This is a genomic window from Arthrobacter sp. NPDC093125 (assembly GCF_044754225.1).
GTDB lineage: Bacteria > Actinomycetota > Actinomycetes > Actinomycetales > Micrococcaceae > Arthrobacter.
In genome coordinates this window covers 286,735-402,077 of record NZ_JBIVOQ010000002.1, presented here as the reverse complement: position 1 = coordinate 402,077, position 115,343 = coordinate 286,735, and the positions used below count along the sequence as shown (strand labels likewise).

General features: G+C 66.0%; 99 protein-coding genes, 2 tRNA genes, 1 pseudogene and 1 riboswitch (2 of these 103 only partly in view). Of the genes and pseudogenes, 68 read left to right on the top strand and 34 right to left on the bottom strand.

Annotation, left to right across the window (positions count from 1 at the left end; translation table 11 throughout):
* The 4 genes from ACIP9X_RS06325 to ACIP9X_RS06310 all read left to right on the top strand — a co-directional run.
* Positions 1 to 594, top strand: the 3' portion of a protein-coding gene (locus tag ACIP9X_RS06325; RefSeq protein ID WP_400478874.1) for a TIGR00730 family Rossman fold protein. 192 nt of this gene lie to the left of the window's left edge; 594 of the gene's 786 nt are visible here — the last part of the coding sequence; the start codon falls outside the window, past its left edge; its stop codon occupies positions 592 to 594.
* 32 nt (positions 595 to 626) lie between these two features.
* Positions 627 to 1,052 carry a DivIVA domain-containing protein gene (locus tag ACIP9X_RS06320; RefSeq protein ID WP_400478873.1) on the top strand — a complete coding sequence of 142 codons (426 nt, stop codon included), beginning with the start codon at positions 627 to 629 and terminating at the stop codon, positions 1,050 to 1,052.
* Between the two features lie 101 nt (positions 1,053 to 1,153).
* A complete protein-coding gene (locus ACIP9X_RS06315; RefSeq protein WP_400479050.1) occupies positions 1,154 to 2,350 on the top strand; it encodes a hypothetical protein in 1,197 nt (398 codons plus the stop codon).
* Positions 2,351 to 2,583: 233 nt separating this feature from the next.
* On the top strand, positions 2,584 to 2,751 hold the full coding sequence (locus ACIP9X_RS06310; RefSeq protein WP_009357720.1) for a DUF3117 domain-containing protein: 168 nt from the start codon (positions 2,584 to 2,586) through the stop codon (positions 2,749 to 2,751).
* Positions 2,752 to 2,827: 76 nt separating this feature from the next.
* On the opposite strand, the gene ACIP9X_RS06305 is transcribed toward ACIP9X_RS06310, so the two are convergent.
* Positions 2,828 to 3,460, bottom strand: coding sequence for an O-methyltransferase (locus ACIP9X_RS06305; protein ID WP_400479049.1), 633 nt, complete (start codon positions 3,458 to 3,460; stop codon positions 2,828 to 2,830).
* A gap of 264 nt (positions 3,461 to 3,724) precedes the next feature.
* Here ACIP9X_RS06305 and sigE point away from each other — a divergent pair, with 264 nt between their 5' ends.
* The 3 genes from sigE (at position 3,725) to ACIP9X_RS06290 (ending at position 5,973) form a co-directional block, all read left to right on the top strand.
* A complete protein-coding gene (gene sigE, locus ACIP9X_RS06300) occupies positions 3,725 to 4,342 on the top strand; it encodes an RNA polymerase sigma factor SigE (RefSeq protein ID WP_400478872.1) in 618 nt (205 codons plus the stop codon).
* Between the two features lie 8 nt (positions 4,343 to 4,350).
* The gene (locus ACIP9X_RS06295) at positions 4,351 to 5,490 is read left to right on the top strand and encodes a hypothetical protein (RefSeq protein WP_400478871.1); all 1,140 of its coding nucleotides are present in this window, start codon (positions 4,351 to 4,353) and stop codon (positions 5,488 to 5,490) included.
* 84 nt (positions 5,491 to 5,574) lie between these two features.
* Complete coding sequence (locus ACIP9X_RS06290; protein ID WP_400478870.1) at positions 5,575 to 5,973, top strand: Sec-independent protein translocase TatB; 399 nt, start codon at positions 5,575 to 5,577, stop codon at positions 5,971 to 5,973.
* 71 nt (positions 5,974 to 6,044) lie between these two features.
* Here ACIP9X_RS06290 and ACIP9X_RS06285 read toward each other — a convergent pair whose 3' ends face one another.
* Genes ACIP9X_RS06285 through ACIP9X_RS06275 form a run of 3 tightly spaced genes read right to left on the bottom strand, consistent with a single transcriptional unit; the run spans position 6,045 to position 9,179 of the window.
* A complete protein-coding gene (locus ACIP9X_RS06285) occupies positions 6,045 to 7,172 on the bottom strand; it encodes an Mrp/NBP35 family ATP-binding protein (RefSeq protein WP_400478869.1) in 1,128 nt (375 codons plus the stop codon).
* An 11-nt stretch (positions 7,173 to 7,183) separates the two neighbouring features.
* The gene (locus ACIP9X_RS06280) at positions 7,184 to 7,942 is read right to left on the bottom strand and encodes a DUF1003 domain-containing protein (protein ID WP_400478868.1); all 759 of its coding nucleotides are present in this window, start codon (positions 7,940 to 7,942) and stop codon (positions 7,184 to 7,186) included.
* The gene (locus tag ACIP9X_RS06275; RefSeq protein WP_400478867.1) at positions 7,896 to 9,179 is read right to left on the bottom strand and encodes a magnesium transporter MgtE N-terminal domain-containing protein; all 1,284 of its coding nucleotides are present in this window, start codon (positions 9,177 to 9,179) and stop codon (positions 7,896 to 7,898) included. The genes ACIP9X_RS06280 and ACIP9X_RS06275 overlap by 47 nt, the downstream gene beginning before the upstream one ends.
* Positions 9,180 to 9,255: 76 nt before the next feature.
* On the opposite strand from ACIP9X_RS06275, the gene ACIP9X_RS06270 reads away from it, so the two are divergent.
* Positions 9,256 to 10,245 carry a general stress protein gene (locus ACIP9X_RS06270; RefSeq protein WP_400478866.1) on the top strand — a complete coding sequence of 330 codons (990 nt, stop codon included), beginning with the start codon at positions 9,256 to 9,258 and terminating at the stop codon, positions 10,243 to 10,245.
* Positions 10,246 to 10,401: 156 nt separating this feature from the next.
* Here the strand turns inward: ACIP9X_RS06270 and ACIP9X_RS06265 are convergent, their stop codons facing one another.
* Complete coding sequence (locus ACIP9X_RS06265; RefSeq protein ID WP_400478865.1) at positions 10,402 to 11,991, bottom strand: aminopeptidase P family protein; 1,590 nt, start codon at positions 11,989 to 11,991, stop codon at positions 10,402 to 10,404.
* A 140-nt stretch (positions 11,992 to 12,131) separates the two neighbouring features.
* On the opposite strand from ACIP9X_RS06265, the gene ACIP9X_RS06260 reads away from it, so the two are divergent.
* On the top strand, positions 12,132 to 12,977 hold the full coding sequence (locus ACIP9X_RS06260; RefSeq protein WP_400478864.1) for a PHP domain-containing protein: 846 nt from the start codon (positions 12,132 to 12,134) through the stop codon (positions 12,975 to 12,977).
* 69 nt (positions 12,978 to 13,046) lie between these two features.
* On the opposite strand, the gene ACIP9X_RS06255 is transcribed toward ACIP9X_RS06260, so the two are convergent.
* From ACIP9X_RS06255 to ACIP9X_RS06245, 3 genes are all read right to left on the bottom strand, one after another.
* Positions 13,047 to 13,919, bottom strand: a complete 873-nt coding sequence (locus ACIP9X_RS06255) for a DNA-methyltransferase (protein ID WP_400478863.1) — start codon at positions 13,917 to 13,919, stop codon at positions 13,047 to 13,049.
* A gap of 8 nt (positions 13,920 to 13,927) precedes the next feature.
* Positions 13,928 to 15,631 (bottom strand): DEAD/DEAH box helicase, encoded by a 1,704-nt coding sequence (locus ACIP9X_RS06250; protein ID WP_400478862.1) that lies wholly within the window; start codon positions 15,629 to 15,631, stop codon positions 13,928 to 13,930.
* Between the two features lie 349 nt (positions 15,632 to 15,980).
* Entirely contained in the window at positions 15,981 to 17,555 is a 1,575-nt protein-coding gene (locus tag ACIP9X_RS06245) for an RNB domain-containing ribonuclease (RefSeq protein ID WP_400478861.1), read from the bottom strand.
* Between the two features lie 41 nt (positions 17,556 to 17,596).
* On the opposite strand from ACIP9X_RS06245, the gene ACIP9X_RS06240 reads away from it, so the two are divergent.
* The 9 genes from ACIP9X_RS06240 (at position 17,597) to ACIP9X_RS06200 (ending at position 28,372) form a co-directional block, all read left to right on the top strand.
* Positions 17,597 to 18,283 carry a ferritin-like fold-containing protein gene (locus ACIP9X_RS06240; RefSeq protein WP_400478860.1) on the top strand — a complete coding sequence of 229 codons (687 nt, stop codon included), beginning with the start codon at positions 17,597 to 17,599 and terminating at the stop codon, positions 18,281 to 18,283.
* 555 nt (positions 18,284 to 18,838) lie between these two features.
* Complete coding sequence (locus ACIP9X_RS06235; RefSeq protein WP_400478859.1) at positions 18,839 to 21,724, top strand: DNRLRE domain-containing protein; 2,886 nt, start codon at positions 18,839 to 18,841, stop codon at positions 21,722 to 21,724.
* Between the two features lie 79 nt (positions 21,725 to 21,803).
* Entirely contained in the window at positions 21,804 to 22,895 is a 1,092-nt protein-coding gene (locus ACIP9X_RS06230; protein WP_400478858.1) for a hypothetical protein, read from the top strand.
* A 10-nt stretch (positions 22,896 to 22,905) separates the two neighbouring features.
* Positions 22,906 to 23,718, top strand: coding sequence for a glycosyltransferase (locus ACIP9X_RS06225; protein WP_400478857.1), 813 nt, complete (start codon positions 22,906 to 22,908; stop codon positions 23,716 to 23,718).
* A complete protein-coding gene (locus ACIP9X_RS06220) occupies positions 23,715 to 24,998 on the top strand; it encodes a lipopolysaccharide biosynthesis protein (RefSeq protein ID WP_400478856.1) in 1,284 nt (427 codons plus the stop codon). Before ACIP9X_RS06225 ends, ACIP9X_RS06220 begins: the two co-directional genes overlap by 4 nt.
* Positions 24,995 to 26,785 carry a glycosyltransferase gene (locus tag ACIP9X_RS06215; protein ID WP_400478855.1) on the top strand — a complete coding sequence of 597 codons (1,791 nt, stop codon included), beginning with the start codon at positions 24,995 to 24,997 and terminating at the stop codon, positions 26,783 to 26,785. The genes ACIP9X_RS06220 and ACIP9X_RS06215 overlap by 4 nt, the downstream gene beginning before the upstream one ends.
* Positions 26,782 to 27,120: a hypothetical protein gene (locus tag ACIP9X_RS06210; protein ID WP_400478854.1), complete on the top strand. Its 339-nt coding sequence runs from the start codon at positions 26,782 to 26,784 to the stop codon at positions 27,118 to 27,120. Before ACIP9X_RS06215 ends, ACIP9X_RS06210 begins: the two co-directional genes overlap by 4 nt.
* Complete coding sequence (locus ACIP9X_RS06205) at positions 27,117 to 27,323, top strand: hypothetical protein (RefSeq protein WP_400478853.1); 207 nt, start codon at positions 27,117 to 27,119, stop codon at positions 27,321 to 27,323. Before ACIP9X_RS06210 ends, ACIP9X_RS06205 begins: the two co-directional genes overlap by 4 nt.
* Positions 27,320 to 28,372, top strand: a complete 1,053-nt coding sequence (locus ACIP9X_RS06200) for a hypothetical protein (protein WP_400478852.1) — start codon at positions 27,320 to 27,322, stop codon at positions 28,370 to 28,372. Before ACIP9X_RS06205 ends, ACIP9X_RS06200 begins: the two co-directional genes overlap by 4 nt.
* A 34-nt stretch (positions 28,373 to 28,406) precedes the next feature.
* On the opposite strand, the gene thiE is transcribed toward ACIP9X_RS06200, so the two are convergent.
* Positions 28,407 to 29,135: a thiamine phosphate synthase gene (gene thiE / locus ACIP9X_RS06195; RefSeq protein WP_400478851.1), complete on the bottom strand. Its 729-nt coding sequence runs from the start codon at positions 29,133 to 29,135 to the stop codon at positions 28,407 to 28,409.
* A 27-nt stretch (positions 29,136 to 29,162) separates the two neighbouring features.
* Positions 29,163 to 29,284, top strand: a riboswitch (TPP riboswitch).
* Between thiE and thiO the strand changes: the two genes are divergently transcribed.
* From thiO to ACIP9X_RS06175, 4 genes are all read left to right on the top strand, one after another.
* Positions 29,276 to 30,613 carry a glycine oxidase ThiO gene (gene thiO / locus ACIP9X_RS06190; protein ID WP_400478850.1) on the top strand — a complete coding sequence of 446 codons (1,338 nt, stop codon included), beginning with the start codon at positions 29,276 to 29,278 and terminating at the stop codon, positions 30,611 to 30,613. (Overlaps the previous riboswitch by 9 nt.)
* Positions 30,610 to 30,846, top strand: a complete 237-nt coding sequence (gene thiS / locus ACIP9X_RS06185) for a sulfur carrier protein ThiS (protein ID WP_400478849.1) — start codon at positions 30,610 to 30,612, stop codon at positions 30,844 to 30,846. Before thiO ends, thiS begins: the two co-directional genes overlap by 4 nt.
* Positions 30,847 to 30,851: 5 nt before the next feature.
* Positions 30,852 to 31,694 (top strand): thiazole synthase, encoded by an 843-nt coding sequence (locus ACIP9X_RS06180; protein ID WP_400478848.1) that lies wholly within the window; start codon positions 30,852 to 30,854, stop codon positions 31,692 to 31,694.
* Positions 31,695 to 31,761: 67 nt separating this feature from the next.
* Positions 31,762 to 32,427: a 4a-hydroxytetrahydrobiopterin dehydratase gene (locus tag ACIP9X_RS06175; RefSeq protein WP_400478847.1), complete on the top strand. Its 666-nt coding sequence runs from the start codon at positions 31,762 to 31,764 to the stop codon at positions 32,425 to 32,427.
* Between the two features lie 47 nt (positions 32,428 to 32,474).
* On the opposite strand, the gene ACIP9X_RS06170 is transcribed toward ACIP9X_RS06175, so the two are convergent.
* The 3 genes from ACIP9X_RS06170 to ACIP9X_RS06160 form a co-directional block, all read right to left on the bottom strand.
* Positions 32,475 to 32,777: a hypothetical protein gene (locus tag ACIP9X_RS06170; RefSeq protein WP_400478846.1), complete on the bottom strand. Its 303-nt coding sequence runs from the start codon at positions 32,775 to 32,777 to the stop codon at positions 32,475 to 32,477.
* 8 nt (positions 32,778 to 32,785) lie between these two features.
* Positions 32,786 to 33,010, bottom strand: a complete 225-nt coding sequence (locus ACIP9X_RS06165; protein WP_400478845.1) for a DUF3107 domain-containing protein — start codon at positions 33,008 to 33,010, stop codon at positions 32,786 to 32,788.
* A 62-nt stretch (positions 33,011 to 33,072) separates the two neighbouring features.
* Positions 33,073 to 33,738 carry a TetR/AcrR family transcriptional regulator gene (locus ACIP9X_RS06160; protein ID WP_400478844.1) on the bottom strand — a complete coding sequence of 222 codons (666 nt, stop codon included), beginning with the start codon at positions 33,736 to 33,738 and terminating at the stop codon, positions 33,073 to 33,075.
* Between the two features lie 85 nt (positions 33,739 to 33,823).
* On the opposite strand from ACIP9X_RS06160, the gene moeB reads away from it, so the two are divergent.
* A complete protein-coding gene (moeB, locus tag ACIP9X_RS06155) occupies positions 33,824 to 35,023 on the top strand; it encodes a molybdopterin-synthase adenylyltransferase MoeB (RefSeq protein WP_400478843.1) in 1,200 nt (399 codons plus the stop codon).
* 97 nt (positions 35,024 to 35,120) lie between these two features.
* Here moeB and ACIP9X_RS06150 read toward each other — a convergent pair whose 3' ends face one another.
* Positions 35,121 to 35,837: a hypothetical protein gene (locus ACIP9X_RS06150; protein WP_400478842.1), complete on the bottom strand. Its 717-nt coding sequence runs from the start codon at positions 35,835 to 35,837 to the stop codon at positions 35,121 to 35,123.
* Positions 35,838 to 35,924: 87 nt separating this feature from the next.
* Entirely contained in the window at positions 35,925 to 37,292 is a 1,368-nt protein-coding gene (locus tag ACIP9X_RS06145) for a glutamyl-tRNA reductase (protein WP_400478841.1), read from the bottom strand.
* A gap of 157 nt (positions 37,293 to 37,449) precedes the next feature.
* Between ACIP9X_RS06145 and hemE the strand changes: the two genes are divergently transcribed.
* The 10 genes from hemE (at position 37,450) to hemL (ending at position 48,832) form a co-directional block, all read left to right on the top strand.
* Complete coding sequence (gene hemE / locus ACIP9X_RS06140; RefSeq protein ID WP_400478840.1) at positions 37,450 to 38,544, top strand: uroporphyrinogen decarboxylase; 1,095 nt, start codon at positions 37,450 to 37,452, stop codon at positions 38,542 to 38,544.
* Positions 38,545 to 38,548: 4 nt separating this feature from the next.
* On the top strand, positions 38,549 to 40,108 hold the full coding sequence (locus ACIP9X_RS06135; RefSeq protein ID WP_400478839.1) for a protoporphyrinogen/coproporphyrinogen oxidase: 1,560 nt from the start codon (positions 38,549 to 38,551) through the stop codon (positions 40,106 to 40,108).
* 241 nt (positions 40,109 to 40,349) lie between these two features.
* The gene (locus ACIP9X_RS06130; protein WP_400478838.1) at positions 40,350 to 41,381 is read left to right on the top strand and encodes a hypothetical protein; all 1,032 of its coding nucleotides are present in this window, start codon (positions 40,350 to 40,352) and stop codon (positions 41,379 to 41,381) included.
* A gap of 100 nt (positions 41,382 to 41,481) precedes the next feature.
* Positions 41,482 to 42,183, top strand: coding sequence for a hydrogen peroxide-dependent heme synthase (gene hemQ / locus ACIP9X_RS06125; protein WP_400478837.1), 702 nt, complete (start codon positions 41,482 to 41,484; stop codon positions 42,181 to 42,183).
* Complete coding sequence (locus ACIP9X_RS06120; protein WP_400478836.1) at positions 42,180 to 43,421, top strand: ferrochelatase; 1,242 nt, start codon at positions 42,180 to 42,182, stop codon at positions 43,419 to 43,421. The genes hemQ and ACIP9X_RS06120 overlap by 4 nt, the downstream gene beginning before the upstream one ends.
* The gene (gene hemC, locus ACIP9X_RS06115) at positions 43,418 to 44,416 is read left to right on the top strand and encodes a hydroxymethylbilane synthase (RefSeq protein WP_400478835.1); all 999 of its coding nucleotides are present in this window, start codon (positions 43,418 to 43,420) and stop codon (positions 44,414 to 44,416) included. The genes ACIP9X_RS06120 and hemC overlap by 4 nt, the downstream gene beginning before the upstream one ends.
* A 22-nt stretch (positions 44,417 to 44,438) precedes the next feature.
* The gene (locus ACIP9X_RS06110) at positions 44,439 to 45,383 is read left to right on the top strand and encodes a uroporphyrinogen-III synthase (RefSeq protein WP_400478834.1); all 945 of its coding nucleotides are present in this window, start codon (positions 44,439 to 44,441) and stop codon (positions 45,381 to 45,383) included.
* Between the two features lie 13 nt (positions 45,384 to 45,396).
* Positions 45,397 to 46,377, top strand: coding sequence for a porphobilinogen synthase (gene hemB, locus ACIP9X_RS06105; protein ID WP_400478833.1), 981 nt, complete (start codon positions 45,397 to 45,399; stop codon positions 46,375 to 46,377).
* On the top strand, positions 46,377 to 47,495 hold the full coding sequence (locus ACIP9X_RS06100) for an LLM class flavin-dependent oxidoreductase (protein WP_400478832.1): 1,119 nt from the start codon (positions 46,377 to 46,379) through the stop codon (positions 47,493 to 47,495). The genes hemB and ACIP9X_RS06100 overlap by 1 nt, the downstream gene beginning before the upstream one ends.
* A gap of 5 nt (positions 47,496 to 47,500) precedes the next feature.
* Positions 47,501 to 48,832: a glutamate-1-semialdehyde 2,1-aminomutase gene (gene hemL / locus ACIP9X_RS06095; RefSeq protein ID WP_400478831.1), complete on the top strand. Its 1,332-nt coding sequence runs from the start codon at positions 47,501 to 47,503 to the stop codon at positions 48,830 to 48,832.
* 125 nt (positions 48,833 to 48,957) lie between these two features.
* On the opposite strand, the gene ACIP9X_RS06090 is transcribed toward hemL, so the two are convergent.
* The 4 genes from ACIP9X_RS06090 to ACIP9X_RS06075 all read right to left on the bottom strand — a co-directional run bounded on the left by ACIP9X_RS06090 (position 48,958) and on the right by ACIP9X_RS06075 (position 52,620).
* Complete coding sequence (locus tag ACIP9X_RS06090) at positions 48,958 to 49,803, bottom strand: MetQ/NlpA family ABC transporter substrate-binding protein (RefSeq protein WP_400478830.1); 846 nt, start codon at positions 49,801 to 49,803, stop codon at positions 48,958 to 48,960.
* Between the two features lie 89 nt (positions 49,804 to 49,892).
* The gene (locus ACIP9X_RS06085) at positions 49,893 to 50,564 is read right to left on the bottom strand and encodes a methionine ABC transporter permease (protein ID WP_400478829.1); all 672 of its coding nucleotides are present in this window, start codon (positions 50,562 to 50,564) and stop codon (positions 49,893 to 49,895) included.
* The gene (locus ACIP9X_RS06080) at positions 50,561 to 51,628 is read right to left on the bottom strand and encodes a methionine ABC transporter ATP-binding protein (RefSeq protein WP_400478828.1); all 1,068 of its coding nucleotides are present in this window, start codon (positions 51,626 to 51,628) and stop codon (positions 50,561 to 50,563) included. The genes ACIP9X_RS06085 and ACIP9X_RS06080 overlap by 4 nt, the downstream gene beginning before the upstream one ends.
* Positions 51,629 to 51,909: 281 nt before the next feature.
* The gene (locus tag ACIP9X_RS06075) at positions 51,910 to 52,620 is read right to left on the bottom strand and encodes a 3'-5' exonuclease (protein WP_400478827.1); all 711 of its coding nucleotides are present in this window, start codon (positions 52,618 to 52,620) and stop codon (positions 51,910 to 51,912) included.
* A 140-nt stretch (positions 52,621 to 52,760) separates the two neighbouring features.
* Between ACIP9X_RS06075 and ACIP9X_RS06070 the strand changes: the two genes are divergently transcribed.
* From ACIP9X_RS06070 to ACIP9X_RS06060, 3 genes are read left to right on the top strand one after another with little or no spacing between them, the layout of a single operon-like run.
* A complete protein-coding gene (locus ACIP9X_RS06070) occupies positions 52,761 to 53,177 on the top strand; it encodes an MGMT family protein (RefSeq protein WP_400478826.1) in 417 nt (138 codons plus the stop codon).
* 44 nt (positions 53,178 to 53,221) lie between these two features.
* Entirely contained in the window at positions 53,222 to 56,656 is a 3,435-nt protein-coding gene (locus ACIP9X_RS06065) for an ATP-dependent helicase (protein ID WP_400479048.1), read from the top strand.
* A complete protein-coding gene (locus ACIP9X_RS06060) occupies positions 56,653 to 60,267 on the top strand; it encodes an ATP-dependent helicase (RefSeq protein ID WP_400478825.1) in 3,615 nt (1,204 codons plus the stop codon). Before ACIP9X_RS06065 ends, ACIP9X_RS06060 begins: the two co-directional genes overlap by 4 nt.
* 511 nt (positions 60,268 to 60,778) lie before the next feature.
* Here the strand turns inward: ACIP9X_RS06060 and ACIP9X_RS06055 are convergent.
* Positions 60,779 to 61,724 (bottom strand): annotated as a pseudogene (locus tag ACIP9X_RS06055) (macrolide 2'-phosphotransferase); the annotation flags it as partial.
* 179 nt (positions 61,725 to 61,903) lie between these two features.
* Between ACIP9X_RS06055 and nudC the strand changes: the two are divergent.
* The 3 genes from nudC to ACIP9X_RS06040 all read left to right on the top strand — a co-directional run bounded on the left by nudC (position 61,904) and on the right by ACIP9X_RS06040 (position 65,767).
* Positions 61,904 to 62,953: an NAD(+) diphosphatase gene (gene nudC, locus ACIP9X_RS06050; protein ID WP_400478824.1), complete on the top strand. Its 1,050-nt coding sequence runs from the start codon at positions 61,904 to 61,906 to the stop codon at positions 62,951 to 62,953.
* A 91-nt stretch (positions 62,954 to 63,044) separates the two neighbouring features.
* On the top strand, positions 63,045 to 65,177 hold the full coding sequence (locus tag ACIP9X_RS06045; RefSeq protein ID WP_400478823.1) for an ATP-dependent DNA helicase UvrD2: 2,133 nt from the start codon (positions 63,045 to 63,047) through the stop codon (positions 65,175 to 65,177).
* Entirely contained in the window at positions 65,177 to 65,767 is a 591-nt protein-coding gene (locus ACIP9X_RS06040; protein ID WP_400478822.1) for a M48 family metallopeptidase, read from the top strand. Before ACIP9X_RS06045 ends, ACIP9X_RS06040 begins: the two co-directional genes overlap by 1 nt.
* Before the next feature lie 59 nt (positions 65,768 to 65,826).
* On the opposite strand, the gene ACIP9X_RS06035 is transcribed toward ACIP9X_RS06040, so the two are convergent.
* The gene (locus ACIP9X_RS06035; RefSeq protein WP_400478821.1) at positions 65,827 to 67,317 is read right to left on the bottom strand and encodes a zinc-dependent metalloprotease; all 1,491 of its coding nucleotides are present in this window, start codon (positions 67,315 to 67,317) and stop codon (positions 65,827 to 65,829) included.
* 221 nt (positions 67,318 to 67,538) lie between these two features.
* On the opposite strand from ACIP9X_RS06035, the gene ACIP9X_RS06030 reads away from it, so the two are divergent.
* The 5 genes from ACIP9X_RS06030 (at position 67,539) to ACIP9X_RS06010 (ending at position 73,434) form a co-directional block, all read left to right on the top strand.
* Entirely contained in the window at positions 67,539 to 68,687 is a 1,149-nt protein-coding gene (locus ACIP9X_RS06030; protein WP_400478820.1) for a PDZ domain-containing protein, read from the top strand.
* A 192-nt stretch (positions 68,688 to 68,879) separates the two neighbouring features.
* Positions 68,880 to 71,867, top strand: coding sequence for a UPF0182 family protein (locus tag ACIP9X_RS06025; protein WP_400478819.1), 2,988 nt, complete (start codon positions 68,880 to 68,882; stop codon positions 71,865 to 71,867).
* Positions 71,868 to 72,059: 192 nt separating this feature from the next.
* Positions 72,060 to 72,133, top strand: a tRNA-Met gene (locus ACIP9X_RS06020).
* Between the two features lie 125 nt (positions 72,134 to 72,258).
* Positions 72,259 to 72,332: transfer RNA gene (locus ACIP9X_RS06015), tRNA-Met, on the top strand.
* A gap of 166 nt (positions 72,333 to 72,498) precedes the next feature.
* A complete protein-coding gene (locus tag ACIP9X_RS06010; RefSeq protein WP_400478818.1) occupies positions 72,499 to 73,434 on the top strand; it encodes a cytochrome b/b6 domain-containing protein in 936 nt (311 codons plus the stop codon).
* 45 nt (positions 73,435 to 73,479) lie between these two features.
* Here ACIP9X_RS06010 and ACIP9X_RS06005 read toward each other — a convergent pair whose 3' ends face one another.
* The 3 genes from ACIP9X_RS06005 to ACIP9X_RS05995 all read right to left on the bottom strand — a co-directional run bounded on the left by ACIP9X_RS06005 (position 73,480) and on the right by ACIP9X_RS05995 (position 77,977).
* A complete protein-coding gene (locus ACIP9X_RS06005; RefSeq protein ID WP_400478817.1) occupies positions 73,480 to 74,904 on the bottom strand; it encodes a cryptochrome/photolyase family protein in 1,425 nt (474 codons plus the stop codon).
* A 113-nt stretch (positions 74,905 to 75,017) separates the two neighbouring features.
* Complete coding sequence (locus ACIP9X_RS06000) at positions 75,018 to 75,824, bottom strand: PspA/IM30 family protein (protein WP_400478816.1); 807 nt, start codon at positions 75,822 to 75,824, stop codon at positions 75,018 to 75,020.
* A 107-nt stretch (positions 75,825 to 75,931) separates the two neighbouring features.
* Positions 75,932 to 77,977: a TPM domain-containing protein gene (locus ACIP9X_RS05995; protein WP_400478815.1), complete on the bottom strand. Its 2,046-nt coding sequence runs from the start codon at positions 77,975 to 77,977 to the stop codon at positions 75,932 to 75,934.
* Between the two features lie 300 nt (positions 77,978 to 78,277).
* On the opposite strand from ACIP9X_RS05995, the gene ACIP9X_RS05990 reads away from it, so the two are divergent.
* From ACIP9X_RS05990 to ACIP9X_RS05975, 4 genes are all read left to right on the top strand, one after another.
* Positions 78,278 to 79,918, top strand: coding sequence for a trypsin-like peptidase domain-containing protein (locus ACIP9X_RS05990; RefSeq protein WP_400478814.1), 1,641 nt, complete (start codon positions 78,278 to 78,280; stop codon positions 79,916 to 79,918).
* Between the two features lie 242 nt (positions 79,919 to 80,160).
* Positions 80,161 to 80,961 (top strand): electron transfer flavoprotein subunit beta/FixA family protein, encoded by an 801-nt coding sequence (locus ACIP9X_RS05985; RefSeq protein ID WP_400478813.1) that lies wholly within the window; start codon positions 80,161 to 80,163, stop codon positions 80,959 to 80,961.
* Between the two features lie 15 nt (positions 80,962 to 80,976).
* Positions 80,977 to 81,930 (top strand): electron transfer flavoprotein subunit alpha/FixB family protein, encoded by a 954-nt coding sequence (locus tag ACIP9X_RS05980; protein ID WP_400478812.1) that lies wholly within the window; start codon positions 80,977 to 80,979, stop codon positions 81,928 to 81,930.
* Positions 81,931 to 81,934: 4 nt separating this feature from the next.
* Positions 81,935 to 82,711: a PIG-L deacetylase family protein gene (locus ACIP9X_RS05975; RefSeq protein WP_400478811.1), complete on the top strand. Its 777-nt coding sequence runs from the start codon at positions 81,935 to 81,937 to the stop codon at positions 82,709 to 82,711.
* A 125-nt stretch (positions 82,712 to 82,836) separates the two neighbouring features.
* Here the strand turns inward: ACIP9X_RS05975 and ACIP9X_RS05970 are convergent, their stop codons facing one another.
* The 4 genes from ACIP9X_RS05970 to ACIP9X_RS05955 form a co-directional block, all read right to left on the bottom strand.
* Positions 82,837 to 83,670, bottom strand: a complete 834-nt coding sequence (locus tag ACIP9X_RS05970) for an anti-sigma factor domain-containing protein (protein ID WP_400478810.1) — start codon at positions 83,668 to 83,670, stop codon at positions 82,837 to 82,839.
* 1 nt (position 83,671) lies between these two features.
* Positions 83,672 to 84,277 (bottom strand): sigma-70 family RNA polymerase sigma factor, encoded by a 606-nt coding sequence (locus tag ACIP9X_RS05965; protein WP_400478809.1) that lies wholly within the window; start codon positions 84,275 to 84,277, stop codon positions 83,672 to 83,674.
* 192 nt (positions 84,278 to 84,469) lie between these two features.
* Positions 84,470 to 84,937: a tRNA (cytidine(34)-2'-O)-methyltransferase gene (locus tag ACIP9X_RS05960; protein WP_400478808.1), complete on the bottom strand. Its 468-nt coding sequence runs from the start codon at positions 84,935 to 84,937 to the stop codon at positions 84,470 to 84,472.
* 29 nt (positions 84,938 to 84,966) lie between these two features.
* Complete coding sequence (locus ACIP9X_RS05955; protein WP_400478807.1) at positions 84,967 to 85,914, bottom strand: J domain-containing protein; 948 nt, start codon at positions 85,912 to 85,914, stop codon at positions 84,967 to 84,969.
* A 172-nt stretch (positions 85,915 to 86,086) separates the two neighbouring features.
* Between ACIP9X_RS05955 and ACIP9X_RS05950 the strand changes: the two genes are divergently transcribed.
* The gene (locus ACIP9X_RS05950; protein ID WP_400478806.1) at positions 86,087 to 86,758 is read left to right on the top strand and encodes a hypothetical protein; all 672 of its coding nucleotides are present in this window, start codon (positions 86,087 to 86,089) and stop codon (positions 86,756 to 86,758) included.
* A gap of 23 nt (positions 86,759 to 86,781) precedes the next feature.
* On the opposite strand, the gene ACIP9X_RS05945 is transcribed toward ACIP9X_RS05950, so the two are convergent.
* The gene (locus ACIP9X_RS05945; protein WP_400478805.1) at positions 86,782 to 87,213 is read right to left on the bottom strand and encodes a hypothetical protein; all 432 of its coding nucleotides are present in this window, start codon (positions 87,211 to 87,213) and stop codon (positions 86,782 to 86,784) included.
* Positions 87,214 to 87,303: 90 nt separating this feature from the next.
* On the opposite strand from ACIP9X_RS05945, the gene ACIP9X_RS05940 reads away from it, so the two are divergent.
* Positions 87,304 to 88,011: a helix-turn-helix transcriptional regulator gene (locus ACIP9X_RS05940; protein WP_400478804.1), complete on the top strand. Its 708-nt coding sequence runs from the start codon at positions 87,304 to 87,306 to the stop codon at positions 88,009 to 88,011.
* On the opposite strand, the gene ACIP9X_RS05935 is transcribed toward ACIP9X_RS05940, so the two are convergent.
* Positions 87,968 to 88,846: a DMT family transporter gene (locus ACIP9X_RS05935; protein ID WP_400478803.1), complete on the bottom strand. Its 879-nt coding sequence runs from the start codon at positions 88,844 to 88,846 to the stop codon at positions 87,968 to 87,970. The two genes, ACIP9X_RS05940 and ACIP9X_RS05935, sit on opposite strands and share 44 nt — an antisense overlap.
* Positions 88,847 to 88,985: 139 nt before the next feature.
* Here ACIP9X_RS05935 and ACIP9X_RS05930 point away from each other — a divergent pair, with 139 nt between their 5' ends.
* From ACIP9X_RS05930 to ACIP9X_RS05905, 6 genes are all read left to right on the top strand, one after another.
* Positions 88,986 to 90,215, top strand: a complete 1,230-nt coding sequence (locus ACIP9X_RS05930) for a cysteine desulfurase family protein (RefSeq protein WP_400478802.1) — start codon at positions 88,986 to 88,988, stop codon at positions 90,213 to 90,215.
* 129 nt (positions 90,216 to 90,344) lie between these two features.
* On the top strand, positions 90,345 to 91,484 hold the full coding sequence (gene mnmA, locus ACIP9X_RS05925) for a tRNA 2-thiouridine(34) synthase MnmA (protein WP_400478801.1): 1,140 nt from the start codon (positions 90,345 to 90,347) through the stop codon (positions 91,482 to 91,484).
* A 240-nt stretch (positions 91,485 to 91,724) separates the two neighbouring features.
* Positions 91,725 to 93,356: an ABC transporter substrate-binding protein gene (locus ACIP9X_RS05920; RefSeq protein ID WP_400478800.1), complete on the top strand. Its 1,632-nt coding sequence runs from the start codon at positions 91,725 to 91,727 to the stop codon at positions 93,354 to 93,356.
* A gap of 131 nt (positions 93,357 to 93,487) precedes the next feature.
* Positions 93,488 to 94,579 (top strand): ABC transporter permease, encoded by a 1,092-nt coding sequence (locus tag ACIP9X_RS05915; protein WP_400478799.1) that lies wholly within the window; start codon positions 93,488 to 93,490, stop codon positions 94,577 to 94,579.
* 1 nt (position 94,580) lies between these two features.
* A complete protein-coding gene (locus ACIP9X_RS05910; protein ID WP_400478798.1) occupies positions 94,581 to 95,603 on the top strand; it encodes an ABC transporter permease in 1,023 nt (340 codons plus the stop codon).
* The gene (locus tag ACIP9X_RS05905; protein ID WP_400478797.1) at positions 95,600 to 97,315 is read left to right on the top strand and encodes an ABC transporter ATP-binding protein; all 1,716 of its coding nucleotides are present in this window, start codon (positions 95,600 to 95,602) and stop codon (positions 97,313 to 97,315) included. The genes ACIP9X_RS05910 and ACIP9X_RS05905 overlap by 4 nt, the downstream gene beginning before the upstream one ends.
* A gap of 93 nt (positions 97,316 to 97,408) precedes the next feature.
* Here the strand turns inward: ACIP9X_RS05905 and ACIP9X_RS05900 are convergent, their stop codons facing one another.
* Entirely contained in the window at positions 97,409 to 98,068 is a 660-nt protein-coding gene (locus tag ACIP9X_RS05900) for an NADPH-dependent F420 reductase (protein WP_400478796.1), read from the bottom strand.
* Between the two features lie 139 nt (positions 98,069 to 98,207).
* Between ACIP9X_RS05900 and ACIP9X_RS05895 the strand changes: the two genes are divergently transcribed.
* Positions 98,208 to 98,675, top strand: a complete 468-nt coding sequence (locus ACIP9X_RS05895; RefSeq protein ID WP_400478795.1) for a chorismate mutase — start codon at positions 98,208 to 98,210, stop codon at positions 98,673 to 98,675.
* 3 nt (positions 98,676 to 98,678) lie between these two features.
* Positions 98,679 to 99,731: a hypothetical protein gene (locus ACIP9X_RS05890; protein ID WP_400478794.1), complete on the top strand. Its 1,053-nt coding sequence runs from the start codon at positions 98,679 to 98,681 to the stop codon at positions 99,729 to 99,731.
* Between the two features lie 53 nt (positions 99,732 to 99,784).
* Here ACIP9X_RS05890 and ACIP9X_RS05885 read toward each other — a convergent pair whose 3' ends face one another.
* Positions 99,785 to 100,555, bottom strand: coding sequence for a DUF4166 domain-containing protein (locus tag ACIP9X_RS05885; protein WP_400478793.1), 771 nt, complete (start codon positions 100,553 to 100,555; stop codon positions 99,785 to 99,787).
* A gap of 165 nt (positions 100,556 to 100,720) precedes the next feature.
* Between ACIP9X_RS05885 and mtrA the strand changes: the two genes are divergently transcribed.
* The 7 genes from mtrA (at position 100,721) to secA (ending at position 111,323) form a co-directional block, all read left to right on the top strand.
* Complete coding sequence (gene mtrA / locus ACIP9X_RS05880) at positions 100,721 to 101,395, top strand: MtrAB system response regulator MtrA (RefSeq protein ID WP_400478792.1); 675 nt, start codon at positions 100,721 to 100,723, stop codon at positions 101,393 to 101,395.
* A gap of 94 nt (positions 101,396 to 101,489) precedes the next feature.
* Positions 101,490 to 103,583 carry an MtrAB system histidine kinase MtrB gene (gene mtrB, locus ACIP9X_RS05875; RefSeq protein WP_400478791.1) on the top strand — a complete coding sequence of 698 codons (2,094 nt, stop codon included), beginning with the start codon at positions 101,490 to 101,492 and terminating at the stop codon, positions 103,581 to 103,583.
* Complete coding sequence (locus ACIP9X_RS05870) at positions 103,580 to 105,292, top strand: LpqB family beta-propeller domain-containing protein (RefSeq protein ID WP_400478790.1); 1,713 nt, start codon at positions 103,580 to 103,582, stop codon at positions 105,290 to 105,292. The genes mtrB and ACIP9X_RS05870 overlap by 4 nt, the downstream gene beginning before the upstream one ends.
* A gap of 126 nt (positions 105,293 to 105,418) precedes the next feature.
* Entirely contained in the window at positions 105,419 to 106,342 is a 924-nt protein-coding gene (locus ACIP9X_RS05865; RefSeq protein WP_400478789.1) for a ComF family protein, read from the top strand.
* 170 nt (positions 106,343 to 106,512) lie between these two features.
* Entirely contained in the window at positions 106,513 to 107,238 is a 726-nt protein-coding gene (hpf, locus tag ACIP9X_RS05860) for a ribosome hibernation-promoting factor, HPF/YfiA family (RefSeq protein ID WP_400478788.1), read from the top strand.
* A 29-nt stretch (positions 107,239 to 107,267) separates the two neighbouring features.
* Positions 107,268 to 108,494: a winged helix-turn-helix domain-containing protein gene (locus ACIP9X_RS05855; protein WP_400478787.1), complete on the top strand. Its 1,227-nt coding sequence runs from the start codon at positions 107,268 to 107,270 to the stop codon at positions 108,492 to 108,494.
* Positions 108,495 to 108,578: 84 nt separating this feature from the next.
* Complete coding sequence (gene secA / locus ACIP9X_RS05850; RefSeq protein WP_400478786.1) at positions 108,579 to 111,323, top strand: preprotein translocase subunit SecA; 2,745 nt, start codon at positions 108,579 to 108,581, stop codon at positions 111,321 to 111,323.
* A gap of 134 nt (positions 111,324 to 111,457) precedes the next feature.
* Here the strand turns inward: secA and ACIP9X_RS05845 are convergent, their stop codons facing one another.
* Both ACIP9X_RS05845 and ACIP9X_RS05840 read right to left on the bottom strand, forming a co-directional pair.
* Positions 111,458 to 111,916, bottom strand: a complete 459-nt coding sequence (locus ACIP9X_RS05845) for an Rv3235 family protein (RefSeq protein ID WP_400478785.1) — start codon at positions 111,914 to 111,916, stop codon at positions 111,458 to 111,460.
* A 106-nt stretch (positions 111,917 to 112,022) separates the two neighbouring features.
* The gene (locus ACIP9X_RS05840; RefSeq protein ID WP_400478784.1) at positions 112,023 to 112,700 is read right to left on the bottom strand and encodes a LysM peptidoglycan-binding domain-containing protein; all 678 of its coding nucleotides are present in this window, start codon (positions 112,698 to 112,700) and stop codon (positions 112,023 to 112,025) included.
* 257 nt (positions 112,701 to 112,957) lie between these two features.
* Between ACIP9X_RS05840 and ACIP9X_RS05835 the strand changes: the two genes are divergently transcribed.
* Complete coding sequence (locus ACIP9X_RS05835) at positions 112,958 to 113,569, top strand: hypothetical protein (protein ID WP_400478783.1); 612 nt, start codon at positions 112,958 to 112,960, stop codon at positions 113,567 to 113,569.
* A gap of 19 nt (positions 113,570 to 113,588) precedes the next feature.
* Here the strand turns inward: ACIP9X_RS05835 and ACIP9X_RS05830 are convergent, their stop codons facing one another.
* The gene (locus tag ACIP9X_RS05830; RefSeq protein WP_015937610.1) at positions 113,589 to 113,804 is read right to left on the bottom strand and encodes a helix-turn-helix domain-containing protein; all 216 of its coding nucleotides are present in this window, start codon (positions 113,802 to 113,804) and stop codon (positions 113,589 to 113,591) included.
* Between the two features lie 153 nt (positions 113,805 to 113,957).
* Between ACIP9X_RS05830 and ACIP9X_RS05825 the strand changes: the two genes are divergently transcribed.
* Positions 113,958 to 114,602: an SAF domain-containing protein gene (locus ACIP9X_RS05825; RefSeq protein WP_400478782.1), complete on the top strand. Its 645-nt coding sequence runs from the start codon at positions 113,958 to 113,960 to the stop codon at positions 114,600 to 114,602.
* Positions 114,599 to 115,343: the 5' portion of a CpaE family protein gene (locus tag ACIP9X_RS05820; protein WP_400478781.1), read on the top strand. The gene runs 569 nt beyond the window's last position; 745 of the gene's 1,314 nt are visible here — the first part of the coding sequence; the start codon lies at positions 114,599 to 114,601; the stop codon falls past the right edge of the window. Before ACIP9X_RS05825 ends, ACIP9X_RS05820 begins: the two co-directional genes overlap by 4 nt.

The following is a 115,343-nucleotide window of genomic DNA, read 5'->3' as shown; positions in this document are numbered from 1 at the left end:
GCCCTGTCCGACCTTGGCCAGGCGGTGAGCGTCTTCGGTTCCGCCCGCACCAAACCGGGCAGCACGTTCTACGACATGGGCGTTGAGGTGGGGCGCAAACTGGCAGAAGCCGGAGTCGCCGTGATCACCGGCGGGGGTCCCGGCTCCATGGAAGCCGCGAACCGGGGTGCAGTGGAGGGCAACGGCGTTTCCGTCGGCCTGGGGATCGAGCTGCCGTTCGAGCAGGGCCTGAACCAGTGGGTGGACCTGGGCATCAACTTCCGTTATTTCTTCGCCCGGAAGACGATGTTCGTCAAGTACGCGCAGGGGTTCATTGTCCTGCCCGGCGGCCTTGGGACCCTCGACGAGCTGTTCGAAGCCATGGTTCTGGTCCAGACGCAGAAGGTGACCTCGTTCCCCATCGTCCTCCTCAGCTCTGCCTTCTGGGGTCCGATGCTTGAATGGATCAAGGGCACGCTCGTGGCGGAGGGGATGGTTTCCGAGAAGGACCTGGATCTGATCCAGGTGGTGGACACCCCGGAGGAGGCCGTGAACTTCGTCCTCCACGGCCACGTCCGGGAGCCATCCCCAGACGAGGAGCAGCGGCCTGAGTAGCCGCGGCGCCGGGGTCTGGCACGATGGGTGATGTGAGCAACTACCTCGTCTTCCTTGCGATCGTCCTGATCGGCGTCACCGCCATCTTCGGGACCGACCTTGGAGCCAAGATCTTCCGAAAGAAACCTTCGAGCACGCCGTTGACCGACGGCGGCTTTGAAGAGCCGGTGGCGTCGCTCCCTCCCGTCCTGCTGCCGGAGGAAGCAAAACCGGACGACATTGACCGGGTGCGCTTCGCCCTTGGGCTGCGCGGCTACCGGATGGACCAGGTGGACCAGGTGCTCGACGATCTGCGGGACCAGCTTGCCGCCAAGGACGCCGAGATCGCAGGACTGCGTGCTCATCTCCGGGGTGAGATCCCCGGCGCGGCCGAGGCGAATGCCCTGCCCGCGATCCGTACGGACAACGGGGAGAGTCCGGTTCCCACGGACCGGCATGTTGCCGAGGAGCGGTCTTGACCGGTCCGGCTTCCGGTTCCGCACGAACAGATGAGCGCCCGCAGCCGTCGGCTGTGACCGCAACGTTGGCCGCCGCCACCGGACGGCTTTGGGGGAAGGCCATGCGGTGGCCTTGGTGGGTGCAGGTTGCCGCCGTCTATGTGGCGGCCCGCATGGTCAGCGCCTGCATCTTCATGGCTGCTGCCCTGCACCAGGGGGTGAACCCGTGGTTCCCCGCCAAGCCCGATTACTGGCACTTCATCAATATTTGGGACGCGCGCTGGTACGGCGACGTCATTGACAACGGTTACCCCACGGAACTTCCGGTCGACAGTGCAGGGAACGTCCAGGAGAACGCGTGGGCGTTCTATCCAGTGTTTCCACTGCTGGGGCGGGCGCTTTCGGCCGCCACCGGACTTGTCCCTCCAGTCTCCCTGACCCTCATCGCAATGCTTGCCGGCTTCGCTGCGTCCTTCGTTGTCTACTCCCTGTTCCGTCACCGGACGGAACATGGAGCGGCGCTGTGGGGGGTGGCCTTCTTTGCCACGTTCCCCGTCAGTGCCATACTCCAGGTTCCCTATGCGGAATCCCTGAACATCCTCCTGCTCGCCTCAGCGTTGCTGCTGGTACTCCGGCGGCATTACCTGCTGGCCATTCCGGTAGTGGTGCTGATGGCCCTCTCCCGGCCGACCGGTGTTCCCTTCGCAGCCATGGCCGGAATCCTCTTCCTGTACCGCCTGTGGGAGGCCTGGCAGGGCACCGGGCGGAGGGCCGACCCGGGCCGCCATCACGGAAAAACCCACAGCCCCCGCGAGCTCTGGGCGCTCGCGGCCCTGACTGCGGCCAGCGGGATCTCCGCGCTCCTGTGGCCCGCCATCGCCTGGGCAACCACCGGCGACATCGCCGCCTACACCAAGACCGAGACGGTGTGGCGCGGGCACGACCTTGTGCCCTTCAAACCGTGGTTTGATACCGGCGTCCTCCTCTTCGGCCCGGTGCTGGGCCTTGCCGCACCCTTCGTGTTCGCCGCGGTGTTCGCGCTGTTCCTGCTGTCGCGGCCGGTTGCGCAGCTTGGGACCGAATTGAGGCTGTGGTGCGCCTGCTACATGGGCTACCTGATCGTGTTCCTGCACCCGCAGACCAGCACATTCCGGATGCTGCTGCCGCTGTTTCCCCTGGCGCTGGGCGCAGTCCTAGTGTCCCGTTCGAAGGCTTACCGGGGAGCGGTCCTGACCATGTTCATCCTGCTGCAGATCGTTTGGGTCGTCTGGCTGTGGGCGTGGGCCGAGCTGCCCGGCGGCGGTGACTACCCGCCCTGACCGGCTGTCCATCCCGGGGCTGAGCCGCCGGGAATCACGGCCGGAGCGATTGTCCATCGATTAGCTACAGACGGGTAATTACAGGATAATAGGGGTTAAGCAAGGACAAATAGCATTTCGAAGACTTCAGTCATGGCGGCTGCCGAAACCAGTCGCCGCGCGGCTTGTTTGACCATGCGGACTCAGCCCGGCCGGGCTGCTCAGTCCTGGGACTACTGGAGGGGATATTCCTCATGGCGGCTATGAAACCACGCACCGGCGACGGCCCTATGGAAGTAACCAAGGAGGGCCGCAGCCTGATTATGCGTGTGCCGCTCGAAGGCGGGGGGCGGCTCGTCGTCGAACTCAATGCCGCTGAGGCGGCCAACCTCAAGGAATGCCTCGTAGGCGTTACCGAATAGTTTGCAGGCAGGGCCTGTAGCCGGAAGGCTGCGCGCCCTGCCTCACTTTTAGCCGCGGCTTCCAGACCGCGGCCCTTTACTTCTTTACAGCGACCAGCAGGCCATCGCCGGTGGGCAGCATGGCGGAAGCGAGCCGGTCGTCGTCGCGGACGGCCTTGCCAACCTGCCGCAGCACCACCGTTGTCGCGTCACGGGCAGCGGGATTGGAGACGCGGTCCTTGTCCAGGGCGTCGTTGACGATCAGGAGGCCGCCGGACTTGAGCAGGCGCACGGCCTGGTCCACGTAGCGCGGGAAGTTGGGCTTGTCCCCGTCAACAAAAACGAGGTCGTAGGCTGCATCGGTCAGCCGGGGCAGGACGTCGCCGGCCCGGCCGGAGATGGTGCGCGTGCGGTTCGCGGGGCTGCCGGCTTCCTGGAAGGCCTCGCGTGCGGCCCTCAGATGCTCCACATCCACATCGATCGTGGTCAGCACCGCCTGCGGGCCGAGTCCGCGGAGGAGGCACACGCCGGACACACCGGCCCCCGTGCCGATTTCGACGGCGGTCTGTGCCTTGGACGCCGCGGCCAGAACCGTGAGCACCGCCCCCACACCGCGGCCGATGGGCGTCACACCCAGCTCAAAGGAGCGTTCCCGGGCGCGCAACAGGACCTCATCCTCAGCAGGCAGATCTTCTGCATAGGACCAGCTCGTGGACTTATCGGCGCTCATGGGTATCGCTTTCTGGGCGGCAGGAGGGTGTTTCATACAGAGTACTGTGTCCGGGCGGGTGTCGCGGGACGGTGACGGCCGGTCCGGCAGTCCCGCCGGGCGGCTTTGGGGAGCGTTGCGCCCACGGCTAAAGGTGGCCCCGCAGTCAGGAAATTCCCAGCCAAGTTTGAAATGATAAATATCCGCTCATCCAAGGGGTGATCGGCGCCGAACCAATGATGTAATCAACATCAGGCGTTAGTACATCCACGAGGGGAGTGGACGATGTCAGGATCAGTTGTGGCACCTGTCCCTGCAGTTGAAGAGCCCGAAGCCGACTGGGTCATGCCCACCTGGGAAGAAGTGGTGACCAACCACTCGGCCAAGGTGTACCGGCTCGCCTACCGTCTCACCGGCAACAAGTACGACGCCGAGGACCTCACCCAGGAGGTGTTCGTCCGCGTTTTCCGTTCACTGGAGAACTTCAAGCCGGGCACCCTCGACGGCTGGCTGCACCGCATTACAACCAACCTGTTCCTGGACCAGGCCCGGCGCAAGACCCGCATCCGCTTCGACGCCCTGGCCGAGGACGCCGAATCACGGCTGCCGGGGAGGGAACCGGGACCGGAACAAAGCTTCGAGTTCAACAACCTGGACCTGGACGTCCAGGCCGCCCTGGAAGAGCTGCCGCCGGACTTCCGTGCCGCCGTCGTGCTGTGCGACCTTGAGGGCCTGTCCTACGACGAGGTGGCCGAGGCGCTGGGCGTAAAGCTGGGCACTGTCCGCTCGCGGATCCACCGCGGACGCACCATGCTGCGTGAAAAGCTCGCCCACCGCGATCCGCGGCCCCAGCAGTCGCGCGCGCCGCGGCTTAAGCTGCCCCGTATCGCCGGGATTCTCTGATCGGCGCCATGCACCGCTTCACCCACATGCTGAAGGATCTTGGGAAGGCAGCAGCCTCCTTTCCTCTGGCAGGAACGCAGCACCCGGGCACCCCGGAACATGCGGACCAGTGCGCCGATTGTGCTGCGGCCTTCCGCCGGCAACGCCAGTACCTTGAGAGGCTACGCGACGCCGCAGTCCCCGCCGTGAGCGACGACCTGACCGAGAGGCTCCTGCTCCGCACGCGGGAGCTTGCTGCGGCCCCTCCCGCTCCGGCGTCCCGGACGGCTCCCTTCAAGCTGGCGGGCCTGGCTGCCGGAGGCGCCGCCATGGTGACCGCGGGCGCCGTTGCCGCAGGTGCCTACATGGCCGCGGGGGATCCGCCCCAGTATGCAGCGGCGTCGTTCTCGGGGGAGTCGAGGGACACGTTGCAGTCGGGGGATTCTGCGAAGGCCGGCGAAACAGGCCAGGCCGGCCTGCCCCTGAAGGCAACAGGAGGTGCGCCTGCCGCCGACGCTGCCGGTGGAACCCCCACGGATGCCCTCGTGGCGTCGCTGCGCTCCCGCGGCTGGGCGTGCCCGGATCTTGGCTCCATGGGCTTCCACGTGGTGTCCGCGGCGTCGAAGACCTACGCCGGACAGGCCGCGGTCGAACTTCGCCTCTCAGACGGAACACACACGGCAACCGTCCTGGAACAGCACACGGCGGCGGGGGGTAACGCGGGGCTGCAGGGAACCGCACCGGACACAGCGCCCGTGAACCCCCTGACAGGGCACGCCGCCACTGAGGACGGCTTCGTCGCCGTGGATGAGCCCATCGTGGCTGGCTCCGGCACCGGGGATGGCCGGCTTTGGGTGAAGGCGTCTCCACCGTGGAGCGCCATCTACCAGACCGCACGCAGCACGTTCACTTACGTCTCCGACCTGCCCGCGAACGTTGCGGACGATGCCTTGGCAGTGCTGTCCGCGGCCGACGGTGCCTGGAGCCGGAGCGGCGGGAACCACGTGCGCGGTGAGGATGGAGTCTTGGAACCGGGAGTATCGGCAGCAGCCGATTTCCGGCCTTCCGCCGGCAGCGCGGGTAGCGAAGAGGTGACGGAGCGGCTGCAGCGCGGACTCCGTAAAATGGCCCTCCAGCTGGACTACATGACCGGGCACTCCGACCGGTGACGCGGTACTGTTTGAGCTCTGCTCCCGTTGCCCTTACGGCGGCTAAATCGTCAGCGTCTCGCCCGAGAGGGTAATCTTCGTAAAGTGTTTGGAATCAACGGCCCGGAGTTTCTCCTTCTGCTGCTCATCGGCATTCTGGTGATCGGCCCCCAGAGGCTGCCCGAATACACCCAGAAGCTGACAAACCTCGTCCGCGAAGTACGGCGGATGGCGTCCGGCGCCCGGGAACAGATCAAGGAAGAAGTCGGCATCGATATCGATGACGTCGACTGGAGGAAGTACGACCCCCGGCAATACGATCCGCGCCGTATCATCCGGGAAGCCTTGCTCGAAGACGCTCCCAAGCCGGTGAGCGCCGGAGGGCCTGCAGTCGCTGCCGCGGCCGTCGCCGGGGCTGCTGACGCGCCTGTGCAGCGGCCGACGCGGACCATTGAGCGTCTGCCCGACGGCGAGCCTGCACCCTTCGACACCGAGGCGACCTAGCCAGGGATTTCGACGGGCTCAATGAGCGGGGTCGGATCCCGCCGCGGCCCCAGGAGCGGGTGCGCAGGCAATTAGCGGGGTTGGACGTCGAGCTTCATTCCGGTGAGGCCACGCGGTTTGGATGCGAGCTTCCCAGCAATGCCGGCAAGCGCGGCGGCGGCAGGTGTGTCGGGTTGGCCGAGCACAATGGGAACGCCGGAGTCCCCGCCTTCCCGCAGCAGGATGTCCAGGGGAATCTGGCCGAGCAGCGGCACGTTCGTGCCGGTGGCGGTGCTCAGGCGCTCGGTGAGCAGCTGCCCGCCCCCGCTCCCGAACAGCTCCATGCGGCTGCCGTCAGGCATTTCAAGATGCGACATATTCTCGATGACGCCGGCCACGGTCTGCCCGGTCTGGGTCGCGATCGCGCCTGCGCGTTCAGCGACGTCCGCAGCTGCCGCCTGCGGGGTGGTGACCACCAGGATCTCAGCTTTGGGCAGCAGCTGCGCCACCGAGATCGCGATGTCCCCGGTGCCGGGAGGCAGGTCCAGGAAGAGGGCGTCAAGATCACCGAAGTAAACGTCGGTGAGGAACTGTTCCAGCGCGCGGTGCAGCATCGGGCCCCGCCACGCGACGGGCTGGTTGCCCGCAACGAACATGCCGATGGAGATGACTTTCACGCCGAAAGCCACCGGCGGAAGGATCATGTCGTCCACTCGGGTGGGGGCCTGGGTGATGCCCATGAGGCCCGGCACGGAAAACCCGTATACGTCCGCATCCACGATTCCTACCCTCAGGCCCTGCGCAGCCAGCGAGCAGGCGAGGTTCACAGTCACCGAAGACTTGCCCACGCCGCCCTTGCCGCTGGCAACCGCGAAGACCTTCGTCAGGGATCCGGGCTGGTTGAACGGGATGCCACGCTGGCCCCCGGGGCCCCTGAGCTGCTCTTTCAGGGCATCACGCTGGGCCTGCGTCATAACCTTCAGCTCGACCTCAACAGAGGTGACTCCAGGGACGCCCAGCAGTGCCGCTTCGGAATCCTTTGTGATTGTCTCCCGCAGCGGGCAGCCCGCAATGGTGAGCAGCACCGAAAGGCGCACGGCGCCGCCGTCGGAAATTTCCACGGCGTCAACCATGCCAAGCTCCGTGATGGGACGGCGCAGCTCGGGGTCAATGACAGTTGCCAGGGCAGCGTTAACGGCCGAAGCAAGGGACGTGCTCATGCTGTAGGTGCTCAGCTTTCCGGAGTTGTGGGGCGCTGGTCGGACGGCCGGCTGTGGCGGTGCTTTTCCGACTTGATCTTGGGGATCTGCTGGGTGCGCGGGTTCCGCTGGCGCTCCCGCTTTTCCTTGAGCTTCTCGCGGACCAGATCCCGCGGTGACTCGTGGCTGCCGTCGCCGGAGGGATCGTGGCTGCGGAGTTCCTCCTGGGCTTCCACCAGGTCCTCTAAAAGGCTCCTGAGCTCAGCCCGCACGTAGTCGCGGGTAGCCACTTCCCGCAGGGCGATCCGCAGTGACGCCAGCTCCCGGGTCAGGTACTCCGTATCGGAAAGATTGCGTTCTGCCCGCTGGCGGTCCTGCTGGAGGGAGACACGGTCACGGTCGTCCTGCCGGTTCTGGGCCAGCAGCAGCAGCGGCGCCGCATAGGACGCCTGCAGCGACAGCATCAGAGTCAGGAGGGTGAACCCGAGCTCCACCTTGTCGAACTGCCACTCGACGGGCGCGAAGGTGTTCCAGACCAGCCAGAAAACGCAGAAGACGGTCATGTAGAGCAGGAACTGCGGCGTGCCCATGAAACGGGCGAAACCCTCGGTGGCGTGGCCGAAGGCGTCGGGGTCAGGCGAGAACTTGGGCAGGATGCGCTGGCGCCCGCTCAGGGGCGTGTCCAGGCTGCCTTTTGCCGCCCCCTTGCCTGCTCCCCGCCCGCCAGGGCTCTTTGGTGCGTTATCAGCCAATGCGGCCTCCAAGCCTTCTGATCGGAGCTTCGCCGTCATTTGCCCGCCAGTCATCCGGCAGCAGATGATCCAGGACGTCATCGACTGTCACGGCCCCCACCAGCCGGCCCGCCTCGTTAACCACGGGAAGGGAATTCAGGTTGTAGGTGGCCAGGGTACGGGCAACCTCACTGATATGTGCCTGGTCCGACAGGGGCTCCAGGTTCTTGTCCACGAGGTTGCCCAACGGTTCGAACGGCGGGAAACGCAGCAGCTGCTGAATGTGGACCACCCCGAGGAACCGCCCGGTGGGGGTTTCCAGCGGCGGCCGTGTAATGAAGATGGAGGACGCCAGGGCAGGTGAAAGTTCTTCACGGCGTACGTGTGCGAGGGCCTCAGCCACCGTGGCCTCGGGCGGCAGGATGACCGGCACAGGGGTCATAAGACCGCCGGCGGTATCCTCGTCGTATTCCAGCAGGCGCCGCACGTCCTCTGCGCCTTCCGGTTCCATCAGCTGCAGCAGTTCCTCCGCCTGGGCGGAGGGGAGCTCGCCGAGGAGGTCGGCGGCGTCATCCGGGTCCATCTCCTCCAGGACGTCAGCCGCGCGCTGTACATCCAGCGCGGAGAGGATCTCCACCTGGTCGTCTTCCGGGAGTTCCTGGAGCACGTCGGCAAGCCGTTCGTCCTGAAGTTCGCTGGCCACTTCAAACCGCCGCTTGTCGCTCATCTCCTGTAGCGCCTCGGCGAAGTCCGCGGGTTTGAGGTCCTCGTGCGTGGCCACGAACTGGGTTGCGGCCTGGGGCTCCGTCTTGGCGCCCTGAAGCGCATCCGCCCAGTCGATGATCAGGGTTTCGTTGCGGCGGAGCCTGCTCAGGGGCGCGAGGGAATGCCCGCGGCGGACGAAGAGCTTGCTGACGAACCAGTCACCGGAACGGTGCTGGTCCATTGCGATGTCCTCGATCGTGGCGTCGCCGCTGCCGTCGCGCAGCGTCACGCGCCGGTCGAACATCTCCGCCACCACAAGGGTCTCGGCGCCGCGCTGTTCGAAACGGCGCAGGTTGACCAGGCCCGTGCAGATGATCTGCGTCTGGTCGATGGAGGTGATGCGGGTCATCGGGACGAAGACGCGCTTCTTGCCCGGCACCTCGACGACGATGCCCACAACGTGGGGGGCTCCGCGGGTGCCGCGGGAGAGCACCACGACGTCGCGCAGCCGGCCCAGACGGTCGCCCAGGGGGTCGAAGACGTCCAGCCCCAGGAGGCGTGCAACGAAGACGCGGGTAGGATTTGTGCTCACCTCTACAGGCTACCGAGTCTGCTCACTTTTAGCTGAATTTCAGCTCACGCCCATCCTTTTGGGCAACAATGAGGTTATGGCAAATATTTTTGGTGCTCCCAAGGCCGGTGTCCCCGGCTCCGACGAGTCCCGGACTGTTCCCACTGGGGATACCGTCGGCAGCTACTCCTCCTACCTGGACGCCCAGAAGGCTGTCGACTACCTGGCCGACCAGCAGTTCCCGGTTCACATGGTGTCGATTGTGGGCAACGACCTGAAGATGGTGGAGCGGGTGACGGGCAGGCTGAGCTACCCCCGAGTAGCACTGTCGGGAGCCCTGAGCGGCATGTGGTTCGGTCTTTTTGTCGGCGTCATGCTTTCCTTCTTCACGCCGGCCGGGGGGACGTTTTCCATCATCAGCTCGGTGCTGATGGGCGCGGCCTTCTTCATGCTGTTTGGCATCGTCACCTACGCCATGCAGCGGGGCAAGCGCGACTTCACGTCCACCAGCCAGGTGGTGGCCACCAACTATGACGTTGTGGTGTCCTTCGAGGCCGCCCACGAGGCCCGCCGGCTGCTGCAGCAGTTGCCGATGTCGCCGTCGGACGCCTCTGCAGGCGCGCGGCCGTCCAACTACAGCGGCCCGTCCAACTACAGCGGACCTTCCAACCACGGCGGATCATCCAACTACACGCAGCGCGACTACTACAACCAGCCGTATCAGCATCCCGGCCAGCAGCAGGGTCCGTATCAGGGCCAGGCGCCGCAGCGGCCCGCGGGCTGGAACGACCCCTACGGCCAGCGCGGGCAGGACGCCCACGGGCAGGAGCCGCAGCAGGATGCCCAGCAGCAGCCGCAAGGCTCCCAGCAGCAGTTCCCCCAGGGGCCGCAGCCGCAGGGTCCTCAGCCGCAGGCTCCGCAGCCCCAGGGACAGGGCCCTTCCGAGGGGCAGACACCCGAGGGCGGGCAGCCGCCGGTCCGGCCGTCCGTCCGCTACCCAGACCTGCCGGACGGGCGCCCGCAGTACGGCGTGCGCGTCAACGACGCGAACCAGCCCCAGCAGGGCTCGGAGGACACCCAGCGCTAAAGCTGGAACGCCCAAGAGGCGCGTCCACGCCGTCAGGTGAAACGTAAGAGAGGGAAGGGCCCCGGAGAAATCCGGGGCCCTTCCCTCTTACTTATGCCTATTTCTATACGCGATTCTTATGCGCGGTGCAGACCTGGTTTAAGGTGCAGACCCTGTTTAGGCGTGGCCGTCGGCTTCCTGCCAAATGCCCGCCATCCAGGCTTCCACGTCGCCGGCGGTCCGGGGGAGAGCAGCACTCAGATTTACGGGGCCTTCAGCGGTCATCAGGATGTCGTCCTCGATGCGCACGCCGATCCCGCGGTATTCCTCAGGAATGCCGAGGTCCTCCTCCTTGAAGTACAGGCCGGGTTCGATGGTGAACACCATGCCCTCGGCCAGCACTCCGTCCAGGTACAGCTCGCGCTTGGCCTGCGCACAGTCGTGGACGTCCAGGCCCAGGTGGTGGCTGGTGCCGTGCGGCATCCAGCGCCGGTGCTGCTGCCCGTCCTCGCTGATGGCTTCCTCTACCGACACCGGCAGCAGTCCCCATTCTGCGAGGCGCTCGGCCAGGACAGTGGTAGCGGCCTTGTGGATGTCACGGAAGCGGGTGCCGATCTGAGCCGCGGCAAAACCAGCGTCAGCGGCGTCGAGGACGGCTTCGTAAATCTTGCGCTGAACCTCAGAGAACGTCCCGTTGGCCGGCAGCGTCCGCGTGATGTCTGCGGTGTAGAGGGAATCGGCCTCGACGCCGGCGTCCAGCAGCAGCAGGTCGCCGGCGTGGATCTTGCCGGTGTTCCGGGTCCAGTGCAGCACGGTGGCGTTGTTGCCCGAGGCGGCGATGGTGTCGTAGCCGAGATCGTTGCCCTCCTCGCGGGCGCGGGCGAAGAACGCACCCTCCACGACGCGCTCACCGCGGACGTGGGTCAGTGCCCGCGGCAGGACTTTAACCACTTCGGTGAAGCCTTCCACCGTGGCGCCCACGGCGGTCCTCATCTGCTCCACTTCCCACGCATCCTTGATCAGGCGCAGTTCGGAGAGGGCTTCGGAGAGCTTCTCATCCAGGGCGTCCAGAACACCGAGATCCAGGTTGTCCGGGTCCTTGGCGGTGTTGTAGCGGGCGGTGTCCACCAGGGCATCGATGTTCTCGTCCACCTTGCGCACCAGTCGGATCGAAACGCCACCGATTTCAGGGGCGCCCACATTTTTGGTGATGGCCATTTCGAGTTCGTCGATGTGGGCCGTCGGGAGGCCCAGGCGGGCTTCGAACTCCGCCAGTGTGGGACGCGGGCCGATCCAGAACTCCCCGGAGCGCGCATCGGCGTAGAACTGCTCAGTGTCCCGCCCGGCCAGCGGGCGGAAGTACAGCGTGGCGCGGTGATTGCCGCCGTCGTCACCGGTGCCTTCTTCCACCGGTTCGAAGATCAGCGCCGCGTCCGGCTCATGGTCCAGCCCGAGACCCGTCAGGTGCGCGAAGCCGGAGTGCGGGCGGAAGCGGTAGTCACAGTCATTGGAGCGGACCTTCAGCGGACCGGCCGGAACCACCAGGCGTTCGCCTTTGAACTTCCCGGAGATGACGCGCCGGCGTCGGGCAGCGTGGTCCGCCACAGCGTCACGGGCTGGGGTGACCTGCGGGGCCGGAGCCCAGTTGGCGGCCATGAAAGCCTTGAAGGCTTCAGAACTGGGACGCTGTGAGCGGTTGTTGACCCGCTCCTCGAGGGGCTGGGAGGCTGTGTTTATACCGTTCTGGGCGGTTTCTGCATCGTTCACCGTCCCATAGTCTCACCAGCCCCGCGGCTTAGGCCAACACCCGCCATGGGGCCGGAGCCGCCGGCCGCGGAGCGTCCGGACAGGCGCCCTTGCAGGCGGGAACCCGCCGGATGGCACGCTGTATCTACTAGGCTGGACGGGTGAGGATAGATCTGCACGCCCACTCGAACGTTTCAGACGGCACGGAGCCGCCGGCAGCTGTGGTGGCTGCCGCTGCCGCCGCTGGGCTGGACGTCATCGCACTGACCGACCACGACTCCACTGACGGCTGGGATGAGGCTTCCAGCGCCGCCGCCAACAGCGGTCTGGCGCTCGTTCCCGGCATGGAAATTTCATGCCGGACGGAGCAGGGCATCAGCGTGCATCTCCTCAGCTACCTGCACGATCCCACCCATGAAGGCCTTCTTGAGGAAATCACCAAGGCCAGGGATGCCAGGCTCACACGGGCCGAGCGGATGGTCACGCTGCTCTCCGAGGACTACCCGCTGACCTGGGATGACGTCATCCACCATGTGGCCCCAGGTGCCACCCTCGGACGGCCCCACATTGCGGACGCGCTCGTTGCGGCGGGTGTCGTGGCGGACCGGTCGGAAGCCTTCACCTCCATCCTGACCTCACATTCGCGGTACTTCGTGCAGCACTATGCGCCGGAGCCGGCGCTCGCCGTCGAGCTTGTCCGCGCGGCCGGAGGCGTGCCTGTTTTCGCCCACCCCGTGGCTTCGTCCCGCGGACGCGTGGTGGGGGAGCGGACCTATCACGAGATGATCGACGCCGGACTCGCTGGCCTCGAGGTCGACCACCGCGACAATTCGGACGAGGGCCGGGAGTTCCTGCGCGGCCTCGCAGCCCGGCACGGCCTGCTGATGACGGGCTCCTCGGACTACCACGGTGAAGGCAAGCCCAACAGGCTCGGCGAAAACCTCACGACGCCCGAAGCCTTTGCGCGGATTGAAGAGCTGGGCACCGGTTCCGCCGTCGTCCGGTAACAGGCGTCTCCTCCCAACTGGGTAGCAGAACAGGCCGTTCCCAGCGCTGGGAACGACCTGAAGTGGTACCTAGTTGGGCGGGTAGGACGTAAAGTCCGCGTGGGCGCCCAGCCGTTTGGCCATGACGTCGATGGCCGGCTGGTTCTGGTCCACGCACACAAACCGGCGTCCCAGCTTTGCGGCCACCGCTCCGAGCGTCCCGGAACCGGCGAAGAAGTCCAGGCACCAGTCCCCGGGCCGGCTGGAAGCGGAAACAACCCGTCGCACCAGGCCTTCGGGTTTCTGGGTGGGGTAGCCGGTTTTTTCCTTGCCCGTGGGAGAGACGATCGTGTGCCACCAGACGTCGGTGGGCAGTTTGCCCAGCTCGCGCTTCGCGGGCGTCACGAGCCCAGGGGCCATGTATGGCTCCCGGTCCACCTCGGCGCTGTTGAAGTGGTACTTGGCCGGGTTCTTGACGTAGACGAGGATGTTGTCGTGCTTGGTGGGCCAGCGGAACTTGGCGCGCGCACCATAGTCGTAGGCCCAGATGATTTCGTTGAGGAAACACTCGCGGCCGAAAATGGCGTCCAGCATGACCTTGGCGTAGTGCACCTCGCGGTAGTCCAGGTGCAGGTAGAGGGTGCCGTCTTCGGCCAGCAGGCGCCAGGCCTCGACCAGCCGCGGTTCGAGGAACGACCAGTAGTCACTGAAGGCATCGTCATAGCGGTGCAGGGCGCCCTTGATGGTGTCGTACGAGCGGCCCTTGAAGCCCACCCGGTCGCCATCGCCTTCAGCGTTGAGCACCATCTTCGTTTCCTGGCGCTGCTGGGCCCGGCCCGTGTTGAAGGGCGGGTCCACGTATATCAGTGTGAAGGCGCCGTCCGGCAGCGTGGGGAGGAACTCCGCGTTATCCGCGTGCACCACCAGGTTGCTGCCGTCCGGCGCCCAGACAGGTTCAGTCATCTAGACTTTTAGGCCTCTGCGCCGCCCGGCTGCGAGCCGGTTGCCGCAGATTCGCCACCGGCCACCACTTCACCGTTGCGGCGGCGGGTGCGCGTCCGGTTACGCCGCTGACGTGCCGGCTGCTCGGCGTCGGAGGTTGCTGAAGGGGCGGGACCGTTTCCGGCCTCGGCAGACGCATCAGAGGAACGACGACGGCGGTCTCCCGAGCGTCCGCCGGATTCGCCGCCGCTGCGGCGGCTGCCGTCCCTGCTGCTTTCCCGGCTGCTGTCCCTGACGCCGGTACGTCCGCCTGAACGGCCGGATTCGCGCCCGCCGGAGCGGCTGTTCTTCTTGCCGGTCTCGCCAAGGTCTTCGAGCACTTCGGCGTCGACGCCGGCGAGGGTGCGCTTGCTGCGCGGAAGCCGGCCCTTGGTGCCTTCCGGAATGTCCAGGTCCTCGTACAGGTGCGGCGAGGAGGAGTACGTTTCGATGGGCTCGGGGACGCTCAGGCCCAGGGCCTTATTGATCAGGCCCCAGCGCGGCATGTCGTCCCAGTCCACGAATGTCACCGCGGTGCCCTTGTTGCCGGCGCGCCCGGTGCGGCCCACGCGGTGCAGGTAGATCTTCTCGTCCTCGACGCACTGGTAGTTGATGACGTGCGTGACGTCATCAACGTCGATCCCACGGGCGGCGACGTCGGTGGCCACGAGGACGTCCACCTTGTTGTTGCGGAAGGCGCGGAGGGCCTGCTCGCGGGCACCCTGGCCGAGGTCGCCGTGGATGGCGGCCGCGGCGAATCCGCGGTCCACGAGTTCCTCAGCAACCTTGGCGGCGGTGCGCTTGGTCTTGGTGAAGATGATGGTGCGGCCGCGGCCGCGGGCCTGCAGGATGCGGGCCACAACCTCACTCTTGTCCATGCTGTGTGCGCGATAGATGAGCTGGCGGATGTCGCGCTTGGTAAGGCCTTCATCGTCCGGATCGGCGGCGCGGATGTGCGTCGGCTTGGTCATGTAGCGGCGTGCCATGGCGATCACGGGGCCGGGCATCGTGGCCGAGAACAGAAGCGTCTGGCGGACAGGGGGCGTACCGGCGATCAGGGTCTCCACGTCGGGGAGGAAGCCGAGGTCCAGCATCTCGTCGGCCTCATCGAGGACCACGATCTTGACGTTCTTCAGCACCAGGTGCTTCTGCTTGTACAGGTCGATCAGGCGGCCGGGCGTGCCGACCACTACCTCCACGCCCTTCTGCAGCGCTTCAACCTGCGGCTCGTAGGCGCGGCCGCCGTAGATGGTGGCGATCCGGGCGTTGCGCTTGCGGGCAGCAGTCTGCAGGTCGTTGGCGACCTGCACGGCGAGCTCGCGGGTCGGGACGATCACCATGGCCTGCGGGGCGCCGGGGGCCGGCAGCTTGTCGAAGCCCGGGTCATCCTGTCCCACGACGCGCTGCAGCGCTGGGATGCCGAAACCGAGGGTCTTTCCGGTGCCGGTCTTGGCCTGGCCGATGATGTCGTGGCCGGACAGGGCCACAGGCAGCGTCATGGCCTGGATCGGGAAGGGGTGCGTAATGCCGGCGTCGGCCAGCGACTCGACGATGTCGGCGCGGACGTCGTAGTCGGCGAAGGACTTCTCTTCTATCTCGTGCGGTTTCTCATCCGAGATGATGGTTTCTTCCGGCTCGATGGTCTCGGTTCCGGTGTCATCAGAGAGAAGCTGGTGGGTATGCAATTCACTCACAGGGGAGTTTCCTTATTCATTTAGGCGTTGGCGCCGCCTGCTCAACGGGCCGGCTGGAAGGACCGTTCCGGAGCACGCTCAGGCGCACAAGCAATTCCAGTGGAAGCCGATCGCGGGCTATCTGATGCTGGCACTGGGGACCAGCGGGTTTGTCTCAAGATCGCGTAGGGGCGGGCTTGTTGAATTCGAAAATACTGGAAATCAACGACCGGGCATCCATTTCTACCCCTTCAGTCTAACCGGGAAAACCGGATTCCCTGACTGGCGCATCGGACGAGGGGTGCAATGAGCTGCGGACTGGGCGGTGAAACGGGCAGGGAAGCGGTCCGGGAAAATACGACGGCGGAACTCAGCCCACCAGCTCGAGGCGCACTTCCCGTGTGGCGATTTCTGCGGAAACAAGCCGAACCCGGACCCTGGTACCAGACTCCATTTCACCCTCACACCGGGCCGTGACCGCCGGTTCCGCGATCTGGACCGTGCCCCACGGGCCCCCGTTGGAGCCCTTGCCGTTGGACTTTCCGTTCTGGCCCTTGCCGTTCCCGATGACGTTCGCAGTGACGTTGCTGGTGCTGTCGCTGTTGTTGTTGTTGCCGTTGCCGTTGGTGCCAGCGCCGTTGCCGTTGTTCTTGGCGGGTTTGGATCCGGAGATCACCACGGCGTCGAACTCCTGGCCGATGTGGTTGCTGAGCAGCGCAGCCTCCACTGTGTCTAGTGCGAGCCGCTCCATTTTGGATGCCAACTGGTCTGAGGCAGCCATGATCTCGGGCAGCGACGGCAGCGCCTCACGTGCCCAGGCGGGCACAGGGCGGTTGTTGCTCAGCGCTTCGCAGATGACCAGGACGAATCGGTCAACCAGGCGGCGCAACGGCGCCGTGGTGTGGGCGTAGGCCGTGCCGATGGCAGCCTGGACAGCATCCTCGGGAACAGTTCCATCGAAATAGGTGTAGCCGGCTCCGCGGAAGAGCATGCCGGCGGAGTGCAGGATGGCAAGCTGCCGGTGGTCCGTCGGATCCAGCGTCCGCAGGTACTCGCCATAGCTGACTGTTCCGTCCCACGGTTTTCCCAACGCCGCCGTTTGGCGCCGGAAATGCGCAAGGGACCGTTCGTCCGGGGCAGGCATCGTACGCAGGATGCCTACCTCGCCGTCGAGCATCAGGGACGCGGCGGCCATGCCGGTCATCAGGGAGATCTGGGCGTTCCAGTCCTCCACCGGAAGCTGCGGTGCCGCGACAATCTCGTAGCCGCCGTCGGGAAGTTGCACGATCTCCTGCTCCGGCATGTTCAGGCTGGCGCCGTCCCGCGCCCTTTCCAGTTCCACGCGCTTGAGCCCCACCTCGCGGAGGAGCTGCAGCACGGGAGACGCGGTTCCTGCGTCCAGCTCTTCCTGCGCGCCTTTGTAGCTGAGCTTCGCCCGGCTGCGGACCGAAGCGCGCTGCACGGATACGGAGGTCACCTCGGCAGCGGCATCGAGCTCGAACTCCCACACAAACGCCGAGCACAGTTGGCCTGCCAGCAGGCTGCCTGCGTTTTCGCTGATCACTTCCGGGTGCAGGGGAATGCGGCCGTCCGGGGCGTAAAAGGTCTGGCCGCGGCGGCGGGTTTCGGCGTCGATGGCACCGCCGGGGGCGACGAAGGACGGTACGTCGGCGATGGCGTACAGAATCCGGTAGCCACTCCCTGCCCGTTCGATGAAAAGCGCCTGGTCCAGGTCGGTCGACGACGGCGGATCGATGGTCAGGAATTCGACGTCGGTCAGGTCCAGCCCGGGCAGCTGCAGCTGCGCCACAGCCTCCTCTGCCTCTTTAAGGACGTCATCCGGGAACGGCCCCGGAAGCTCCAGCTCCGTCCGCAGCGCACTCAGGGCCTCCGCCAAGGCGTTGGTCTGTTCGTGGACGCTGGGAGAGAGACGATGATGTGGCACGAAAATCAGGTTAGCCCGATTTCCACGGTTAGTCTTGAAATATGGGCACAACCTCCACTGGCACTGCTCGGTATGACCGTTTCGTCGCCGACCTGTTCGGCGTCATGGCCTACGGTGAGCTGTCCGCTTTCGAGCGGCTTTCGTCGGACGCCCGCTATTCTCCTACGCTTCACGACCGCGCGGTGCTTGGCCGCATTGCCGTCATCGAGTTCCAGCACTACGAGCTGGTTAGCGCAAAACTGGCTGGCATGGGGGTGGACGTCGAGGAGGCGATGCTCCCTTTCCAGGCCGCCGTCGACCATTTTCATGAACGGACCCGGCCTGCTGACTGGTACGAGTCCCTGATGAAGGCCTACGTGGTGGATACTGTCTCGGCAGATTTTTACCAGGCAGTTGCCCGGTATGTGGATCCCGGGACCCGTGAGCTGATTGCCCAGGTCCAGGCCACCGAGGAGGCAACCGAAGTCCTTCGCGAACGCCTGCGGGTGGCCTTGGCTGATGATCCCCGGCTCGCCTCGAGGCTCGCGCTGTGGGGACGCCGACTGCTGGGCGAAGCCCTCACCCAGGCGCAGCGTGTGGGGTACGAGCATGCGTTCCTGGCCGATTTGATCACGGCGGCGGACAGCGGAGCTGACGACGCGGCGGCCCGCGAAGTCGTGCGCGGACTGACTGCGGAACTCGCCGAAAACCATTCGAAGCGCATGGTCCAGCTCGGCCTGAGCGGCTGAGGGCGCGGTTCCTTATTCACCATTTGCCGTTCCTGGCAGCCACGGATAGCGAAACGGCGCAGGTCCGCACTGCTGTGCTTTCGGGGTGCCGTCACTGGCCATGGGCAAAGTTTGGCGTTGGGACCTGCCGGTTTCCAGGAATTACAGAACCCCCATAACTGGGGCTGGTTCATTGAATCCCAAGTTTTTTACAAGTTGCTCGGCTGAACATGTTCCGAGGGGGAGTGCACGCAAGTTGCCAGGACTGCAGCAGCAGGCGCTTCGATTTTCTCGTATTCAGCCGGAAGGTTGTTCGGGACTGGCATAGGCAAACAACTTCAATGAGTGGTGAGGCTAGTGACCAACCCTATTCAGGCCGACGTTCAACCCCGGGGAGCGACGTTGCTGAACTATACATTTTTTCACGAGGGCGGGCGTGGTATAGGTCGCAGGACTTCCTGGCTTGGCGTACGGCGGGGAATTGGTCGCTCGGCTGGTCCTCGTCTCCGCGGTTCGCGCAATCTTCGGCTCCCTGCGCTGCTGACAGCGCTGCTGCTTGCGCTAAGTGGTGTTCTGGTGGGGCCAGTTACCGCGTCGGCTGCCCCGGGTGATGTCGGCGTTGAAGGTCCGTCGCATACGGGGACGGGGACGCCTACGGGTTCGAAGCGGGCCACGAGTGGGTTGTGGTTTAACGACGGGCTCTGGTGGGCGAACCTGTGGGACACGGCCAGCTCAGATTTTCATATCTTCCGGTTCAACGCCTCGACGAGCTCGTGGGTCGATACGGGAGTGGCAACGGACACGCGGGCGAACACTCACCATGACGTGTTGTGGGACGGGACGACGTTGTATGTGGCGAGCTACCGGTTCGTCAACGACGGCCTGCCGGCTGAGCCGAACTTCCCGACGACGATGCGGCGTTACAGCTACAACGCGACGAGCAAGACGTACTCACTGCAGGGTTCTGCAAACATCAACAACCACCGTGTTGAGGCCCTGACCATCGACAAGGATTCGACCGGCCGGATATGGGCCACGTGGCAGCAGGGCAACCGGATCTACTTGAACGCCACTGTTGCCTCGGCTACTGGCCCGGATGACGTGACGTGGGGGACACCGTTTCCGCATCCTGCGGCATTGAGCAACGTCTCGGTGGACGACACCTCGGCTGTGATCGCGTTCGGACCCGGCAGGATCGGTGTGATGTGGAGCCGGCAGGTTGGTGACGCCACTGACGGCATGTACTGGAGCTACCGCGTTGACGGAGCATCGAACACGGCCTGGACCGCTCCTGTGGCGGCGGTGAACGGGCAGCGCAGCGGTGATGACCACATGAACCTGAAGTGGCTGGACTCCTCGGGTGGCAAGGTTTTCGCCGCCATCAAGACCTCGTTCACGTCAGCGGCGCAGCCGCTGATCCAGCTGCTGGCATTGAATAATGCGACATCCTCATGGTCGGCGCACACGATCGCCACCGTGGCGGAGTGCCCGAACCGGGTGATAGTCCTGATTGATGAGAGCACGCAGAGACTGCGGACGTTTGCGACCTATCCTAAGCCCACTGGCACGACGAACGCCGGTGTCTGCACCACCTCGGGAGGCGCGATCTACGAGAAGTCCGCGCCGCTGAGCGACATCACCGGCAACTTCAGCTTCCCCACCACGAAAACGGCCCATATCGTGGACGCCGACCAGTATGTCCACAACGTGACGTCGACGAAGCAGAACCTCAACAGCACGGCGCGGGGCACGGCCAACAGCGGACTGCTCTTGCTCGCCGATGTGAACGCTACAAGCCGGTACTGGCACTCCTACGAGCCCGCCGCTGGCGGCGGCGGTGGCGGTGATGATACGGCGGCCCCGACGGTGACGAGTACGTCCCCGGCCGCTGATGCGACTGGTGTGGCGGTGACTGCGAATGTGACGGGGTCGTTCTCGGAGGCGATGGATGCCTCAACGCTCACGTCGAACACGTTCACTCTGAGGACGGGGACGACGACGGTGGCGGCCGCTGTGGCGTACGACAGCACGACCAGGGTCGCGACGCTGAACCCGACTGCCGACCTGGCAGCGGGTACGCCATACACCGCGACGATCAGGGGCGGCTCTACCGGGGTGAAGGATGCCGCCGGTAACGCGTTGGCGTCGGACAAGACCTGGACCTTCACCACGGCTTCGGCTGGCGGCGGCGGCACCGCAGAGACCGTCACGCTCACGGCCACCGCTGACAGTTATGTCTCGAGCGGGACGCCGACGACGAACTTTGGCACGGGCACTGTTTTGGGTGTGGACAGCAGCCCGGTGGAGGCCACGTACTTCAAGTTCGACCTCTCGCCGTACGCGGGCAGGACGCTGCAGAGTGCGACGCTGCAACTGCGCAGCGCCGGGAGCGGATCGACCGGTACGCAGAACGTCAAGGTCGCCAGCGACGCCTGGACCGAGACGGGGATCACGTACAACAGCGGCCGGCCGACACTCGGCGCAAGCATCGGCACGCTCGGCCCGACAACGACCAACACCACCTACAACGTTCCATTGACCGTCAGCGGCCTGACCGGTGAACTCGGCCAACAACTCTCACTGGCCCTGGACTCCAGCAGCAGCGACGGCCTGGACCTCAACTCCAAGGAAGCAGGCAGCACCGCCGCACCCAAGCTCGTCCTCACGATCAGCGGCGCCGCCGCCGGCGGCGGTGGCGGCGGTGGGGATACGACGGCCCCGGAGACGACGATCACGTCGGGACCACCTGCGACAACGACGTCGACCAGCGCCTCTTTTGCATTCACCTCGAGTGAACCGAATTCGACGTTCCAGTGCAGCCTGGATGGTGCAACGCGAGTGGCGTGCACTTCGCCCCAGTCCTACACCGGGTTGTCGACTGGTTCCCACACATTCGATGTATGGGGCACCGACGCAGCCGGCAACACCGACGCGACAGCAGCGAGGCATGCCTGGAGCGTCGGCACCGGCGGCGGCACGACGGAGACCGTCACGCTCACGGCCACCGCTGACAGTTATGTCTCGAGCGGGACGCCGACGACGAACTTTGGCACGGGCACTGTTTTGGGTGTGGACAGCAGCCCGGTGGAGGCCACGTACTTCAAGTTCGACCTCTCGCCGTACGCGGGCAGGACGCTGCAGAGTGCGACGCTGCAACTGCGCAGCGCCGGGAGCGGATCGACCGGTACGCAGAACGTCAAGGTCGCCAGCGACGCCTGGACCGAGACGGGGATCACGTACAACAGCGGCCGGCCGACACTCGGCGCAAGCATCGGCACGCTCGGCCCGACAACGACCAACACCACCTACAACGTTCCATTGACCGTCAGCGGCCTGACCGGTGAACTCGGCCAACAACTCTCACTGGGCCTGGACTCCAGCAGCAGCGACGGCCTGGACCTCAACTCCAAGGAAGCAGGCAGCACCGCCGCACCCAAGCTCGTCCTCACGATCAGCGGATAGGCGGACACCGTCGACGCGGCCCGACACCGTACACAGCAGCAGCACCACCCGACCAGTACCACCCAGACAGAGGACGACCATGCGCACCAGGCAGACCAAGGCACTGCACTTCGACATCCACGGCCGCGTCACGATCCGCGTCGACGCAAAGGCCCCGGCAGCGGCCCAGCTCCAGAGCATGTTGGCGTGTTTCGCCAGCGACACCGAACGGCCGGCGGACATCGTCGTCAATGACCAGCCGGAGCCGATGCCGGATGCGGGCCTGCTTGAGCACGAGCTTGCGTACACAGAGAACAGCGTGCGCTTCCAAGACGACCGGGTCCAGGTCGTGAGGGACGGAGAGCAGTGGCGCATTCATGGGCCGGGCGAGCTGTTGACCTCTGTGGTCCCTGTTCTCGATGCCGCCATGGTCGGTCGAGGAGCCGGCATGATCCACGCGGCAACGATGGCGTACCGGGGTCACGCGATCGCGCTTCCCGCCGCCGGAGGAACCGGTAAGACGAGCACTGTCGCCAAGCTGATGCGGCGCGAGGGGTGGTCGTTCATGGGAGACGACTGGGCCTTCCTTGCTGAAGATGCCAGGCTGCTCGGCTACGCGAAGCCGATGTTCATCAAGCCGCATCACCGGGCCATCTACCCGCACCTGTTCGAAGGCATCCGGAAACCCCTCATCCCGTCACAGCTCTCGCAGAGCGTTGGCCGTCTCACCACCGTCGTGCACCCGTACGTCATCCGTTATCCGCGCCTCGCGGACTTCTCCCGGCGATGGTCGCCGGAGCACCGCATGGTCCGGCCGGACACCGCGTTTCCTGGGAGGGAGGTGACCACCGAGGCCCCCCTCGCGGCCGCCATCTACGTCGAGCGCTTCGAGGGCACCCGGTCGCGAATCGTCGAACGGACGAGCGAGTGGATGGTCGACCGCATGCTCGGCAACTTCCACATCGAGATGGCGGGCTTCTCGCAGCGGGTCGTGACCGGCCTGGCGGCAACGTCCGTCGTCCCCTGGCGCGAGCACTTCGCGGCGAAGGGGGTCGTGCTGAGCAAGGCTCTCGACGGACGTCCCTGCCACCTGCTGCAGGTGCCCTCCGTGTACTCGGCAGACGAGGCGTCGGACGACATCGTCCGGCATCTCGAGCAGCTGCTGCCGTCGGTCCTCGACGAGCAGGCCTGAGGGGGACACAATGGCTCACAGTCCTGCAGAGGTCACCGCGGTCGTTCCGGCCCGCAACGCGGAGCACCTGCTCCCGCGCTGTCTGGAGGCCCTGCGTCAGTCCGGTGTCGCCGAGATCATCGTGGTGGACGGATGCTCCACCGACCGCACTGTCAGCCTCGCCCTCGAGGCCGGTGCCCGGGTGGTCAGTGATGAGGGCCGCGGCCTGCCATGGGCTCGAACACTTGGTGTGCGGAGCAGCAACACCCGTTGGGTCCTGCTCGTCGACGCCGACGTCGTGTTCGGTCCCACGGGTGTCGCCGACCTGCTCACGGAGCTGGTCGAGGACGGCTACGACGCCCTTCAGGCCGGCTTGGAGAGTGTCGCCGGACCGGGCTACTGGGGGCAGGCGCTGGCGCATCACCATCGCACCGGCCGCAGCCGCAACTGGTTCGGGCTCGTGGCGACTATCGTCGACCGGGAACTGATGCTGGGCGTGGGTTTCGACGATTCCTTCAAGTCGGGGGAGGACATCGAGCTGCGTTGGCGGATGCGGGACTCGGGGCTGCGAACGGCGGTATCACGGCGGGTCGTCGTCGAACATCGTTTCGCAGCAGACGACTTTGACTTCGCGCTCGACCAGTTCCTCATGGACGGAACGGGACTGGGACGGATGATCCGCAAGCACGGCTGGCGCGGTGCGAGGTTGGCGCTGCTGCCCGCCGCCGCGGCAGTCCGGGGCAGCGCCTTGAGTCTCGCCGCAGGCCAGCCTCAGTGGTTGCGCTACTACGTCGCCTTCTGCTGGTGCAACTATGTGGGCATCGCGAAGGGACTAACCTCGTGAGCGCCAAATGGGGGACCGCTGTCACGGACGCCTCGACCGTCCGGCACTCTGCCCTGCGCAGCTCGCTCGGGCTCGTCGTGGGTAAGGCCGCCCAGACGGGCGCAGGTTTCGCCTTCTGGGTAGTGGCCGCGCGCGCAACGTCCGACCGTGAGGTCGGGCTCACCACGGCCGCGGTTTCTGCGGTGATGATCTGCACTCAGCTCGCGGTGCTGGGCGCAGGTTCTGCCGTGATCGTCTCGGTGGGGAGAGGGGAGCCGCCCGCGCGGGTGCTGGACGCGGCGTTTGCCATCGTGGGGGTAGCCGGCACCGTGCTGGGGCTCGGCTACCTGGTACTGCAATCGGCCGTGACGCCGGACACGGCCTCGGTATCGGTTCTCTTCTGGCTCACGTTCCTCGTGGCCGCCGTCACCGGCACCCTGGTCATCGTGCTGGATCAGGCGCTCGTGGCGTTGGGACGCGGTGCCAGCGCGACCTTGAGGTACGCTTTGGGCGGCGGGGTCGCACTCGCGGCTGCAGTGCTCGTGGCCTGGCGGGCGCACGGCGCCTCCGCCGACGTGCTGATGGCCTGCTGGACCCTCGGGACGACCGTCGCGTGCGTCGTCGGTGCAGTCCAGCTGCGAAGACTGGTCGGCTACCGGCCGCGACCGTCCTTACGTTTGGCGCGCGGCCGTCCACTGCTGGCGCTGGGCCTTCCGCACCAGCTCCTCACCCTTACCGAGCGCGTCCCCGGGCTGCTGCTGCCACTCCTGCTCGCCCACATGGTGGCGCCGGAGGCAGCTGCCTACTGGTACCCCGCATGGATGATGGCCTGGGCCGCCTACACCGCTCCGATGCTGATGGGCATCGTCCAGTTTTCCGAGGGCGTCCGCGACGCGGACCGCCTGGTGTCGACCACCTGGGCGAGTCTCCGCTTGTCGCTGGCCGTGGGAGGTGCGGCCGCCGTGGTCCTCGTCCTCTTCGCTCACCCGCTGCTCAGTCTGCTGGGGGAGCGGTACGCCGAGTCGTCCGCGGACGCCCTGCGGTGGTTGGCTGCCGGACTGGTGCCGTACGCGGTGCTGCAGGCCTATAACGCCGTGTGCCGGGCCCGCGGCCGTTACACCGAGGCGATCGTGGTCGGTGTGACGCTCGGCGTCGCTCTCTGCGCCTCAGCGCTGTCGGTCGCCGACAAGGGCGCCAGCGCCATGGCCCTTGCGTGGCTCGTGGTGCTCTCCATCGGGGCCGCGGTGGCCGGCCTCCGGCTGGTCGCCGTCCTCCGGCGCGTCACACAGGACTCGCGATGAGCCGCGCGATCACCGGAACGCTCGAAGTGACCACCCGCACCCAGCGACGCTGGAAGCCCCGTGACGTGTGGTGCGCAGTGGCGGGAGCCGTGTCGCTGGCGCTTGCCGCGGGGGCCGCCTCCACGGTGGCCGTGCCCGTGAACAGCGACCTGGGGCTCGTCGCCGTGCTGCCCTACCCATTCTGGGTAGGGGTCCTGCTGCTGAACGCCGCCTTCATCGTGGCGCTGCGCGGGGATGCCGCAGGACCCGCGCGCCGCCCGGTCATGATGTGGCTCGTCGTGGTGCTCGTGCTGGTGCTCTTTGGGAACGCAGCCTTCGCGACGGACATACCGCGGGGTGAGGTTGCGTTCCGTCATCTCGGGATCGCCGACGCCCTCTCAGAGACCCAAGGGATCAACCCGGAGATCGACGGGTACTTCAACTGGCCGGGCTTCTTCGCCCTCCTGGCGACAGTGCTCCACGCGACCGGTCTCGACCCGGTGGCCGTTGCCCTGTGGGCACCGGTGCTCAACATGGGTCTGTGGCTCGCCGCCCTGGCCGTGCTGACGGGCCACCTGACCCGCGACCCCCGACGGCGCTGGCTCGCGCTCTGGCTCTTCTGCCTCGGCAACTGGCAGGACCAGGACTACCTGTCTCCCCAGGCCTTCGGCTTCTTCCTGTACCTCGTTGTGATCGTGCTGGTCCTTGGCCCGCTGGCCGCGCGGCCGTCCGGATTCGGCGGCTTCCGACGTGCGGACCTGGCGGCGTGGTGGCAAGGACGGTCGCCCGTCGAGCACCGTCCGGGGCGCCGGGTGGGCGCCCTCGTGGTGACCCTATTGCTCGTCACCGTCATCTGCGCCAGCCATCAGCTGACGCCGTTCATGGTGCTCATCACCATCACCGCTCTCACCCTGAGCGGACGTGTCTGGCCCAGCCGGCTCCCCCTGATTATCGCAATCGTGCTGTCGCTCTGGCTCGCCTACCCCGCGAGTGAGTACCTCCTCGGGCACCCACCCCTGGCGGATGCAGGACTGCAGGCCGCGACCGAGGCGAACGTCGTCGACCGCTGGAGCGGGACCGCTGGGCACGTGCTCGTGTTGCAGGTCCGGGTGGTTCTCACCCTCGTGCTGTGGGCGCTCGCCGCGGCCGGAGCGGTGCGCGACTGGCGCAGAGGGCGCCTCGACGTCCGCGTGGTCCTTCTCGCCGTCACCCCACTGCTGCTCTTCCCCGCGCAGGTCTACGGCGGGGAGATGCTCATCCGCGTCTCGCTGTTCGCACTGCCCTTCATCGCCATGCAGGCGTGCTCGGTCCTGCTTCCCACGGACAGCGGCACACGACCCTCGTTCCGTGCCGCGGGCGTCCTTGTGGTCACCTGCTTCCTGCTGGCCGTGTTGACGGTGACGGGCCGGTTCGGGAACGCCCGGTTTGATGTCTTCACCGACAGTGAGATTGCCGCCGTCGCCGCCGCTCAGCGCCTCGCGCCGCCCGGCTCGGCGATGATCTCGGCTGCCCACCCGACGCCCTGGCGCAGCCAGGCCTACCTCGATCACCGGTACCGGAAGATCGATGACCTGTGCCGGTCCGACTTGTCGACGGCAACGTGCGGCCCACTCGTCTACGACTATGCCCGCCGCAACCCTGCCGGTGCCGTCGTGCTGCTTACGCGCTCGTCGGAGGCGAGTCTCGTGCTCCAGGGCGCCAGCAGCGCGACCGGCGTCGCCGAGCTGGAGGAGTGGCTGAGCGCGCAGGACGGCGTGGAGCTCGCGTTCAGCAACGTGGACGCACGCGTGTACCGGGTGACGCCATGAGCGGCGGCGGCGTCAGCCGGCTCACCGTGGCGCTCGGTCTCGCGGCCGTCGCGCTGTCTCTGGTGACGCTCGTCGGGCTGCCGACACCGCTGCAGGCGGTCGCCGCGGTAGCCGTCCTCGTCCTGCTCCCGGGGCAGGCACTGGCCCGTCTCACGCAGGTGACCGACCTCGCGCTCGGCGTGCTGCTCGTCCTGGCGCTCGGCCTCGCCGCGCTCACGGCGGTGTCCACGGCGATGTTCTACTTGGCTGTGTGGTCGTGGCAGGCGTGCGTCGTCACGATGGGCGTCATTACAGTCCTCGCGTGCATGGCACGCGCACGACAGGAGGCGTCATGATCATCGACCTGGCAGGACTGCTCGCGGCTGCCGCCCTGCTCTTCACCCTCGTCGCGCTCGACGTCCGACGCACCGCAGCCGATACCGGGCAGCCCGCACGCCAGAGGCTCCTCAGCCGAACGGTTAGCCGCAGCATCCTCGCGGCCATGTGGGCGATGTACGTGCTCCTCTTCCTCCCGCGTCTGCTGGGACTGCTCTCGTGAGCCGCGAGGCGACCTGGTGGCTCCTCAGTGATCTGCACCTCGGCATGTCGGACGATGATCCGCGGTGCCCCGGCAAAATGCTGCCCGAGTTCCTGCGCAGCGAGGTGCTCGCAGCTTCCGCTCCCCAGCAGCACGTCGTCTTCGTCGGTGACACGTTCGAGCTGGCCGGGTGTGCCGAGGACGAGAGCCTTGCCCGGCTCGAATCCATCTTCACCCGCCATCTCGACACGTTTTGGGCGCTGGAGGAGTGTGCGGCGCGCGGCGTGCAGCTGCACTTCGTGTGCGGCAACCACGACGTGGAGCTGGTCCGGCCCTCGGTTGCCGACCGTTTGTCGGCATTGCTGTCACCCCTTGAGGCGACGCGGGTCCGCGTGTACCCGTGGCTACTGCACGTGCCACACGTGCTGGTGGCCGAGCACGGGCACCAGCACCACGCGCTGCACCGGATGCCCGAGTTGCTCCGCACGGCGGTCAGCGGCACTGACCAGCTGGACTTGCCACCGCTCGCCGCCTGGAATGCCCATCGGTCGGGGTCACTCCTGAGTCGTACAGTGGCCGTTGCCCGTGCCTGCCTGGCGTCCGAGCGGGCGGAACGCCGCATCCGGAAGCTCGAGTACGACGAGTTGTTGCAGGCGGAGTCACTGCGGCTCGCGTTCGACGAGGTGACCCTTCGGGAGCTGGCGCGCCTGTCCCGATTCCGGACAGTGACGGCGGTCCCGGTCACCGCGACCCGCATGGTGCTTACGGCCGCGGGCCGCAGCGTCGCAGGCGAGGTGGCTCCTGCCTCAGCGGCCCGGTTCGCACGCACCCTCGAGGCGCACGGTTCAGGGGTGGACTGGTACGTCACGGGCCACACCCACCGGGCCCTCGAGTCGGCGCTCGGGTCGTGCCCAACGCGGTACGTCAACACCGGCACGTGGTCTTCGGACGTCCGCGGTCGTGGACCTGACCAGTCGGACCGTCGGGCGTTTCCGTACGCCGTGGTCGACGTCGCCCGCGACGGCGCCACCAGCGGCGGGCTGCGGTACTGGCGTCCGGACGGTGGCTGAGCAGCACCGGTGTCAGCCCACTGCGTGTAACGGGCTAAGCCTTAGCGGCGCCCGAGGCCCTGCCTGCCGCTCCCATGGCACCGGCGGTTCCAGCGTCCAGGACGGCAAGGAGTTCCGCCGCGGCAGCCGCCGGGTCCGGAGCCTCGGTGATGGCCCGGACTACTACGATGCGCTCCGCGCCCGCCGCCGCCACCTGTTCCACGTTGCTGAGATCGATCCCGCCGATGGCGAACCATGGAAGACGCCGGCCGCTTTCCCCGTCGGCATTGCGGACAGCCTTGGCGGCGTAGCGGACCAGATCAAGTCCGACGGCGGCCCTCCCGGGTTTGGTCGGGGTGGCCCACACCGGGCCGGCGCAGAAGTAGTTCAGGCCTTCCGGTGCCTGTGCGGCGGCGATGGCGGCATCGACCTGGTCGGGGGAGTGCGTGGAGAGGCCGATGGCCGGAGAACCGGGCAGGACCTGCCGGGCCGAGCGCAGCGGCAGGTCCTTCTGTCCGATGTGAAACACGGGAGCTCCGGCCAGGGCGGCGATGTCAGCCCGGTCGTTGACGGCCCAGAGCCGGCCATGCCGTCCGGCGGCCTCGCGGAGAACTTCGAGGAGCTCCAGCTCTTCGGCCGCCTCGATGGTCTTGTCCCTGAGTTGGATGATGTCCACGCCGCCGGAAAAGGCGGCGTCAATGAAGTCGGCGAAGTCGCCGCGCTCCTTGCGGGCATCCGTGCAGAGGTACAGGCGGGCGGATTCGGGGAGTTCGTGCGCGGTCATGGCAACCAGCCTAGTTCCTCTAAACTGGGTCCGTACCGCGGGAGCCCGCTGCAGCTGTCATAAACGGCGCAGGGCTGAGAGGGCGTCAGAGCCGACCGCTTGACCTGATCCGGTTAGTACCGGCGTAGGGAAGGAATTCCATGAAACCTGGAATTGGCGGCACATCCGCCACCGACAGGACATCCGCCACTGACAGCTTTTCTGTCATTGATCCTCTGCACGCTGACGTCGCCGTCATTGGCGGCGGTGTAATCGGCCACGGGATCGCCTGGGAGGCCAAGCGCTCAGGACGCTCGGTGGTCCTCATCGACAAGGCGCCCGGGACCGGTGCCAGCTGGGCCGCCGCGGGCATGCTCGCCCCGGTGAGCGAACTGCATTACCAGGAGGAGGAGCTCCTGGAGCTCATGCTCGAGTCCTCCGCTCTGTGGCCCGGCTTCGCAGAGTCGCTCAATGCTGCGCAGCAGGACACCGGCTACCTTGCCTCCCCAACCATCGCGGTCGGCGCCGACCAGGCTGACCGCCGTACCCTGATGGACCTTCGCGAGGTTCAGCAGGCGCACGGCCTCGTCGTCGAACCGCTGACCATCCGCGCTGCCCGACTGCGTGAGCCGCTGCTGAGCCCAGGAATTTCCTGTGCCCTGGAGATCCCGGCCGACCACCAGGTCGATCCGCGCAAACTCGTGAAGAGCATAGCGGCTGCGCTGTCCCGCCACGATCCCCGTGAGCGGACTGCCGTGGCCGGTGCGGACAGTGGCTATGCGGTGCGGGACAACGCCGCCGCACTGTTGTGGGACGACGGGCGGGTCAGCGGTGTCCGGCTGGCCGGCGGCGCCACGGTGCTGGCCGCGGAAACCGTGGTGGCAAACGGCCTCGCGGCTGCCACCCTGGACGGACTGCCGGAGGACCTGCACCTTCCCCTTCGCCCGGTCTACGGCGACATTCTCAGGCTCCGGGTCCCGGACCGGCTCCGTCCGCTGCTTACGGCTACTGTGCGCGGCATTGTCCGCGGAGTTCCGGTCTACATCGTTCCGCGGCAGGACGGCACAGTGGTCATTGGCGCCACCCAGCGCGAAGACGGGCAGGCCGTTCCCAGCGCGGGCGGGGTCTACCAGCTGCTCAGGGACGCGCAGACCCTCGTGCCGGCGGTCGCCGAGCTGGAACTGCTCGAGGCGACCGCCAGGGCGCGGCCGGGCACGCCGGACAACGCGCCGCTGCTGGGCCGGGTCCAAACGGCAAAAGGCTGCGAATCCGGAGCAGCAGGCAGCATGTCCGCAGCACCTGTGCCGGGACTCATCATTGCTACCGGCTTTTTCCGGCACGGGGTCCTCCTGACGCCTGCCGCGGCCGTCATCTGCCGTGAGCTGATGGACGGTGTGGAGGACAGCCGCTGGGGCGCCTTCCGTCCCGGACGGTTCCCGGTTGAGCAGCCAGCCGCCTCAAACCCAGTCATATTTGACCAGAACAAGGAATCAGCATGAACATCACATTGAACGGCAAACCCCACGCTGTGGGGGCAGAAGCCTCCGTGACCACGCTCGTCAGCCAGATCACAGGGCGGGAACTTGTCCCCAGCGGGCAGGCCGCCGACGGCCAGCGGCTGGGTGTGGCCGTGGCGCGCAATTCGGAGGTGGTGCCCCGCAGCCAGTGGCACAGCACGGCGCTCACCGAGGGTGATTACATCGAGCTCGTTACGGCAGTTCAGGGAGGATGAGGACGATGACTGAAACAACTGTGACCAAAACAACTGTGACCAAAACAACTGTGCTTCCAGCCGTGCCTGGAGCAGACACAGACCGCCTGGTCATCGACGGCGTGGAGTTGGGCTCCCGGCTCATCATGGGCACGGGCGGAGCGCCCAGCCTGGACGGACTCGGCGCCGCGCTCCTGGCCTCCGGCACGGAACTGACCACGGTCGCCATGCGCCGCTATTCGCCCGCCGAATCGGGTTCGCTGTTCCAGCTGCTCGTGGACAACAACATCCGGGTCCTGCCGAATACCGCCGGCTGCTTCACCGCACGGGATGCGGTCATGACGGCGGAGCTGGCCCGGGAGGCGCTGGAGACGGACTGGGTCAAACTCGAAGTCATCGCCGATGAACACACGCTCTTGCCCGACGCGGTGGAACTCGTCGATGCCACCGAGCAGCTGGTCAACCGGGGCTTCAAAGTCTTCGCGTACACCAACGACGATCCGGTCCTGGCGCTGCGTCTTGAGAACCTGGGAGCCGCGGCCGTGATGCCGCTCGGCGCTCCGATCGGGACGGGCCTGGGAATCCTCAACCCGCACAACATTGAACTGATCGTGTCGCGCGCGTCTGTGCCTGTGGTGCTGGATGCAGGCATCGGCACCGCCTCGGACGCCGCGCTGGCGATGGAACTTGGCTGTGACGCCGTGCTGCTGGCCACCGCCGTCACCCGGGCACAGAATCCTGCGCTCATGGGCGAAGCCTTCAAACACGCCGTTATCGCCGGTAGGCTGGCGAAAGCGGCCGGGCGGATCCCGCGCCGCGAGCATGCGCTGGCGTCTTCTGCGATGGAAGGCCGGGCCGAGTTCCTTTAGGGCCCGATCTTGACCGTGCGGATGCGGCGATGGGCAGGCTCACCCGCTACCCGTCAAGGAGTCAGCCGTGGCACCCAGGGACGAGATCCTCACCCGCCCCCAGATTGACGAGGCCCTTGCGGGCCTGCCCGACTGGCGGTACCGCCTCGGCGGCCTGGTCACTGTCTACAAGACGCCGACGGCGGCCGGCGCGCTCGAGCTGATTGCCGCCGTCGGGCGTCTTGCCGAGGAGAAGAACCACCACCCGGACCTGGACTGGCGGTACAACCGTGTGTTCATCCGGTTCACGTCCCACGACGCGGGCGGCGAGGTGACGCCGCGTGACGTCGACTCCGCGGCAACCGTCACCAAGGCGGCCGCAGAAGCCGGCGCCGTCGCAGAACCGGGGCTGTACCGGACCGTGGAAATCGGTATCGACACTCCCGATCCGACAGCGATAGCGGACGTCTGGCGTGTTGCGCTGGGCTACAAGAAGGGCAGGGGCGGCAGCCTGCAGGATCCCCACGGCCGGGGTCCAGGGCTCTGGTTCCAGGAGACCCTCACGCCCAATGACAACCGGCTCCATCTGGACATCCACCGTTCCAAGGCCGAATCCGGCCCCGCGCTGGAGAAGGCGGCTGCCACCGGCGCTTCAATGAGCAGCGACCACGCACCCAACTGGGTGGTGGTCACTGATGCTCAAGGAAACCGCCTGTGCCTGTGCACTGAGGAAGGCGAGCAGCCCCGCAGCTGATGCTGCACGAAATGACGCCCTCAAGCAGCCGGGGCCTGAGGGTTCTCCTACATCTTGAGGGCTTCCGTGAGGCGGTGAGTGTCCTGTCTCGTCCTGGACCGGCCGAGGAAGGCGGCAAGGGCCACAGCCGCTGCTGCACCTGCGATCATGGGGACTATCCACGGAATCCAGGTCAGGCCCGGCTGGTAGCCAAGGCCGGCCGCCATGCAGATTATCCAGGCGACCATGCCCACCGCCGTCGCCACGCCTGCCGGCAGGAACATGCCGTACTTGGCATGGCGCCTGTCATTCGCCCAGACGATGAAGCCCGAGGCGACGGTGACCAGCACGACAATGACGAGGGACAGCATGGTCAGCCCTAGAGTGCGCCGAAGCCGACCCGGCGGACTTCTTCCGCGCCGATCTCGACGTAGCCCAGCACGCTTGACGGCACGATGATCTGGCGGCCCTTCTCGTCGGTCAGGCGCAGTTCGGTGCCCTTGGCGAGTGATTCTGCTACGACCTTGGCTACTGCGTCAGCATCCTGGGCCGATTCCAGCACGAGTTCGCGGCCGATGTTCTGAATGCCGATCTTTACTTCCACAGCAAGGCCTCCCAGCCAGTCAATGTTGATTCGATGTCAAAGGGTAGTTCTCCCTTTGTAGTCTAGGTCTCTTTGGGGAAGCGAGAGATTCCGCGCCAAGCTAAACGGTAGATCAGGTCACTGGCCACATCGATATCCAGGTTCCCGCCGGTCTCGAGCCAGTAACGTGCGCTCACGTGCGCCATCCCGGCGAGGGCCCGGCCCAGCAGCTGCGCTTCCAGGTGCGGCAGCTTGGTGTCTTCGGCGATGACGTGCGCGATGGCGTCGGCAAAAGCCTTGTTGAAGGTCTCGAGCCGCGCGCTGACATCGGGATCGTTGATCAGGTCGGACTCGAAGACGAGGCGGTGCGCCTGGTCATCGCTGTCGATGAAGCGGTAGTAGGCCCGCATGACAGCCTGGACCCGCTCCTTGTTGTCCGAGGTGGAGTTAAGTGCGCCCATCATGAGGTCTGTTAGGGCGCTGAGGTGGTTGTCCAGGAGCGCGAGATAGAGCTCGCGCTTGGAAGGAAAGTGCTGGTACAGAACCGGTTTGCTGACATGGGCGGTCTCTGCGATCTCGTCCATGGCGGCACCGTGATAGCCGTTGGCCACGAAGACTTCCTGGGCGGCCTTCAGCAGCTGGGCACGGCGCTCATCACGGGGCAGCCGGGCCGAGCGCTGGCCAGGGACGCGGCCGCCAGCAGAGGAGGGCGCGGCCTGGGGTCGATCAGCCGGTGCATCGTGAATCACTGTTTGGCCTTCTTTCCATTTCAGTTAACTTCACTTTACCCGGGGGTAATATGACCGCGCGGTACCTTCAGGCATACATTGAAGTATGGTTTCTCCGTCCACTGCAAATACAGCACGCACCTCACCGGACCCCCTTGTCGAACCGGCAGCCGAACTTTCCCCCGAAGAGGTGGAGCGGTACTCCCGGCACCTCATCATTCCGGAGATCGGCGCGGTTGGCCAAAGGCGCCTGAAAAACGCCCGGGTGCTCGTGATCGGTGCCGGCGGCCTGGGCTCCCCGGCCCTGCTCTACCTCGCCGCGGCCGGCGTCGGGACCATCGGAATCATAGACGACGACGCCGTGGACCTGAGCAACCTGCAGCGCCAGATCATCCACGGAGTGGCGGACGTGGGACGGCCGAAGATCGAATCGGCCCGCGACGCCATTGCCGCCCTGAACCCGCTGGTCGACGTCCGCCTGCACCATGTCCGGCTGGACGCTTCCAACGCCCTGGAGCTGTTCTCCGGCTATGACCTGATTCTTGACGGGGCTGACAACTTTGCCACCCGCTACCTCGTCAACGATGCCGCCGCCATTCTCGGGAAGCCGTACGTATGGGGATCGATTTTCCGCTTCGACGGGCAGGTCAGCGTGTTCTGGGAGAAGCACGGCCCCACCTACCGGGATCTGTACCCGGAGGCCCCGCCGGCAGGTTCCGTGCCGTCCTGCGGCGAAGGCGGCGTGTTCGGGATGCTGTGCGCCGCGGTCGGCTCCCTGATGGTTACCGAGGCCGTGAAGCTCATTACCGGCGTCGGGCGTTCCCTGCTGGGACGGGTGGCGCTGTATGACGCTCTGGGCGGAAGCTGGCGCGAAATCAGGGTCGCCAAGGATCCCGCGGCTGCGCCCATTACGGAGCTGACGGATTACGAGGCCTTCTGCGGCATCACTCCGCCGGAGGCTGCGGACACGGAACACACCGTCACTGCTAAGCAACTGGCCACCATGCTGGCCTCCCGGGAGGCGGGGCTGAAGGACTTTGAGCTTGTGGATGTCCGGGAAGCGGGGGAGTACGACATCGTCAGGATCAACGGCTCCGTCCTTATCCCGCAGGGCAGAATCCTTTCCGGGGAGGCGTGGGCCGAGCTGCCGCAGGACCGGGACATCGTCTTCCACTGCAAGGCCGGATCCCGGTCCGCGGCGGTACTCACCGCAGCCAGGAAGGCAGGCTACCAGCGCGTGAGCCATCTCGACGGCGGCATCCTCGCCTGGGTCAGGGACGTGGAGCCGCACAAGCCCGTTTACTGACGGGAGCGGCCTGCCGCGCAAAGCTGCACGGCGCCCGTCAGCGGATCTCATGCTGCCGGGCGCTGACGGCAGGTGCCAGGATCAAGGCGCAAAGTGCTCACGGGCGCTGCAGGCTGCTGGCTGCCACAGGAGGCAGCGACAGCATCACAACCCGGTCCTGCACCGGGTCTGTGTACTCCAGCTCCAGGCGGGACGAGCCGGACGGAGCGAGATAACTGATCCAGTGGTGCTCTGTTGCCCCCGGTGCGAGAGTGCCGGCACTGTGACCGTAGCCCTGGGGCGTGACCGTCGTGGATGATGGCGCCAGCCGCAGGCGGAGTTGTCCGGGGCTGAACAGCACCGGTTCCGAAGTCGAGTTGTGCAGTTCAACCTCAACCAGGACCACGTCGGCCCACGTCAGGTTTACCGGCTGCGGCGATGCAGGATTGACCAGTATGTCCGCATCATGGCCGTGGGAGTCTGCGGCGGCGCCAGTTCCAGTGCCAGCCCCTACCGCCTGGGCATCGCGGGGGGTACGGCCCGAATACGCCGCCAAAGCTACGGGACCGGTGAGGGCGGCGGCCGCCGCTTCCACCGTCCGGTAGGCCGGGCGCCCCTTCGCGTCGAGCCTGGCGAGCCGGCCGGCCCGGGTCACAGACAGGGAGCCAAAGGCGGTGTCCTGCCGTGCGCCGGGTTGCGGGGCGCCGCGGGAAACGGCGCCGTACGTCCCGCCGGCCATCAGCAGGACGGTGCCGCCGCCTACGATCAGCCCGAACTGGCGGCGGCTCAGGACCGGGACAGAAAACGTGCGGTCATCAGGATTCACTGCTCGCACCCCCAATAGGTTTCTCAGTGAAACCCATGGTCCGCGGCGAGCCTATGGAAACCTTGCAGGATTCTTGGGGCGCAGGTGGGACGGCTGTTAGGCCGAGTTCCTCCGGGCAGCGGCCTCGGTGAGCGCCGCAGTGTCGGACAGCGATGCGGGGGCAAGCTGCGTGTGGTCCACCGGGCATTCAGCCTTGGCTGCGGCAGCGGGTTGTTCCACCGTAATCCCGTACAGGGTTTCCAGGGCGGCAACATAATCGTCCTGCTGGCCGTTGGCGGCGAGCTCCCGGGCCCTGACGGTGGGAACGTGGAGCAGCTGCTTCACCATGCGGCGGAGGGCGAACTCCACTTCCTCGGCGGCGGCGGTGCAGCCGTGGCGGGCGCGGACCTTCTCCATTTCGGCGTCCAGCACATTCATGGTGTGCCGGCGCAGTGCCACGATGGCTGAGTCTACGGACCGTGCTTCCCGTTCCTGCTCGAAGGACTGCGCGGCTCCGGAGACGATGCTGCTGGCCTGCGCGAGGGACTCTGCCTGCTCTTCCGGGGCGGCCAAGCGCACCGATTCCAGGGTCAGGAGTTCAACGCCGTCGAGCTCTCCCACCGCGGGATCGAAGTCATGTGTGAGGGCCAAGTCGATGGCAATCAGGGGACGGTCGGACTCGGACCGGACCTCGGCGAGCTCGGCGGCATCCACCCTGTTATCTGATCCGCTGCAGCCGATCATGACGTCGGCGGCGGCGACAGCGGGCCGGAGGGTATCGCCGTCGAGGGCGGTACCGCCACGGGTCGCCACGAAGGTGGCGGCGCGGCCCGACGAAGAATAAACGGAAATGTCACGGCAGCCACGTTCCCGCAGCAGCGCCATGGTGGCGCCCGCATAGGCGCCGGTGCCGAACACCACGACCTTCTTCGTAGACCAGTCGGGATCTTCGGAGAGGTCGGTAGCCAGGTCCAGCGCCACCGAAACAATGGACAGTCCCCGCGAACCCAGGGCCGTCTGCGCTCCGACGTCCTTTGCCGTCTTGGATGCGGCCTGGAAGAGGCGGACCAGGCCCGGGCTTGCCGTGCCTTCGTGCTGCGCGGTGATCAGCGCACGGCGCACCTGGCCGGCGATCTCGCGCTCCCCGACAACGGCCGAATCCAGCCCTGAGCTCACCGCAAAGAGGTGCTGGCTGACGTCGGGACCCGTGCGGGTGCTGAAGGAGCGGGAGACGAGCTGTTCGCTCAAGCCGCTCATTTCACTGATCTGGCCAACCAGGGCGGCGCGGGCAGCTTCAACATCATCCGCGTGTGATGCTTCGCCATAGATTTCGTAGCGGTTGCAGGTGGCAAGGACCACCGCACCGGTCACTGCCGGCGACTCGGCGAGGGCGGATGTGGCAATGCCAGAGGAACCGTTGCTTAGTTGAGCGACGGTTTCGAGGTCGATGTCGGCGTGAGTAGCCACCAATGAAAAAAGAACCACAGCAGGACAATCATAGCTTTTTCGTAAAGGCGTAGAACAACCCCCGGGCCGGAAGCCCGGCCTGTCGCGCTGTGATTCCTGCCACGGGCCCGCGCTGGAGGCCCGGCCTGACAGGCTGTCGTTATCTTTTGGGGGCGATTTTCGGCACAATCAAGGCATGACTTCTAGCGCTGCAACTTCAGATGGCACGGCCCTTGATGCAGGCCATCCGCTCATGGACGGGCGCACCGCCGACTCGCCGCTCATCACCGCCTACCGGGGCGGCAAGCCCAGCCGCCGTCCGGTGTGGTTCATGCGCCAGGCCGGCCGGTCCTTGCCCGAGTACCTGAAGGTGCGCGAGGGTGTGGCCATGCTGGACTCGTGCCTGCGTCCGGAACTTGCCGCAGAGATCACGCTGCAGCCCGTCCGCCGCCACGACGTCGACGCAGCCATTTTCTTCTCCGACATCGTCATCCCGCTTAAGCTGGCCGGCGTCGCCGTCGACATCGTGCCTGGTGTGGGTCCGGTCCTGGGCAAGCCGGTGCGCACCGCAGCCGACGTCGCTGCCCTTCCCAAGCTCACATGGGAGGCCCTGGAGCCCATCCGCGAAGCCGTCCGCCTGACGGTGGCCCAGCTGGGCAAGACCCCGCTCATCGGTTTCGCCGGAGCGCCCTTCACCCTCGCCGCCTACATGGTCGAGGGAAAGCCGTCCCGTGACCACCTCGGCCCCCGCACCATGATGCACGCCGACCCGGAAACATGGACTGCCCTGGCCAACTGGGCCGCAGACGCCTCGGGGCTGTTCTTGCGGGCACAGCTCGAGGCCGGCGCCTCGGCCGGGCAGCTGTTTGATTCCTGGGCCGGCTCCCTCGGCCTGGCCGACTACACCCGCTACGTTGCGCCGGCGTCCGCCAGGGCGCTGGACCATGTGCGGCACCTCGGCGCGCCGCTGGTCCACTTCGGCACGGGAACGTCCGAACTCCTGGTTGCGATGCGGGACGTCGGCGTGGACGTCGTCGGCGTGGACTACCGGTTGCCGCTGGAGGAAGCGAACCGCCGCCTGGGCGGCAGCGTGCCCCTGCAGGGCAACATCGACCCTGCCCTCCTCTCGGCACCCTGGGAGGTACTTGAGGCCCACGTCCGTGAGGTCATTGCATCCGGTGCCTCCGCGCCTGGCCACGTCCTGAACCTAGGCCACGGTGTCCCGCCGGAAACGGACCCCGAGGTGCTGACGCGCGTCGTCGCACTGATCCACTCCATCTCCCCGGAGTAAGGCGTTGGACGGGGCGGGCCCTGTAACGGACGGCCGGACGGCCCTGGTAGTGGGCGGCGGCATATCCGGTCTCCTTGCCGCCCGCGGGTTGGCGCAGGCAGGACTGGCGGTCACGCTGCTGGAAGCCACCGGGTCCTGGGGCGGCTGCGTGGGCCGGCATGAGGTAGCCGGGCTCACCTTGGACAGCGGCGCGGAATCCTTCGCAACGCGGTCCAGCGCCGTGGCTGACCTGGCCGGGGAACTGGGCCTCTCCGACTCGATCGTGGCCCCCCACCCCGGCGGCGCGTGGGTACAGCTGCCCGACGGCGCGCGTGAACTTCCGCGGACCGGCATCCTCGGAATTCCGGCAAACCCCTGGGATCAGGAGGTGCGCCGCTCGCTGGGATTCGCCGGGTCGCTGCGCGCGTCGCTGGACAGGTTCCTGCCGGCATCCCTGGGCACTACTGCAGACGTCACGAGCGTCTCCGCCCTGGTGCGTGCAAGGATGGGACGGCGGGTCCTCGCCCGGCTTGTGGAGCCCGTGGTTGGCGGCGTGCATTCGGCCGACCCCGCCCTTCTGGACGTGGACATGGTGGCGCCGGGTCTCCGGACCGGAATCACCAAGCACGGCTCGCTTGCCGCCGCCGTCGCAGCACAGCGCCGCAGCCCTGCCCAAGGTGCCGGTAGCGGACGTGCTGGTGGCGAAGGTGCCGGTGCAGCCAAGGCGGGATCCGCCGTCGCGGGCCTGACAGGCGGCATGCACACCCTGGTGACCGCTCTCGTGGCTGACCTTCAGCGGCGCGGAGTGAACCTCGTCAGCGGGACCCGGGCCCGCTCTGCGGCACGGACCGCGGACGGGTGGAGGATCACCGCGGCGGCCCGTGCAGCCAGCAGCGGCCCGGGAGGCAGAGCTGAGAGTGCCGAACAAACTGAACGTGCCGAAACTGAACGGACATACGACGCCGGCGTGCTGGTGGTCGCGCTTGACGGTCCAGCTGCCGTCGGGCTGCTTGAGCCAGCGGTGCCGGCCCTTGCCGGTCACCGCCCTGCGCCCGGTCCTGAGGTCAAGCTTGTGACGCTCGTGGTCGACCTTCCGGAGCTGGACCGCCGGCCGCGGGGAACGGGCGTCCTCGTCGCTCCGCAGACCCAAGGCATCCACGCCAAGGCCCTCACCCACGCGACCGCCAAGTGGGACTGGCTGGCGGCGGAAGCCGGCCCTGGCAGGCACGTTGTCAGGCTGTCGTACGGCCGCCGTGACGGTGCTGCGCCCGGCAGGACGGACCAGGGTTCGCCCAACATGGCCGCCATGCCGGATCCTGCGCTGCTCGAGCTGGCCCTCCGGGACGCCTCGGCCCTGCTGACGGTGCCCGTCACTGCGGAGAGCCTGGTGGACTGGGACGTGGTCTCGTGGGCCGGCGCACTGCCGTTCGCCGCCGTCGGACACCGCCAACGGGTTGCCGAAGTCCGCCGGATCTGCGGGGGCAGCGACGCGCTCGTGCTGGTGGGCGGGTGGCTCGCCGGAAACGGGCTGGCGGCCGTGGTGGCAGACACCAGGAAGCAGTTGCGCGCCTTCCTGGGGCAGTAGCTTCCCTGAGGCAGTAGCTTCCCGGGGTCACCGTAGCTTTGCTGAGGCAGTAGCTTCCGGAGGCAATGTGCCCGTCCGGCGATGCCCTGCCCGCGGCAATGCAGCTTCCTGCGGTAACAAAACGACCGGAAACCCGGCCGTTTTTAGGCCGTTTTCGACCTTTAATACCGCCCGCGATAGCTGCTGAGCGTGCTGTCTGCAAGTTTTCCCTCGCGGCGTTTTGTGTTTAGGGTCGATAACTATGGTCGATCAGAAGTCCGAGAGTTTTCGTACGCTGACCGGTAACCATGGGGGACTTCGGCGCGGCACGGCAGCCGCTGCGCTCGGAGCGGTTCTGGTCTTATCCGCAGGTGTCCCTGCATCCAACGCCGCTGCACCGGCGTTGCTGACAGACGCAGGGGAGGTTGTTCCGTCCAGTCCCGACACCGACGCTGTTCCGGGTACTGCCATCGAGGCTGACCCGACCGTAAGCCGTGTCAAGGCAAGAGTCGACGGGTCCCTGAGTCTGAAAGCCTGGGCAGGCAGGATCCTTGATGATGATGGGGACGACGATGAGTCGTCCGCCTTGCCCGCACCGACGGCTTCGCCCACGAGCCCGTCGTTCTCACCCTCCAGCACGCCCGTGCCCACGGTGCCCGTGCCGACGCTGCCCGCAAAGCCCCTTCCTACGACGTCGCCCCTTCCTACGACGTCGCCCCTTCCTACGACGTCGCCGGCGCCCGCCCCGGCTCCTTCGCCCTCCAGCACAGCTGCGTCCGGCCCAACCCAGACTTCCCCGACCCAGACCTCCCCGTCCCAGACGTTAGCACCGGCGCCCGCTGCGTCCCGGCCAGGCTACTCGCCGGCGGCCAGTGTTCCCGCGCCGGCAACCCAGCAGGCGCCTGCAGCCCAGCCCGGCGCAAGCCAGCTGGCACCCGCAGGCCAGCCGGCACCCGCCGCTCAGCCCGGCCAGGCACCCGGGGGAGCACTGGTTCCGGCAGCAGGCTCAGCAGCCGAGGGGCAGAACCGCAGCGCCACGGGCAAGCTGGACACGGCAACCTCCCGCCGCGGAGCCGCCGGGATCACATCCGGAGTCTGGGGCGCGGGCCGGCTTTCCAGCCCCATGAACATGGGGACCGTGGATTCCCGGTACTCCGTAAGCAGGCCAAGCAGTGCCGTTCTCGGCAGTGCGCAGGCCGGTCCGGTTTCCCCGTTGGTATGGGCCGGAGCCGGGCTCGTGCTCCTCGCAGGGGCAGCAGGTCTGGTGGCTTACAAACTACGCCGGGCACTCTGAGGGCAAACCGCCCGAAAGTACCTGTGAAATTGCCCACTTCTACGCGTTGTAGAAGTGGGCTTTTTCGACTTGCACGCATGGAACGGGCAAACTGGTATCCATGAGCCACACTCCTGCCGAATCTGTCACCAAAACCGAAGAATCAGCCGAGCAGTTCTTTACCCTCTGGACCGTCTTTAAGCGCTCCGCCGAGGTCCTCCGCAGCGCCGATGCTGCTGACGACTTCGACGCCCTGCTCGCGCGTCTGGCGGAGGACGGCGTGACCCACCGCGGAAGTTACGATGTTTCCGCCATGCGCGCCGACGCCGACGTCATGGTCTGGCTGCACGGGGCCAAACCCGAGGCGCTGCAGCAGGCCATCCGGGACATCCGCCGCAGCAAGCTGTTTGCGGGAACGGAACTCGTCTGGTCCGCCATGGGCGTCCACCGAGAAGCTGAGTTCGCCAAGAACCACACCCCGGCGTTCTCCCGGAATGTGGCACCGGCAGAATGGCTCTGCGTCTACCCGTTTGTCCGGTCCTACGAGTGGTACCTGCTGCCCGAGGACGAGCGCGGCAAGATGCTGCGCGACCACGGCCTGCTGGGCCGTGAATTCCCGCAGGTCATCTCCAACACCGTCTCGTCGTTTGCGCTCGGGGACTGGGAATGGATCCTGGGATTGGAAGCCCCCGAACTGGTGGATCTGGTGGACCTGATGCGCCACCTGCGCGCCACGGAGGCCCGCAACCATGTCCGTGAGGAAATCCCGTTCTACACCGGCCGCCGCATCACGGCCAAGGAGATCGCCGAGGTCCTGACGTGAGCCCGCTCGACCCCCAGGATTCCACTGTCGCGGTGAATCCCGTGACTGAAGCCGGCAGGATGGCGCCGAAGGAGTACGACGCCGTTCTTCTCGCCTCCTTCGGCGGACCCGAAGGGCAGGATGACGTCATTCCCTTCCTGCGCAATGTCACCCGGGGCCGGGGCATCCCGGATGAGCGGCTGGAAGAGGTCTCCCACCACTACCGCGCCAACGGCGGCATCAGCCCGATCAACCAGCAGAACCGCGAACTTAAGGCGGCACTGGAAGCCGAGTTGGCCGCCCGCGGGATTGACATGCCGGTGCTGTGGGGCAACCGGAACTGGGACCCCTACATCCCGCAGACCCTCCAGGACGCGTACGACGCCGGGCACCGCAAGCTGCTGATGATCACCACGAGCGCCTACTCCTGTTACTCCAGCTGCCGCCAGTACCGTGAGGACGTCGGCATGGCGCTGACGGAGACAGGCCTGGACGGCCGCCTCGAGGTGGACAAGGTGCGCCAGTACTTCGACCACCCCGGGTTCGTGGAACCGTTCGTGGAAGGCACGGCCGCCGGCATCGCGGATGTGCGGGCCCAGCTGGCCGCCGCCGGATCTCCTGACGCTCCCCTCCACGTTATTTTTGCCACGCACTCGATCCCCACCCGGGATGCCGACGCTGCCGGAAAATCGCCGGAGGAACCCCGCGAATTCACCGAGGGATCGGCCTACGTCGCCCAGCATCTGGCCACCGGAGCGGAAGTGATGCGCCGGGTGGAAGAGGAATCCGGTCTCTCAGCACCGTGGTCCCTTGTGTACCAGTCCCGTTCCGGCGCGCCGCACGTTCCCTGGCTCGAGCCAGACATCAACGATGCCATCGAGGAACTCTCCCAGCAGGGTGTCAGGGGCGTCGTGATTGTCCCGCTGGGCTTCGTCAGCGACCACATGGAAGTCGTCTGGGACCTCGACACGGAGGCTCTGGAGACCTGCGCAAACCTTGGACTCGCAGCCACCCGGGTTCCGACTCCCGGCACCCACCGCCGCTTCGTCAACGGACTCGTGGATCTCATCTGCGAACGTACCGTGGCGAATAACGTCGCCGAACGCCCGGCTGCCACTGGGCTGGGGCCTTGGTACGACGTCTGCCGTCCCGGCTGCTGCGAGAACTTCCGCGGTGAAAAGCCGACCATCGCCGGCGCCGACACAACCGTAGGCACGGGCCACGATCCCTACCCGTCGTCCAAGCAGGCGGCGAAGTGACTGTCCGGATCGGCACGAGGGCCAGCAAGCTGGCCCTCACCCAGACCCAGCAGACCGCCGACCTGCTGGCCGCCGTCGGCGGCTTTACCGTGGAACTGGTGCACATCAGGACAGAGGGTGACGTCCTCAAAGGGTCCCTGTCGCAGATGGGGGGCACCGGTGTCTTCGTCGCTGCGCTCCGCGACGCGCTGCTGCGCGACGAGTGCGACGTTGCCGTGCACTCCCTCAAGGACCTTCCCACGGGTCCGGCTGCCGGCCTGGTGCTGGCTGCCACACCGCCGCGGGTGGATGTCCGCGACGTCCTCTGCGCCCGCGACGGACTTAAGCTCGCTGACCTTCCCAAGGGCGCGCGGGTGGGGACAGGTTCGCCGCGGAGGGCAGCGCAGCTGCGGGCCGTCCGCCCCGATCTGGACATTGTGGACATCCGGGGCAACGTGGACACCCGCCTCGGACGTGTCCCCGGCCTGACCGGAAACATCACAGATGCTGTGGTGGACGGAAAGTCGGGCGACTTGGACGCCGTCATTCTGGCCGCCGCAGGCCTGGAACGGATCGGCCGGCTGGACACCGTGACTGAATACCTGGAAACCGATGTCATGCTTCCCGCCGCCGGACAGGGGTCCCTGGCGATCGAGTGCCGGACCGCCGACGCACCCGCCCGTGCAGGTTCCGCCGACGAATCGCAGGGAGCCCTGGCGCAGGCGCTGGCCGCCGTCGATGACCAGGACACCCGACTGGCTGTCACGGCGGAGCGCGCCCTGCTTGCCCGGCTCGAGGCCGGCTGCGCCGCGCCGGTGGGTGCCTACGCGTACCGCAAGGGCAGCATGCTGCACCTCGAGGCCGTGGTCTGCGCCGTCGACGGGACAGCCACGGTACGTGACAGGCGCGCCACGGACGGACTGACCGAGGTCGGCGCAACGCTGCTGGGCATCGAACTGGCCGAGGTGCTCCTCGCAGCCGGAGCCGGCGATATCGCGGACCTCACCGCGTCCTGACAGGGACGGCAGGGACCGGTACATGGGACTAAGGGACGAGGGGCCGGCCGCCGGCCGTGCCGTGGCCGGGCACGGGCAGCGTCCGCTTGAGGGCCAGCGGGTCCTGGTCACCCGCAGCCCGGACCGTGCCGCGGCCCTCGCCGCCCAGCTGCGGCTGGCCGGAGCCGAGCCGCTCCTGCTCCCGTTCAAGGACTTCGAACGGGCCCGGGACCAGGCAGCCTTTGGCGGTGCCTTCGAGGCCCTCGGCGCAGGGCGGTTTGAATGGCTCGTGGTCAGCAGTGTCACCACGGTCCTGGCGCTGCAGGAGCAGGCGGCCGCCCGCCGGGCGTCCCTGCATGCCTGGATTCCGGCGGAAACCAAGGTGGCTGCTGTCGGCCCGGCTACCCGCAGAGCGCTTGAAGCCGCAGGCATCGGCGTGCACGTCATGCCCCCGCACGAGCATTCAGCGGCGGGCCTGATCAGCGAATGGCCGGAAGGCCCCACGCGCGTGCTGCTGCCACAGGCGGACATTGCCGCCCCTGCCCTCGCCCACGGGCTCAGCGCATTGGGAGCCGAAGTTCAGACGGTAGTGGCGTACCACACTGTGGACTATCCGGCAGATCCCGATCGCCGCCTTGCCGCAGCCACTGCCTGCCAGGAGCCGTTCGACGCTGCGGAGGCAGGAGACGCGAGGACGCTCACGCCCGCCGAGGCCAAGGCTGCCATAACCGACGGCGGGATTGCCGCCGTCGTCGCTGCTTCGCCCAGTGCAGCCCGCCGGATCAGCGCAACCCTTTCGCCCCTGGGAGTTTGCCGCTTCGTCGCCATCGGCAAGGCGACTGCCGCAGCAGCGGAAGAGCTCGGCCTCGCCGTTGCCGCCACCGCCGGCGACGCCACCCCCGAAGGGCTCGTGGCCGCCGTCGTCCGGGCCGTGCAGGCCGGCGCCGGCGAAATCCCGGACCTAAATTCATCCGCATCAGGCCCCTAATGAAGGACAGGATATGAGCTTTCCGAACCACCGCCCCCGGCGGCTCCGCACCACTCCCGCCATGCGCAGGCTCGCCGCCGAGAATCGGCTGGCCCCCGCGGAGCTGATCCTCCCGGCCTTCATCCGGGAGGGACTTTCTGAACCCAATCCGATCGCTTCCATGCCCGGAGTGGTGCAGCACACCACGGACACCCTGAAGAAGGCAGCCGCTGAGGCCGTGGGGCTGGGCGTGGGCGGCATCATGCTGTTCGGCATCCCCGCGCAGCGCGATGCTGAGGGAACGTCGTCCTTGGACCCGGACGGCGTCCTCAACAAAGCCATCCGCGACGTCCGCGCCGAGGTCGGTGACGACCTCGTGGTCATGAGCGATGTGTGCCTCGACGAATTCACCGACCACGGACACTGCGGCGTGCTGGACGGCGACGGATACGTGGACAATGACGCCACCCTGGACATTTACGCCAAGATGGCGGTGGCACAGGCCGACGCAGGTGCCCACGTGCTGGGTCCCTCCGGCATGATGGACGGCCAGATCGGCGTCATCCGGCAGGCTCTCGAGGACGCAGGCCACGTCAACACCGCCGTGATTGCGTACGCCGCAAAATACGCGTCCGCGTTCTACGGGCCGTTCCGGGAAGCCGTGGACTCGCAGCTTAAGGGGGACCGCCGGACCTACCAGATGGACGCCGCCAACCGCCGCGAAGCTCTCCAGGAAGTGGAACTGGACCTTGCCGAAGGCGCGGATATGGTGATGGTCAAACCCGCCATGAGTTACCTGGACATCCTGCGGGACGTCGCGGAGATGAGCCCGGTCCCCGTGGCCGCCTACCAGATCTCGGGGGAGTACGCCATGATCGAGGCGGCAGCGGCCAATGGCTGGATTGACCGCCGCGCGGCCATCACCGAATCTGTCCTGGGGATCCGCCGGGCAGGCGCCAACATGGTCCTCACCTACTGGGCGAGCGAGCTCGCCGGCTGGCTGCGGGAAGCCTGATGGGCGAAACGCCGCAGGATTCTTCGGCGCAGGGCTCCCCGGCAGACAGCCCTGCGGACGGGGACCCCACCCGGCCGGTAGGGCCGGACCGGATCCTCCTGGGGCTGAACACGTTCGGGGACGCCGGAACCGGTCCTGACGGCCAGCCTCTGCCGCACGCCGTCGTCCTGCGGCAGCTGCTTGAACAGGCGGAGCTGGCTGACGCCGTCGGGCTTCATGCGTTTGCGGTGGGGGAGCACCACCGCCGGGATTTCGCCGTCTCGGCGCCGGAAGTCTTCCTAGCCGCCGCGGCCGCCAGGACCAGGCAGATCCGGCTCGGTTCCGCCGTGACCGTCCTGAGTTCCGACGATCCCATCCGCGTCTTCCAGCGCTTCTCCACACTGGACGCCCTGTCCAACGGGCGCGCGGAAGTGATGTTGGGCCGGGGCTCCTTCGTCGAATCCTTTCCGCTGTTCGGCTTCGACCTCGCCGACTATGAGGTGCTCTTCGAAGAAAAGCTTGAGCTGTTCCACAGGGTCCGGGCGGAAAAGCCCGTGCACTGGGAAGGCCGCACCCGCCCGGCACTGAACGGACTGAGCGTTTACCCGCGCCTGGAACACCACCTCCTGCCCACCTGGATCGGAGTGGGCGGCACACCCGAATCTGTGCTCCGCTGCGCGGAATACGGCTACCCCATCATCTTTGCGATCATCGGCGGGCAGCCCAGGTCCTTCGCGCCGCTGGCCAATCTCTACCGGGAGGCCATGGCCAAGTACGGCCATCCCCTGCAGCAGGTGGCCACGCACTCTCCCGGACACGTGGCAGCTACCGACGACGAAGCACGCGAGGAATACTTCCCGCACTGGCTCGAACTGCGGAACAGGATCGGCGCAGAACGGGGCTGGGGTCCGGCCACCAGGGGGGAGTTCGACGCCATGTGCCTGCCCGAAGGGGCCCTGTACGTGGGCGCGCCCGAAACGGTGGCCCGGAAGATCGTCCGGCTCAAGCACAACCTTGGCGTGGACCGGTTCGACCTGAAATACAGCAGCGGATCGCTTCCGCACTCCGCCATGATGCGCTCCATCGAGCTGTTTGGAACGGCTGTGGCACCGCGCGTCAACGAACTCCTGAAAGAATAGGACGCATGACTTCCAGCATGCCTCACAACGAGGAACTCTTCGACCGCGCCCGCCAGCTTATGCCGGGCGGCGTCAATTCCCCGGTCCGTGCCTTCGGCTCTGTCGGCGGCACGCCGCGCTTCATGGTCTCAGCACAGGGCCCTTACCTGACGGACGCGGACGGCAACGAATACGTTGACCTTGTCTGCTCCTGGGGCCCGGCGCTGCTCGGGCATGCGCATCCTGCCGTCCTTGAGGCCGTCCACGCCGCCGTGGACCGCGGCCTGTCGTTCGGCGCCTCCACGCCTGACGAGGCCAACCTGGCGTCCATCGTCAAGGAGCGGGTTTCCGCCGTCGAACGCATTCGCATGGTGTCCACCGGAACCGAGGCCACCATGACGGCGGTCCGGTTGGCCCGCGGCTTCACAGGCCGCAACCTGGTGATCAAGTTCGCAGGCTGCTACCACGGCCACCTCGACGGACTGCTTGCCTCGGCGGGTTCGGGTGTCGCCACTCTTGCCCTGCCCGGCTCCGCAGGTGTTACGGCCGCCACCGCTGCCGAGACCCTGGTCCTGCCGTACAACGACCTCGCCGCCGTTGAGGCTGCATTCGCCGAGCACGGCCCCAACATCGCTGCCGTGATCACCGAGGCGGCCCCGGCCAACATGGGTGTCGTCACCCCGGGTGAGGGCTTCAACGCCGGACTGGCCCGCATCACCGCCGCCCACGGCGCGCTGCTCATCGTGGATGAGGTGCTCACAGGCTTCCGCACCGGCTACGCCGGCTACTGGGGCCTCACGGGCGGGGCGGCCGGCTCCGGGGAGCAGTGGACGCCGGACCTGCTCACCTTCGGAAAGGTGATCGGCGGCGGAATGCCGACGGCGGCACTCGGCGGCCGTGCCGACGTCATGGACTACCTCGCACCGGTCGGCCCGGTCTACCAGGCGGGCACGCTGTCCGGTAACCCGGTGGCGATGGCTGCCGGCGTGGCCACACTGACGAACGCCACGCGCGAGGTCTACTCCTTCGTGGACGCACGGTCGCTGGAGCTGTCCTCCGCGCTGTCCGCAGCCCTTGACGCGGCAGGCGTGGACCACTCCATCCAGCGCGCCGGAAACCTGTTCTCCGTGGCGTTCGGCACCTCGGAGCACGGAGTCCACAACTACAGCGACGCCCAGAAGCAGGAAGCATTCCGCTACGCGCCGTTCTTCCACTCGATGCTGGAGTCCGGCGTCTACCTTCCGCCGTCTGTCTTCGAAGCCTGGTTCCTCTCCGCCGCCCACGACGACGCCGCGATGAACAGGATTTTTGACGCACTGCCGGCTGCAGCGAAGGCGGCTGCAGCGGCGAAGGCCTGACCCGCCGTCGGGCTGATCCGCCGTCAGGCTGGTCCGCCGTCAGGCGCAAGCCAAGAAAAAACTCTGGCACCCCGCCGCGGCGGATGCCAGAGTTTTTTGCTGTCGGTCTTGGTGTACCGGCTGGCCTAGAAGGCGACGGTCACGTCGCCGTTGGGCCATTCCTTTTCGATGAAGGCCTTGACCTCGGGGGAGTGCAGGAGTTCATCGAGCTTCTTGATGCGGGGATCGTCCTTGGACTCCTCGCGCCAGGCCAGGAAGTTGGCGTAGGGGTTGTTCTCGGTGGACTCCACGGCCAGGGCATTCTGGGTGCTGAGGCCGGCCTTCAGGATGAAGTTGCCGTTGATGAGCGCCAGGTCCACAGACGGGTCCTTGAGGTCATTGATCAGCAGTTCCGGCTGGTTCTCTGAGAACTTGAGCTTCTTGGGGTTCTGCTCGTCGGTCAGGGCGATCACGGAGCTGTCGTCCTTGATGTCCTTGACGAGGCCGGCCTTTTCGAGGACGCGGAGGGCACGGACCTGGTTGGAGGGATCGTTGGTGATGGCGATCTTGGCGCCGTCCTTGATCTCGCTGATGTCCTTGACCTTTTCGGAGAAGGCGGCGTAGGGCTCGATGTGCACGCCTTCGCCGTGGCCGAACTTGTAGCCCTTGGTCTTGACCTGGTCTTCGAACCAGGGCAGGTGCTGGTAGTAGTTCGCGTCCAGGGAGCCGTCGCTCAGCGCGGTGTTGGGCGTCTGGTAGTCCTCGATCTCCTTGATGTCCAGCTTGAGGCCGGCCTTGGGGGCGAGGTCCTGGTTGAGGAACTCAAGGATCTTGGCCTGGGGCACCGGGCTGGCGCCGACGCTGAGGGTGGCCGGCTTGGCCGGGTCCAGCGTCTGGGTTTCCGCGCTCGGGGCGGAGGAACCGCCGCCGCAGCCGGTCAATGCCAGGACAGCGGCAATGCCGGTGGCGAGGAGGGTGAGTGATTTACGCATCAGATGCGTTCCTTTCGAAATAGCCAGGATTCGCCCGGTGGGGCCGGTAGTGGCCTTGCAGGCGGTGATTTGGTTCAGTGGGGGACTGGTCAGCGGTGGTCGAGGCTCCGGGCAATCCATTCACCCGTCAGTTGGATGACCTGGACCAGGACGATGATCAGCACGATGGTGACGAGCATGACCGTGACGTCGAAGCGCTGGAACCCGTAGTTGTAGGCGAGTTTTCCGAGCCCGCCGCCGCCGACAAGGCCGGCCATGGCACTGTAGCCGACCAGGGTGACCACGGTGGTGGTCGTGGCCGCCACCAGGGCCGGAAGGGATTCCGGAAGCATCACCTTGTTGATGACCTGCATCTTCGTGGAGCCCATAACCTGCGCGGCGTCAATTTTCCCATGGTGGACGTCGCGCAGACAGGCTTCAACGAGGCGGGCGAAGAACGGGATGGTTCCGATGGAGAGCGAAACCGACGCTGCCACCGGGCCCAGGCTGGTACCCACGAGCAGGCGGGCCAGCGGGATCAGGGCCACCATGAGGATGGCGAAGGGGATGGAGCGGGTGATGTTGACGACGATGTCGCTGACGATGCGGTTAATGACGGGCATGGGCCGCAGCCCGCCCGGCGCCGTGGTGTGCAGGAAGACGCCCAGGGGCAGTCCGATGAGTACTGTGAAGAAGCCGGAGATCGCAACCATCTGAAGCGTCTCAACAATTGCCTCGGGCAGGGCCTTGGCCAGGACGGGGTTGCTGAAGATCTCGTTCACTTGAAGTCTCCCGTCTCAGCGGCGAAGTCGGATATTTCGGCGAATTCATCCTGTCCGGACTGCCGGGCGTCGCCGGACACCGCTTTCGCGCTGATCCCGCGGGCATGAAGATAGGCAAGCACTGCATCGTAGTCTGCGTGGTCCGCCAACTGGACCCGAAGGTGTCCGAACTGGTGGCCGCCAAGCGTCTCCACGCTCCCGGCGAGGACGTTCAGATCGATGTCGAAATGCCTTGCGACGCTCGTGAGGACCGGCTCTTTGGCGCTGTCGCCTGAGAACAGGATCTCCAGCACGGGACCGTTCTGGAGGTCCCCCTTGATGGTCTCCGACGCCGGAAGCGGCAACAGGGCACGGGCGAGCTTGCTGTCGAGCTCGGCAGCAACATCTTCCAGCCTGCCCGCCTCCACCACGCGGCCCTTGGCCAGCAGCGACACCGAACCACAAACACGCTTAACGACATGCATTTCATGGGTGATGATCAGCACGGTGAGCTGCAGGCGCCGGGTCAGATCCTGGATGAGGTCCAGAATCTCGTCGGTGGTAGCCGGGTCCAGCGCGGACGTGGGTTCGTCACAGAGCAGGACGTCGGGCTCGGACGCCAGGGCACGGGCAATACCCACGCGCTGGCGCTGGCCGCCGGACAGCTGGGACGGGTATGCGTTTTCGAAACCCTCCAGGCCAACGAGCTTCAGCAGCTCCGCAACCTTGGTCCGGACCTTGTCCTTGGGCGTCTTGACGAGCTCGAGCGGATGCGCCACGTTGCCTGCTGCAGTGCGGGAATCCATAAGGTTGGCGTGCTGGAACACCATGCCGATGCGGCGCCTGGCCGCACGGATCTCGGAGTCCTTCACGGAGCTGAGCTCAGTGCCGTCGATGTTCACAGAACCCGACGTCGGGCGGTCCAGCAGCGTGAGGCACCGCACCAGCGTGGACTTACCCGCTCCGGAATGGCCGATGATGCCATGGATGGAGCCTTTGGGGACGGACAGTGAGACCCCGTCAAGGGCCACAACTTCCTTTTTCCCCTGACGGTAGACCTTGCGCAGGTCAGTAACTGTGATCATGTATCCTCAGGCGATAGGGGCCGGGCAGGGCATAGCACAAGCGCGCTTTTGAACTAAATTATGTCAGCGCGAGGATACGCGAGTCACTTTCGAACTAAGTTCAGAAATGGGGCGGCTTCCCCGAATAAGCAGCGGTAATCGGCGCGGCGGTGCGGACGCTGGTTGCCGGACCGGCATGATGACTGAATCAGAGCGCGCCGGCCTGCCCTGAGCGCCCCGCCGGTCAGGTGTGATCTTTGTCGCAGCTGCGCCGGAATCCTTGTTCCGGCGGGGCAATGCGACTAAAAATCTCCCCGGCCGGCATCCTCCGGAGGCAGCACCGGCCAGTCGCCTTCGATGACGGCGGCCGGTTTGGTCTTACGGAGGTATTGCTGGAAGTCCGCCGCCTGGCTGACGGCCCAGTCGACCTGGAGCTGGTGCAGCTGGCTTGCAGGAACCTTCAGCTTGGGGAACTTGCCTGCCATCGCATCCAGCACCCGGAGGGTAGCTAACGCATCGGCAGCGGATGTGTGGGCGTTGTCCAGATTCACGCCGTATTCTTCGCACAGTGCCGTGAGCGTCCGTTTGCCTTTGCGGTACCGGTCCACCTGCTTGTTCATGATGTAGGGATCCAGAACAGGAAACCTGGTGAGCTGGGGAACCCCATAGCGGGCAGACTCGGCGGCCAGGACCGTGAAGTCGTAACTGGCGTTGAAGGCGATCACCGGCACGCCCGAGTCAAAAAGCCCCTGGAGCACCGCAGCGACTTCCCGCGTCACGTCCGCCGCGGGCCTGCCGTTGCTGCGGGCATGTTCTGTCGTGATCCCGTGAATGTCACTTGCCTCGGTTGGAATGTCGACGCCTGGATCCGCCAGCCACTCATGTTCCTGCATGACTTCGCCGGCGCCATCCACGACGGTTATTGACGCAGTCACGATTCTTGCTGCACGGGAATTGCGGCCGGTGGTTTCGAGGTCGAAGGCTGCCCGCGGGAGGGTGTTCCAGGTGCTCATGGCTTCACGCTATCCGTTGGCACCGACAGTTTTGGGCACCCGCTGCGCGTGTCCAGCCGATGTGACAGAGCACGGCGCCTCAGGGTGATGCCGGGCCGCGCCGGTGCCCGCCGCGTGGCGCCGGCCGATAGTCTGAAGCAATGCGGGTGGAGTATGTCGAGGCGGTGCTCGAGGTGGTGGACCGCATCCCGGCCGGTTCGGTGCTGTCCTACGGGGACGTCGCAGACCTGCTGGGTGCCGGAGGGGCACGGCAAGTGGGTACGGCCATGAGCCGCCACGGAAGCGCGGTTCCCTGGTGGCGTGTCCTCCGGGCCGGCGGCCACGCACCGAAAGGGCTCGAAGCGGAAGCCCTGACGCACTATCTTCAGGAAGGAACGCCGTTGCGAGGGGACTACCTGCGGTTCGCCGGAATGGGCGAGGGCAGGTGGCGCGTAGACTTGACGGCTGCCCGCTGGCTGCCCTCAGAGGAAGACTTGGACGCGTTGGACTCGATTGCTGAGCACCTGGAGACGTCGCTGCGTAAATTGTCAGTGGCAAATGATGGAATAACTGAGTGACCGCAACTACCCAGCAAACCGCACCGCTGTTCTCTGAGACCGGGGTGCCCGGGGAGTCCCCCGCAGCCGGCCAGGTGCTGCCGGGGGCAGGTCTCCGGCTTTTGCCGCCCCGCCAGGTTCACAGCGCTGTTCCCCTCCTGTCAGCTGACCAGCTCGCCGCGGTAGAAGTACCACGGGGCACCGGCCCCGTGCTGGTACCCGGAGCGCCGGGCACCGGTAAATCCACCGTCCTGGTCGAGGCAGCCGTCCATCGCGTCGAGACTGCCGGCGTAGACCCGGAGAGGATCCTGATCCTTGCTCCGGGACGCTTGGCCGCCGACGCTTTGCGCGACCGGTTCACTGCACGCCTGAACCGCAGCCTGAGCACCACGCCCGCCCGGACGTGGGCCTCCTACGCCTTTGATCTCATCCGCCGCGCAAAAGCGGAAGGCATCCTGCCGTTGCCCCGCGCTCCGCGCCTGCTGTCCGGCCCGGAGCAGGACCTCATCATCAAGGAGCTGCTGGACGGCCATGCACTGCCCGGACTGGGACTGCCGTGGCCAGGGGACCTTGGCGCCGCCCTGCCCACACGTGGCTTCCGGCAGGAAGTGCGGCAGCTGTTTGACCGGATCATTGAATCTGGCCGGACACCCCAGGACCTGTCAAACCTGGGCCATGAATGCGGCCGGCCGGACTGGATCGCAGCCGCTGCGCTGTATGCCGAATACCGCGACGTCCTTGACCTGCGCATGCCGGAGGCCTTTGATCCCGCAGGCATCATCACCGCAGCCCGCCAGCTGTTTCAGGATTCGCCGGACTTCCTGGCGGCGGAACGCGAACGGCTCCAGCTGATCCTCGTTGACGACATCCATGAAGCCAACCCGGCAGTCTTCGAGCTGCTGGCGGACATCGCCGCAGGCAAGGATGCCTTCGTCACCTCCTCACCGGACACCGTGGTTCAAGGATTCCGCGGTGCACGCCCGGACCTCGTGGCCGAACTGCCCCGTCTGCTGGCGGGTGACGGTTCCGAGGAGGTTGCCGAGCGGCCACTCCGGTACGCGCACAGGCAGCACCCTGCGCTGGCGAAGGCCTGGCTGGGAGTCGCCGACCGGATTTCCCTGCGAGCCGGCGGGCAACTCGCCCGTCGCCTCGATGACCCTGCTCTCGACAACCGTGGCCCAGATGACCCTGATCTCGAAACCCGCCAGGGCCCGGATGCAAAGCCTGCTGAGCTGGAGGCGGCCGGGCAGGATCCTGCCGGGCATGATGCCGGACAGCCAGACGCTCCGGCATCCAAGGCCGGCGGGACAGTCGAAGCGCATCTGCTGCCGTCGCCGGTCCACGAGCTGCGGTACGTAGCCCAACGGATTCTGGAAGCCCACATCGCCGGCGGCCGGGACCTTGCCGACATGGCAGTACTCGTCCGCAACGGCGGCCAGCTAAGCCAGCTCCAGCGCTATCTGACCGGGCAGGGTATTCCGGTACGGATCCCGGTGGCAGAGTCCGCCGTGCGGGACGAGGTTGCCGTGCGGCCGCTGCTCGATGCGTACGCGATCGCCCTTGACCCGGCCCTGCTGAACCCGGAATCCGCAGTGTCGCTGCTGACTTCACGGATCGGAGGAGCCACGTCCCTCGAACTGCGCAGGCTCCGCCAGTCCCTCCGCCGGGAGGAGATCCTTGGCGGCGGGGGGCGTTCAAGTGATTCCCTGCTAGTGGAAGCCCTGACGGAGCCCGGCGCGCTTGCGGTCCTCGGAATCGAGGGACGCTCGGCACGGCGGGTCGCCCGGATGATTGAGGCGGGACGGCGTGCTGCTGCCGAGCCCGGAGCGAACGCCGAGACTGTGCTGTGGGCGCTGTGGAACTCCACAGGCCTGGCAGGGACCTGGACGGCTGCGGCACTGGCCGGCGGGCTTGTAGGGGCGCGGGCTGACCGCGATCTTGACGCGATGATGGCGCTCTTTCACACCGCGGAGCGCTACGTCGACCAGATGCCGGGTTCCAGCCCCGAACAGTTCCTTGAATACCTGCTCAACCAGGAGCTGCCCATGGACACCCTGGCGGCGCGGGCGCAGGTAGATGACGCCGTGGAACTCATGACTCCGGCCAGCGCTGCAGGCCGGGAATGGCCGCTGGTCATCGTCGCAGGACTCCAGGAAGGAGTGTGGCCGAACACGCGCCTGCGCGGCGAACTGCTCGGGAGTACGCTATTCGCAGACGCTGTTGAGCATGGAGTGGAGTACGCCCTCCAGCTCGGCCCGCTGAGCCGGCTTCGTGAAATCAGATACGACGAACTACGCAGTTTCTCAACCGCAGTGTCGCGGGCGAAGGACGTGCTGATCTGCACTGCCGTCGCCTCAGAGGACGAGCAACCGTCCTCATTCCTGGATTACGTGGCACCGCTCCAGCCGGGCCAGGACTCCAGAGGCTTCACACCCGTTGAGCGGCCGCTGACGCTCCGCGCCCTCGTCGCGGAGCTGCGCCAGTACGCCCAGCTCGATGGCAGGTTTGCAGAAGAAGCAGACGAGGCCGTCAGCGTCCTTGCCCGCCTTGCCACGGCGGACCCTCCGGTTCCCGGAGCGCACCCTCATTCCTGGTGGGGACTGGCGCCCTTGACGTCAGCGGAACGCATCGTGCCGCCCGGCGGGACCGTCTTCGTCTCGCCCTCGAAGGTGGAGTCCGTCCAAAAGTCACCGCTGGACTGGTTTATCCAGGCTGCCGGCGGTGAGGCAGCCACCGACTTCGCCAGAAGCCTCGGCACGCTGGTGCATTCCATCGCGCAGGATATCCCCGACGGTTCGGGGGCCGAGTACCTCGCCGAGCTCGTCCGGCGCTGGCCCGCCCTGGGCATGAAGGACAACTGGGAAGGCAAACTGGACTTCCAGCGGGCTGAATCCATGGTCCGCAAACTCGCCCAGTACATCCTGGTGATGCGCAGCGAAGGCAGACGGCTCGTCGGCGTGGAACAGGACTTCGAAGTGCAGCTGACGCAGGCGCCAGAGTCCGGCCCCGTTGCCGACCCTGCGGCCGGCGCCGCAGCCGGTTCCGAAGCAGAACAGGACACTCGGACCGCCGTCCTGCGCGGCCAGGTGGACCGGCTGGAGATCGACTCCCACGGACGGCTGGTGATCGTTGACCTCAAGACGGGCAAGCGGCAACCGGGGAAAGCCGAGCTCGGCCGGCACCCGCAGCTCGGGGCGTACCAGGCTGCAGTCCTGGCAGGAGGATTCGAAGGACCGGGCATACCCGCCCACACGGAGCCGGGCGGCGCCGTGCTGGCGCAGCTGGGCACCACCGCCAAGAGCCCCGGTATCCAGCAGCAGGAACCCCTCGAAGCCGCGGACAACTGGGCGATGGACCTCGTGAAGGACGCTTCCCGGGTCATGTCCGGGAGCGAATTCGAAGCCCGGCATGATCCATCCAAAGCCGGATTCGGCGGTCACGGCTGCCGTCTGCCGGAGGTTTGCCCGCTGTGTGCACGGGGAAAGCAGGTTACAGAATGAGCGCAACACACGACCTCCCAGAGCCCAATCTCCCCGCGCCGGCATTCAGTCCCGAGGAACTGTCCGCCCTCCTGGGGGAGAAGCATCTTCCCACTGCGGAACAATCCGCCATCATCTCCTCGCCGCTGACCCCCAGGCTGGTCATCGCCGGTGCGGGATCAGGCAAGACCGCCACGATGGCCGACCGTGTCGTCTGGCTGGTCGCCAACGGCTGGGTCAGGCCTGAAGAGATCCTGGGTGTGACGTTTACGCGGAAGGCAGCCGGCGAACTGGCCAGCCGCATCCGGGCCAAGCTCAATGCCCTGCAGCGCATCGCTGCTGCCGACGCAGGACACGCGGTCTTCCCTGCCGGGCTTCTCAGCACTGATGCGCTGGAGCCGAAGGTGTCCACCTATCACTCGTTCGCCAGCGGTATCGTTTCCGATTACGGCCTCCGGCTGGGCATCGAACGCGACGTCGTCCTGCTGGGGGGCGCACAGGCCTGGCAGCTGGCAAGTGAAGTCGTCGAAGCATACGACGGCGAGTACACCCACTTCCGGGTGGCAAAGTCCACGCTCGTCAAAGCGGTCATCCAGCTGGCCGGGGAGTGCGCGGAGCACCTGCGGGAGCCTGCCGAGGTCCAGGACTGGCTGGTGGAGCGGCTGGCCACCTATGAGGGCCTGCCGTATGTGGCCGGGGCTAAGAAAAACTCCACGCAGGCCGCGGCCGAGCTCGCCGGGATGCTGCGGACGAGGGCCAGCGTGGCTGATCTTGTGGGCCGCTACGCCGACGCAAAGCGTGCCCGGGGAGCGCTGGATTTCGGCGATCTCGTCGCCTTGGCCGCGAAGGTGGCCCGGGAGGTGCCGCTCGCGGCCGACATGGAGCGCCAGCGCTACAGGGTGGTGCTGCTGGATGAATTCCAGGACACCTCGCACGCGCAGTTGGTGCTGTTCTCCAGGCTGTTTGGTGAGGGGCATGCGGTAACTGCGGTGGGCGATCCGAACCAGTCCATTTACGGCTTCCGTGGAGCCTCGGCTGGCCAGCTGTTCCATTTCGTCAGGGAGTTCCCGGTCCGAGTCGAGGAACCGCACACGGGAACTGCCACGTTCAAGCCTGCCCCCGTCTCCTACCTGACCACGGCGTGGCGGAATGGGCAGAACATTCTCGCGGCGGCGAACCTCATCGCGGCGCCGCTGAATGCCGCCGCCTCCGCAGCCGGGCCCGCCGGCGAACGCGCCTCTGCGGCCGCTGTTGAAGTGCCCTCCCTGCAGCCGAGCCCCGCCGCAGTCCAGGGGCGGGTGGTCATGGGACGGTTCGCCACGGATGAAGATGAAGCGGCGGCGATCGCCCGGGACGTGCTCAGGTTCCGGGTAACGGATTTCGAGATGCAAGCTGCCGCTACGCCTGTGCCACCGGCCATGGCCGTGCTGTGCCGCCGCCGCGCCCAAATGGAATGCATCAGGCGGGAGTTCGAAGCCAACGGCATTCCCTACGAAATTGTTGGGTTAGGCGGTCTGCTGGATACTCCGGAAATCGTCGATCTTGTTTCGACGCTTCGTGTCCTTGCTGATCCTGGCCGATCAGATTCCCTCATGAGGTTGCTGGCAGGGGCGAGGTGGCGGATCGGCCCCGCAGACCTCATGGCCTTCCGCGACTGGTCGTCCTATCTTGCACGCCGGCGGGCCCACAATGCGGCCGATGCTGCCGTTGCTGATGAAAGTGCTGAATCGGCCGATGTGGTCATCGAAGGGGACCTGACTGATGGGGCCAGCCTCGTGGAAGCCCTCGACTGGCTGCCCAGGGAGGGGTGGATGTCGGCGCACGGACGGTCGCTGACGCCAGCGGCGCTGGAACGCCTGCATCAGCTCGCCACGGAACTCCGGCACCTCCGGGGGCTGCTGGGCGATGATCTGACCACACTCCTGGGCGAAGTCGAGCGAGCCATGCTTTTGGATATTGAGGTCGCTGCCCGGCCAGGGATCAGCATCCACCAGGCACGGCGCAATCTGGACGCCTTTCAGGACGCCGCTGCCGGGTTTCTCCAGACTGCCCAGCGCGTGGACGTCCTGGCCTTCCTCGCCTGGCTCGAAGCAGCAGCGGCTGAGGAGGGCGGCCTTGAAGTGCCGCCGCCTGATGTTAACCACGAAGCCGTCCAGCTGCTGACCGTGCATGCCTCGAAGGGACTCGAGTGGGACGTGGTCTTTGTGCCCGGACTGAATGCGGGCGCCTTTCCGAGCAGCCGCGACTCCCGCTGGAGCAGCGGATCGGCCGCCCTGCCGTGGCCCCTGCGCGGTGACCGGGCCGACCTGCCCCAATGGGATCTGGACCAGCCGGACCAGAAAGGATGGCTCGACGCCGAAAAGGACTTCAAGGCCGACGTCCAGGCCCACGGGGAGGCTGAAGAACGGCGTCTTGCCTACGTGGCTTACACGAGGGCCAAACACGTGCTGTGGGTTTCCAGCGCAGCCTGGGTCGGCGGCCGCGGCAGCTTGGCGGAGATGTCGCCATTCCTGGCCGAGCTGGAACGCCTGGCCGGGGCAGGTGAGGCCCCTGGCCTCCCCACCCCGGACGGCGGAACAGTAGCCCGGATCCATCCGGACTCGGTGGCCGAGGAAGCGCTGCCGGAAGCCAGTCCGCTGACCAAGGATCTCGAGGTTGCCTCCTGGCCTTACGACCCCCTGGAGGGGCCGGTTGACCCCCGGACCGGGAACAGGCTGCGGCTTGTGCCGGGAAGGCGGGCAGCCATGGATCAGGCAGCCGGAAAGCTCCTGGAAGAAATCGGGCGCCAGCGCCACGCTGCGGTCCAAAGCGGTGCAATCCAGGCCGACGCAGCCCCTGGCGTTTCCCTCCACGGTGACGCCGTCCACGGCGGTGACATGCAGCCTGCAGCCGGAGTAGAGCCGGGAAGCGGAGACAACCGGACACTTCGCCCCTTTGCCGCCAGATGGGCGGGGGAGGCAGCATTGCTGCTCGAGCGCCGCGGCCGCAGGGCCCGCAGCCGTGACGTGCACCTGCCAGGGCACATTTCCGCCTCCACCCTGGTTTCCCTTGACGAAGACCCAGCGGCCGTTGTGCAGCGGCTCAGGCGGCCTGTCCCGCGGGAACCCGGCATGTCCGCCCGGAAGGGCACCGTCTTCCATGCCTGGGTGGAGGAATACTACGGATCAGCGGGGATGCTCGACCTTGACGAGGCTCCGGGATCTGACGACCACATAGATGAGGCGTATGGCCTTGACGATATGGTCGCCACCTTCAGGGCATCGGAATGGGCCCACCGCTCGCCCGCGCACGTTGAAGTGCCTGTCGAAACGCGCGTCGGTGATGTCGTGGTCCGGGGCCGCATCGACGCAGTTTTCCGGGACGCCGACGGCGGCTGGGACCTCGTTGACTGGAAGACCGGCCGCAAGCCCTCAGCGCGGCAGCTGAAGACGAAGAGTGTCCAGCTCGCGGTGTACCGGCTTGCCTGGGCGAGACTCAAGGGCGTTCCGCTCGACAACGTCCGGGCGGCCTTCTACTATGTGGCGGACAACCAGGTCGTGAGGCCACACGATCTGGCTTCGGGCGAAGAGCTCGAGGCCATTGTGACGGCCGCCCTGGCACGTCCGGAGCACCAGATGCATCCGAAGTCCTGAAGGGGGCTTGCTGCCTAGTGTGCTTTGGCGTCAATAATCGTGAGTGCGGTTGTGGACGTGTCATCGGGCGAAAGCCCAGGCTCGGACTGCACTTTGCTGTCCTCGACAGCGTTTCTGTCCTCAACCCCGTTGCCGTCCTGACCAGCAACGCCGTCCTGGACGCCAGTCCCGCGCTGCCCGTCAGGGGAGTGCTCTACGACGGTGCTGCCGTGGGCAGCGCCGTAGCCTGCCTGCCCCGCAGGGGTGCCGCCGTCGGCGTCGGTCTCCCGATCGCCGTCGCTGTCCCGGCCCGTGGGCACGGCATTCTCGTGCGCATTCGCCGTGCTGTCCGGCCGGCTGCCTGCAGGCCCGCCAGCGTCCTCGGTGGGGATCGGCATGACATGCACCGCCGGCATCTGCTCTGAAACGTCAGTGGCAGCGGGCACGGGAATGAGGCCGGGGGAGGCAGCAGGGGCCGCGTTCGCGGCGGGGGCTACCGCAGCCGCCGGAGGCAGGGGCGGCGCCGCCGGCTGCGGCAGGGGTTCCACGCTGATGGGCTGCCCGCCGTGCTCGGCAATATCGTCCGCCAGCGCGGCGAGCATCTCTTTAGCCTCCGAGACCATCTCGCGGTCATCAGTGGCAATTCCCTTGACGAGGTACTGCGCCAGGGCGAATTCAGCAGAAAGTGCTGCCCGCCGCAGCAGGTGGCTGTCCGGAACGTCACGCCGCTGCTCCGTGTAGTGGCGCACCACCGCATCGACGAAATCCTGCTCATTGGACGCGACCAGCCAGGCCAGATCGTCGGCGGGATCGCCGATCCTGAGGTCAGTCCAGCCGGTGACGGCTGTCACCCGGTTCCCGTCAATGAGGAGATTGTCTTCGTGCAGGTCGCCGTGGACCACGCAGGGATTGAACCGCCACAGCGACACGTCCTCCATGGCGTGTTCCCAGCGCCGCAGGAGCAGCGAGGGAATCTTGCCCGTGGTGGCAGCCATGTCCAGCTCATTGAGCCTGCGCTGCCGGAATTCGTTGGGCGTGTAGCTGGGCAGATCCGCGTTGCTCACCAGTGCGCGCGGAAGATCATGGATGGCGGCCAGCGCCGTGCCGATCTCCTTGGCCAGTTCCTGGGAGCCTGATGTGAGCTCTTCCACCGAGCGCGTGGCACCCACCAGGTGTGAATACACAAACGTCGTCAGGTGTTTCTGACGCACCGTTCCCGCCACCGTCGGCATCAGGAAAGGAAGCTCGGCACGGATGGCCGGGGAAAACGCGCGCAGAACCAGGAACTCCGTCTCCAGCCGGGTGCTGGCTTCTGCGTGGCGGGGGGACCTGACCCGCCAGCGCTTGCCTTCGGAATCGAGGAGGAGGGCCGAGTCGAAGTCCGCCGGGTCGTCCGGGGCGGAACTTACTGCGGTGGGGCTCAGTCCGGGGACTGCCGCGGTTGCCACAGCTGCCAATTCGATCGGTTCTCTTCTCACGCTTCCCACGGTAGATTGACTCCCCTCCAAGAGGGCGGTGTGTCCCCGGCGAGTCTCGAGATCCGGCCGAAATAACGGTGTGCCGCCGCGCGACGGATTCCTGCCCCCTGCACCGCGGCGGCACCGTGGAACAGGCCGCGGAAATGTGAATTGTCACCCCGAGTCAGTACGGTGGATACATGAGTCATGCGGAGGCCGCTGCGCCGGTCATTAAGCCAGCGGTCGCGGGCGCTGAAAATCAACTGTCCACGGCTGTGGCGGCCAACCACCTCTTTGACACGGTGCTTCCGGTGCCTCCCGCCCTGGTAAACCGCGGATCCATGGAACGGATGAAGCCAGGGCTGGTGGACAGGCTTCTCACTGCCGGCGGTGCACGCGCCATGGTGCTTTCCGGCCGGCAGGCCCTGATCCATGACGGCTCCCTTGTTCTGGCTGACGCCACGCAGCTTCAGGAGCGGCTGCGGGAGGCAGGATCGGACCCGTCACTCGTCGTCTACCTGGGCACAGCGCTCGATTCCAGCGCCCTTCCCGCCGGCACTGAACTCCTGCTGTTCATCCTCCCGGCGCAGGTGCAGCCCGCAGCTGCAGGCCTGCCCGCCGGAGCGTCCTGGGAGGGGTTCAGGGACGTCGCAGCCGGGCTGGACGCCACCCACACCGCGCTTTTTGTTGAGGCAAGCGCCATCGCCAACTGGCACGCCACCCATACGCACTGCCCCCGTTGTGGTACCCCCACCGACGTCGAGGCGGGAGGCTGGGTCAGGCGCTGCCCTGCTGACGATTCCGAACACTACCCCCGCACCGATCCCGCCATCATCGTCACCGTGGTCGGACCGGACGGCCGCCTGCTGTTAGGCGGCGGCGGGCCGGCAGACGCCAAGAACTACTCCACGCTGGCAGGTTTTGTCGAGCCGGGGGAGTCCCTCGAACAGGCTGTGGTCCGCGAAATCCAGGAGGAAGTGGGGGTGCGGGTCAGGGCATGCCAGTATCTCGGTTCCCAGTCCTGGCCGTTCCCCGCCTCGCTGATGCTCGGCTTCACCGCCGTCACGGATGATGCCGAGGCAAAGCCCGACGGCGTCGAAGTCACCCGGGCGCGCTGGTTCAGCCGGGAGGAACTCCAGGCCGCTGTGCTGAGCGGGGAGATCGTCATTTCCACGCGGCTGTCCATCGCCCGGTCCCTCATTGAACACTGGTACGGCGGGATCATCCAGGACCGGCCGGCCGATGAGTAAGGCTGCGCACGGGGAGAAAGGGGCCGGGCGCCCGTTTCTTTCCGGGCCGGTCCCGCAGCACACCATTCATCCTTTCGACTAAGCAGCAGAAGTGACTACAGAAATTCCTGACGGCAATGCGTCCCTGGAAGACCGCATCCTGGGCGGCCTCGATGCTGAGCAGCGTGAGGTGGCCAGCACACTCACCGGTCCCTTGTGCGTCCTGGCCGGTGCCGGAACCGGAAAGACCCGGGCCATCACGCACCGGATCGCGTACGGAGTGCACTCGGGGGTCTACTCCCCGCAGCGGCTGCTTGCCGTGACCTTCACCGCGCGGGCGGCAGCGGAAATGCGCAGCAGGCTGCGCGACCTGGGAGTCGGCAACGTCCAGGCCCGGACCTTCCACGCCGCGGCACTGCGCCAGCTTCAATTTTTCTGGCCGCAGGCGGTGGGCGGGTCGCTCCCGAACCTGCTGGACCACAAGGCTCCGATGATCGCCGAGGCCGCCCGCCGGCTCCGGCTCAGCACCGACCGGGCTTCCATCCGGGACCTTGCCTCCGAGATTGAATGGGCCAAGGTATCCATGCTGACCCCGGCCAACTATCTGGAAAACGCGCAGGACAGGGGAAACCCCGGCGGGTTTGACCTCACGGCAGTGTCCCGGGTGTTCCAGGCGTATGAGGACGTCAAAACTGACCGGAACGTCATCGACTTCGAAGACGTCCTCCTGATCACTGTCGGAATCCTGCAGGAGGATCCCAAAGTGGCAGCCACTGTGCGTGAGCAGTACCGGCACTTCGTGGTGGACGAATACCAGGACGTCTCGCCGCTGCAGCAGCGGCTCCTGGACCTCTGGCTTGGCGGCCGCGACGAGCTCTGCGTGGTGGGCGACGCGAGCCAGACCATTTACTCCTTCACAGGTGCATCGCCCAAGCACCTGCTCGGGTTCAAGGCCCGGTATCCCAACGCGAACGTGGTCAAGCTGATCCGGGATTACCGCTCTACGCCGCAGGTGGTCCAGTTGGCCAACGATCTTCTGGCCGGCCGCCGCAGCGGCGGCCCGGTTGCTGACGCCGCCTGGGCGGCGCCGCTGAAGCTTGTTGCCCAACGGGAGGCGGGGCCCCTGCCGCAGTTCACCGAGTGCTCGGACGATGAAGCCGAGGCGGCCACGGTGGCGCAGAAGATCCGCTCACTGCTCGACGCCGGCGTTCCGGCAAGCGAAATCGCGGTACTGTTCCGCACCAACGGCCAGTCAGAGGCGTACGAACAGGCCCTGGCCTCGGCAGGCATCGGATACCAGCTGCGCGGCGGCGAGCGGTTCTTCGCCCGCAAGGAAGTCCGCGACGCCATTCTCCAGCTGCGGGCCGCCACCCGGGCGGCGGCGGAATCAGCTCCGCAACCACTGGGCCAGCTCGTCCGGGACATCGTGGCATCCCTTGGCTACACGGACTCGGCCCCGCACAGCGGCGGCGCCCTGCGGGAACGTTGGGAGTCCCTGGCGGCGCTCGTGGCGCTGGCGGATGAACTCGTGCTGAACCGCGGCCCGGAGTTCAGCCTCGCCGATTTCGTGAACGAACTGCAGGAACGCTCCCTCGCCCAGCATGCCCCCACCGTGCAGGGTGTGACGCTGGCATCGCTGCACGCTGCGAAGGGCCTGGAGTGGGATGCAGTCTTCCTCGTGGGACTCAGCGAGGGACTGATGCCCATATCCTTTGCGGATTCCCCGGAAGCCGTGGATGAGGAGCGGCGGCTTCTCTACGTGGGCATCACACGGGCCAGGGAGCACCTGGCGCTCTCGTGGTCCACGGCCCGTACCCCCGGAGGCCGGGCCAACCGCAAGCCGTCCCGCTTCCTGGACGGGCTCCGGCCGGATTCGGTGGCAGGGTCTTCCGCCAGGAGCAAGGGACCGGCGCCGCGGCGCAAGGCCGCGGTTCCCGCGTCCTGCAGGGTTTGCGGCAGCATGCTGTCAACCGGCGCCGAACGGAAGGTTGGCCGCTGCAGCCAGTGCCCGCCGACATATGAGGAACAGACGTTCACAGCCCTGCGCGAATGGCGCAAGGACGCTGCCCGGTCCGCCGACGTTCCCGCTTTCGTTGTCTTCACGGACGCCACCCTCACGGCCATCGCCGAGGCCCGGCCCTCCTCCCTGGAAGAGCTCGCCCGGCTGGCGGGTGTCGGCCCCTCCAAGCTGGAAAAGTACGGGGAAGCCGTGCTCGCGGTCCTCCTGGAAAGCAGCACCCACTGATGACGGGGACACAGCCCACAACGCACGACGGCGCGCCCGTCGTCGTCCGGCGCTCCGCGAGGCGCCGCCGCACGGTGGCGGCTTTTTGGGAGAACGGTACCGCCGTCGTCGCGATTCCCGCGCACTTCAGCAGGGCACAGGAAACCGAATGGGTGCGCCGGATGCTCGAAAAGCTGAAGGTGCAAGGGGACCGGCAGGCCAAGAGCGGAAGGCGTCCTGCGACTGACGCGGCGCTCGCCGGCCATGCCGCCGAACTTTCGGCACGTTACCTCGGAGGCAGGGCAGCTCCGACGTCGGTGCGCTGGGTCAGCAACCAGAACTCCCGTTGGGGTTCGGCAACGCCGGCCGACGGGTCCATCCGGCTTTCAGACAAGCTCCGGCCGATGCCGCAATGGGTGATTGACTACGTCCTGCTTCATGAACTGGCGCACCTGTTGGTCGCCGGGCACAACGCCGCCTTCTGGAAGCTGCTGGAGGCCTATCCCGAGACGGAGCGGGCCAAGGCGTTCCTCGAAGGGGTGTCCTTCGCGACTTCGAGGGGTCTGCAGGCCGACCAAGCCGGCCGGGAAGCGGAAGCCGACGGCTATTGAGTCCGCTGGTTGAGCTCGTCGAACCCAGGTTTCGACAAGCTCAACCAGCGGGGGCAGTTCTAGCTCCGGGGAGCGGGGCCCCCGGCTTCGCCGTCTGTCTCTCCCTCTCCGCCGCTGCCTGCCGAGCCAGTGTCCTCACCTGCACCGGCAGCTGCATCGGTGCCGCCTGCGGCAGCCTCATCTTCTGCCGTGCCCGTCTGAGGCGTGTCGAACCCGCCGTCCAGAAGCTTCAGCAGGGCGTCGTCAACTTCGCTGTCACTGGCCTCGGCCAGCTGCCGGCGACCACTGAAACCCTTTGGATCGTCCAGGTCCTCGGCCGTGGGCAGCAGGTCCGGATGCTTCCAGATGGCGTCCCGGCCCTCGATGCCGCGTTCCTGCTTGAGCGAAGCCCACAGGGTCGCCGCTTCCCGCAGCCGGCGGGGACGCAGCTCCAGTCCCACAAGGGAAGCGAACGCGTGCTCGGCAGGACCTCCCGTGGCCCGGCGCCGCCGAACGGTTTCACGGAGCGCGGCAGCGGAGGGAAGGACTTTTTCAGTGGCCGCGGCCGTGAGTTCGTCAACCCAGCCCTCAACAAGGGCCAGCGCGGTTTCCAGCTTTTGGAGGGCCTGCTCCTGTGCCGGGGTCCGCTGGGGCATGAAGACACCCTGGGACAGAGCTTCCTGGATGCCCTCCGGGTTGCTTGGATCGAGGTCGCGGGCAAGCTCTTCGATCCGGGAGGTGTCAATGTGGATGCCCCGGGCGTACGCCTCGATGGCCCCCAGCAAGTGGCCGCGGAGCCAGGGAACCTGGACGAACAGCCGGGCGTGGGCTGCTTCGCGGACCGCCAGGAACAGCCGGATGTCGTTCTCTGGAAGGCCGAGTCCTTCGCCGAACTTCGCCACGTTGCTCGGGAGGAGCGCCATTTCCAGGTCGGCGAGCGGAACGCCGATGTCGGTGGAGCTGACGACGTCAGCGGAGAGCGCACCGATCGCCTGTCCCAGCTGCATGCCGAAGATGGCGCCGCCCATGTTCTGCAGCATGGACGAAGCCCCGCCCATCATTGACTTCATTTCCTCGGGCATTTGCTCCGTCATGGCGGAGGACAGGGCGTTGGCAACGCTGTTGGCCACGGGTTCGGTGAGCCGCTTCCACGTCCCCAGGGTCTCCTCGACCCACTCCGCACGGGACCAGGCCTTGCCGATCAGGCCGGTCGCCGGGAGATCCGTGACCTGGTCCAGCCACAGCTCGGCCAGCCTCAGGGCCTCGTCAACTTCCCGGGACTGCGCGGCCGTGACTGACGGGTCAGAGCTGCTGGCGGCCACCCTGCGGGCATTGTCATGGGCAAGCTTCCAGTTCACGGGGCCCTCGGAAGGGGCGCTCATCATGGCCTGGACCTGCGAGAACATCTGCGCCAGGAGATTGGGGTCGTCAGGCAGGCCGGCGGCCTTGGCCAGCTCCGCGGGGTCGATGTTGCCCATGCCCTTGCCGCCCATGAGGTTCTGCAGCATCTCTGCCAACGGATCCTTCGGATTGTCGTCGCCGTTGGACGGATTAAGTGGGTTGGAGCTCATGATCCCGCCGATCGTCGGTGTGACTAATAATCACCTTCACGCTACCCCTGCGCGTGAGCGGCTGTCTGCCGAAAGACGATCCGTTCGCTGTAGGCAAAGAGCTATCACGGCGGCCGGAAGCGTAGTGTTAGTAGTCGGAATGTTTGCAGGCTGCAGCGGACTGTCCGCGTGAGCAGCCCCAGCGCCGCGCTGGTCTGCCGCGGTGCGGAGAGGTCCTTTTAGTGACGATAACCAAGGGCAACCAGCCCTCAGAGGAGTCCGCCGCTCCCGATACCGGCGGCGCATCCGCTGACGCTGCCGGGCCACGCCCAGCGGCAACGCATGATCCGAAGATCTCCGCAACGATGCTGTCGGGGCTTATTGCCCTGGTTCTCGGGGTGACAGCCTCAATACTGCCGGTCCCGTATGTAATCGAGTCGCCGGGGCCGACGTACAACACCCTTGGCACGGACAGGGGCAAGCCGGTCATCAGCGTCACGGGCCGCGACACCTATCCGGCCAAAGGAAACCTGAACCTCACCACCGTCTACGTCGACGGCGGACCTAACTCCACCGTCAGCGTCTTCGAAGCGTTCTCCGCATGGCTTGACGGTTCCAAAGCGGTTTATCCGCAGGAGCTGATATTCCCCGAGGGCGTCACCAGGGAGCAGTCCCAGCAGGAAAGCGCGGTGGCCATGACCACGTCGCAGGAAAATGCCATGGCCTCTGCGCTGAAGGAGCTCGACATACCTTTCGGGCAAAAGCTGGAAGTCGCCGACCTGTCGGATGGCTCGGCGTCGGAAGGAAAACTGCGGCCCGGCGACGTCTTCACCTCGATCAACGGCAAACCCATCACCACCCTGGCAGTCGTCCAAAAGGAACTGGCTGCCGGAAACGGCAAAGCAGTGACGGTCGTGGTGGACCGTGCCGGCAAGCCGGTCACCGAAACAGTGACGCCCAAACGAAGCGAGACGGGCAGGTTCATCCTCGGGGTGCTCCTCAAGTACCGCTTCACGTTCCCGTTTGACGTCACAATCTCGCTGGAAAAGGTCGGCGGGCCGAGCGCCGGAATGATGTTTGCCCTGGGCATCATCGACACGGTGACCCCCGGCGATCTCACGGGCGGCAAGCACATCGCCGGCACCGGAACCATCACTCCGGACGGCGCGGTCGGGCCCATCGGGGGAGTGGCCGTGAAGATGCACGGAGCCAGGAGCGACGGTGCAACGATGTTCCTCGCGCCTGCCGACAACTGCCCCCAGGTTGCGGGCAACGTCCCGGAGGGCCTGCAGGTCGTGAAAGTGGAGAACCTGAAAGAGGCCAGGCGTGCGGTGGAAATGGCTGCGAGCGGAGCGGACACATCGGGGCTTCCATCCTGCGCCAACGACTAGACTAAAGGCAGGAACTAAGGCCCATCGCCGCTCGTGGCACTTAATGACAGCCGGCGGGGTGTGGCGGGCCGAAGGAGCTGATTCGTGCCCTGCACTCCGGCGCGATGCGCTACGCAGCCTGCCCTTGGGCAGCCTGTCCTTGGAAACAAAATGAATATGAACAGCAATTGACCAAGCTATGAGGTACAGAGTTTGTCCCGACCTGCCAGCCCCACCCCGCCCGGAAGACTCCAGCCAAAGCGCGGTGCCCTGACGCCGACGCTCATTGTCGTTGCGCTGGTTGTCGTCGGGTTCATCTTCTTCGCCAACGTGTGGACAGATGTCCTCTGGTACCAGCAGCTGGGCTTCTTTGAAGTCTTCCTGACAGAGAACCTGGCACGGATCGGCATCTTCGCAGCAGGCTTCGCCCTCATGTTTGCGGGTGTCTTCTTCGCGATCCGCATTGCCTACCACGCCCGCCCCGTCTACGCGCCCGACTCCGAAATCCGGGACAATCTCAACAGGTACCAGGCGCAGCTGGAACCTGTGCGCCGGGTCGTGATGATCGGCCTTCCCGTGCTGTTCGGCCTGTTCGCCGGAAGCGCGGCGTCAAGCCAGTGGCAGAAGGTGCTGCTGTTCTTCAACCAGGAACCGTTCGGCCAGAATGACCCGGAGTTCGGGCTGGACATCAGCTTCTACCTCATGACGCTCCCGTTCCTGGGCTTCATCGTGGGATTCCTGATCAGCGTGGCAGTCGTCGCGGGCATTGCAGGGATCCTCACCCACTACCTGTACGGCAGCATCCGCATCATGGAACGCGGCATCTTCACCAGCCGCGCGGCGCAGATCCATCTCGCCGTCACCGGCGCTTCATTCCTGGTGCTGCTGGGCATCAACTTCTGGCTCGACCGCTACGCCGCCGTCCAGAACAGCAACGGCAGGTGGGCCGGTGCGCTGTACACCGACGTCAACGCCGTCATTCCCACGAAGGCGATCCTCGCCGTCGCGGCTGTTCTCGTTGCGATCCTCTTTATCGTTGCGGCAGTGATCGGCAGGTGGCGGCTGCCGCTCATCGGTACCGCAATGCTGGTGATCACCTCGATCCTCGCCGGCGGCGTTTACCCCTGGGTCATCCAGCAGTTCCAGGTCCGTCCATCTGAGCAGACCCTCGAAAACGAGTACATCAAGCGCAACATCGGCATGACCCGGGCTGCGTACGGCCTGGACCAGGTCACTGTTGACCGTTACAACGCCACCACCAACGCCACCACGGGCGCGCTCGCCAAGGATGCCCAGACCACGGCCAACATTCGGCTGCTGGATCCGAACCTGATTTCGGACGCATTCTCCCAGCTGGAGCAGTACCGGCCCTACTACCAGTTCCCCAAGTCCCTGAATGTGGACCGGTACATGGTTGACGGCAAGGTCCAGGACACCGTGATCGCCGTCCGCGAACTCAACCCGGACGGGCTCAGCCCCGACCAGCAGTCTTGGCTCAACCGCCACGTCGTTTACACGCACGGCTACGGCGTGGTTGCGGCCAAGGGAAACAAGTTCACGGCTGACGGCAAGCCGGAGTTCCTGCAGTCAGGCATTCCCTCCACCGGTGTCCTTGGCACGGACGAAACGTACGAGCCCCGCATCTACTTCGGCGAGGACTCGCCGGAATACTCGATCGTGGGCGCGCCTGAAGGTGCACCGAACCGCGAGCAGGACCGGCCCTCAGGCAGGGACACGGGCGGCGAGACGCAGTACACGTTCACCGGCAACGGCGGCCCGAACGTCGGCAGCTTCCTCAACCGGGTCCTGTACTCGATCAAGTTCCAGTCCTCTGACCTGCTGCTATCCGACGGCGTCAACGAGGCGTCCCAGATTCTCTACGAACGCAACCCCCGCGACCGCGTGGAAAAGGTGGCCCCCTACCTGACCGTGGACGGCAACGCTTATCCTGCCGTGGTGGACGGCCGGGTCAAGTGGATCGTGGACGGTTACACCACGAGCCAGTACTACCCTTACTCCCAGCAGGCCCAGCTTTCGGATGCCACTGCTGACTCACAGACCACTGCCGGCCGCAGCGTCGCCCTGCCCAACAGCACGGTGAACTACATCCGTAACTCGGTGAAGGCCACGGTGGATGCGTACGACGGCTCGGTCACGCTCTACGCCTGGGATGACCAGGACCCGCTGCTGAAGGCGTGGCAGAAGGTCTTCCCGACCTCGCTCAAGCCCTACTCCGAAATGTCCGCGGGCGTCATGAGCCACGTCCGCTACCCGGAGGACCTCTTCAAGGTCCAGCGCGAGCTGCTGGGGCGTTACCACGTGACCGACCCTGTCAGCTTCTACAAGAACGACGACGCGTGGAGCGTTCCGAACGATCCCACCGTGTCCGAGGAGGTCAAGCAGCCTCCGTTCTACATGTCGCTGCAGATGCCCGGCCAGCAGAAGCCGGCGTTCCAGCTGACGTCGTCGTTCATCCCGCAGGTGGTGGACGGGAACGCGAGGAACGTCCTGTACGGCTTCCTGGCGGCCGATTCTGATGCCGGCAGCCAGAAGGGCGTAAAGGCGGAGTCCTATGGAAAGCTCAGGCTCCTGCAGGTTCCGCCGGAAGCCCAGGTGCCCGGACCCGGCCAGGCGCAGAACAAATTCAACTCCGACCCGACCGTTTCGCAGGCACTTAACCTGCTCCGCCAGGGCGCCTCGGATGTCTTGAACGGCAACCTCCTCACGCTCCCTGCCGGTGGCGGCCTGCTGTACGTCCAGCCGGTGTACCTGCGCTCGACTGGTGAAACGTCGTACCCGACGCTGCAGCGTGTGCTGGTGGCCTTCGGCGACAAGATCGGCTTTGCACCGACACTGGATGAAGCCCTCAACCAGCTCTTCGGCGGTGACTCCGGGGCCGCGGCCGGTGACTCTGCCAACAACGGGCAGACTCCTCCGGCGGCGGGCGGAGGCGGAACTCCTGCCCCGGGTACAACCGACGCCCGCGCCGAACTGAAGGCAGCGCTGGCCGAAGCCAACGCCGCCATCAAGGCGGGGCAGGAAGCACTCGGCAAGGGTGACTTCGCGGGGTACGGCGAGCAGCAGAAGAAGCTGAACGCCGCACTCCAGAAGGCCATCGACGCCGAGGCGAAGATCGCCGCCACCACTCCGGCGTCAGGGCCGTCTCCGTCGGCAACCCCGGCTCCGACACCCAGCAGCTAGGAGACCGCCGCCTGACAGCGGCACGAAAGGCCCGCCGTCGTTCCCTGAGAACGACGGCGGGCCTTTCGGTTTCCCGGGGACCATCAGTTCCGGTGCTGCCTGGGTATGGGTCCCAGGTTTTCCGGGGGAGATGAACGTCACGCCCCCTCGATTTGGCCTGCTGTTCACGGGCCGGTAGAGTTGATGATGCGACGCGGGGTGGAGCAGTTCGGTAGCTCGCTGGGCTCATAACCCAGAGGTCACAGGTTCAAATCCTGTCCCCGCAACTGAGGAAAGGCCCGGATCACCGTCAGGTGGTCCGGGCCTTTTGCTGTCCCGGCAGCGTTCCATTCCCTCGCCCAGGAGGAGTGGCGCGGGCGGCCCGAAAAGTAGGGTAGAGTTGATCAAGCGACGCGGGGTGGAGCAGTTCGGTAGCTCGCTGGGCTCATAACCCAGAGGTCACAGGTTCAAATCCTGTCCCCGCAACTGAGAAGAGGCCCCGGCCGGTGATAAACCGGCCGGGGCCTCTTGCATTCCCGGTAGCTTTTGTTCACGTTGTGGCTGTTCCTAGTATTCTCTTCGCAGGGCCCCCGGAGCGTTCGGCCCGGGGCAGCTGCCCGTCTCCGTCATTCTCGAGAGGAATGTAGTTTCGATGTCCACAACGAAGAACAAATCCGGCACTGCGAAAGGCAAGCGGTCCAGGCTCTACTGGACGGTGCCTGCGGTCCTCGTGGCTGCGGTGCTGGTGGTTCTGCTCGCGAAGTGGGCTGTGGGGCTGCCTGGCGTCCAGTCTTTCCTGACGGAGTACCCGGGACATTCGGAGCTTCCGGAGGGCGCGCCCGTCGGTTTCCCGGCGTGGCTGGGTTGGCAGCACTTCCTCAATGCCTTCCTGCTGCTGCTCATCATCCGCACGGGATGGCAGGTGCGGACAACCACCCGCCCGGGCGGCTACTGGACGCGGAACAACAAGGGCCTCATCAAAACCAAGACTCCGCCGGCGAAGATCTCCCTCGAGCTCTGGTTTCACCTCACGCTGGACGCCCTGTGGGTCCTGAACGGCCTGGTTTTCGCGATCCTGCTATTCGCCACCGGTCAGTGGATGCGCATCGTTCCGACCAGCTGGGACGTGTTTCCGAACGCCCTTTCCGCCGCGCTGCAGTACGCCTCGCTGAACTGGCCCACCGAGAACGGCTGGGTAAACTACAACGCCCTCCAGCTGCTGGCGTACTTCGCAACGGTCTTCATTGCTGCCCCGCTGTCCTTCATCACAGGGCTGCGCATGTCAGCCGCTTGGCCGAAAAAGGCCGCCGCGCTCAACCGGGCCTTCCCGATTGAAGCGGCCCGCGCCATCCACTTTCCCGTGATGATCTACTTCGTCGCATTCATCGTGGTCCATGTGTTCCTGGTGCTGGCGACCGGGGCCCTGCGGAACCTCAACCACATGTACGCCGCGAGCGACGACGCCGGCTGGGCCGGGTTCTGGATCTTCGCCGCTTCGGTGGCCGTCATGGTGGCCGCCTGGTTCCTGGCCCGGCCGCTGTTCCTGCGGCCCATTGCCTCACTGATGGGCAAGGTCACCAGCCGCTGACCTCGGCGCTGCCCTCCCAACGCCCGAGCACGTCAGCGGTACCTGTCAGCCGTCCTTCAGCTGCTGGTAGGCGTCCAGGGCACGCTCCCGTGACTCCTGCAGCCCCACGAGCGGAGCAGGATAGGCAGGTGCGGCAGCGGAGTTCGTCCACGGCTCATGGACTGTCTTGTCGTCCAGTCCGGCCAGCTCCGGGATGAAGCGCCGCAGGTACCGCCCTGCGGCATCGAACTTCTTGCTCTGGGTGACGGGGTTGAAGATCCTGAAATAAGGAGAAGCGTCCGCTCCCGAACCGGCCACCCACTGCCAGTTCGCGGGATTGCTTGCGGCGTCCGCGTCCACCAGCGTGTCCCAGAACCATGCCTCGCCCAGCCTCCAGTCAGCCAGCAGGTTTTTCACCAGAAACGACGCCGCGGCCATGCGGACCCGGTTGTGCATCCATCCTGTCTGCCACAACTGCCGCATGCCGGCGTCGACAAACGGATAGCCCGTCCGGCCCCGTTGCCAGGCTTCCAGTTCGGGGCCCGACGGCGCCTGCCATGCAAAGCGGTCGAATTCACGGCGGTAATTGACCGTGGCAAGTTGCGGGTTCCCGTCGAGCAGGTGCCAGCAGAATTCCCGCCAGCCGAGCTCGCTTCGGAAAATTCCGACGTCGGCAGGAGCGTTCCGCGGAAAGCGTTCGCGCAGTGAGTGCCAGACCCGGAACGGGCTGACTTCACCAAAGCGAAGGTGCGGGGAGAGCCTGCTGGTGCCCTCAAGTCCGGGCCGGTCCCGTCCCGTCCCGTACTCCTCAACAGGTCCGCCCAGGAACTCCTCCAGCCGCAGGTTTCCACCCCGTTCTCCGGGCGTCCATGTTTCGGCGAGCCCGCTGCTCCAGTCGGGCCTGCGGGGGAGCAGCCCCCAGCTGTCGAGGCTGTCACTGAGGGGCAGCGAACCGTCTCCAGCAGGTGCCGGTCCGGGGAGGCGCTGCGGAGCATCCAGGGGCATTCTCGGGTCATTGCCGGCGAGGCACGTCCGCCAGAAGGGAGTAAAGACCTTGTACGGTCCGCCCGAGCCGGTTCGGACGCTCCCCGGTTCGAAAAGGAGGTTCGCCTGGAAGCTGGTTGCTACGATGCCGTGCTGCGCCGCCCATTCCTCGAAGTTGGCGTCCACGGTCCGTTCGGGCAGTGCGTAGCGCCTGTTCCAGAGGATGGACGCGGCCGCAGTCTCCGCGGCCAGGCCGCGGAGGACGTCCCGGGCCGCACCCCGGCGCAGCAGCAGGCGCGAGCCACGGGATTCAAGGTCGGCCGCAAGCGCGGCCAGTGAGTGGTGGAGCCACCATCTGGCCGCACCGCCCAGCGGACGGATGCCGGGGGAGTCCTCATCGAGGATGTACACCACAGTCATCGGATCAGGTGCGGAGGCGGCCGCCGCAAGGGCCGGGTTGTCGTCGAGGCGGAGGTCGTCCCTGAGCCAGACAATCGTTGAGGGCATGGTTCCACGCTACAGGCAGCCGCAGGCACGGACAGGGCCGGGATCCGCCGGATCCCGGCCCTGTCTGCGCTGGCCTGCTGTTGTCAGCCCAGTTTCCTGGAGCTGACGGACTCCTAGAGCTTGTCGAAGTCCGCTTCGTCGACCGTGTGTTCCGAGGCCGCGGAACCGGAGCCGGCGGAACCGGACGCCCCAAGGGCCGGCCGGGGGGTGCCGCCGGACTTCAGCGCTGCGAGGCGGGCTTCGATTTCGGTCTGTTCTCCGAGGTCCTCCAATTGGTTGAACTGCGCGTCGAGGCTCGAGGCGGCGAGCTCCTGCTGGCCGAGTACCTTCGCTTCCTCGCGGCGGATTTTTTCTTCAAAGCGTCCCACTTCGCTGGTGGGGTCCATGATGTCAATGCTCTTGAGGGCGTCGTGGACCTGGGACTGGGCGGCCGCAGTCTTGGAGCGGGCGACGAGTTCGTTGCGCTTGCTCGTGAGCTGGTTCAGCTTGCCCTTCATCTGGTCCAGGCCGGTCTTCAGACGTTCCACAACCTCCGTCTGCGACGCGATGCTGGGCTCGGCTGCCTTGGCCTCGTTTTCGGATGCCATCTGCCGCTGCAGCGCCACCTTGGCCAGGTTGTCGAATTTCTGGGCGTCAGCCGCGTCACCGGCGCTGCGGTACTCATCGGCCTTGCGCGAGGCCGCCAGAGCCTTGTTGCCCCAGTCCTGGGCGTTCTTCACGTCCTCGTTGTAGTCGGCCTGGAGCATCCGAAGGTTACCGATGGTCTGGGCCACTGCCGACTCGGCCTCTGCAATGTTGTTGCTGTAGTCCCGCACCATTTGGTCGAGCATTTTCTGCGGGTCCTCGGCCTGATCGAGCAAGGAGTTGATGTTCGCCTTTGCGAGCTGCGCCATGCGGCCAAAAATGGACTGCTTAACCATGGTGTTACCTTTCGTCCTGCTCAGTTTTCCCACTGAATCCAGTGATCAGTTTTTATACCGCTTCTATCCGCCGGCCGAATGCACCTGCCGACGCCTAGTCTGTGCCTCTAGAAACTGCCAGAGTCTCCGCCGCCGAAATCGCCGCCGCCAAAGTCGCCGCCGCCGAAATCGCCGCCGCCAAAGTCGCCGCCGCCGTCGCTGTGGCCGCCGCCCCAGCCGCCGCCACTGCCCCCGTTGAGGATGGAGTTGATCAGGATGCCCCCCAGGATCGCGCCCCCGAGGCCGCCGCCTCCTCCTCCGCCGCCGAACATGCCGCCGCGGCCGTAACCCTGATTGGCGTAGCCGCCGAAGTTGTCGACGTCGGACTGTGCCTGGTGGGCTGCCTGGGCAGCAAGCGCGTGGGCCTGCTGGGCATAGGTCAGTGCCGTGACGGGGTCGTTGCGGGAAATGGAGAGGGCGTAGTCGAGATTGCGCTGCGCTTCGGCCAGGCGCGTCCTGGCCTCCGTACCTACGCCGCCCCGCCTGGCTGTGATGTAGTCCGAGGTGGCACTGATCTGGGCTTGGGCGGACATGATGGTCTGCTGCAGCGAGGCCTGCGCCCGGCGGGCCTGCTCCTGCTGGTCGCGGATGCCGCTGAGTGAACGGTCCAGGGACTGGTGGGCAGTTTCCACCCGTTCAAGGGTGGCGATCGGGTCAATCCGGGCGCCCTGGATTTCGGCTTTCACCTGGGTGAGCGCCGCTTCGACGCTGGCCGCAGGACCGGCAAGCTCCGGGTGGGCGCCGGATTGGATTATGGCTTTTGCTTGAGCAAGGTCCTGGGAGGTATCCACGACAGCAGCCTCGAGCCGCTGCCGGGCCTCGTCGAGGCTGCCGGACACCTTCGAAATGGCGTCGAGGAGCACGTTGGTCTGGTGCAGGCTTTCTTCCGCAGCGCGGACGGCAACAGCGGCCAGGCTTCCCTCGCCGGCTTCCAGCTTCTCGCGGGCGGCGCTGCTTGCGTTTTGCACGAAGGCGAGCCGCTCCTTCGCCTGGGTGATGTTGTCCGCCACCTGGACGAGGGCGCTCTCGGCGTACTTGCCGCGCAGCTCCGCGAGGGTATGTTCAGCGTTGGTGATTTTCGCGTCGGCGGCAGCCGCCCCGGAATCGACGGCAGCCAGCGCCTGCGGTGCGTTCTTTTCGAGCTCACGGAGGGAATCGAAGTCCGCCTTCTGCTCCTGCAGGGATTCCAGAGCTGCTTCCGACCGGCGGATGATCTCGCCCAGCCAAGTGCGCTGCTGCTCTTCCGTGTCCGGGATATGGTCGTCCAGCTGCTGCTGCAGCTTGAACGATTCGGACATGTGGGCCTTGGCCTCCTGGAGTGCCTTCGTGAAGTTTCCGACGGCGGCTTCCCCGTACTGCGCCTCGGCGAAGCCCAGTTCCTGCTCGCTCGACTTTATGGCGTCGTCGGCTTCGATGAGCAGCGAACCGCTTTTGCGGCGGAGTTCTTCAACGCTCAGCGAGGCAAGGGGATCGAGTTCGGCGCCCTTCGGACCGTAACTGGCGCTGGAGGCCTGGGCGGCCTTCTTGCGCCTGTTCCGCAGGTAGAGGTACGTTCCGGCACCTGCTGCGACGACGCCCGCTCCAACCAGCACGGCCGTGCCTGCTCCATCACCGGACGGAACGTTTCCGCTTCCGCCTCCCGCGGCGTCGCCGATGGCGCCCGCGGTGTCGATGGCAGCCTGGGCAAAGTCCTTCTTGCCGCCGCCGAGGTTGGCCGCTATTGCGTTCTGCGTGATGTTCCCGGTTTTCGACGCTATGGCACTCGCCGAGTTGGGGGCGAAGTAATACTTCCCCTCGGTGGAGATAGCCAGCAGAACGTCAGCCCTGCCCATGCCCTTCTTGGTGGCCACGGACTGGCCCCACGACTTGGGATCGGCGGGATTTTGGAAGGATTTCACGGTGACCACGTACAAGTTGTACTTGTGGTCCTTGAGGAGTTTCTGGATCGATTCCTCAACTTCGCCCTTGCGGCTACCGAGGACACCCGCGTCATCAACGATGTTCTGACCGGACGGGATACTTACGGGTGGTTCGGCCCAGGCTGCTGTGGCGGGCAGCGCCAGCATTCCAGCCAGGCCGATCACGGCGAGTACACGTTTCAACATTGACCGCATGGCAACCCTTCAGCACGCCTGCGACTGGTTCAGGATGAACAGCCGTCTCAGAATGCAGCAGCGCCCCCACGCCGGGTGTAAAGCCGCAGGTCGCTGTGGCAATTCTTCTTGATTCTATGGTGCACCAAGGGGACCGTCCACAGCGGGGAATATGCCACCAGCGAAAAGCACGCTGACCCTTGGGAAGACAGCCAAATCGCCGGCGGCGTCGCGCCCATTCAGGGACCTCCCAGCAAACGTTCGCCCCAGTTTCAGTCGAATCGTTCATAGTTAATGGAGACGAGGATGAAAGGAAGTCCAATGACTGAGAACCCAGTACCGGGCGCAGCTCCTGAGAACCGAGATCCTGCAGGGCGGCCCGCTGATCCGTCGGCTCGGCCGGAGCGTCCGGAGGGTCTCCGAGCGGGGGAAAACCAGCCGCAAGAGGGGCTGGCCAACGAAACTGAGCGCCTGGGCGCGCCCGATGGTGCAGAAAGTGGACCAGGCAGCAACGATCAAAACGCGCCCTCCAACGGGCCGCGGCCCGAGTACCCCCAGCGTGCCCCGTTCTACGGGCAGCACTCCGGGCCTGCCACGCAGCAGTTCGCCGCTGTGCCTCATGCACCCCGGCATGCCGGTGAGCATGGCCAGCAGCCGGGCTACAACCAGCAGCCGGGCCACAACCAGCCTCCGGGGCACGGCCAGCATGGTGCGCCTTCCGTTTTCGCGGACAACCGGGCCAATGCGCCGAAGCGCAAAGCCACCTTCGGCGTGGGTACGCTGGTTGCCAGCATCCTCGCCGCCGGCCTCGTGGGCGGCGGTGTGGCAACCGTTGGATCCGGCAACCTGTTCGACGGCGGCTCTGCACCCGCCGTAAGCACGGGAAGCCAGCCTGGAACTGTCATCGTCAACAACAAGGACGACGTCAACGTCATCACGGCGGCGGCAACCAAGGCCTCTCCCAGCGTGGTCACCATCAAGGCCACGAGCGGCGGCGAAGGCGGCACGGGCTCGGGCGTGATCCTCGACGAGCAGGGGCACATCCTGACCAACACCCACGTAGTGACGCTGGACGGCACAGTCGCCAACCCGGACATCGAGATCCGTACCAACGAAGGCAGGGTGCTGTCAGCGAAAATCGTGGGAACAGATCCGCTGTCTGACCTCGCCGTCATCAAGGTGGACAACCCGTCCGGACTCACCCCTGCGACGCTGGGAGATTCGGGCAAGCTGAATGTGGGCGATACTGCCGTGGCGATCGGCTCGCCGCTCGGCCTGAACGGCACGGTTACGGACGGCATCGTGTCCACCCTCAACCGGACCATCAGTGTCGCCTCCTCGGCAGCCCCCAAGGAAGGCGCTGACAAGTCCCAGGGCGGGGATCAGGGCTTTGAGTTCGCTCCTCCCGGCCAGGGACAGGGCCAGAGTTCGGCGGCCAAGGGCTCCATTTCGATCAACGTCATCCAGACTGACGCGGCAATCAACCCGGGCAACTCCGGTGGTGCATTGGTGAACAGCAGGGGCGAGATCATCGGCGTCAATGTCGCCATCGCATCCGCCGGCGGCGGTTCGACGGCGGCAGGGACCGGCAACATCGGCGTCGGCTTCAGCATCCCGATCAACCACGCCAAGCGCGTCGCCCAGGAAATCATTGACAACGGCAAGGCAAGCCACGGCCAGCTCGGCGTGAGCGTCAAGGAGAAGACCTCTACGGATTCGACGTCGGGGTTCTCCATCGGCGCGGATGTTGCCACGGTGGAACCCAACTCGGCCGCTGCCAAGGCGGGCATCAGGGTCGGTGATGTCGTCACACGCTTCAACGACCTCGCCATCAGCGATCCGAACCAGCTGACCGCGGCAGTCCGGGAGCAGCCGGCAGGTTCATCGGTGAAGATCACGATTCAGCGGAGCGGCCGCGAACAGCAGCTTGACGTGACGCTCGGCGCTGCAGCGGAGCAATAAGGGCAGTACGGCTGCTGGCACTCCAACTACAGCAATGACGACGGCGGGACTCACCGGAAAGGCGGGTCCCGCCGTCGTCGTGTGCCGCAGATCTGACACAGGCGTTAACACGGGACGGCGTCAGCGGGCCCCTATATGGTTAGCTAGGAGCTACCCGTATCCCGGGCGTTCCGCAGCCATGACCTCACCCGGCTGGCTATCCACAAGCATGGAAGGCTGCTGTAAATACAGTGGAAGAGACATTGAAAATCATCGTCCTGGTCAAGCATGTGCCGGACGCCCAGTTCGACCGGCACCTCATTGGCGAGGACCACACGACGGACCGCGACGAGAGCATCCTGTCCGAGCTTGATGAGTACGCCCTGGAGGCTGCGCTGCAGCTGATTGAGGCGCGCGGCGGGAGCAAGGCGGGCAACAAGGTAATCGCCCTCAGCATGGGTCCGGCCGGAGCTGTCAACGCCGTCAAGAAGTCGCTGCAGATCGGCGCCACGGAGGGCGTCCACCTGACGGATGAAGCGCTCGCCGGCTCGGACGCCGCCGCCACATCCCTCGCGCTCGCTGCCGCGGTCCGGCACCTGGGCGCGGACAGCCCGGTGGACCTGGTCCTGACCGGCATGGCGTCCACGGACGGCGAAACCTCCCTGGTGCCCGCCCAGCTCGCCGAGCGTTTGGGCCTTCCCCAGGTGACCTTTGCATCCTCCCTGGAGGTCGACGGCGGGCGGGTTACCGCGCGCCGCGATGCGGACACACACTCCGAAACGGTCGAAGCATCCCTGCCCGCGGTGGTGTCCGTGACGGACCAGATCAACGAACCGCGCTATCCCAATTTCAAGGGCATCATCGCCGCCAAGCGCAAGAGCATCACCACGCTCTCACTGTCCGACATCGGCGTCGACCCGTCCCAGGTGGGGCACACCGGGTCCTGGACCACGGTGGTGTCGGCCGAGGAACGCCCGCCGCGCACCGCCGGGACCATCATCACGGACGAAGGCGACGCCGGCGTCAAGCTGGTGGACTTCCTGGCCGCCCAGAAGCTGCTCTAAGAGGGATCACAACACATGGCAAACGTACTTGTATTCATTGACAACCCGGGCCAGGTCCTCAAAAAGAGCAGCCTGGAACTACTGACCAGCGCGCGTACCTTCGGCGAGACTGCCGTCGCCGTCAACGGCGAACTGAACGACGACGTCGCCGCCACCTTGGGCGCTTACGGTGCCTCCGCGCTCTTCCGTCCGTCCGTGCAGGACCTGGATGACTACCTTGTTGCTGCCAAAGCGGCCTTCGTCGCGGCAGTGGTGGACAAGTCAGGCGCCACGACTGTCCTGCTCGAAAACTCACCGGAGGGCAAGGAAATCGCCGCGCGGCTCGGGATCCGCCTGAGCGCCGGCGTCATTACGGACGTCGTCGCAGTCGACGCCGACGGCACCGCCCACAAGTCGGTGCTGGCCGGTTCCTACACCAGCGCCTGCAAGGCAAACACGCCGGTCAGCGTGCTGAACGTCAAGGCCAATACGGTCGAGCCGCAGCCCGCAGCAGCACCCGCCACGCCCGAAACCGTGACCGTGGATGTCCCTGCCGACGCAGCCGCCACTGCAGCCCGGATCACCGCCCGCGAGCAGAAGGTTGCCAGCGGACGCCCGGACCTGACCGATGCGCGGATCGTCGTGGCCGGAGGCCGCGGACTGGACGGGGACTTCACCCCCGTGGAGGAACTCGCGGACGCCCTCGGCGCGGCGGTAGGCGCTTCCCGTGCAGCAACGGACGCCGGCTGGATCAACCACGACGCCCAGGTCGGACAGACCGGCAAGACCGTCTCGCCCCAGCTCTACATCTCCGCGGGTATCTCCGGAGCCATCCAGCAGAAGGCCGGAATGCAGACGGCCAAGGTCATCGTGGCCGTCAACAAGGACCCTGAATCGCCGGTCTTCGAAATCGCTGACTTCGGCATCGTCGGCGACCTTTTCAAGGTGCTGCCGCAGGCGACCGAAGAAATCAAGAAGCGCAAGGGCTGATTCCTTGACCGCACAAGCTGCGCCGCAGAGCCCGTTCGACCCGAACCAGCACCGGGTCGAGCGGGTGCTCTGTTTTGCGGCCCATCCCGACGACATCGACTTCGGCGCCGCCGGCACCGTTGCGGCCTGGACCGCGGCAGGCGTCGAGGTGACCTACTGCATCATGACCGACGGCGACGCCGGAGGCTTTGACCCCGCCCACCGGGCGGAGATCATCGCCCTCCGGGCGGCGGAGCAGGAGCGCGCCGCCTCACTCGTCGGCGTCACCGACATCCACTACCTGCACGAGCGGGACGGCTTTCTCGAACCGAACCACCTGGTGATGCTGGGCGTGGTGAAGCTGATCCGCGAGGTCCGCCCCGACGTCGTGCTTTCCATGCATCCGGAACGGAACTGGAACCGCATCCAGAAAAGCCATCCGGACCACCTCGCGGTGGGGGAGGCAGTGACCCGGGCCATCTATCCCGCTGTTGAAAACCCCTTCGCATATCCGGAGCTCGCGGAATCAGGTCTGGAAGCCTACAAGGTGCCGTGGCTATGGCTCTTTGCCGGCCCGGAGGAGCGGGAAAACCACTACGTTGACGTGACGCCGCACGTGGAAAGCAAGCTGGAGGCGATCCACGTCCACGTCAGCCAGCACCCCGATGCCGCAGCGATGGAGACGACGGTCCGGCAGGGGATGCACCTGAACGCCAGGCGGGCCGGCCTTCCGGAGGGCCGCAGCGCCGAAGCCTTTCACGTCGTGGCCATCAACGGTCCGGGCACCATCGCCGGATTTTAGGTTTTCGGCTGCAACGCGCAGCCGGACCAGACATCCAGCCAAGCGAGAAGCCGCGCAGTATGCACATACTGCGCGGCTTCTGACGTCTGCCCCTCACGCACTGAAGCCCTTGGGTGCCGGGACGCTCAAGTGTTGAGCTGTGCGGAGGCCACAGTGGGAAGGGACGGGGCTTCGGAACCGCCGGCCGGCTCCACTGTGATGCCGAGGGCGGCCGCGGAAGCGATGCCCTTGACGACGGCAGGTTTGGACAGCGCCTCCTCGTCCATCAGGCCCTGTGACACTGGAGTGGAACCGTCCTTGGGAATCAGCCACATCTGGTACACCTTGCCCGGGGGAGGAGCGGGGACGTCCTTCATCCTGACCACGAGGGCGTCCTTTGACGGCGCAATGGAAACCTCCGCCGTACCGCCGCCGCTGACGTCGACGGTGGCCTGGCGCACGTCCTGTGCTTCGAGGACCTGCGTCAGGGGGTCATTCTGGCTGGCGATATAGGCCCCGACCCCCACGCCGCCCAGTGCGATAAAGGCGGCAGCGGCCACGCCGATGATCCAGTTCCGAAGGCCGCCGGTCCGGCGGCGGTGATTTCGGCGTTCCCGCGCAGCGGCAAGTTCATCCGCTGCCTGCGGCCCTGCCGGTGCCTCCTCGCGCCCCGTGGCCGGAGTCCCCGGAAGCTGCGCCGCTATCCGGTCAAACAGATCAGCCGGCGGCTCCTCTTCGGCCGTGAAGGTCATGGCCAGCGTTTCCCTGGCCTGGCGGACGCGCTCGTGGAACGCTTCGCGCTCAGCCGCCGGAGCGGTCCTGATGTACTCTTCGATGGCATCCCGCTCTTCGCCGGTCACGGCGTCCAGTGCGTAGATTTCGGCAAGTTCAACCGCGCGGCCTGCAGTCAGGTCAGTGGAAATATCGGCAGCGAACGCCCGCGGCAGTTGGCGGCCGTTTGATTCATTTGTTTCGTTCATCTCAACCCACCCCCAGGCAGTTCTTCAGTCGGATCAGTCCATCGCGAATGCGGGACTTTATGGTCGGTATGGCAGCGTTGAGCTTTTCGGCGACTTCCCGGTACGTGAGCCCGCCGTAGTAGGCCAGCCGCACGGATTCCTGCTGGGTTTCCGTCAGCGTCCCCAGGCACCGCACCACGGTTTCGGCTTCGAGCCGGTTGTCCACTTCGTCGGCCACCGAATCGTGGTCGATGTCCTGGTTCCCCGCACCGTATCTGGCCTCCCGGTCACTGGCTGACTGCGACGACCGCACTTTGTCCACGGCACGGCGGTGCGAGATGGTCATGAGCCAAGCCAACGGACTTCCGCTCGCCGCATCGAATTTGGCCGCGCTCTGCCAGACCTGCAGGAATACCTCCTGGGTGGTGTCTTCGCTGAGCTCCGCGTCGATGAGGACGCGGCGGGCCATCCCGTAGACCCGCCGGGACGTGAGCCGGTAGAACTCAGCAAAGGCCGGCTGGTCACCGCGCGCGATGCGCTCCAGCAATCCCGCGAGCTGGCGGTTAAGGTCGACGGCGCTGCCCGGCGGCGCGGGGGTGTCGAAGTTCGGCGCGTTGGGAGTTTCCATTACAGCCAAGCATAGGTCGCCGGGCGGCAATCGCTCAGCACCCTGACCGAAGACGGCAGCACCGTGACGGGCAAAACGGGATGTTGTCCTGCCCGGATGTAGTGTCTTCACCTGCCGCTCCTTGTCCGCGGGAATGTCCTCGAAAGTGATTCGGTGCAGGCGGCACGGCGGATGGGTGCGGTTCGGCGGATGCTAGAGCTGGGCTCCGGCAAATCCCTGCTGGCGCCACGCCTCGTACACGGCGACGGAGGCGGCGTTGGCGAGGTTCAGGGACCGCAGCGAGGGCAGCATCGGCAGCCGGACCCGCGACGTGACATGAGGATCGTGCTTTATATGCTCCGGCAGACCCACCGATTCCGGGCCGAACAGCAGGACGTCACCCGGTTCGTAGGCAATGTCCACGTACGACACCTCGCCATCCGAGGTGAAGGCAAAGACGCGTTCAGGCTGCAGCGCCATCCAGGCGGAGTCGAGGTCGGGATGGACGGTCACTACCGCGAGGTCATGGTAGTCCAGCCCCGCACGGCGCAGTTTGGCATCGGAGAAGTCGAAACCCAGGGGCTCAACGAGGTGGAGTTCGGCGCCGGTGATGGCCGCGAGGCGGATTGCATTGCCGGTATTGCCGGGGATCTCAGGGGTGTGGAAGAGGATGCGGAACACCGTTCCATCCTAGTGCCGGTGGATTCAGGTCAGTGCATGCCCCTGAGCAGCCTGGCCAGCACGGGGACGTTGACAGTATTCGGGGCGGGCCCTGAGGAGAGGAACTGTTTGAGGCCCTTGGCCAGCCCCGCCGCATTGACCACCTGCACCACATCGGAGGAGCCCTGGGAGCGGCGATGGCGGTCGATCACGGGTTCGTGAAGGTTGCCATCCGGGCTGTGGACCACTGTCCATCCGGTCACGTTCAGCTCGGGAAAAATGTCCTGCATCGCCCAGACAATGCGGGCGAGCTGCGGCGGGGCTATTGAACGGTTGCCATGCCTCAGGGTTGCACCGTCCCAGGCATAGGCCCCCTTCGGCAGGAGCATGGAGCCGATCAGGGCCAGGCGGTAACCCGACAGCAGGGCGTGGTCGATGTGGCTGTTGTCCGCGGGGGACTGCAGGCCGTTGATGAGGCGCGCTGCCGGAATCGCCGGCAGTACCTGGCGGGTGATGAGCTGGACGGTGCGCATCTCCCGCTGGATCCTGGCTTCGGCACCGAAAATCCCGCGCTTCCGGGGTACTCCATGGATCTGGCGACTGGCGATGTCGAAGGGGATCAGGGGGACTGTGCCCGGAACATCGAAGGGCGGCACGTAGACAGGGGCATCGCCGGAAGTGTTCCGCGGCGTGCCGGGGCGGTGGATGGTCGCGGAGGCGTGGCTTCCGGCCGGCGGTGCATCAAAATGCGCCTCGTCCGTCCCTTCGCTCTGCCTTCGCCTGGGACCCGCGGCGTAGGAACGGTCGTAGGCGGCCCTGCGGCGGGGATCGATCAGTGTCTCGTAGGCAAGAGTTACCAGCCGGAACGCGGCGGCATCGCCGCCGTGGTCGGGGTGCGACACCCGTGCTGCCCTGCGGTAGGCCACCTTGATCTCCTTGTCCGAGGCGGTCACGGGGACGCGGAGTACCTCGTAGTGGGAGCTGTTGCCCTCAGTCAAGCACGGTCCTTCGGTTGATTCTGCCAGTGCGCGCATGCAGCCCGGTCTGCCAAGCATATCGGCCGGCACACGGGGCTGGTCAGACAACGTCCGCGACCGTGTCCGCGGTTCCCGGACTAAACTTTCGAGGGACTGCTTGCCGGTGGGAACGGGCGCCCGGGGAAGGAAGCACATGAGACGTCGGTACTGCCGCGTCAGGGAAGTGGTGGCTGCAGCTGCTACGGCGCTGGTGCTGGGCGGCTGCAGCGTGGGCGTCCCGGATCCGCGGGCCGCGAATACCGCGCCGGCCGTGAGCCGGATGCCTGCTGCCCCCACCGTCACGCCCGGGCACGACGCCGGTGCCGTTGCCGCACGCAGCATGCCGTTCTCCGCCGGGGACACGCTCGGTCCGGGGAGTCCCGCCCAGTTGTCCAACGGGCTGGCCGAGGCGCCCGGCTGGCGCCAAACGCGTGCGGACACCGGAGGTGCGGGGGAATACCGGAAGTCCGACGGCTGCCAGGCTGCAGGCAAGGCCGGGGTTAATCAGTGGCCCCTCGTGGAAACCGGCGATCGGGAATCGACGGAGAGGCTCTTTGCCTACCTGGACCCGACCATCCAGCCGGAGTACCTTGCGCCGGCGGCGCTTCGCTGGGGCGGGGAACAGGGGAAGCCGGGGCCTACGGTAGAGGTGCTCGTCCTCGAGCGGGCGGCGGTGCCCAAAGGCAAGGCTGCCGTGATGGCCAGGGTCTTCGGGCGGACAGGTTCATCCGTGGTCGTCACGCTGGCATGCCCGTCTGCGCAGTCCCTTGAAGCAGCCCGGGCGGACGTTGCGCGCTGGCTGACTGTGGTGCCGCCGGGAGAGTAGCTGCACGCCCCCGGCGGCTGCCTTCACTTTCGGGCTGCTGCAGCCAGCCGGTTCAGGGCGAGGGCGCCCACGAGGAGGCCGAAGTCGCGCAGGGCGACGTCGTAGAAGCTGCCCAGTACCAGCAGGTTCACGATGATTCCCAGCAGCCACGCGGCGACCACCAGCGAGCCGATCCTCGGCCGGAGGGCGACCAGCAGGCCTGCAAGAACCTCGACGGCCCCCACCCCGTACATGAATACCTGCGCGGACACAGGAACAACGGCTGTGGCCACCGGGGCCAGGTAAATGGTCCAGTCGGTGAGCAGGTTGAAGAACTTGTCCAGGCCGAAGAGGATTGGCGCCACAGTGAATACCGTGCGCAGCAGGAGGAAAGCCTGCCGCGCCGGTTCCTGTGCCAAACCCGCCGCGCCCGCGGTTCCGCCCGCTGCCGGTGATTTCAGATCAGAGGTTTCCATCACTGACTCCTTCTAAAAGTAGGTAGTTTGATTTTAGATCCGCCGGCGATCTTAAGCAACGAATCTTGTTTTTAGAGTTAGGCTGGATTCATGAGCCAGAGATCGGGAAGCCTACTAGCGTGGGCTGACAGGCTGGCGGCGCTTGCGTCGCTCGGGGATGAGACCCGGCGCCGTCTTTTCGAACACGTCAGATCATCGCCGTCGGCAGTGGGACGGGACGACGCTGCGGCTGCGCTCAGTCTCCCGAGAAGCACGGCCTCGTTTCACCTTGACCGGTTGGTGAGGGACGGCCTGCTGGCCGTTGAATTCAGGAAGCTCGGCGGCAGGGCCGGGCCGGGATCGGGCCGTCCGGCCAAGCTGTACCGCCCTGCACTCGACGAGGTCGGGGTGTCCGTCCCCGAACGGAGTTACGACCTCGCCGGGGAGCTCATGGCATCGGCGATTGAAGCGTCCATGGCAGGCGGCGGTTCCGTCCGGAAGGCGCTCGCGGACACCGCGTACGAGCGCGGGCGGTCTTCCGCGGGCGGCGGAGCATCACTCGAAGAACTGCTGACCGGCGTCGGGTACCGGCCCGCGCCCGACGGGGAGGGAGGACTCCTCCTCATGAACTGCCCCTTTCACCGGCTTGCGGACGGGCATGCGGACGTTGTCTGCGCGATGAACGGTGCATTCCTCAGCGGCGCCCTGGCGGCTTGCGGCATCCCTGAAGAGAACGTGGAAGAGGACCGCTCCGCGGGGCGTTGCTGTGCCAGGATCAGGCCGTCACAGGCTGGGCCGAACGCCGCCGGAGGCCGCTGAGCAGCACACCGGAGATCACGAGGATCCCGCCGAGTACCTGCGGGACGGTCACTGGCATCCCCAGCAGGAGCGTTAGGGCCGCCGTGAAGACCACCATCAGGTTGAGGTAATTCCCCGCAGCGGCAGGGCTTGTGCTCCTGAGGGCCAGGTTCCACAGCAGGTACGCGCCGAGTGAGGGGAAGATGACGATGTACGCCAGGGACCATCCTGCTGCGGCATCATCCGGAAGCGTGGCGCCGGCGGCCAGCGCCACGGGTGCAAGGGTCAGGCACGCCATGGAAACCTGGACTGCGGTGGCCGCAATTGCGGGCAGCCCCAGCCGTCTGGCGATGATCGTGTAGAAGGCCCAGACGATGATGGCTCCCAGCATCAGCAGCTCACCGACGTTGAAGGAAAGCCCGGCAATCTGCTGCAGATCGCCGGCAGTCAGCACCAGCAGCACACCGAACAGGCCCAGCGCGATGCCCAGCCAGGCCGCCGGACCAGGCCGGTCCCCCGGAAGAAACAGGGCAATCACCACGATAAGGGCCGGATTGGCTGCCGTGATCAGGGAAGCGTTCAATGCTGAGGTGTGCCCGAGGGCGCTGTAGAGCAGCAGGGTGTAGGTGCTCATCCCGAGAGCGCTGAGGAGCAGCAGGGCCGGCCACCGCTGCAGTACCGCGCGCCAGTCCGGCTTTTCCACCACCTGTGCCAACAGGAGCAGCGGAACGGCGGCAAAGGCCCAGCGCCAAAACGTGAGCTCAAGTGGCGTCACGGACTCGACAGCTGCCTGCCCAACGACAAAGTTTCCCGACCAGAACAGCGTGGCAAGGACGAGGCAGAGGGGCGCTTTCACCGCTCGAATGTACCGCAGCGCGCGGCCGAAGCAGGACCGGTGCTGCTGTGCCGCCCGCCCTGGACCCGGGTCAGGGAAGAGGCTCAGCCCGCAAGCAGGCCGGGGCGGCGCGCTAGAGTGCCACAGCTAGAATGAGAGCGTGCCTGCTTACCTGGACCACGCCGCCACCACGCCCATTGCCGCCGAGGCCTTGGCGGCGTTGACCCGCGAACTGGTGCGGACAGGCAACCCGTCGTCCCTGCATGGCGCCGGCCGCCGCGCGAGGCGTTCCGTTGAGGATGCGCGCGAAGTGATTGCCGCTGCCGCCGGGGCTCACCCGTCCGAAGTGATTTTCACTTCAGGGGGAACGGAAGCCGACAATCTCGCCGTCAAGGGTCTGTACTGGTCCCGGCGCGGGGAGAACGCGGGCAGGCGGCGGATCCTGTGCTCCGCCGTCGAACACCACGCCGTTCTGGACACCGTGGAATGGCTCGAACGCCACGAAGGCGCTGAGATCTCATGGCTGCCGGTCGATTCCGAGGGCGTCCTGGATCTGGAGGCCTTCGAGGCCGAACTCCTCCGTGACCCCGAATCGGTGGCTCTCGTGACGGTCATGTGGGCCAACAACGAAGTCGGCACCATCCAGCCGGTCCGGCGCGTCGTGGAGATTGCGCACGCCGCGGGGGTGCCCGTGCACTCGGACGCCGTGCAGGCATTCGGTTCCATTCCCGTGGACTTCAAGGCTTCCCGGCTCGATGCCATGTCCATCTCCGGCCACAAGATCGGCGGCCCGGTAGGTGTGGGCGCGCTTATTCTGGGGCGCGCCGTGAAGCTCACGCCGGTCCAGCATGGCGGTGGCCAGGAGCGGGACGTCCGGTCAGGCACGCTGGACACCGCGTCGATCGCTGCCTTTGCCGCCGCGGCCGACACTGCGGCAAAGAACCTGCCCTCGGAGGCCGGCAGGATCGCTGCCCTGCGGGACCGGCTGATCAACGGCGTCCTGGACGCTGTGCCTCAGGCTGTGCTCCGCGGGGCTACCGGGGCCGGCAGGTTGCCGGGTAACGCTCACTTCACCTTTCCCGGCTGCGAAGGCGACTCGCTGCTTTTCCTCCTTGACCTCGCCGGCGTGGAGTCCTCCACCGGCTCCGCCTGCACGGCTGGCGTTCCCCGTCCCTCCCATGTCCTGCTGGCCATGGGCCTGGATGAAGAGACCGCCCGCGGGGCCCAGCGGTTTACGCTTGGCCATCCGTCAACGGACGAAGACGTGGACGCGCTCCTGGCCGCCCTGCCCGAGGCATACGCCCGTGCCCGCCAAGCCGGGATGGCGGGCCACGAATCCTCCATCCAGACGGCCGGCACCGCGGCCCGCCGGGGCTCTGCCGCCGGCTGACGATTTAAGCCAGATTCCGGCCGGCGATACAATAGTGGGGCGAGCAGTGCAAGTTATCCGACACGCTGCTCCTGCACTTCTTCGGGGCCGCCCGCCGGCAGGCCCGCCACCAGTCCACAGAAAGCACACATGCGAGTTCTAGCAGCCATGAGCGGCGGAGTTGACTCCGCCGTCGCCGCCGCCCGCGCCGTCGAGGCGGGGCACGACGTCGTCGGGGTCCACCTGGCGCTGTCACGGATGCCGGGCACCCTCCGCACGGGAAGCCGCGGCTGCTGCACCATCGAGGATTCCCGCGACGCCTGGCGCGCCTGCGACGTTCTGGGCATCCCTTACTACGTGTGGGACTTCTCGGAGCGGTTCAAGGAAGACGTGGTCCAGGACTTCATCGACGAATACGCCGCCGGCCGCACGCCGAACCCGTGCATGCGGTGCAACGAGCGCATCAAGTTCGCCGCCCTGCTGGAAAAGGCCATCGCCCTCGGATTCGACGCCGTCTGCACCGGGCACTACGCGAAGGTGATCGAGGACGCGGACGGCAACCGCCAACTCCACCGTGCCGCCGACTGGGCCAAGGACCAGAGCTACGTGCTCGGTGTGCTGACGCATGAGCAGCTCAAGCACTCGATGTTCCCGCTGGCGGATACCCCCTCAAAGGCCGAGGTCCGGGCCGAAGCCGAGCGCCGCGGGCTGTCCGTGGCGAACAAGCCGGACAGCCACGACATCTGCTTCATCCCGGATGGTGACACCGCAGGGTGGCTCGCCGAGAAGATCGAGATGACCACAGGCGACATAGTCGACGAAACCGGATCCAAGGTAGGGGAGCACCCCGGGGCGAACGCCTTCACCGTAGGCCAGCGCCGCGGCCTGAAGCTCGGCCGGCCGGCCGCCGACGGAAAGCCCCGGTTCGTGCTCGAAATCCGGCCCAAGGAGAACAAAGTGGTGGTGGGCCCGGAAGCCCTCCTCGCCATTGACGAGATCCGCGGCATCAAGGTTTCCTGGGCCGGACTGCCCATCGCCGAGGTCGGCACCGGCGAGGACTTCGACTGCCACGCGCAGGTGCGCGCACACGGTGACCCCGTCCCTGCCAAGGCACGGGTAGGGCGTGTTGCTGATGACAGCGGCACCGGACGCGACCAGCTTGTAGTGACGCTGACTGATCCGCTCCGGGGTGTTGCTCCCGGCCAAACGGTCGTGCTGTACCAAGGTTCGCGGGTGCTCGGCCAGGCGACCATCGACGCGGCGCGTTCGCTGCAGCGCGCCGAACTCTAGGCACCTCCCACCCCAACTTCTGTTCAACGGCCGGCGGACCTTCCGCCGGCCGTTTTTGTGCTCCGGACCTTCCGGATATCCGCATTGGTGCCGCCTGATAAATTTTGTGTCTCGACTCACACAATGGACCGTTTCGCCCGGCAACCATCTGGTTGAATCAGAGGCATCAGGACCGCAGGTCGCCCGTTCACAAGCCAGAACGGGCAAACCGCGCATACTCATCGAACAGAAAGTTCAAGGATGACAATGAACAAGAAGGCCTTACGGAGCGCCATCGCGCTTGCAGGCGTTTCCGCTTTCGCACTGACCGCCTGCACCGGCCCGTCCGGCGGCGGCACATCCACCGGCGGCGCCGCCGGAGGGACCATCACCTACGGCACAACCGACAAGGTGGTAACCCTCGACCCGGCCGGATCCTACGACGCCGGGTCCTTCATGGTGATGAACCAGATCTACCCGTTCCTCCTGAACGCCAAGCCGGGAAGCGCTGACGCTTCTCCGGACATCGCGGAATCCGCCTCCTTCACAAGCCCCACGGAGTATACGGTCAAGCTCAAGCCGGGCCTAAAATTTGCGAACGGCCACGCTCTGACATCGTCGGACGTGAAATTCTCCATTGACCGCGTCGTCAAGATCGCAGACCCCAACGGCCCGGCTGCCCTGCTGGGCAACCTGAAGTCTGTGGAGGCCAAAGACGATTCCACAGTGGTCTTTACCCTCAAGGCAGGCAACGACCAGGTCTTCCCCGGCGTGCTGGCCGCCAACTCCGGACCGATCATCGACGAAGAGGTCTTCCCTGCGGACAAGGTCCTGGGCGACGACGACATCGTCAAGGGCCGGCCCTTTGCCGGCCCGTACACAATTGAGAGCTACAAGAAGAACGAGCTCGTCAGCCTGAAGGCCAACCCGGACTACCAGGGCCTGCTGGGTAAGCCCGCCAATGAGGGCGCCAACATCAAGTACTACGCCGATTCCAACAACCTGAAGCTGGACGTTCAGGAGGGCAACATCGACGTCGCCGGCCGCAGCCTGACAGCCACGGACGCGGCCGACCTCGAAAAGGACTCCAAGGTAAAGGTCCACAAGGGACCGGGCGGCGAGCTGCGCTACATCGTCTTCAACTTCGACACCATGCCCTTCGGTGCGAAGACCGCCAACGCTGATCCGAAGAAGGCGCTCGCCGTGCGCCAGGCGATGGCGCATATTGTGGACCGCGATGCCATCGCCACGCAGGTCTACAAGGGTACTTACCTGCCGGCCTACTCAGTGGTCCCCGACGGCTTCAACGGAGCCATCCAGCCGCTGAAGGAGCTGTACGGCGACGGCAACGGGAAGCCCAGCCTCGAGAAGGCCAAGAAAGCCTTTACGGACGCCGGAATTACGGGCGCAGTTAACATCAAGCTGCAGTACAACCCGGACCACTACGGCAAATCCTCGGGTGACGAATACGCCATGATCAAGGAACAGTTGGAGAAATCGGGCCTGTTCAAGGTGGACCTCCAGTCGACGGAATGGGTCACCTACTCGAAGGCCCGCACGGCTGACGCCTACCCCGTTTACCAGCTCGGCTGGTTCCCGGACTATTCCGACGCCGACAACTACCTCACGCCGTTCTTCGTTCCGGGCAACTTCCTGAAGAACCACTATGAAAACCCCGCAGTCACCGAGCTGGTCACGAAGCAGCTCACCACAGAGGACAAGGACGAACGCGAGAAGGTGTTGGGAGAGGCCCAGACCGCCGTCGCCAAGGACCTCTCCACGCTGCCGCTGCTGCAGGGGGCACAGCTGATGGTCGCCGGAGCCGACGTCAAGGGAGTCGAGCAGACCTTGGATGCCTCCTTCAAGACGCGCCTCGGTGTGATCTCCAAGTAGACGCCCCCGACAACAGGTCATGACCAGCCAGGAAGGCGGGGCGCCTAACCCGGCGTCCCGCCTTCCTGCTGGCGACGGAACAGCCGATTCCGGATCCCACAAGGCCACCGGAAATACAGAATCAGGCAAGTATGACAACTCTCATCGAGGCGCCGCCAAGCGACGCCGACGGGCTTTTGCCGTCAAAGAAAAAGAAGTCCGGCGGGGGACTGGGACAGTACATCCTGATCAGGTTCCTCCTGATCTTTCCCACCGTCTTCATCCTGGTCACCATGGTGTTCTTCCTGATGAGGATCACCGGAGATCCCATCACGGCGGCCCTCGGCGGCCGGCTTCCCCCCGATCAATTGCAGGAGCGCATCCACGCCGCCGGTTATGACCGGCCCGTGCTGGTGCAGTACTTCGAATACCTGGGCCAGCTTGTCGCCGGCAACTTCGGAACCACACTGTCGGACAACCGCAAAGTCACGGAAATGCTGGCCACCTACGGCGCAGCCACCCTGGAACTGACCTTCAACGCGCTGATCGTCGCGCTGGTGGTGGGCATCCCGTTTGGGATGATCGCCGCCCACCGGCGTGATCATCTTCCCGACGCCGTGCTGCGCGTTTTTGCCATCCTCTGCTACGCCACACCCGTGTTTTTCGCCGGACTCCTGCTGAAGCTGACCTTCTCGGTGTGGTTGGGCTGGCTCCCCGTCGCAGGACGGGCCAAAACCTCCAGTGAACTCGCCCTCACCGGACTTCAGGCACCCACGGGCATCTACTGGCTCGACGCGCTTCGAAGCGGCAACATGGCCGCCTTCGGCGACGTGATGGCGCACGCAGTCCTGCCCGCCATAGCACTGGGTCTGCTGACAGCGGGCATCTTCCTCAGGCTGGTGCGCACCAACGTCATTGGCACCCTCGGCCGGGACTACATCGAGGCCGGACGCTCCCGCGGTGTCAGCGAATTCCGGCTGGTCACCAAGCATGCCTACAAGCCCGCCCTGATCCCCATCATCACCGTGATGGGCCTGCAGATCGCTGTGCTGCTCGGCGGTGCCGTCCTTACCGAGATCACTTTCGAGTGGAAAGGGCTGGGGTTCCAGCTGGCTAACTACCTGACAGCCCGTGACTTTGTGGCCGTCCAAGGCATCGTGGTGCTGCTGGCCGTCATCGTCGCCGTCACCAACTTCATCGTGGACATCCTCGCCGCGCTGATCGATCCCCGTGTGAGGTACTGACATGAGCACCCATCCTCCAATTGAAGCGACCGTGGACCACAGGGCCCCGCTGTTCAGGCGGCTGCCCGTCATTTCCCACTTCAACAAAAGCGTCGGGCTCCAGCGGGGCATGCTCGTCGTCGGCCTCGTCCTGACCGGAACTTTCCTGCTGGCGGCCGTCTTCGCCCCCCTCCTTGCCCCTTATGGCTTCGCCCAGCTCTCCGACGCCGACGGCAGCTTTCCCACCCAGCAGCCGCCGGGCGGAAAGCATCCCCTGGGCACGACCGTAGGCGGCTACGACGTCCTCTCCCGGGTCATCTGGGGTTCCCAGACGGCAGTCCTCGTGATCATCGTGGCCGTGGCGCTGTCCATCTTTGCCGGCGTCATCCTTGGCCTGGTGAGCGGCTACGTCGGCGGCTGGCTCGACCGGATCCTCGTGGTGGTAGCGGACGCGATTTACGCCTTTCCTTCACTGCTGGTGGCAATCGTCATGGCCATCGTCATCAGCGGCGGCCAGTCCAGCCTCATCGGCGGCGTGCTCGCGGCCGCCATCTCCATCACGGTGGTGTTCATTCCGCAGTACTTTCGGGTCATCAGGGCGGAAACCATCAGGCTCAAGGCAGAACCCTTCGTCGAATCGGCGAAGGTGGTAGGGGCCTCCAGCATCCGGATCATGGGCAGGCACATTTACCGGAACGCCACCCGGACCCTTCCGCTGATTTTCACCCTGAATGCGTCCGAGGCAATCCTGACCCTCGCCGGCCTCGGTTTCCTGGGCTTCGGCATTGAACCGTCGTCCGCCGCCGAATGGGGCTTTGACCTCAACAAGGCGCTGGCGGACACCACCTCCGGAATCTGGTGGACCGGCGTGTTCCCGGGCCTGGCCATCGTCTGGACCGTGCTGGGCCTCACCCTGGTGGGGGAGAGCATCAATGACCTGAACGATCCGCGGCTTCGCGGCCGCAAGCGCGCCGGAAACAAGGGTGGACCGGACTCCACCGCGGCTGCCCAGGCAGCCATCGCAGCAGAAGTGAGAGGATCATGACCATCAACCCACGCCCGGTTCCAGACCACCGCGGGGCCGGCGCCGGGCCTGTGCTGGACATCGACCATCTCAAGGTCACGTTCGCCACTGACGCCGGCGACGTCCACGCAGTCCGAGACGTAAGCCTGGAAGTGAAGGCAGGGGAAGTACTTGCTATCGTGGGCGAATCAGGCTCTGGCAAAACCGTCACCGCCAAGACGATACTGGGCCTGCTGCCTGAAACTGCCATCAGTTCCGGCACCGTGCTGATCAATGGCAACGATGTCATCAGCGTCAGCGCTGCGAAGCTCCGCCAGATCAGGGGTCGCGACGTGGCCATGGTCTTCCAGGAGCCTTCCACGGCGCTGAATCCCGTATTTACTGTCGGGTGGCAGATCGCCGAGGGGATCCGTGCCCACGCACGGGGTGCCCGCGGCAAGCGGGTAACCGCGAAGGAAGCGAAAGTCAGGGCCATCGAGGCCCTGCGCAAAGTGGGCATTCCGGATCCGGAAACCCGCGTCAACTATTACCCCCACCAGTTCTCCGGCGGGCAGAAGCAGCGCGTGGTTATCGCCGCCGCGCTTGCACTGAACCCGGGACTGATCGTGGCGGACGAACCCACCACCGCTCTCGACGTCACCGTGCAGGCGGAGATCCTCGAGCTCCTGCGGGACCTGAGGGACAAATACGGGACGTCCATCGTGCTGATCACGCACAACATGGGTGTAGTGGCCGACCTCGCAGACCGCGTGGTCGTCATGTACCGGGGCGACGTCGTGGAGGAAGCCCCGGCTACGTCCCTCTTCGCGGAACCGCGGCAGGACTACACCAGGAAGCTGCTGGCCGCCGTGCCGCACCTGGGCAGGCATTCGGCTTCGGAAGGTATGACAGAACGGGCCCACCAGGGCGGCAAGGTATTGGTGGAAGCCAGAGGCCTCACGATCGAGTACCCGGGCAGGCTGGGCAGTCCTGCCTTCAAGGCCGTGGACGGCGTGAGCTTTACGGTATCCGAGGGCGAGGTGTTCGGACTCGTGGGCGAGTCAGGTTCCGGCAAGACCACCATCGGCCGTGCCATAGCCGGACTCAACCGGACCACAGGCGGCAGCCTGAAGGTGCTGGGCTACGAGATGCTGAACTTCAGGGAACGGACCTTCAAACCGTCCCGGAAGGACATCGGTTTCGTGTTCCAGGACCCGGCAGCATCCTTCAACCCCCAACTGACCATCGGCGACTGCGTCGCTGAACCGCTGGTCATCCACACGAACCCTTCGCCGGCCGAGGCGCGCAAGCGCGTGGGCGAGCTGCTTGAATCAGTCCAGCTGCCGGCGTCGTACGCTGACCGCTATCCGCACGAGCTGTCCGGGGGGCAGCGCCAAAGGGCCTCGCTTGCCCGCGCCCTGATCCTGAACCCGAGCCTGCTGATCGCGGATGAACCGACGTCGGCCCTGGACGTTTCGGTGCAGGCGAAAGTGCTGGACCTGTTCAAGGAAATCCAGCAGGAATTCGGGTTTGCAGCACTCTTCATCAGCCACGACCTCGCAGTGGTGGACATGCTGGCGCACTGGGTCGGGGTGCTGTACAAGGGCAAACTCGTGGAGCAGGGGATCGGCCACCACGTGATGGGTGCGCCGCAGCACGACTACACCAAGCGGCTCATCGCCTCGCTCCCGGTGCCCGACCCCGCGGAACAGGCGCGGCGCAGGGAAGATCACCGGGCACTACTGGGAATCTGAGCCAGGGAGCAATGCCCAGGCCAGGGCGCCCACCCTCGCAGCAGAAGGGTGGGTGCCCGCTGGCGCCCGCTGGTGCCGGGACGTGGCTGGGCGCTACGCGGAAACCACCTTGATATTGAATGCCTTGTTGTTGCTCTGGCTCATGAAGATCCGCAGCCACAGCGGAAGCCACATCTCCATTCCGCGTGCCGCATCCAGCCCGCCCAGGTCCCTGATGTGCTCCGACCGCCAGCCGAACTCAGCCAGCAGCCTCCGCACGACGTCCTTGGCTTCCGCGTCATCACCGGCCAGGAAGACGTCGTGATCGCCGCCGGCCAGTTGTTCCGGAGCCACCATCACATCCGCGCGCATCGTGTTCAGCGCCTTAACCACCCTGGCAGCGGGGAACGCCCGCTGGATCGTTTCCGCCAGGCTGTCTGTATTCGCTATGGAGAGCGACGGCGGGAAGCCAGCCGTATGGTCCAGCGGATTGGCGACGTCAACAAGCACCTTGCCTTGCAGGTTCCTGGTGCCCGCTGCAGCAAGCACCTCCAGGGACACGGCCCCCGGCGTTGCATTGATGACCACTTCGCCGTCGGCTGCTGCATCCGCAAAAGTGGCCGCTTTGGCCTGCGGTCCAGCCCCGGCTGCCCATCGGGTGGCCGCCTCGTTGGTCGCGCTCCGGGACCCCATGGTGACGCTGTGCCCTATCGCCACCAGTTTTCCCGCCAGGGTCCTGCCCGCCACGCCGGTACCAAGAACTGCGATCCTCATGTCGAACCTCCGTCACCGATGGGCAGCAAAACAGTTAAATTGTCCGTCTAAACCGTCCATCCAGATGGTCCCGGGGTCCTGGGCGGTTGCGGACACTTAACACCCGGGGAGTTTCCGGCCGTGCCCATAGACTGGAGTCATGACCGAGCTAAACCATGATCTGCCTGACACCGAATCCTACGATCCCGCCGCGAGTTCGCTGGCAGGGCACGTGGATCCTGCAGTGATGGCGGAACTGCTGTCGATCCGGTCCAGCATCGACAACATCGATGCGACCCTCGTTTACCTCCTTGCGGAACGGTTCAAGGCCACGCAGAAAGTCGGCTTCCTGAAGGCCGCACACCGCCTTCCCGCCGGCGACCCCGGCCGCGAAACGGCCCAGATCGCCCGGCTCCGGCGGCTCGCCGAAGACGCCCAGCTCGACCCCGCGTTCGCGGAAAAGTTCCTGAACTTCATCATCGGCGAAGTGATCCGCCACCACGAGGCCATCGCCGAGGACCACAACTCGTCCGGCCGGGGCCCAGCTGGCCGGAACAGCGGTACAGGAGCCCAGGGCGGCGGGCCGTCCAGCCCGGCCCCCGGTCCGTCCGCGGCCCTCAACGCTTAAGCCGTGGTTGCAGGAGACAAGCCGCAGCAGGGCGAGGTAACAGCCACAGCACTGGGACCATGGCCAGGGCAGGATCCGGTGGAAGCCGCCCGCATCATCCGGGGTGAACTCGGCAGGCCCCACCTGCCGTACCTGGCGGAGCTGCCTGCCCGGGGAGTGGGGTCCGATGCCATAGGGCGGACGGCGTCCCTGCTCGTTGAGATGGCTGTTGACGTCCAGCCCCACGGCTGGCGCATTGTGGACCGTCCGGGCCGCGACCTCCTCCGGGCCAAGTCCGCGCTGTCCACGGACATCAACGTCTTGGCCGATGTTGCAGGCGCAGAGGAAAACCCCGCCCCGCAGTTCAAGATCCAGATGCGGGGCCCCCTGAGCCTGGCCGCGGGCCTCCACCTGCACAACGGGGAGCGCGCCCTCATTGACTACGGGGCCCGGCGCGATATCGCCGCGTCCCTCGCTGCCGGCGTCGGCGAGTATCTGGCCCGGGTGGCAGTCGCTGTACCAGGGGCCGAACTCGTGGTTCAGCTTGACGAACCGGATATAGCATCTGTGCTTGCTGGCACCATCCCCACGTCCAGCGGATACCGGACACTGCGCTCAGTCCCGGGCCAGGAAGTGACGGAACACTGGCACGTGGTCATCGATGCCCTCCGGGCAGCCGGGGCGGCCGAGATCATCATTTCCGTACCCGAGATCGAGGCGCCGTTTGATCGGATTCTTGCCGCCGGAGCCGACGGCGTAGCCGTTCCCCTGAAGGCGCTCACCTCGCGCCAGTGGGAGCAGCTGGCTGAGGCCGTAGAAAGCGGCAAGCGGCTCTGGGCAGGCGCTTTGGCGGTGGACCAGCCGTCTGATCTCCTGGCTGAACGGGCCAAGGCCCACACGGTTGCCGAAGCCGTGTGGCGGCCCTGGCGGCAAGTCGGATTGCCGGCGGAAGCACTCGCTGGGCTCAGGGTTACCCCCGCCGGGGGCCTCGAAGGGTTTACGCCCTCGGACGCTACCGCTGTACTGACACGGCTGACCCACTCCGCCGACGCACTCAACCAGCTGGCGCTGGGCTGAAGCCAGCGCTGGGCGGTACGGGCTCCCAAGGAAGCAGACGAAGAGTACCGCCGTCAGCTGCGCCGCTCCCAGCGGTGCGGCGCCGCGTACGGCGGCAGGAAACCCGGCGTCGAACGGCCTCCCGGGTACGGTTCCAGGCGATAGTCGAAGCTGCCGGCGTACACCAGAACCAAGCCGATCTGCGGCTGGATCACTTTCACCTGGATTCGGTGACGGCCATGGTCTCCGTCCGCGGCGTCCCACCATTGTTCCGCGTAAGCCTTGGCATCGAGCGCCGCCGGCAGAGGCAGGCGCAGCGGCCCCAGGAAGAGCCGTGACGCTTCGGAGACTCCGCGCAGCCTGCCCACCGGCGTTGCACTCAGGTTCAGCTCCGTGACGAGGCGGCGGTATTTGCCTACATAGTCCACGAGCCGTGCCTGGCTGTTGGAACCGGCGGGTGCCGCCTCCGCTGCGCGACCCGTGCCGGGATTCTCCGCGCCGGCATCCTCCGCAACGCTGGTGGTGTCCTGGAAGATCCGCGTGGACCCGGGGAAGAAAATCTCCCGGCGGGCGGTGAGGCTGGAGCGTCCGAACGGGTCCAGATGCGCATGGTTTTCGATTCGAAACGGCACGCGTTCGCCATACTCGGGGAAAAAGGCCTGCTCTCCTGCTGTCAGGCGGAGCAGCGGGCGCAGCCAGGATTGCCGGCAGCCGACAACATCGAAAGTACCCTCGCCCACGCCGTACGTACCGGAGCCCGGTGCGAGCGAAAAGTAGTCCTGCAGTTCCGGCTGCAGCCGGGTGAACTGTGCGCCCATCGCCTGTTTGTAAATCGGCACCGTCATTGAATCCTCCTGATGGGCTGGCCTGTCATGGTGATCCTAACGGGCTGCCCCCGGGACTCCGGCGAATGGCAGAGTGCAGAAAGCAATTTGAAGGCGGCACGGCGCCGCCATGCCGGGAATTGCCGTCAATAAGACAAAGCAACAGCAATAAGGGAATATATAACTATGAAGGCACGCATTCTGGTAGTTGACGATGACGAGGCGCTCGCGGAGATGATCGGCATTGTCCTGCGCAACGACGGTTTTGAACCCGTCTTTTGTGCGGACGGCGGACAGGCTCTGGACGTGTTTCGTTCGTCGAAGCCGGATCTCGTCCTGCTGGACCTGATGCTCCCAGGGACCGACGGCATCGAGGTATGCCGGCAGATTCGCTCGGAGTCCGATGTGCCCATCGTCATGCTGACCGCCAAGTCGGATACGTCCGACGTAGTCCGTGGCCTGGAATCCGGCGCCGATGACTACGTGCCCAAACCCTTCAAGCCGGCCGAACTGGTCGCCCGCGTACGGGCCAGGCTTCGGCCCGGCGACCAGAAGGCACCAGAGACGCTGCGCATCGCGGACATCACCATCGACGTCGCCGGCCACGCCGTGAACCGCGGCAACGAGCGGATCTCCCTGACCCCGCTGGAGTTTGACCTGCTCGTGGCCCTGGCGCGTAAACCGTGGCAAGTGTTCACCCGCGAATTGCTGCTGGAGCAGGTCTGGGGCTACCGCCACGCAGCAGACACCCGGCTGGTCAACGTCCATGTCCAGCGTCTGAGGTCCAAGATAGAACGTGATCCGGAAGCCCCGGAAGTAGTATTGACGGTTCGTGGTGTCGGTTATAAAGCAGGTTCCTGAGCATCAGGGCCAGAACTCCTCTGAGGCCCCTAAAGGGCCTGTGACCGCTGCCCCGGAAACCCCTCAGGACCCGGAAACGCAGGCGAACCCGGATATGCAGCAGACTTCGGAAACGCGGGAGCGCCCGGCCACGCAAAGTGGCTCCGAAGCGCAGCAGGGAGCCGGCAAAGAGCAGGGTGCCGGCGCGCAGCGCACCTCCGACAGTAAGCGCGCCTCCGGCAGCCCCTCAGGAGCCAGTGCACGGCCCGTGCCGGAACACACCGACGCCATCGCTTCCGTATTCGCGGGCCTGGCGCACCGGACCCGCATCTGGCGGCGCCGCGCCCTGATTGTTTCGCTGCGCGTCCTGCGGCTTGTGCGCGCCGGGCTGGACAAGGTCTTCCCCGGCATCCGGTACCTGCTGTACTCCCTCCAGCGCAGGTGGCGCCGCTCCCTGCAGTTCCGGACGGTCCTGACCACACTGCTGCTGTCGATGAGTTCGTTTGCGATCGTCGGGGCGTACCTGTCCAACCAGATCGCCAACAACCTCTTCCAGGAACGGCTGACCCAGGCCGAATCCGAGACCAGGTTCAATGTTAAGCAGGTGCAGGACACCTTCGACGGCGCCCAGGTCACCGACCAGTCGAGTGTGATCACCCTGGTCTATGACACGCTGAATGCGGTCGAGGGCAGGGGATCGGTGATCCAGCGCCGTTACGTCTTTGAGGCGATGCCTGAACAGACCAAGCCACGGAACCGCTGGGTCGAGTCGCGGGCGTCCGACCAGCTGACCATCAGTGTCATTCCGAAAGAGCTCCGCTCCTCTGTCCAGGATTCCGGCAAGGAGCAGTTCTGGGCATCCATGGAATTCCCCGTAGGTACTGAGGACCGTCCCGGGATCGCGGTGGGAAACAAGGTGACGTTCAACGGCACCGTTTACGAGCTCTACCTGATCTACGACCTGAACACAGCCCAGCAAACCCTGGACGAGATCCAAAACGTCCTCTGGGCGGGCGGCGCCGCGCTGATCATCATGATCGGCGGCATTGCCTGGTACGTCACCCGTAACGTCGTCAGCCCGGTCAGTCACGCTGCCGTTGTGTCCGAGAAGCTCGCCGCCGGGCAGTTGCAGGAGCGCATGGTGGTCAAGGGCGAGGACGAAGTGGCACGCCTGGGGGCGTCCTTCAACCACATGGCGGCCAGCCTCCAAGAGCAGATCACCCAGCTCGCCACGCTGTCCCAGATGCAGCAGCGCTTCGTCTCCGACGTTTCCCATGAGCTTCGCACGCCGCTGACCACTGTCCGCATGGCAGCGGAAGTGCTGTACGACGCCCGTGAAGAGTTCGACCCCATCAACAAGAGGTCGGCCGAGTTGCTGTACAACCAGGTTGAGCGGTTCCAGTCCCTGCTGGCGGACCTCCTTGAGATCTCCCGGTTCGACGCCGGCGTCGCCATGCTGGACGCTGAACCCACGGACATTGTGCAGCTGATAACGCATGTCATGGAGGGCGCGGCTCCGGTAGCCGAGGAATACGGCTCGCCGGTCACACTCAATGCGCCCGAAGGAAGCATCGTGGTGGAAGTAGACTCCCGGCGTATTGACAGGATCCTCAGAAACCTCGTGCTCAACGCCTTGGAACACGGGGAAGGTAGACCGGTCAACATCTCGGTGGCCTCCAATGAAACGGCTGTGGCCATCACCGTCCGTGACCACGGCATCGGCATGACACCGGCTGAAGCCGCACGAGTCTTCGACCGCTTCTGGCGTGCTGACCCGGCCCGGGCAAGAACCACAGGAGGCAGCGGCCTCGGCCTGTCCATCGCCACCGAGGACACCAAGCTGCACAACGGCTGGCTCCAGGCCTGGGGCACCAAGGGCGAGGGCTCCAACTTCCGGCTCACGCTGCCGCTCAAGCAGGGCGGCACCATCACGAAGGCCCCGCTTCAGCTCGAGCCAGGGGATGTCGGCTTGCCTGGTGGCCGCGAGCACACCGTCCTTGTGCTGGGTGACAATGCGCTGCCCGCTGACAATGGGGTGAAAGCTGGCAACTCCGGTCCGGGCGGCAATGCCGTTCCGGACGACAATGGCGTTCCCGGTGCTGCCCATGAAGCTGTGGGGGCACACGAAACTGCAACTGCCCGCGATGCTGCAACTGCACATGAAACCGGGGCCACACAGGAAACCGCGGCGACGGGGGACAGGCCATGAGGCACACGAGGCCGGGTGCCATCGCGGCGGCGATCGTCGCAGTCGTGCTTTTGTTCGTCGCCTCCTGTGCACAGATTCCCCGCTCGGGGCCGGTGGGGAAGAGCACCGACGAGAGCGCAGGGAACCCCAACGCCCCGGTGTTCTTTCCTGTGGCGCCACGCACCGGGGCCAGTCCCGAAGCGGTCATCGAGGACTTCTATCTCGCTGGAAGCGGCTATGAGGATGACTATGCCGTGGCGCGCCAGTACCTCACGCAGGCTTCATCGGTTGCCTGGAAGCCGGACCAGCGGACGCTGGTCTTCCGCTCCGAACGTGTGGTCAAGACCGGCGTCGAGGGTGTCTTCAACTATGAACTCGATGTTGCCTATTCTGTGGATGCCGACGGCGTGGCCACCCAGATGCCGGAAGGAACCAAGGAGAGCATCCCCGTCACCCTGGTCCAGGTCGACGGGGAATGGCGGATCTCCAAGCTCCCCGACGGGACGGCCATTCCGGAAGAAACGTTCAAGGTCATTTACGGCGCCTATCCGATCTACTTCTACGATCCCACGTTCACCTACGCCGTTCCGGATGTGCGCTGGTTCATCAAGAAGAAGACCGTCAAGTCAATGACGAGTGCCCTGCTGGCCGGGCCGGCTCCTTACCTCAAGGGTGCCGTGGTCAGTGCCTTCCCGTCCGGGATGAAGCTGGCGCGCGAGTCCGTGCCCGTCGTCTCCGGAGCCGCGCAGGTGGATCTGTCCGCCAAGGAGCTCACGGAAGCCTCCACCGAGGACCGGCTGCGGATGCAGACCCAGCTGGCCCTCACGTTCCGCAGCCAGCCCGACGTTATCAACGTGGAGCTGAGAGCCGACCAGGACCTGGTGCGGGTTGAGGACAACGGATCGGTGCTGCCGCCGGTCCAGAACAGGAATGTTCCGGCGCGCCAGATCGCCGTCCACAAGAATGAGCTCGTGCGGTACGAGAACAACAGGATTTCGCCGCTGCCGGACATGCAGTCCGTCGCCGGCCTGAAGCCCCGTTTGCCTGCCGAATCGCCCGTATCGCAATCGGTGGCTTTTCTGGGGGCCGGCCGGGGCACCCTCTATTCCCTGGTTCCCGGGCAGCCTCCGCGTGCACTGATCACGAGGAGCTCGCTGACCCACCCCTCCTTCGGCCTGCGTGACTGGGTTTGGACGGCGGGACCCGGAGCGCAGGGAGTCACCGAGGTCTCCGCTTTTCGTCCCACCGGCATAGCGCCTGGCGCCACGGTGCCATCGGTGACGCTGACGCCGTCGTGGCTTGCCGGACGAACCGTCAAGGATTTCCGGGTTTCCCGCGAGGGTGTCAGGGCACTGGTCATTTCCGAACAGAACGGATCAACGCGGGTTCAGGTGGCCGGGATCATCCGAAGTGCCGACGGCACGCCAAAGGAACTGACGGCGCCGATCACGCTCCAAGCCAGCGGCAGCCCCGACCAGGGTGTCTGGGTCAACGACACGACTGTGGCGGTTATGAGGGGTGCAGCGTCCGCCAATGTCGCTCCGGAGCTGATCTCCCTGGCCTCGACGCAACCGCAGAAGCTGGCGCCGTGGTCCGGCCTCGTGGCACTCAGTGCCGGTAACGGACCTGAAGAAATTTATGCGCAGTCGGCGGACGGCATCTTCCAGAGGCTGGGCAACGGCTGGTCGCCGCAGCTCAAGGGACCAACGGATCCGTCTTTCCCCGGCTGACCCGGTGTCATGGCGGAGTCCCAATCTATAACTAGATAACCCCCGGTTTCTCCACATAAGCCGGCTTCTCCACATAACCCCGGCGGCTCCTTCTCAGGGTGATGACCTCTGCGGGATGCTTGCGGCGTGAAGTCACCCCGTCCGGAACCCGTCGGCGGGGGGCCGCGTGTCCCGGCTGCTGGCGAGGACCCGGACCTGCATCCCCAGCCACTGAGGGCCGCGAAACACCGCCGTGAACATGCGCGGGCGTGGCTGCGGGCGGTCGATGTGGTGGCCGGTGCGCTGTCGGAAGTCATGGCGCTGGCCGTACCTGTTGAATGCGTCTGCTGCGGCAAGGAGGACAGGGCCATCTGCGCCGGTTGCGAGCGTCAGGTCCGGCTCCTGACGAGGCGGCCCTTCCGGGCGGAGTCCGCAGCTCCGGCCTTGATGGGCAGTGACGGCTCCGTCCTGCTTCCCGTGGTGGCGGCAGGGATTAACCGCGAGGAACTCGCGCAGTCGGTCCTTTCCTTCAAACGGCACGGCCAGGGCCCGCTCGGCGCCGCGCTGGCCAAGGCGCTGGGGAAAGCCGTTCTCGCGGCCACCGGCACGGGTGGCAGCGAGATCTGGCTCGTGCCTGTGCCCAGCAGCGGCGGCGCCTACCGGAAACGGGGGTTCAGTCCGGTGCACCTTCTGCTCACCCGCCTCCGGCACGACCGCGCGCTCGGCGGCATGAAGTGCCACGATGTGCTGCGGAAGGTCCGGGCCCCCTCGATGGCTGGAGGCGGCGTTCCGGGGGGCCAGAAAGGGCTTGGACGAGGGGACCGCGTGCGCCGGGTCCGCGGTTCCATGCGCGCAGTCCGGAGAGCAGGCCCGGCCGGGCTTGCCGGGCGTCCCTGCATCATCATCGACGATGTCCTCACCACGGGCTCGACACTCGCGGAGGCTGCCCGGGCGCTGCACCAGGCGGGGGCAGTCGTGCGCGGCGCCGTCGTTTTAGCTGCCACCCGCGCACCCGACGCCGCGCCTCCTGAGGCCCCGCCCGGGAGCGCCAGCCGGCTACCTGAGACATAGAAAAAAATAAACTGCGAAAGGATGAATAACTCGTTGCTATGAACTAACGTCGGATATGGGTACCAAGATCAGTTGTACCTTTCGATAGCGGCTCGGAAAGGGGCTCGACTGTCATCAGATCGTCCCCGGAAGTGCCGCCGTCGTGTCACCGAAGTCATTTGGAGGGCACCATGGAGTTCATGATCAGCGGACGAAATCTGACGGTCTCGGACCGATTCCGCGAATACGCCGGCGAGAAGATCTCGAAGATCGAATCGCTTGGGGACAAGGTCCAGAGGGTCGACGCAAAGGTTTCGAAGGAAACAAATGCACGGCAGACCGGTGACCAGCTCACAGTGGAAGTGACAGTCCTGGGCCGAGGCCCCGTGATCCGTGCCGAAGCAAGCGCCGCAGACAAGTTCGCCGCGTTCGACCTCGCCTACAACAAGCTGCTCGAGCGGCTCCGCAGGGCGAAGGACCGCAAGAAGGTCCATCACGGGCGGCACACGCCCAAGGCAGTGCGCGAGGCAACCGCAACCCTGGAGCCGGCGAGCTCCAACCAGCCGATCTACGTAGAAGCGAGCAACCACACCCAGCCTGCTCCGGAACCAGCTGAAAAGTCGCCGTACGACGTCGACAATGACATTCCTGCCGGAGATTCTCCGGTTCTCATCCGCCGCAAAGTTTTCCCGGCTACCTCCCTCTCTCTGGACGACGCCGTGGACAATATGGAACTGATTGGGCACGATTTCTATCTCTTCGTGGACAAGGACACGAACGCGCCCTCTGTTGTGTACCGACGCCGGGGCTGGACGTATGGCGTCATCACCCTGGACCACTACTGCGAGCCCGGCGAGAACACGTACGAGGAGAAAATCCTCGCCTACCGCTCCAATGATGCGGCAGCGACCGCCTAGGATGGAGCCCTTACCAGGAAAGGGCTGACATGGGCACAGCGCTGAGCCTGTCACAGGCCCGGCGGATCGCCCTGGCAGCCCAGGGACTGGACAAAGGACGGCCCGCCGGACCTGTGACTTCACGGACGGTGGGCCGGACCTTTGCCCGCATCCAGCTCGTTCAGATCGACTCGGTCAATGTCCTCGCACGGAGCCACTTCCTGCCATTCTTCTCCCGCCTCGGGAACTACGACCGCGCCATTCTGCAGCAGATGGCAGGCCGCCATCCGAGGCGGATGCTGGAGTATTGGGCCCATGAGGCAAGCTTCATACGCCCCGAGCATTTCCAGGACCTGGTTGCGTGGCAGAAACGCGCCTGGGTGGGAGCTTCAGCCATGGACCCCGCCCTGCGCGCCGGTGTGACCGGCCTGATACTCGACGCCCTGGCCCCGGGTAAACCGCTGACGGCCGCCGAACTGACAGCCGTCATCGGCCACGTGGAAGACCGTAAACACGTCAACTGGGGCTGGAACTGGAATGCGGTAAAGCGCGTCCTGGAACACCTGTTTGAAGAAGGCGCCGTCTCATGTGCGTCCCGGACGGACCAGTTCGAACGCCGGTACGCGCTGCTGAAAGATGTTCTGCCCGACCCAGCCCTGACCGCGGAGCCGGAACCCCAGGCAGCCCTGGACCGGCTCATCGAAGCGGCGGCCCGGGCCCATGGAATCGGTACCGTGCGGTGCTTTGCCGACTACTTCCGGACACCGATCAAAGCCGCAGCCGTATCCGTCCAGAATCTCGTGGACAGCGGCCGGCTCGAGCCGGTCTCAGTCCGGGGCTGGGACCGGAAACTGTTCCGCCACGCCGATGCCCGGCTGCCGAGGGCTGCAACAGGCAGGGCGCTGCTCAGCCCGTTCGATTCCTTGGTCTTCGAACGCCGCAGGCTGGAGGAGCTTTTCGGCTTCCGCTACAGGATTGAGATTTACACCCCCGCACCCAAACGCCGCTTCGGCTACTACGTTTTGCCGTTCCTGCTGCGGGACCGCCTCGTGGCCAGGGTCGACCTGAAGGCTGACCGTGCCGGAAGCAAGCTCCTGGCCAAGGCGTGCTTCGGTGAGCCGGACGCCCCGGTGGACACCGCCGTCGAACTCGCCGCCGAGCTGCAGCTGATGGCCCGGTGGCTGGAACTGGACGAGGTGGTGGTGTCCCCGGCAGGGGACCTTGCCGCAGATGTCCGGGCAGCAATCCGGGGTGGAGGAGGGCAGTATCCGCTCTGAGGGAACAGGGCTACGTGCTTTGCGTCTCTCCCGTAGACTGAACACGCCAGAATTTCGGCAGTATGAGACTGGGAGCAACTTTACGTGGCATCACTAATCGAAAAACTTCTCCGCACGGGTGACAAAAAAACCCTGAAGCAACTGCGGAACTATGCCGATTCCATCAATGCCCTTGAAGACTCGTTTAAGACATTCACCGATGCTGAGCTGCGCGAGGAGACCGACCGCCTGCGGCAACAGCATCTCGACGGCGAAAAACTGGACGATCTCCTGCCCGAGGCTTTCGCTGCTGTCCGCGAGGCCTCTTCCCGCACCCTCGGTCTGCGCCACTTCGATGTCCAGCTCATGGGTGGGGCCGCCCTCCACCTGGGCAATATCGCCGAAATGAAAACCGGTGAAGGAAAAACGCTGGTGGCCACCGCTCCTGCCTACCTGAACGCACTGGCCGGTCAAGGCGTGCACGTTGTCACGGTCAACGACTACTTGGCCGAATACCAGTCTGAGCTCATGGGCCGCGTTTACCGCTTCCTCGGACTCACCAGCGGCTGCATCCTCGCCAACCAGGACCCCGCAGTGCGGCGCCAGCAGTACGCGGCGGACATCACCTACGGAACCAACAACGAATTCGGCTTCGATTACCTGCGCGACAACATGGCGTGGGACAAATCGGAGCTGGTCCAGCGGGGCCACCATTTTGCGATCGTTGACGAAGTGGACTCCATCCTCATCGACGAGGCGCGTACCCCGCTCATCATTTCCGGTCCCGCCCAGGGCGACACCAACAGGTGGTACAGCGAATTCGCCAAGGTGGTGCTCCGGCTGCAGCCGGAAAAGGATTATGAGGTCGACGAAAAGAAGCGCACCGTCGGCGTCCTCGAAAGCGGCATTGAAAAGGTCGAGGACTACCTCGGGATCCAGAACCTCTACGAATCTGCCAATACCCCGCTGATCGGCTTCCTCAACAACGCCATCAAGGCAAAGGAACTGTTCAAGCGCGACAAGGACTACGTGATCCTCGACGGCGAGGTCCTCATCGTCGACGAGCACACCGGCCGTATCCTGGCTGGCCGCCGCTACAACGAGGGCATGCACCAGGCCATCGAAGCCAAGGAAGGCGTCGAGATCAAGGCCGAAAACCAGACGCTTGCCACCGTGACGCTGCAGAACTACTTCCGCATGTACGGAAAGCTCTCGGGCATGACCGGCACGGCGGAGACCGAAGCTGCCGAATTCATGGGCACCTACAAGCTGGGCGTGGTTGCCATCCCGACCAACCGGGACATGCAGCGCCTCGACCGGCCCGACCTCGTCTACAAGAACGAGGTGGTCAAATTCGACGCCGTCGTCAAGGACATCACCGAGCGCCACGAGAAAGGCCAGCCCGTCCTGGTCGGCACCACCAGCGTGGAGAAGAGCGAGTATCTTTCGCGGCTGCTGGCCAAGGAAGGCATCCGGCACGAGGTGCTGAACGCCAAGAACCACGCGCGGGAAGCAGCCATCGTTGCCCAGGCCGGCCGCAAGGGCGCAGTGACTGTTGCCACGAACATGGCCGGCCGCGGCACCGACATCATGCTCGGTGGCAACGCAGAATTCACGGCCATTGCCGAACTCGCCAAGCAGGGGCTGGATCCGGAGGAGAACTCCGAGGAGTACGAGGCCGCGTGGCCGCAGGCCCTGGCCGCCGCCAAGCAGGCGGTCAAGGAAGAGCACGAGGAAGTCCTCAACCTGGGCGGGCTCTACGTCCTGGGCACCGAGCGGCACGAGTCCCGCCGGATCGACAACCAGCTGCGCGGCCGCTCCGGCCGCCAGGGCGACCCCGGCGAATCCCGCTTCTACCTCTCGCTCACTGACGACCTCATGCGGTTGTTCAACTCCGGAGCGGCCGAGCGCCTGATGAACAGCTCGGTACCCGATGACGTGGCACTGGAATCCAAGCTCGTCTCCCGCGCCATCGCCTCGGCCCAGGGCCAGGTGGAAGGCCGCAATGCCGAACAGCGCAAGAACGTCCTGAAGTACGACGACGTCCTCAACCGTCAGCGTGAAGCCATCTACGGTGACCGCCGCCGGATTCTGGAGGGCGATGACCTGCACGAAAAGGTCCAGTTCTTCCTCGAGGACACCATCAATGCCCTCATCGATGAAGCCACTGCTGAAGGCAACGGCGACGACTGGGACTTCGACCAGCTGTGGACGAACCTCAAGACGCTCTACCCCGTCACGGTGACACCGCACGATGTGATCGACGAGGCGGGCGGAAAGTCACGCATCACGGTCGAGTTCCTCAGGGAAGAAATCCTTTCCGACGCCCGGCTGGTGTACCAGGCCCGCGAGGAAGCCATCGGCTCCGAAAGCATGCGTGAGCTGGAGCGGCGCGTTGTCCTTTCCGTCATCGGGCGGAAGTGGCAGGAGCACCTGTACGAGATGGACTACCTCAAGGAGGGAATCGGGCTTCGCGCCATGGCGCAGCGCGATCCGCTGGTCGAATACCAGCGTGAGGGCTTCATCCTGTTCCAGGCCATGATGGAGGCCATCCGCGAGGAGAGCGTCGGCTTCCTCTTCAACCTTGAGGTCGAGGTGACCCCCGCGGAGGACGTCGTAGTGGCTGACGCTGCCGGTGGCCACACCGAGCATCACGAGCCGCAGATCCGCGCCGCCGGGCTGGAAGCACCGGAAAAGCCCGCGCAGCTGCAGTACACCGCCCCCGCAGAAGGCGGCGGCACGCAGACCCGCGTCGAGGGCCGGGCTGCGGGACGGTCAGGAAACCCTGCCAAGGCAGCCACGCAGAGCCGCCGGGACCAGAACCGCCGGGACGGCAAGAAGAAGCGCTAAAGCCAGACCCCCACTGATAGGGCTAGGACCCTGACAGGACCAGGGGCTGACGCGATAAAGGCAATGGCAGGACTCTGATGAAGGACCCGGGCGGACGGCCCGGGTCCTTCATTCATTCTTGTCAGCTGTGCTGTTCATCCGATTTCCAGCGCCGTGACCCGCCAGACCTGCTTGCTTCGTTCTAGCCGCACCGCGACGGCGCGCGCCCGCAGCTCGTCGAGGACGACGGCGCTTGCCTCGTAGATATCGGGTGTCACTTCGCATGCGCGGACCGACCGAACAGCGGGGTTCCGGTGCAGCCCTCCGAGCTTCCTGGGAGCACGGACGGCTTCCCGCCGCGTCAAAAAGGCCCGATGCTGCAGTGCTGTGAGGCACCTCTGATCCAGCCGCCGCGCCAGCTGATTAATCGGCCTGGTTCCGGCGAGGACTTCGATGGCCGCCTGGACGGTGGAGCGGGTGATGGCGCAGACTTCCTTCATCTCGTCACTTTTATCTCCACTGCCGCCTTTATCTCCATTGCCGCCGCCCGGAGCGGAAGGGGCGGCTTGGCGCGCTGTGGTGCCCGCGCTCCGGACTGAGATTGCTGTGGTCATGATTCGATCCTCTGGTCGGGTGGAGCTGCGGTTATGGAGTTTCGGACACGCCTCGACATGCTTGACAGTTTGCAAGCGCGAGTGGAAGAACGGGATGCGGGCAGGCTCAGGGAGCCTTGAGGATCTGGCCGGGAAGGAGGGTATCGGGGTTACTGCCGATGACCGCTCTGTTGTTTTCGAACCAGCGGGGCCATTCCAGGGCAACGTCGACGTCGGATGCCTCAGGACCAAGATGCCTGGCGGCGATCGTCCACAAGGTGTCACCTGACCTGACGACCAATTCCTGGCAGGCCTGCGGTTCACGTGCAGCCCTGAGCTGCGCGGACACCACAGGTCCGGGTGCTGCGGCCGGTGGCGGAGGCTGCCATTGCGGCTGCAGATCCGAATGACCCGGCAGCTGCTGGACTGTAGAGCCGGCATGCCGGTCGGCACTGCGGGGGTTCCCCTCGCCGCCTGGCTGTTGCGCGGGCTCGGGCCGGGGCATACCTTCGACTGGGGTCCAGGCGGCAGCGACGGCAACAGAGCCGTGACCGAGTCCGCCTGGCACGGGCCGGCTGTCCGCTTGGGCCAGTGGTGCGCCAATGAGCTGGACTCCCAGGATGGCGAGAGCCAGACGCCGCATAAACGCGGGGCTGAACCGGCCGCTCGCAGCAGCGGCGCGCCGCCGGCCCGCCCTTTCAAACATGGCCGCCGCCAAGGCAGCTGCGAAGCACAACACCCACCAGACCACGATGAGCAGGCCAGCTGCTACGGCAACGGCGCCCAGAAGATCCTCGAAGGACAACGACTGTCTTTGTAAGGCTGAACGCTGCCAGCGGTCCACGAGACCCGTCCCGGCGACCGTAAGAAAACAACCAAGCCCAAGGATGAGGGATGCCATCGCTGCATCTGCTCTGACCGGCCGGGAAGGGATTGTACGCATGACAGCCCGTCTTTCTTGGTCTCTTTGATGCTGTTTGATGCAGTTTGATAAGGTTTAACTGCTTTGAGCCAGTTTCACTCAGTCGAACGCCCTTTGTCCATAGAACCTGGGAGTTGGTTTTGATTGACCTCAACCTCGGCGTTGCCTACGCTGGCGCCATGCGATGGAACGCCCTGTTTGAAGACATGGAAGCGCAGTTGGCGGAAGCGGAGACTTTGGTTTTTGAGTCGGAGGTGTCTGAACGCTCGCGTGCTGATGCGGCGTCCATCGGATTGGCCGACCGGCTCAGAGGCTCACTGGGCGGGCCTATCGGCGTCCATCTCGTGTCAGGCTCGACTTTCACGGGGATCCTCAGCCATGTGGGTGCAGAAAGCCTTGTTGTCGATGAGGTTGCCCACCAGGTGTTGGTGCCGTATGCCGCCGTATCCCATTACAGCGGAATCGGCCGCATTGCTGTGTGGGAGTCCTCGGCCCTGCGGTCGAAAGTCGGACTGGCAAGCGCCCTGCGGGGCCTCGCCCGCGACAGGGCACCGCTGACGGTTCTGTTGGCCAAGGGGGAGTCGGGCGAACAGCGGCTGCCCGGGGTCATCGACAGGGTAGGGAGTGACTTTTTTGACCTGGCTGTGACGCCGCCTGGGGAGGCCCGCCGCGCATCCGGCATCCTGGATGTCGCAACGGTACCTTTCGGCGCTTTGCGCGCACTGCGTTCTTTGCGTTCAGGGGAGCTTTAGCCGGCTGGAGCAGGCGCGGTCAGACCGACTTGGATTTGGCTTCCTGAATCATCCTGCTGGCCTCGGCGTATCGCTCTTCTATGTACTGTTCAAGCATTTTCTCTTCGACGCGCCACTGACCGCGGCCACCCACCTGGATGGCCTTGAGTTCCCCGCTGCGCACCAGCGCATATGCCGCGGGAGAGTTGATCTGCAGCTGTTCGGCTACGTCCGCAAGGGTCAGAAAACGGGGCATAGTCCAATTCTGCCATCACAGCTGCCAAATGATGCCGTTATCCACAGTTTGATGTTCTTTGCCCCTGTGTCTTTCCCATTGGCTCCGCATGCCGTAACAATGATCTTGACTGGCGCACGACGGCGCCTGAGCGTCAAGGGGGAGCAATTACGCATGAGTGCCAGTGCCGCGACTACGGGAGCCCGCCTCAAGAAGCCCTCGTGGAAAGATCCGCGGCTCCTGGTTGGCGTGCTGTTGGTCCTCGCCTCAGTTGTCGGTGTCATTTCCCTTGTTGGGAGCGCCGACAAGACAACGGAGGTTTTTGCCGCGGGTGAGGCGATTGCGGTGGGGGAGAAGCTGACCCCGGACAACGTGAGCCGCGTCAAGGTTCGGCTGGGTGAGGTGGAGCACGGGTACATCACTGCCGAATCAGGCCTGCCGGAGGGTGTGGTGGCAGTCCAGCGGATTGGGAAAGGCCAGCTTTTGCCCCGGGAAAGTCTGGGAAGCGTCGACGCGCTGGACCGGAAGCCTGTGGCGATCACTGTGCAGGAAGCATTGCCTGAGCAGGCCGTGGCCGGCACGCTGGTGGACGTATGGGTTTCGATGCCGGATGCGCGGAATGGTTTCGCTCCTCCGAAGCTCATGCTTCCCGGCGCGGAGATCGCCCAGGTTTCGCCGGGCTCCACGGCTCTTGGTTCCGCCAAGTCGACTGTGCTCATGGTCCTGGTGGGCGACGAGCAGATGCCCTCACTCCTCGGCGCCCAGGCGAATGAGGCCAAAATCTCCGTGGTGTGGAGCCCCGGGGGTGCCGCCAAGTGAGTATTCCGGTAGTCACCGTCGGCGAGGCGCAGGATGACCTGGTCGGCGGCCTTGAAAGGCTCCACGGTCCTGTCACGGTGGTGCGGCGCTGCGCCGAGCTGGCCGAGCTGCTGGCAGCCTGCCAAAGCGGGCTCGCCCGGGCGGCGGTCGTCGCCGAGGGAAGCGGGGAGCTGACAGCCTCACTCGTCGACAGGCTGGGAGCCGTCGGGGTCGCAATCATTGCGTTGACGGACAACGCTGAGGAATCCACACGCCTGCAGGGCATCGGCGTGTCCGCCGTTATCTCCTCTGTGGAATCAGCGGCATTGGCAGAGCGCATCTCCGAGGCGGTTGCGCAGTTCTCCGGACACAGGTCCGCCACCTCCGGCCTGCGTGACCACGGTTTTGCCGAGACAGGCGCCGCCCTGCGGCCCGGCCCTGCGGAGCCAGCCGAGGCGCGGGAGTCTGCCGGTACGGGACAGGTTATTGCAGTGTGGGGTCCGGCCGGCTCGCCCGGGCGAACGCTGATGGCCGTGAACATGGCCGGCGAACTGGCTAATGAGGGAAAATCTGTCCTCCTCATTGACGCTGACAGCTACGGCGCAAGCGTCGGAGCGGTTCTGGGACTCTTAGACGAGGCCGCCGGCCTGGCGCAGGCCTGCAGGCTGGCCGACCAGGGGCTCCTGGACACAGAGTCCTTGCTTCGGGTGGCGGTGCCGGTTGCCATGAAGTCAGGAACGTTCCGCGTTCTGACCGGAATTA

Coding starts and splice junctions, on each gene's coding strand:
- ACIP9X_RS06315 (WP_400479050.1), top strand. CDS start 1,154: ATGCGGTGGCCTTGGTGGGTGCAGGTTGCCGCCGTCTATGTGGCGGCC.
- ACIP9X_RS06310 (WP_009357720.1), top strand. CDS start 2,584: ATGGCGGCTATGAAACCACGCACCGGCGACGGCCCTATGGAAGTAACC.
- ACIP9X_RS06305 (WP_400479049.1), bottom strand. CDS start 3,460: ATGAGCGCCGATAAGTCCACGAGCTGGTCCTATGCAGAAGATCTGCCT.
- sigE (WP_400478872.1), top strand. CDS start 3,725: ATGTCAGGATCAGTTGTGGCACCTGTCCCTGCAGTTGAAGAGCCCGAA.
- ACIP9X_RS06295 (WP_400478871.1), top strand. CDS start 4,351: ATGCACCGCTTCACCCACATGCTGAAGGATCTTGGGAAGGCAGCAGCC.
- ACIP9X_RS06285 (WP_400478869.1), bottom strand. CDS start 7,172: ATGAGCACGTCCCTTGCTTCGGCCGTTAACGCTGCCCTGGCAACTGTC.
- ACIP9X_RS06280 (WP_400478868.1), bottom strand. CDS start 7,942: ATGACGGCGAAGCTCCGATCAGAAGGCTTGGAGGCCGCATTGGCTGAT.
- ACIP9X_RS06270 (WP_400478866.1), top strand. CDS start 9,256: ATGGCAAATATTTTTGGTGCTCCCAAGGCCGGTGTCCCCGGCTCCGAC.
- ACIP9X_RS06255 (WP_400478863.1), bottom strand. CDS start 13,919: ATGACTGAACCTGTCTGGGCGCCGGACGGCAGCAACCTGGTGGTGCAC.
- ACIP9X_RS06240 (WP_400478860.1), top strand. CDS start 17,597: ATGGGCACAACCTCCACTGGCACTGCTCGGTATGACCGTTTCGTCGCC.
- ACIP9X_RS06230 (WP_400478858.1), top strand. CDS start 21,804: ATGCGCACCAGGCAGACCAAGGCACTGCACTTCGACATCCACGGCCGC.
- ACIP9X_RS06225 (WP_400478857.1), top strand. CDS start 22,906: ATGGCTCACAGTCCTGCAGAGGTCACCGCGGTCGTTCCGGCCCGCAAC.
- ACIP9X_RS06215 (WP_400478855.1), top strand. CDS start 24,995: ATGAGCCGCGCGATCACCGGAACGCTCGAAGTGACCACCCGCACCCAG.
- ACIP9X_RS06210 (WP_400478854.1), top strand. CDS start 26,782: ATGAGCGGCGGCGGCGTCAGCCGGCTCACCGTGGCGCTCGGTCTCGCG.
- ACIP9X_RS06205 (WP_400478853.1), top strand. CDS start 27,117: ATGATCATCGACCTGGCAGGACTGCTCGCGGCTGCCGCCCTGCTCTTC.
- thiE (WP_400478851.1), bottom strand. CDS start 29,135: ATGACCGCGCACGAACTCCCCGAATCCGCCCGCCTGTACCTCTGCACG.
- thiO (WP_400478850.1), top strand. CDS start 29,276: ATGAAACCTGGAATTGGCGGCACATCCGCCACCGACAGGACATCCGCC.
- thiS (WP_400478849.1), top strand. CDS start 30,610: ATGAACATCACATTGAACGGCAAACCCCACGCTGTGGGGGCAGAAGCC.
- ACIP9X_RS06180 (WP_400478848.1), top strand. CDS start 30,852: ATGACTGAAACAACTGTGACCAAAACAACTGTGACCAAAACAACTGTG.
- ACIP9X_RS06170 (WP_400478846.1), bottom strand. CDS start 32,777: ATGCTGTCCCTCGTCATTGTCGTGCTGGTCACCGTCGCCTCGGGCTTC.
- moeB (WP_400478843.1), top strand. CDS start 33,824: ATGGTTTCTCCGTCCACTGCAAATACAGCACGCACCTCACCGGACCCC.
- hemE (WP_400478840.1), top strand. CDS start 37,450: ATGACTTCTAGCGCTGCAACTTCAGATGGCACGGCCCTTGATGCAGGC.
- ACIP9X_RS06130 (WP_400478838.1), top strand. CDS start 40,350: ATGGTCGATCAGAAGTCCGAGAGTTTTCGTACGCTGACCGGTAACCAT.
- hemQ (WP_400478837.1), top strand. CDS start 41,482: ATGAGCCACACTCCTGCCGAATCTGTCACCAAAACCGAAGAATCAGCC.
- ACIP9X_RS06110 (WP_400478834.1), top strand. CDS start 44,439: ATGGGACTAAGGGACGAGGGGCCGGCCGCCGGCCGTGCCGTGGCCGGG.
- hemB (WP_400478833.1), top strand. CDS start 45,397: ATGAGCTTTCCGAACCACCGCCCCCGGCGGCTCCGCACCACTCCCGCC.
- ACIP9X_RS06100 (WP_400478832.1), top strand. CDS start 46,377: ATGGGCGAAACGCCGCAGGATTCTTCGGCGCAGGGCTCCCCGGCAGAC.
- hemL (WP_400478831.1), top strand. CDS start 47,501: ATGACTTCCAGCATGCCTCACAACGAGGAACTCTTCGACCGCGCCCGC.
- ACIP9X_RS06090 (WP_400478830.1), bottom strand. CDS start 49,803: ATGCGTAAATCACTCACCCTCCTCGCCACCGGCATTGCCGCTGTCCTG.
- ACIP9X_RS06080 (WP_400478828.1), bottom strand. CDS start 51,628: ATGATCACAGTTACTGACCTGCGCAAGGTCTACCGTCAGGGGAAAAAG.
- ACIP9X_RS06075 (WP_400478827.1), bottom strand. CDS start 52,620: ATGAGCACCTGGAACACCCTCCCGCGGGCAGCCTTCGACCTCGAAACC.
- ACIP9X_RS06070 (WP_400478826.1), top strand. CDS start 52,761: ATGCGGGTGGAGTATGTCGAGGCGGTGCTCGAGGTGGTGGACCGCATC.
- ACIP9X_RS06060 (WP_400478825.1), top strand. CDS start 56,653: ATGAGCGCAACACACGACCTCCCAGAGCCCAATCTCCCCGCGCCGGCA.
- nudC (WP_400478824.1), top strand. CDS start 61,904: ATGAGTCATGCGGAGGCCGCTGCGCCGGTCATTAAGCCAGCGGTCGCG.
- ACIP9X_RS06040 (WP_400478822.1), top strand. CDS start 65,177: ATGACGGGGACACAGCCCACAACGCACGACGGCGCGCCCGTCGTCGTC.
- ACIP9X_RS06035 (WP_400478821.1), bottom strand. CDS start 67,317: ATGAGCTCCAACCCACTTAATCCGTCCAACGGCGACGACAATCCGAAG.
- ACIP9X_RS06010 (WP_400478818.1), top strand. CDS start 72,499: ATGTCCACAACGAAGAACAAATCCGGCACTGCGAAAGGCAAGCGGTCC.
- ACIP9X_RS06005 (WP_400478817.1), bottom strand. CDS start 74,904: ATGCCCTCAACGATTGTCTGGCTCAGGGACGACCTCCGCCTCGACGAC.
- ACIP9X_RS06000 (WP_400478816.1), bottom strand. CDS start 75,824: ATGGTTAAGCAGTCCATTTTTGGCCGCATGGCGCAGCTCGCAAAGGCG.
- ACIP9X_RS05995 (WP_400478815.1), bottom strand. CDS start 77,977: ATGCGGTCAATGTTGAAACGTGTACTCGCCGTGATCGGCCTGGCTGGA.
- ACIP9X_RS05990 (WP_400478814.1), top strand. CDS start 78,278: ATGACTGAGAACCCAGTACCGGGCGCAGCTCCTGAGAACCGAGATCCT.
- ACIP9X_RS05980 (WP_400478812.1), top strand. CDS start 80,977: ATGGCAAACGTACTTGTATTCATTGACAACCCGGGCCAGGTCCTCAAA.
- ACIP9X_RS05970 (WP_400478810.1), bottom strand. CDS start 83,670: ATGAACGAAACAAATGAATCAAACGGCCGCCAACTGCCGCGGGCGTTC.
- ACIP9X_RS05965 (WP_400478809.1), bottom strand. CDS start 84,277: ATGGAAACTCCCAACGCGCCGAACTTCGACACCCCCGCGCCGCCGGGC.
- ACIP9X_RS05950 (WP_400478806.1), top strand. CDS start 86,087: ATGAGACGTCGGTACTGCCGCGTCAGGGAAGTGGTGGCTGCAGCTGCT.
- ACIP9X_RS05945 (WP_400478805.1), bottom strand. CDS start 87,213: ATGGAAACCTCTGATCTGAAATCACCGGCAGCGGGCGGAACCGCGGGC.
- ACIP9X_RS05940 (WP_400478804.1), top strand. CDS start 87,304: ATGAGCCAGAGATCGGGAAGCCTACTAGCGTGGGCTGACAGGCTGGCG.
- mnmA (WP_400478801.1), top strand. CDS start 90,345: ATGCGAGTTCTAGCAGCCATGAGCGGCGGAGTTGACTCCGCCGTCGCC.
- ACIP9X_RS05920 (WP_400478800.1), top strand. CDS start 91,725: ATGACAATGAACAAGAAGGCCTTACGGAGCGCCATCGCGCTTGCAGGC.
- ACIP9X_RS05915 (WP_400478799.1), top strand. CDS start 93,488: ATGACAACTCTCATCGAGGCGCCGCCAAGCGACGCCGACGGGCTTTTG.
- ACIP9X_RS05910 (WP_400478798.1), top strand. CDS start 94,581: ATGAGCACCCATCCTCCAATTGAAGCGACCGTGGACCACAGGGCCCCG.
- ACIP9X_RS05905 (WP_400478797.1), top strand. CDS start 95,600: ATGACCATCAACCCACGCCCGGTTCCAGACCACCGCGGGGCCGGCGCC.
- ACIP9X_RS05900 (WP_400478796.1), bottom strand. CDS start 98,068: ATGAGGATCGCAGTTCTTGGTACCGGCGTGGCGGGCAGGACCCTGGCG.
- ACIP9X_RS05895 (WP_400478795.1), top strand. CDS start 98,208: ATGACCGAGCTAAACCATGATCTGCCTGACACCGAATCCTACGATCCC.
- ACIP9X_RS05885 (WP_400478793.1), bottom strand. CDS start 100,555: ATGACGGTGCCGATTTACAAACAGGCGATGGGCGCACAGTTCACCCGG.
- mtrA (WP_400478792.1), top strand. CDS start 100,721: ATGAAGGCACGCATTCTGGTAGTTGACGATGACGAGGCGCTCGCGGAG.
- mtrB (WP_400478791.1), top strand. CDS start 101,490: ATGCAGCAGACTTCGGAAACGCGGGAGCGCCCGGCCACGCAAAGTGGC.
- ACIP9X_RS05870 (WP_400478790.1), top strand. CDS start 103,580: ATGAGGCACACGAGGCCGGGTGCCATCGCGGCGGCGATCGTCGCAGTC.
- hpf (WP_400478788.1), top strand. CDS start 106,513: ATGGAGTTCATGATCAGCGGACGAAATCTGACGGTCTCGGACCGATTC.
- ACIP9X_RS05855 (WP_400478787.1), top strand. CDS start 107,268: ATGGGCACAGCGCTGAGCCTGTCACAGGCCCGGCGGATCGCCCTGGCA.
- ACIP9X_RS05845 (WP_400478785.1), bottom strand. CDS start 111,916: ATGACCACAGCAATCTCAGTCCGGAGCGCGGGCACCACAGCGCGCCAA.
- ACIP9X_RS05830 (WP_015937610.1), bottom strand. CDS start 113,804: ATGCCCCGTTTTCTGACCCTTGCGGACGTAGCCGAACAGCTGCAGATC.
- ACIP9X_RS05825 (WP_400478782.1), top strand. CDS start 113,958: ATGAGTGCCAGTGCCGCGACTACGGGAGCCCGCCTCAAGAAGCCCTCG.